Source organism: Streptococcus tangpeifui, assembly GCF_044503215.1.
Lineage (GTDB): Bacteria > Bacillota > Bacilli > Lactobacillales > Streptococcaceae > Streptococcus > Streptococcus tangpeifui.
The window spans coordinates 1,787,602-1,901,883 of sequence record NZ_CP172427.1 but is presented as its reverse complement, the minus strand read 5'-3'; the positions used below and the strand labels follow the sequence as shown (position 1 = coordinate 1,901,883).

Annotated in this window: 114 protein-coding genes, 3 pseudogenes and 1 CRISPR repeat array (2 of these 118 cut by a window edge); of the genes and pseudogenes, 92 read left to right on the top strand and 25 right to left on the bottom strand. The window is 41.1% G+C overall.

The window, feature by feature from the left end; all coding sequences use genetic code 11:
- From ACFSN5_RS08730 to ACFSN5_RS08720, 3 genes are all read left to right on the top strand, one after another.
- A protein-coding gene (locus ACFSN5_RS08730; protein WP_165211764.1) for a hypothetical protein crosses the window boundary here: on the top strand, positions 1-568 show its 3' portion. The gene continues 74 nt to the left of window position 1, outside the view; 568 of the gene's 642 nt are visible here — the last part of the coding sequence; its start codon lies beyond the left edge, outside the window; it ends in the stop codon at positions 566-568.
- 78 nt (positions 569-646) lie between these two features.
- Positions 647-1,582 (top strand): manganese-dependent inorganic pyrophosphatase, encoded by a 936-nt coding sequence (locus ACFSN5_RS08725; RefSeq protein WP_165211761.1) that lies wholly within the window; start codon positions 647-649, stop codon positions 1,580-1,582.
- Positions 1,583-1,641: 59 nt separating this feature from the next.
- The gene (locus tag ACFSN5_RS08720; RefSeq protein WP_165211758.1) at positions 1,642-2,151 is read left to right on the top strand and encodes a YiiX/YebB-like N1pC/P60 family cysteine hydrolase; all 510 of its coding nucleotides are present in this window, start codon (positions 1,642-1,644) and stop codon (positions 2,149-2,151) included.
- A 4-nt stretch (positions 2,152-2,155) separates the two neighbouring features.
- On the opposite strand, the gene ACFSN5_RS08715 is transcribed toward ACFSN5_RS08720, so the two are convergent.
- Complete coding sequence (locus tag ACFSN5_RS08715; protein ID WP_165211755.1) at positions 2,156-2,737, bottom strand: TetR/AcrR family transcriptional regulator; 582 nt, start codon at positions 2,735-2,737, stop codon at positions 2,156-2,158.
- Positions 2,738-2,873: 136 nt separating this feature from the next.
- On the opposite strand from ACFSN5_RS08715, the gene ACFSN5_RS08710 reads away from it, so the two are divergent.
- Positions 2,874-3,497, top strand: a complete 624-nt coding sequence (locus ACFSN5_RS08710) for an NAD(P)H-dependent oxidoreductase (protein ID WP_165211752.1) — start codon at positions 2,874-2,876, stop codon at positions 3,495-3,497.
- A gap of 71 nt (positions 3,498-3,568) precedes the next feature.
- Here ACFSN5_RS08710 and ACFSN5_RS08705 read toward each other — a convergent pair whose 3' ends face one another.
- Positions 3,569-3,919, bottom strand: coding sequence for a nuclear transport factor 2 family protein (locus tag ACFSN5_RS08705; RefSeq protein ID WP_004228266.1), 351 nt, complete (start codon positions 3,917-3,919; stop codon positions 3,569-3,571).
- 90 nt (positions 3,920-4,009) lie between these two features.
- Between ACFSN5_RS08705 and ACFSN5_RS08700 the strand changes: the two genes are divergently transcribed.
- From ACFSN5_RS08700 to ACFSN5_RS08675, 6 genes and pseudogenes are all read left to right on the top strand, one after another.
- Positions 4,010-4,312: an ArsR/SmtB family transcription factor gene (locus ACFSN5_RS08700; RefSeq protein WP_004227010.1), complete on the top strand. Its 303-nt coding sequence runs from the start codon at positions 4,010-4,012 to the stop codon at positions 4,310-4,312.
- A 5-nt stretch (positions 4,313-4,317) separates the two neighbouring features.
- Positions 4,318-4,560: a hypothetical protein gene (locus ACFSN5_RS08695; protein ID WP_398600639.1), complete on the top strand. Its 243-nt coding sequence runs from the start codon at positions 4,318-4,320 to the stop codon at positions 4,558-4,560.
- A 253-nt stretch (positions 4,561-4,813) separates the two neighbouring features.
- Complete coding sequence (locus ACFSN5_RS08690; RefSeq protein ID WP_398600637.1) at positions 4,814-5,413, top strand: MBL fold metallo-hydrolase; 600 nt, start codon at positions 4,814-4,816, stop codon at positions 5,411-5,413.
- Positions 5,398-5,532, top strand: coding sequence for a hypothetical protein (locus tag ACFSN5_RS08685; RefSeq protein WP_398600635.1), 135 nt, complete (start codon positions 5,398-5,400; stop codon positions 5,530-5,532). The genes ACFSN5_RS08690 and ACFSN5_RS08685 overlap by 16 nt, the downstream gene beginning before the upstream one ends.
- The gene (locus tag ACFSN5_RS08680) at positions 5,514-6,110 is read left to right on the top strand and encodes a TetR/AcrR family transcriptional regulator (RefSeq protein WP_398600633.1); all 597 of its coding nucleotides are present in this window, start codon (positions 5,514-5,516) and stop codon (positions 6,108-6,110) included. The genes ACFSN5_RS08685 and ACFSN5_RS08680 overlap by 19 nt, the downstream gene beginning before the upstream one ends.
- A gap of 8 nt (positions 6,111-6,118) precedes the next feature.
- Positions 6,119-6,298: pseudogene (locus ACFSN5_RS08675) on the top strand (cysteine hydrolase); the annotation flags it as partial.
- A gap of 67 nt (positions 6,299-6,365) precedes the next feature.
- On the opposite strand, the gene ACFSN5_RS08670 reads toward ACFSN5_RS08675, so the two are convergent.
- Entirely contained in the window at positions 6,366-7,538 is a 1,173-nt protein-coding gene (locus tag ACFSN5_RS08670; protein WP_398600561.1) for an IS110 family transposase, read from the bottom strand.
- Positions 7,539-7,787: 249 nt separating this feature from the next.
- Between ACFSN5_RS08670 and ACFSN5_RS08665 the strand changes: the two genes are divergently transcribed.
- From ACFSN5_RS08665 to ACFSN5_RS08650, 4 genes are read left to right on the top strand one after another with little or no spacing between them, the layout of a single operon-like run.
- Positions 7,788-8,060: a cysteine hydrolase family protein gene (locus tag ACFSN5_RS08665; protein ID WP_398601189.1), complete on the top strand. Its 273-nt coding sequence runs from the start codon at positions 7,788-7,790 to the stop codon at positions 8,058-8,060.
- Positions 8,061-8,076: 16 nt separating this feature from the next.
- On the top strand, positions 8,077-8,403 hold the full coding sequence (locus ACFSN5_RS08660) for a YrdB family protein (RefSeq protein ID WP_165329338.1): 327 nt from the start codon (positions 8,077-8,079) through the stop codon (positions 8,401-8,403).
- 49 nt (positions 8,404-8,452) lie between these two features.
- Positions 8,453-8,950, top strand: a complete 498-nt coding sequence (locus ACFSN5_RS08655) for a YbhB/YbcL family Raf kinase inhibitor-like protein (RefSeq protein WP_165329339.1) — start codon at positions 8,453-8,455, stop codon at positions 8,948-8,950.
- A gap of 39 nt (positions 8,951-8,989) precedes the next feature.
- Complete coding sequence (locus ACFSN5_RS08650; RefSeq protein ID WP_165329340.1) at positions 8,990-9,646, top strand: DUF1803 domain-containing protein; 657 nt, start codon at positions 8,990-8,992, stop codon at positions 9,644-9,646.
- Positions 9,647-9,788: 142 nt separating this feature from the next.
- Here the strand turns inward: ACFSN5_RS08650 and ACFSN5_RS08645 are convergent, their stop codons facing one another.
- From ACFSN5_RS08645 to ACFSN5_RS08620, 6 genes are all read right to left on the bottom strand, one after another.
- Positions 9,789-10,439 (bottom strand): metal-dependent transcriptional regulator, encoded by a 651-nt coding sequence (locus tag ACFSN5_RS08645; protein ID WP_165329341.1) that lies wholly within the window; start codon positions 10,437-10,439, stop codon positions 9,789-9,791.
- 451 nt (positions 10,440-10,890) lie between these two features.
- On the bottom strand, positions 10,891-11,892 hold the full coding sequence (locus ACFSN5_RS08640; protein WP_165329380.1) for a FecCD family ABC transporter permease: 1,002 nt from the start codon (positions 11,890-11,892) through the stop codon (positions 10,891-10,893).
- Entirely contained in the window at positions 11,892-13,064 is a 1,173-nt protein-coding gene (locus tag ACFSN5_RS08635) for a FecCD family ABC transporter permease (protein ID WP_241154259.1), read from the bottom strand. The genes ACFSN5_RS08640 and ACFSN5_RS08635 overlap by 1 nt, the downstream gene beginning before the upstream one ends.
- Positions 13,065-13,076: 12 nt before the next feature.
- Positions 13,077-14,006, bottom strand: coding sequence for an ABC transporter substrate-binding protein (locus ACFSN5_RS08630; RefSeq protein ID WP_165211719.1), 930 nt, complete (start codon positions 14,004-14,006; stop codon positions 13,077-13,079).
- Positions 14,007-14,028: 22 nt separating this feature from the next.
- Entirely contained in the window at positions 14,029-14,814 is a 786-nt protein-coding gene (locus tag ACFSN5_RS08625) for an ABC transporter ATP-binding protein (protein ID WP_165211716.1), read from the bottom strand.
- Positions 14,815-15,084: 270 nt separating this feature from the next.
- Positions 15,085-16,548, bottom strand: a complete 1,464-nt coding sequence (locus ACFSN5_RS08620) for a UDP-N-acetylmuramoyl-L-alanyl-D-glutamate--L-lysine ligase (RefSeq protein WP_165211713.1) — start codon at positions 16,546-16,548, stop codon at positions 15,085-15,087.
- Positions 16,549-16,641: 93 nt separating this feature from the next.
- Between ACFSN5_RS08620 and ACFSN5_RS08615 the strand changes: the two genes are divergently transcribed.
- From ACFSN5_RS08615 to smpB, 43 genes are all read left to right on the top strand, one after another.
- Complete coding sequence (locus tag ACFSN5_RS08615) at positions 16,642-18,270, top strand: putative polysaccharide biosynthesis protein (RefSeq protein WP_165211711.1); 1,629 nt, start codon at positions 16,642-16,644, stop codon at positions 18,268-18,270.
- 987 nt (positions 18,271-19,257) lie between these two features.
- The gene (locus ACFSN5_RS08610; RefSeq protein ID WP_241154260.1) at positions 19,258-20,397 is read left to right on the top strand and encodes an ATP-binding cassette domain-containing protein; all 1,140 of its coding nucleotides are present in this window, start codon (positions 19,258-19,260) and stop codon (positions 20,395-20,397) included.
- Positions 20,398-20,713: 316 nt separating this feature from the next.
- Complete coding sequence (locus ACFSN5_RS08605) at positions 20,714-21,808, top strand: cystathionine gamma-synthase (RefSeq protein ID WP_165329342.1); 1,095 nt, start codon at positions 20,714-20,716, stop codon at positions 21,806-21,808.
- Between the two features lie 72 nt (positions 21,809-21,880).
- Positions 21,881-23,035, top strand: a complete 1,155-nt coding sequence (locus tag ACFSN5_RS08600) for a MalY/PatB family protein (RefSeq protein ID WP_165211705.1) — start codon at positions 21,881-21,883, stop codon at positions 23,033-23,035.
- A gap of 123 nt (positions 23,036-23,158) precedes the next feature.
- Positions 23,159-23,788 carry a uracil phosphoribosyltransferase gene (gene upp / locus ACFSN5_RS08595; RefSeq protein WP_003048829.1) on the top strand — a complete coding sequence of 210 codons (630 nt, stop codon included), beginning with the start codon at positions 23,159-23,161 and terminating at the stop codon, positions 23,786-23,788.
- 182 nt (positions 23,789-23,970) lie between these two features.
- The gene (locus tag ACFSN5_RS08590; protein WP_165211702.1) at positions 23,971-24,561 is read left to right on the top strand and encodes an ATP-dependent Clp protease proteolytic subunit; all 591 of its coding nucleotides are present in this window, start codon (positions 23,971-23,973) and stop codon (positions 24,559-24,561) included.
- 54 nt (positions 24,562-24,615) lie between these two features.
- Positions 24,616-25,068 carry a YlbF family regulator gene (locus tag ACFSN5_RS08585; protein WP_165329343.1) on the top strand — a complete coding sequence of 151 codons (453 nt, stop codon included), beginning with the start codon at positions 24,616-24,618 and terminating at the stop codon, positions 25,066-25,068.
- Between the two features lie 2 nt (positions 25,069-25,070).
- The gene (locus ACFSN5_RS08580) at positions 25,071-25,355 is read left to right on the top strand and encodes a YlbG family protein (protein ID WP_165211696.1); all 285 of its coding nucleotides are present in this window, start codon (positions 25,071-25,073) and stop codon (positions 25,353-25,355) included.
- Between the two features lie 396 nt (positions 25,356-25,751).
- Complete coding sequence (locus ACFSN5_RS08575) at positions 25,752-26,939, top strand: ABC transporter substrate-binding protein (RefSeq protein ID WP_165329344.1); 1,188 nt, start codon at positions 25,752-25,754, stop codon at positions 26,937-26,939.
- 51 nt (positions 26,940-26,990) lie between these two features.
- The gene (locus ACFSN5_RS08570; RefSeq protein ID WP_165329345.1) at positions 26,991-27,875 is read left to right on the top strand and encodes a branched-chain amino acid ABC transporter permease; all 885 of its coding nucleotides are present in this window, start codon (positions 26,991-26,993) and stop codon (positions 27,873-27,875) included.
- Positions 27,876-27,878: 3 nt separating this feature from the next.
- Positions 27,879-28,832 carry a branched-chain amino acid ABC transporter permease gene (locus ACFSN5_RS08565; protein WP_004227852.1) on the top strand — a complete coding sequence of 318 codons (954 nt, stop codon included), beginning with the start codon at positions 27,879-27,881 and terminating at the stop codon, positions 28,830-28,832.
- A complete protein-coding gene (locus tag ACFSN5_RS08560; RefSeq protein ID WP_165211687.1) occupies positions 28,832-29,596 on the top strand; it encodes an ABC transporter ATP-binding protein in 765 nt (254 codons plus the stop codon). The genes ACFSN5_RS08565 and ACFSN5_RS08560 overlap by 1 nt, the downstream gene beginning before the upstream one ends.
- A complete protein-coding gene (locus tag ACFSN5_RS08555) occupies positions 29,596-30,306 on the top strand; it encodes an ABC transporter ATP-binding protein (RefSeq protein ID WP_165211684.1) in 711 nt (236 codons plus the stop codon). The genes ACFSN5_RS08560 and ACFSN5_RS08555 overlap by 1 nt, the downstream gene beginning before the upstream one ends.
- A 296-nt stretch (positions 30,307-30,602) precedes the next feature.
- The gene (locus ACFSN5_RS08550; protein ID WP_165329346.1) at positions 30,603-31,067 is read left to right on the top strand and encodes a hypothetical protein; all 465 of its coding nucleotides are present in this window, start codon (positions 30,603-30,605) and stop codon (positions 31,065-31,067) included.
- 214 nt (positions 31,068-31,281) lie between these two features.
- Entirely contained in the window at positions 31,282-32,742 is a 1,461-nt protein-coding gene (locus ACFSN5_RS08545) for an LCP family glycopolymer transferase CpsA (RefSeq protein WP_165211678.1), read from the top strand.
- A gap of 2 nt (positions 32,743-32,744) precedes the next feature.
- Positions 32,745-33,473: a capsular polysaccharide biosynthesis protein Cps4B gene (cps4B, locus tag ACFSN5_RS08540; RefSeq protein WP_165329347.1), complete on the top strand. Its 729-nt coding sequence runs from the start codon at positions 32,745-32,747 to the stop codon at positions 33,471-33,473.
- A 12-nt stretch (positions 33,474-33,485) separates the two neighbouring features.
- Positions 33,486-34,175 (top strand): Wzz/FepE/Etk N-terminal domain-containing protein, encoded by a 690-nt coding sequence (locus ACFSN5_RS08535; RefSeq protein WP_165329348.1) that lies wholly within the window; start codon positions 33,486-33,488, stop codon positions 34,173-34,175.
- 8 nt (positions 34,176-34,183) lie between these two features.
- The gene (locus ACFSN5_RS08530; protein ID WP_165329349.1) at positions 34,184-34,924 is read left to right on the top strand and encodes a tyrosine-protein kinase; all 741 of its coding nucleotides are present in this window, start codon (positions 34,184-34,186) and stop codon (positions 34,922-34,924) included.
- A 208-nt stretch (positions 34,925-35,132) separates the two neighbouring features.
- Positions 35,133-35,348, top strand: a complete 216-nt coding sequence (locus tag ACFSN5_RS08525) for a YozE family protein (protein ID WP_004226230.1) — start codon at positions 35,133-35,135, stop codon at positions 35,346-35,348.
- Between the two features lie 153 nt (positions 35,349-35,501).
- The gene (cas1, locus tag ACFSN5_RS08520; protein WP_241154261.1) at positions 35,502-36,554 is read left to right on the top strand and encodes a CRISPR-associated endonuclease Cas1; all 1,053 of its coding nucleotides are present in this window, start codon (positions 35,502-35,504) and stop codon (positions 36,552-36,554) included.
- Between the two features lie 2 nt (positions 36,555-36,556).
- Positions 36,557-36,886: a CRISPR-associated endonuclease Cas2 gene (cas2, locus tag ACFSN5_RS08515; RefSeq protein ID WP_165329350.1), complete on the top strand. Its 330-nt coding sequence runs from the start codon at positions 36,557-36,559 to the stop codon at positions 36,884-36,886.
- Positions 36,887-36,984: 98 nt separating this feature from the next.
- Positions 36,985-37,733: a CRISPR direct-repeat array (repeat unit 36 nt; unit sequence GTTAGAAAACCCTATTCCTCGAGAGGGGACGGAAAC).
- Positions 37,734-37,879: 146 nt separating this feature from the next.
- On the top strand, positions 37,880-38,614 hold the full coding sequence (gene cas6, locus ACFSN5_RS08510; protein WP_165329351.1) for a CRISPR-associated endoribonuclease Cas6: 735 nt from the start codon (positions 37,880-37,882) through the stop codon (positions 38,612-38,614).
- On the top strand, positions 38,595-40,889 hold the full coding sequence (gene cas10, locus ACFSN5_RS08505) for a type III-A CRISPR-associated protein Cas10/Csm1 (RefSeq protein WP_165329352.1): 2,295 nt from the start codon (positions 38,595-38,597) through the stop codon (positions 40,887-40,889). Before cas6 ends, cas10 begins: the two co-directional genes overlap by 20 nt.
- Position 40,890: 1 nt before the next feature.
- Complete coding sequence (gene csm2, locus ACFSN5_RS08500; protein WP_165329353.1) at positions 40,891-41,295, top strand: type III-A CRISPR-associated protein Csm2; 405 nt, start codon at positions 40,891-40,893, stop codon at positions 41,293-41,295.
- Entirely contained in the window at positions 41,295-41,960 is a 666-nt protein-coding gene (gene csm3 / locus ACFSN5_RS08495; protein WP_165329354.1) for a type III-A CRISPR-associated RAMP protein Csm3, read from the top strand. Before csm2 ends, csm3 begins: the two co-directional genes overlap by 1 nt.
- A 1-nt stretch (position 41,961) precedes the next feature.
- Positions 41,962-42,864 carry a type III-A CRISPR-associated RAMP protein Csm4 gene (gene csm4 / locus ACFSN5_RS08490; RefSeq protein ID WP_165329355.1) on the top strand — a complete coding sequence of 301 codons (903 nt, stop codon included), beginning with the start codon at positions 41,962-41,964 and terminating at the stop codon, positions 42,862-42,864.
- 2 nt (positions 42,865-42,866) lie between these two features.
- Entirely contained in the window at positions 42,867-43,913 is a 1,047-nt protein-coding gene (gene csm5 / locus ACFSN5_RS08485; RefSeq protein WP_165329356.1) for a type III-A CRISPR-associated RAMP protein Csm5, read from the top strand.
- The gene (gene csm6 / locus ACFSN5_RS08480) at positions 43,910-44,866 is read left to right on the top strand and encodes a type III-A CRISPR-associated CARF protein Csm6 (RefSeq protein ID WP_241154262.1); all 957 of its coding nucleotides are present in this window, start codon (positions 43,910-43,912) and stop codon (positions 44,864-44,866) included. Before csm5 ends, csm6 (ACFSN5_RS08480) begins: the two co-directional genes overlap by 4 nt.
- Complete coding sequence (locus ACFSN5_RS08475; RefSeq protein ID WP_350018439.1) at positions 44,863-45,063, top strand: hypothetical protein; 201 nt, start codon at positions 44,863-44,865, stop codon at positions 45,061-45,063. The genes csm6 (ACFSN5_RS08480) and ACFSN5_RS08475 overlap by 4 nt, the downstream gene beginning before the upstream one ends.
- A gap of 11 nt (positions 45,064-45,074) precedes the next feature.
- Positions 45,075-46,361, top strand: a complete 1,287-nt coding sequence (csm6, locus tag ACFSN5_RS08470) for a type III-A CRISPR-associated CARF protein Csm6 (RefSeq protein WP_165329357.1) — start codon at positions 45,075-45,077, stop codon at positions 46,359-46,361.
- Between the two features lie 126 nt (positions 46,362-46,487).
- Positions 46,488-47,447, top strand: a complete 960-nt coding sequence (locus ACFSN5_RS08465) for a PhoH family protein (RefSeq protein WP_165329358.1) — start codon at positions 46,488-46,490, stop codon at positions 47,445-47,447.
- Positions 47,448-47,959: 512 nt separating this feature from the next.
- Positions 47,960-48,457 carry an rRNA maturation RNase YbeY gene (gene ybeY / locus ACFSN5_RS08460; protein WP_004227867.1) on the top strand — a complete coding sequence of 166 codons (498 nt, stop codon included), beginning with the start codon at positions 47,960-47,962 and terminating at the stop codon, positions 48,455-48,457.
- The gene (gene dagK, locus ACFSN5_RS08455) at positions 48,438-48,842 is read left to right on the top strand and encodes a diacylglycerol kinase (protein ID WP_004227245.1); all 405 of its coding nucleotides are present in this window, start codon (positions 48,438-48,440) and stop codon (positions 48,840-48,842) included. Before ybeY ends, dagK begins: the two co-directional genes overlap by 20 nt.
- Positions 48,843-49,011: 169 nt before the next feature.
- The gene (era, locus tag ACFSN5_RS08450) at positions 49,012-49,908 is read left to right on the top strand and encodes a GTPase Era (RefSeq protein WP_004226332.1); all 897 of its coding nucleotides are present in this window, start codon (positions 49,012-49,014) and stop codon (positions 49,906-49,908) included.
- A gap of 291 nt (positions 49,909-50,199) precedes the next feature.
- Positions 50,200-50,985 (top strand): alpha/beta hydrolase, encoded by a 786-nt coding sequence (locus ACFSN5_RS08445; protein WP_165329359.1) that lies wholly within the window; start codon positions 50,200-50,202, stop codon positions 50,983-50,985.
- Positions 50,986-51,049: 64 nt separating this feature from the next.
- Positions 51,050-51,574: a mycothiol transferase gene (locus ACFSN5_RS08440; RefSeq protein ID WP_004226236.1), complete on the top strand. Its 525-nt coding sequence runs from the start codon at positions 51,050-51,052 to the stop codon at positions 51,572-51,574.
- A 157-nt stretch (positions 51,575-51,731) separates the two neighbouring features.
- The gene (gene mutM / locus ACFSN5_RS08435) at positions 51,732-52,553 is read left to right on the top strand and encodes a DNA-formamidopyrimidine glycosylase (RefSeq protein ID WP_165329360.1); all 822 of its coding nucleotides are present in this window, start codon (positions 51,732-51,734) and stop codon (positions 52,551-52,553) included.
- The gene (gene coaE, locus ACFSN5_RS08430; RefSeq protein WP_277423764.1) at positions 52,550-53,146 is read left to right on the top strand and encodes a dephospho-CoA kinase; all 597 of its coding nucleotides are present in this window, start codon (positions 52,550-52,552) and stop codon (positions 53,144-53,146) included. Before mutM ends, coaE begins: the two co-directional genes overlap by 4 nt.
- A gap of 473 nt (positions 53,147-53,619) precedes the next feature.
- Positions 53,620-54,738: a multidrug efflux MFS transporter gene (locus tag ACFSN5_RS08425; RefSeq protein WP_241154265.1), complete on the top strand. Its 1,119-nt coding sequence runs from the start codon at positions 53,620-53,622 to the stop codon at positions 54,736-54,738.
- Positions 54,738-54,884, top strand: a complete 147-nt coding sequence (gene rpmG / locus ACFSN5_RS08420) for a 50S ribosomal protein L33 (protein WP_004227942.1) — start codon at positions 54,738-54,740, stop codon at positions 54,882-54,884. The genes ACFSN5_RS08425 and rpmG overlap by 1 nt, the downstream gene beginning before the upstream one ends.
- A gap of 44 nt (positions 54,885-54,928) precedes the next feature.
- On the top strand, positions 54,929-55,165 hold the full coding sequence (gene secG, locus ACFSN5_RS08415) for a preprotein translocase subunit SecG (protein WP_004226742.1): 237 nt from the start codon (positions 54,929-54,931) through the stop codon (positions 55,163-55,165).
- Positions 55,166-55,284: 119 nt separating this feature from the next.
- The gene (gene rnr, locus ACFSN5_RS08410) at positions 55,285-57,690 is read left to right on the top strand and encodes a ribonuclease R (protein WP_165329361.1); all 2,406 of its coding nucleotides are present in this window, start codon (positions 55,285-55,287) and stop codon (positions 57,688-57,690) included.
- Positions 57,691-57,949: 259 nt separating this feature from the next.
- A complete protein-coding gene (smpB, locus tag ACFSN5_RS08405; RefSeq protein ID WP_165329362.1) occupies positions 57,950-58,426 on the top strand; it encodes an SsrA-binding protein SmpB in 477 nt (158 codons plus the stop codon).
- 54 nt (positions 58,427-58,480) lie between these two features.
- Here smpB and ACFSN5_RS08400 read toward each other — a convergent pair whose 3' ends face one another.
- Entirely contained in the window at positions 58,481-59,233 is a 753-nt protein-coding gene (locus ACFSN5_RS08400) for a MurR/RpiR family transcriptional regulator (protein WP_165211648.1), read from the bottom strand.
- A gap of 169 nt (positions 59,234-59,402) precedes the next feature.
- Here ACFSN5_RS08400 and ACFSN5_RS08395 point away from each other — a divergent pair, with 169 nt between their 5' ends.
- The 3 genes from ACFSN5_RS08395 (at position 59,403) to ACFSN5_RS08385 (ending at position 63,990) form a co-directional block, all read left to right on the top strand.
- Positions 59,403-61,262 carry a glucose PTS transporter subunit IIA gene (locus ACFSN5_RS08395; protein WP_165211645.1) on the top strand — a complete coding sequence of 620 codons (1,860 nt, stop codon included), beginning with the start codon at positions 59,403-59,405 and terminating at the stop codon, positions 61,260-61,262.
- Between the two features lie 244 nt (positions 61,263-61,506).
- Positions 61,507-62,979, top strand: coding sequence for a glycoside hydrolase family 1 protein (locus ACFSN5_RS08390; RefSeq protein ID WP_165329363.1), 1,473 nt, complete (start codon positions 61,507-61,509; stop codon positions 62,977-62,979).
- Positions 62,980-63,087: 108 nt separating this feature from the next.
- Entirely contained in the window at positions 63,088-63,990 is a 903-nt protein-coding gene (locus ACFSN5_RS08385) for a hypothetical protein (RefSeq protein WP_206222664.1), read from the top strand.
- A 317-nt stretch (positions 63,991-64,307) separates the two neighbouring features.
- Here the strand turns inward: ACFSN5_RS08385 and ACFSN5_RS08380 are convergent, their stop codons facing one another.
- Together ACFSN5_RS08380 and ACFSN5_RS08375 are read right to left on the bottom strand one after the other, a co-directional pair.
- Positions 64,308-64,700: a lactoylglutathione lyase gene (locus ACFSN5_RS08380; protein WP_165211639.1), complete on the bottom strand. Its 393-nt coding sequence runs from the start codon at positions 64,698-64,700 to the stop codon at positions 64,308-64,310.
- Positions 64,701-64,786: 86 nt separating this feature from the next.
- Positions 64,787-65,464: an NAD(P)H-dependent oxidoreductase gene (locus ACFSN5_RS08375; RefSeq protein WP_165211636.1), complete on the bottom strand. Its 678-nt coding sequence runs from the start codon at positions 65,462-65,464 to the stop codon at positions 64,787-64,789.
- A gap of 108 nt (positions 65,465-65,572) precedes the next feature.
- On the opposite strand from ACFSN5_RS08375, the gene ACFSN5_RS08370 reads away from it, so the two are divergent.
- Complete coding sequence (locus tag ACFSN5_RS08370) at positions 65,573-66,472, top strand: ROK family protein (RefSeq protein ID WP_165329364.1); 900 nt, start codon at positions 65,573-65,575, stop codon at positions 66,470-66,472.
- Between the two features lie 101 nt (positions 66,473-66,573).
- Positions 66,574-68,115, top strand: a complete 1,542-nt coding sequence (locus ACFSN5_RS08365; RefSeq protein WP_165329365.1) for a ClC family H(+)/Cl(-) exchange transporter — start codon at positions 66,574-66,576, stop codon at positions 68,113-68,115.
- Between the two features lie 748 nt (positions 68,116-68,863).
- Here the strand turns inward: ACFSN5_RS08365 and ACFSN5_RS08360 are convergent.
- Positions 68,864-69,949, bottom strand: coding sequence for a M24 family metallopeptidase (locus ACFSN5_RS08360; protein WP_165211627.1), 1,086 nt, complete (start codon positions 69,947-69,949; stop codon positions 68,864-68,866).
- 800 nt (positions 69,950-70,749) lie between these two features.
- Between ACFSN5_RS08360 and ACFSN5_RS08355 the strand changes: the two genes are divergently transcribed.
- From ACFSN5_RS08355 to ACFSN5_RS08295, 13 genes and pseudogenes are all read left to right on the top strand, one after another.
- Positions 70,750-72,399: a phosphoenolpyruvate carboxykinase (ATP) gene (locus tag ACFSN5_RS08355; RefSeq protein WP_165211624.1), complete on the top strand. Its 1,650-nt coding sequence runs from the start codon at positions 70,750-70,752 to the stop codon at positions 72,397-72,399.
- A 765-nt stretch (positions 72,400-73,164) separates the two neighbouring features.
- Positions 73,165-74,166, top strand: coding sequence for a catabolite control protein A (gene ccpA, locus ACFSN5_RS08350; RefSeq protein ID WP_165211621.1), 1,002 nt, complete (start codon positions 73,165-73,167; stop codon positions 74,164-74,166).
- A gap of 364 nt (positions 74,167-74,530) precedes the next feature.
- Positions 74,531-75,991, top strand: coding sequence for an alpha-amylase (locus ACFSN5_RS08345; protein WP_165211618.1), 1,461 nt, complete (start codon positions 74,531-74,533; stop codon positions 75,989-75,991).
- Positions 75,992-76,523: 532 nt separating this feature from the next.
- A complete protein-coding gene (locus ACFSN5_RS08340; RefSeq protein ID WP_165211615.1) occupies positions 76,524-77,525 on the top strand; it encodes a glycosyltransferase in 1,002 nt (333 codons plus the stop codon).
- A 1-nt stretch (position 77,526) separates the two neighbouring features.
- Entirely contained in the window at positions 77,527-78,861 is a 1,335-nt protein-coding gene (locus tag ACFSN5_RS08335) for a glycosyltransferase family 4 protein (protein WP_165211612.1), read from the top strand.
- A gap of 346 nt (positions 78,862-79,207) precedes the next feature.
- Positions 79,208-79,528, top strand: a pseudogene (locus ACFSN5_RS08330) (MazG-like protein).
- A 61-nt stretch (positions 79,529-79,589) separates the two neighbouring features.
- Positions 79,590-79,976, top strand: a complete 387-nt coding sequence (locus ACFSN5_RS08325; RefSeq protein WP_165211609.1) for a hypothetical protein — start codon at positions 79,590-79,592, stop codon at positions 79,974-79,976.
- Between the two features lie 52 nt (positions 79,977-80,028).
- Positions 80,029-81,984: a threonine--tRNA ligase gene (gene thrS / locus ACFSN5_RS08320; protein ID WP_165211606.1), complete on the top strand. Its 1,956-nt coding sequence runs from the start codon at positions 80,029-80,031 to the stop codon at positions 81,982-81,984.
- 534 nt (positions 81,985-82,518) lie between these two features.
- The gene (locus tag ACFSN5_RS08315; protein ID WP_165211603.1) at positions 82,519-82,932 is read left to right on the top strand and encodes a helix-turn-helix domain-containing protein; all 414 of its coding nucleotides are present in this window, start codon (positions 82,519-82,521) and stop codon (positions 82,930-82,932) included.
- The gene (locus ACFSN5_RS08310) at positions 82,929-83,378 is read left to right on the top strand and encodes a hypothetical protein (RefSeq protein WP_165211600.1); all 450 of its coding nucleotides are present in this window, start codon (positions 82,929-82,931) and stop codon (positions 83,376-83,378) included. The genes ACFSN5_RS08315 and ACFSN5_RS08310 overlap by 4 nt, the downstream gene beginning before the upstream one ends.
- A 286-nt stretch (positions 83,379-83,664) precedes the next feature.
- Entirely contained in the window at positions 83,665-84,648 is a 984-nt protein-coding gene (locus ACFSN5_RS08305; protein WP_165211597.1) for an aldo/keto reductase, read from the top strand.
- A 327-nt stretch (positions 84,649-84,975) separates the two neighbouring features.
- On the top strand, positions 84,976-85,569 hold the full coding sequence (locus ACFSN5_RS08300) for a PepSY domain-containing protein (protein WP_165211594.1): 594 nt from the start codon (positions 84,976-84,978) through the stop codon (positions 85,567-85,569).
- A 74-nt stretch (positions 85,570-85,643) separates the two neighbouring features.
- Positions 85,644-86,396: a class I SAM-dependent methyltransferase gene (locus tag ACFSN5_RS08295; protein ID WP_165211591.1), complete on the top strand. Its 753-nt coding sequence runs from the start codon at positions 85,644-85,646 to the stop codon at positions 86,394-86,396.
- A 181-nt stretch (positions 86,397-86,577) separates the two neighbouring features.
- Here ACFSN5_RS08295 and ACFSN5_RS08290 read toward each other — a convergent pair whose 3' ends face one another.
- Genes ACFSN5_RS08290 through ACFSN5_RS08270 form a run of 5 tightly spaced genes read right to left on the bottom strand, consistent with a single transcriptional unit; the run spans position 86,578 to position 90,317 of the window.
- Positions 86,578-87,186: a class I SAM-dependent methyltransferase gene (locus ACFSN5_RS08290; RefSeq protein ID WP_241154264.1), complete on the bottom strand. Its 609-nt coding sequence runs from the start codon at positions 87,184-87,186 to the stop codon at positions 86,578-86,580.
- Positions 87,161-87,868, bottom strand: coding sequence for a methyltransferase domain-containing protein (locus ACFSN5_RS08285; protein ID WP_165211585.1), 708 nt, complete (start codon positions 87,866-87,868; stop codon positions 87,161-87,163). The genes ACFSN5_RS08290 and ACFSN5_RS08285 overlap by 26 nt, the downstream gene beginning before the upstream one ends.
- A 15-nt stretch (positions 87,869-87,883) precedes the next feature.
- Positions 87,884-88,897 (bottom strand): type I glyceraldehyde-3-phosphate dehydrogenase, encoded by a 1,014-nt coding sequence (gap, locus tag ACFSN5_RS08280; protein WP_165211582.1) that lies wholly within the window; start codon positions 88,895-88,897, stop codon positions 87,884-87,886.
- Positions 88,898-88,923: 26 nt separating this feature from the next.
- Positions 88,924-89,400: an S-ribosylhomocysteine lyase gene (locus ACFSN5_RS08275; RefSeq protein WP_165211579.1), complete on the bottom strand. Its 477-nt coding sequence runs from the start codon at positions 89,398-89,400 to the stop codon at positions 88,924-88,926.
- A 5-nt stretch (positions 89,401-89,405) separates the two neighbouring features.
- On the bottom strand, positions 89,406-90,317 hold the full coding sequence (locus ACFSN5_RS08270; protein ID WP_165211576.1) for a DMT family transporter: 912 nt from the start codon (positions 90,315-90,317) through the stop codon (positions 89,406-89,408).
- Between the two features lie 129 nt (positions 90,318-90,446).
- Here ACFSN5_RS08270 and ACFSN5_RS08265 point away from each other — a divergent pair, with 129 nt between their 5' ends.
- Positions 90,447-90,920 carry an RrF2 family transcriptional regulator gene (locus ACFSN5_RS08265; protein WP_165329366.1) on the top strand — a complete coding sequence of 158 codons (474 nt, stop codon included), beginning with the start codon at positions 90,447-90,449 and terminating at the stop codon, positions 90,918-90,920.
- Between the two features lie 398 nt (positions 90,921-91,318).
- The gene (locus ACFSN5_RS08260; RefSeq protein ID WP_165211570.1) at positions 91,319-92,224 is read left to right on the top strand and encodes a cation diffusion facilitator family transporter; all 906 of its coding nucleotides are present in this window, start codon (positions 91,319-91,321) and stop codon (positions 92,222-92,224) included.
- Between the two features lie 513 nt (positions 92,225-92,737).
- Here the strand turns inward: ACFSN5_RS08260 and ACFSN5_RS08255 are convergent.
- From ACFSN5_RS08255 to ACFSN5_RS08245, 3 genes are all read right to left on the bottom strand, one after another.
- Positions 92,738-93,376, bottom strand: coding sequence for a histidine phosphatase family protein (locus tag ACFSN5_RS08255; RefSeq protein WP_165211566.1), 639 nt, complete (start codon positions 93,374-93,376; stop codon positions 92,738-92,740).
- Positions 93,377-93,487: 111 nt separating this feature from the next.
- Positions 93,488-93,961, bottom strand: a complete 474-nt coding sequence (locus ACFSN5_RS08250) for an aminoacyl-tRNA deacylase (RefSeq protein WP_165211563.1) — start codon at positions 93,959-93,961, stop codon at positions 93,488-93,490.
- Between the two features lie 155 nt (positions 93,962-94,116).
- On the bottom strand, positions 94,117-94,977 hold the full coding sequence (locus ACFSN5_RS08245; protein WP_165211560.1) for a glycoside hydrolase family 25 protein: 861 nt from the start codon (positions 94,975-94,977) through the stop codon (positions 94,117-94,119).
- A gap of 473 nt (positions 94,978-95,450) precedes the next feature.
- Here ACFSN5_RS08245 and ACFSN5_RS08240 point away from each other — a divergent pair, with 473 nt between their 5' ends.
- Complete coding sequence (locus tag ACFSN5_RS08240) at positions 95,451-96,563, top strand: vitamin B12 independent methionine synthase (protein ID WP_165211557.1); 1,113 nt, start codon at positions 95,451-95,453, stop codon at positions 96,561-96,563.
- A 478-nt stretch (positions 96,564-97,041) separates the two neighbouring features.
- Here the strand turns inward: ACFSN5_RS08240 and ACFSN5_RS08235 are convergent, their stop codons facing one another.
- Both ACFSN5_RS08235 and ACFSN5_RS08230 read right to left on the bottom strand, forming a co-directional pair.
- Complete coding sequence (locus ACFSN5_RS08235) at positions 97,042-97,905, bottom strand: alpha/beta hydrolase (protein ID WP_165211554.1); 864 nt, start codon at positions 97,903-97,905, stop codon at positions 97,042-97,044.
- 135 nt (positions 97,906-98,040) lie between these two features.
- Entirely contained in the window at positions 98,041-98,898 is an 858-nt protein-coding gene (locus ACFSN5_RS08230) for an alpha/beta hydrolase (protein WP_165211551.1), read from the bottom strand.
- Positions 98,899-99,055: 157 nt separating this feature from the next.
- On the opposite strand from ACFSN5_RS08230, the gene ACFSN5_RS08225 reads away from it, so the two are divergent.
- Both ACFSN5_RS08225 and ACFSN5_RS08220 read left to right on the top strand, forming a co-directional pair.
- Positions 99,056-99,616 (top strand): ECF transporter S component, encoded by a 561-nt coding sequence (locus ACFSN5_RS08225; protein WP_165329367.1) that lies wholly within the window; start codon positions 99,056-99,058, stop codon positions 99,614-99,616.
- Complete coding sequence (locus tag ACFSN5_RS08220; protein ID WP_165329368.1) at positions 99,549-99,935, top strand: DUF4430 domain-containing protein; 387 nt, start codon at positions 99,549-99,551, stop codon at positions 99,933-99,935. Before ACFSN5_RS08225 ends, ACFSN5_RS08220 begins: the two co-directional genes overlap by 68 nt.
- Before the next feature lie 224 nt (positions 99,936-100,159).
- Here ACFSN5_RS08220 and ACFSN5_RS08215 read toward each other — a convergent pair whose 3' ends face one another.
- On the bottom strand, positions 100,160-101,128 hold the full coding sequence (locus ACFSN5_RS08215; protein WP_165211542.1) for an aldo/keto reductase: 969 nt from the start codon (positions 101,126-101,128) through the stop codon (positions 100,160-100,162).
- Positions 101,129-101,285: 157 nt separating this feature from the next.
- Between ACFSN5_RS08215 and ACFSN5_RS08210 the strand changes: the two genes are divergently transcribed.
- The 5 genes from ACFSN5_RS08210 to ACFSN5_RS08190 all read left to right on the top strand — a co-directional run bounded on the left by ACFSN5_RS08210 (position 101,286) and on the right by ACFSN5_RS08190 (position 106,460).
- Positions 101,286-101,744 (top strand): MarR family winged helix-turn-helix transcriptional regulator, encoded by a 459-nt coding sequence (locus ACFSN5_RS08210; protein ID WP_165211539.1) that lies wholly within the window; start codon positions 101,286-101,288, stop codon positions 101,742-101,744.
- Positions 101,729-102,253: a transposase gene (locus ACFSN5_RS08205; RefSeq protein ID WP_241154208.1), complete on the top strand. Its 525-nt coding sequence runs from the start codon at positions 101,729-101,731 to the stop codon at positions 102,251-102,253. Before ACFSN5_RS08210 ends, ACFSN5_RS08205 begins: the two co-directional genes overlap by 16 nt.
- A 391-nt stretch (positions 102,254-102,644) precedes the next feature.
- Positions 102,645-104,528 (top strand): BglG family transcription antiterminator, encoded by a 1,884-nt coding sequence (locus ACFSN5_RS08200; protein WP_165211536.1) that lies wholly within the window; start codon positions 102,645-102,647, stop codon positions 104,526-104,528.
- 88 nt (positions 104,529-104,616) lie between these two features.
- Complete coding sequence (locus tag ACFSN5_RS08195) at positions 104,617-105,063, top strand: PTS sugar transporter subunit IIA (protein WP_165211533.1); 447 nt, start codon at positions 104,617-104,619, stop codon at positions 105,061-105,063.
- Positions 105,063-106,460, top strand: a complete 1,398-nt coding sequence (locus ACFSN5_RS08190; protein ID WP_165211530.1) for a fructose-specific PTS transporter subunit EIIC — start codon at positions 105,063-105,065, stop codon at positions 106,458-106,460. Before ACFSN5_RS08195 ends, ACFSN5_RS08190 begins: the two co-directional genes overlap by 1 nt.
- A 111-nt stretch (positions 106,461-106,571) precedes the next feature.
- Here ACFSN5_RS08190 and ACFSN5_RS08185 read toward each other — a convergent pair.
- Positions 106,572-106,787: pseudogene (locus ACFSN5_RS08185) on the bottom strand (IS3 family transposase); the annotation flags it as partial.
- 388 nt (positions 106,788-107,175) lie between these two features.
- Between ACFSN5_RS08185 and ACFSN5_RS08180 the strand changes: the two are divergent.
- From ACFSN5_RS08180 to ACFSN5_RS08150, 7 genes are all read left to right on the top strand, one after another.
- Positions 107,176-108,636 (top strand): PTS ascorbate transporter subunit IIC, encoded by a 1,461-nt coding sequence (locus tag ACFSN5_RS08180; protein ID WP_165211527.1) that lies wholly within the window; start codon positions 107,176-107,178, stop codon positions 108,634-108,636.
- A 51-nt stretch (positions 108,637-108,687) separates the two neighbouring features.
- Positions 108,688-108,966: a PTS sugar transporter subunit IIB gene (locus tag ACFSN5_RS08175; RefSeq protein ID WP_004230108.1), complete on the top strand. Its 279-nt coding sequence runs from the start codon at positions 108,688-108,690 to the stop codon at positions 108,964-108,966.
- Positions 108,967-109,030: 64 nt separating this feature from the next.
- Positions 109,031-109,516, top strand: a complete 486-nt coding sequence (locus ACFSN5_RS08170) for a PTS sugar transporter subunit IIA (RefSeq protein ID WP_165211524.1) — start codon at positions 109,031-109,033, stop codon at positions 109,514-109,516.
- Between the two features lie 701 nt (positions 109,517-110,217).
- Positions 110,218-110,883 (top strand): 3-keto-L-gulonate-6-phosphate decarboxylase UlaD, encoded by a 666-nt coding sequence (locus tag ACFSN5_RS08165; protein ID WP_165211521.1) that lies wholly within the window; start codon positions 110,218-110,220, stop codon positions 110,881-110,883.
- A 3-nt stretch (positions 110,884-110,886) separates the two neighbouring features.
- A complete protein-coding gene (locus tag ACFSN5_RS08160; protein WP_165211518.1) occupies positions 110,887-111,750 on the top strand; it encodes an L-ribulose-5-phosphate 3-epimerase in 864 nt (287 codons plus the stop codon).
- Positions 111,751-112,461, top strand: a complete 711-nt coding sequence (locus ACFSN5_RS08155; RefSeq protein ID WP_165211515.1) for an L-ribulose-5-phosphate 4-epimerase — start codon at positions 111,751-111,753, stop codon at positions 112,459-112,461.
- A 146-nt stretch (positions 112,462-112,607) separates the two neighbouring features.
- Positions 112,608-114,282, top strand: the 5' portion of a protein-coding gene (locus tag ACFSN5_RS08150; RefSeq protein ID WP_165211512.1) for a BglG family transcription antiterminator. It continues 5 nt past the right edge of the window; 1,675 of the gene's 1,680 nt are visible here — the first part of the coding sequence; it begins with the start codon at positions 112,608-112,610; the stop codon falls past the right edge of the window.

Genomic DNA, 114,282 nt, shown 5'->3' with positions numbered 1-114,282 from the left:
TCGTTCGTCTTTTAGTTTTAACCCTAGGTTGGGAGATAGGGTGGATCTTTTTTATGACGATCATGATGAAGTCATTGCGACGAGGGCCAAGGTAGTTGAGAATGAATCGGGTTCTCGCGCAATTAGATCAGCACTCCTACAGGGCATCTTTGACCTATTTACAGAAGTTTTAACGATCCACAATGATCAGGTTGGTAATATCAAGAAAATCCTTTCTCAGCTCTTTATTGCCTTCTTCATGGTTTGGGCCTTGGTGGGCGTTGTTGTTGTTGAGTTGATTATCCTGATTGAGTCACTCCTAATTTGGGCTTATCAATTTATATTAATTGCTATTAAGTATTTGCATGATGTGATTGCTAAGAAGCTGGCTGATCGGGCTCGGCAACAGGCCAAGCAAGAAGTTGCTGCAACTTATGGCTACGACCAAGCCTATGACAATGGGATCGATCCAGAGGCTTATGCTGATTATGAAGATGAGTCTTACGTTGTAGACCTCGATTCTTTAGAGCTGTCTCCTGATGAAAGGGACCGTTATTTTTCAGATGAGGCTGACTATCCAGAGAAGTAGGAGTTTTCCTATTTCTCTTTCTTTATAAGCTAAAATTTGCTAAAATGATAGGGAAATAAACATTAATAGAGGTAAGATATGTCTAAATTTTTAGTTTTTGGTCACCAAAATCCTGATACTGATGCTATTGCATCGTCCTACGGATGGGCTTATTTGGAGCGTACAGCTTTTGGACGTGATGTTGATGCCGTCGCCCTTGGGACGCCAAATGAAGAAACCGCTTTCGTTCTGGACTATTTTGGTGTTGAAGCACTGCGTGTCGTTGAATCTGCTAAGGCAGAAGGGGTAGATAAAGTTATTTTAACGGACCACAATGAATTTCAGCAATCTATTTCAGATATTCGCGAAGTAGAAATCGCGGCTGTTATTGACCACCACCGTGTGGCCAACTTTGAAACGGCTAACCCGCTTTACATGCGTGTGGAACCAGTTGGATCAGCTTCTTCAATTGTTTATCGTGCTTTTAAGGAAAACAATGTTGAAGTGCCAAAAGAAGTAGCCGGTCTTCTCCTATCAGGTCTTATCTCTGATACCCTTTTGCTTAAATCACCAACTACTCACGAAACGGATCCCCAAGTGGCTAAGGAATTAGCTGAAATTGCTGGCGTCAACTTGGAAGAGTATGGCTTGGCTATGCTGAAAGCAGGGACTAACCTTTCAAGCAAGTCAGCTGAAGAATTGATTGATATTGATGCTAAGAGTTTTGAGCTCAATGGTAACAATGTGCGCGTGGCTCAGGTCAATACGGTTGATATTGATGAAGTTTTGGATCGTCAAGCTGAAATTGAAGAAGCTATCAGGGCCTCACAAGAAGCTAATGGCTACTCAGACTTTGTCTTGATGATTACAGATATTCTGAACTCCAATTCAGAAATTCTAGCACTTGGAGCTAACAGGGATAAGGTTGAAGCAGCCTTCAATTTCAAATTAGAAAACAATCATGCCTTCCTTGAAGGGGCTGTATCACGTAAGAAACAAGTGGTTCCGCAGTTGACGGAAAGTTTTAATGGATAAAAAGCGCACTCAAAAGCCAAGGGCAAAGGGCCCCTGGCTTTTATATATAGGAGAAGCTAATGAAGAAAGAGCAATTAAAAGAAGGAGACCTCCTGTTTACAGTAGGCGATTCAGAAATGGGACAGGCTATCACGACCGCCACAGGTGATTACAGTCATGTTGCTATCTATCTCGAAGGAAGTATTTATCACGCGACAGTAGACCAAGGGGTATCTAAACAGGACTTGACAAGCTTTTTAGAGGAAAATAAGATTGTAGATGTTTTTTGCTATCCAAAGATTAAACTTAAACAAGTTTTTGAAAAAGTTCATGCCTTGCTAGGAAATCCTTATAATATTAGCTTTTATCCTGACGGAACAGGTTTTTACTGCTCTCAGCTCATTGCACATCTTCTTCCGATTTTTGCAGAAATTCCAATGCAATTTGGAGATGGCCATCAAGAGGTGACAGATTTCTGGCAGGAATACTATGAGCAACTTGGTTTAGCTGTCCCTACAGGACGGCCTGGGACCAATCCTAGCCTTCTAGCCCAATCTCCTCAATTATGCTATCGGGGTCGATTAAAATAATGAGTTAAATTCTACTGTTTGAGCCCTCTATAATATCCAGAAAGGCCTTATGCATACGGTAAGTAAAATCTGTTAGGTCTTGGCTAGGTCCATGTTCGGTGGTCCACTTCATCAGTGACCGTACAATAGACGCATACAGTTGGGTCAAGAGCTCTAAGGGAAGAGTATAGGACATCCCCTCCCTGAGCAAGAGCTCTTTGATATAGAGCTGGCAGAGCTGATCAAACCGATCTTCAAAACCCTGTTGATTTTCCAAGGGTGTTTTTAGCAGTGCCTTGAGGAGGTCTGTATGCTCTTGATAAAACTGGTAAATATCTTCTAGAAAATACTTTAGCCCTTTATTATCAAGGTTTTCTCCGTACTTGGCAGCGAATTTTTCCTGAAGCGGCTCTAAAGTCTTTGTAATCAGCTGTTCCAATAGGTCATACTTATCTAAATAGTGGCTGTAAAAAGTAGAGCGGCTGACTAAGGCTTTTCGACAAATGTCTTGAACAGTTAAGCTATAAAACCCTTTTTCCAGAATTAGAGTGACAAGTGCGGACTCGATGTCCCTTTTGGTTTTGAGAATGCGGATGTCTTGCGTCATATAATTTTCCCCTGTTCGTTGCTTATCAAACATTTTTCGGATATAATGTACGATTTCCTACAAATTATAGGAAAGTATCACTTGCCTGTCAACCCTGTTCCCCCTTATACTAGTGATGTTGATAAGGAGAAATCATATGAATATTTTAGTGATCAATGGACATCCGGATAAAGAAAGTTTTAGTCAGGCTATCTATGAAACAGTAGTGGCAAATCTAGATTTTGCCCAACATCAGGTGGAAACTTTAGAGCTTAGCCACCTGTACTTTGATCCTGTTTTACGCTATGGTTATCGCAAGCGCATGCCAGAGGATAAGTTCATCTTACAATCGCAAGAACTTATTCAGTGGGCCGATCATTTTATCTTTATTTATCCGATTTGGTGGAGCGGCATGCCTAGTTTAATGAAGGGCTGGATTGATCGTACCTTTACTCCGGGTGTTGCCTATTCATCTAATACTGAGGGGAATTTCATCTGGAACTACCTGCGTGGACGGCAATTTCGTAAACTTTTAAAAGGAAGAACGGCAGATATTATTGCAACCTCCATGGCCCCCAGCTGGTGGTATAAACTCTTTTCTGGCTGGATCAGTGTGCCAGATAGTTATGGCCTAGCAGCATTAAAAAGTGCTGTTCTCAATCATTGTGGTATTAAAACGCGCCGCTTAATGGTGCTGGGCAATATGGGGCGTGAAGCTTGTACAGAAGCAAAACGAAAAGCTTTTTTGAACAAAGTAGGTGTAGCTGTCAAAAAGCTGTAGGGAATATAAAAATTAACAGTGTTTGAAATTCAGTGATTTCAGACGCTTTTAAAGTGGTTCTGGTTTTTGTATTAATGGTTGCCTATAACTTTGAGATGGGTAATCTGGCTGCTTACTACTTTTGCAATGTCTTTACCTGTCAAAGTAAAATAATCACCTGATTTTCTACGACAGACAACGCCCCAATTGGCCTGCAACCAGCCATCATCTTGTTCCTCAATATCCCATAAATGCTTAGTTGCTAGATTTCGACTGAAGAAAATTTTAAAGAAATTTTCAATTTCTGCACGTCCCCTATAGGTATGACCATCATTGGCCTCAATAACAGCGTCTTGGGTAAATAATGCGCAGAGTTCCTGAAGGCTGTTTTCATTTTGAACAGCCAGATCAGATAGTTCAAAGTAGCGGTTTAATATGTTCATGCAATAACCTCCTCTTTAATAATTCGATACAATTTGAACAATTGTATTATAGAGCTTTTTTTGATAGAATGCAAAGAAAGGAGTGATAAGGTGAAAAATTTATCCCATCCTGCAACAGCAGATATTAAACTAGAGCAAATTCTTTATGCTTTGAGTGAGCCCATTCGTTTAGCCATTTTTCGAGAATTATATAAATCTAACAAGGAAAGAAACTGCAGCTACTTCTCGGACTTGGGAAAGAAAAATAATTTATCTCATCATTATAAAATGTTGAGAGAAAATGGATTAATCAGAGTTCGTATAGACGGACGACAGCGCTTTATTTCCCTAAGACTAGATGAATTGAATGAAAGATTTCCAGGACTGCTAGAGAGCATTTATGAAAGTCTATAAATGATATGAGGAGCTGGATTGATCGTATCTTTACTCCGAGTATTGCTTATTCTTCTAATACCAAGGGTAATTTCATCTGGAATTATCTGTGTGATAAACAATTTCGTAAATTTCTAAAGAGGGGAAAAGGTAGATATTTTGTGACCTCCATGGCCCCCAGCTGGTGGTATAAACTCTTTTCTGGTTGGATTCGCATGCCAGATAGTTATGGAGTGGCAGCGCTAAAGAATACCGTTCTCAATCATTGAGGTATTAAAACGCGCCGAGTGATGGTGTTGGGTAATATGGGGCATGAGACTTGTACATTGGAAAAGCGCCAACACTTTTTAAAAGAGGTTGAAAAAAATATACAAAAATTATAGTTTTGAAATCATCATAAAAATCTAGAACAATCTTGTTTCAGATTTTTTCTTGAATATAGAGGAATGGGATATACTTATCTCAATAACTAACCACTGGTTAGTTGTTGAGAAATCAATAGTTCATAAGAAAGCAGAAACGATGATGAAACAGACTTTTTACCAAGTGGCAACAAAATATACGGCTAAAAAATATCATATCAGTCCTCATATTTTTAAAGTGACGTTTGACTTATTCATCTTTCCAGTTAGTATCTGGGTTGTAGAAAATCATGGATCCTACTTTTTGATCGATACAGGCATGGGGAATATGGCATCTTATGCTGTGGAGACTTATTTAGGCAGAAAGCCATTGGCTGCGGCCTTTTTGACACATGGCCATTCGGATCATGTGGGAGGAATCGCCCAGCTCAAGGACTTATATCCAACCTTACCTCTGATGATAGACAGAAGAGAGCTACCTTACGTTTCGGGACAAAAGCCTTATCCAAGACGTAAAAAGGTGGAGTCAGTAGCTTTCAATACCGATTGGCTAGAAGATTTGGATAGTGAGAGAGCAAGCTCTCTCTTAGCAGATGCAGGGCTGGTACCGATTTTTACGCCTGAGCACTCACCGGGGCATACCTGTTACTATCATGCTGAAGATAAGGTTCTGATTGCGGGAGATCTGCTGACTATCAGCCGATTTGGTCACCTAAAGCCGCCAATGAAAGCTTTACTGCTTACATGGATCAAGCCTTAGCATCTGCACATGACGTGCTGAAAAAACATCCACAAGCTTTGCTTTCAGTCTGTCACGGAGGAGAGGTTGCCAATGCCCTAGAAGAAATGGAGAAGAGTAAATGGTATCAGAAAAAATAAATCAGACTAAGGAGAGTATTCTGGCTGCTGCCCAAAGCTTATTTCAAGAAAAAGACTATCAAAACGTGGGGATACGAGAGATTGCTAAGCGTGCAGGTTGTTCACACACAGCCATTTACCTCTATTTTAAAAATAAGAGTGAAATTCTCTATGAGGTGGCACATAAGCCCTTAGAAAAACTGTATCATACCTTATTGGCTCTAGAAGAGCAAGATTTGACACCCAGTGTAAAATTATTGAAAGGAAGCCATATCTTCATACAGTTTGGCTTCGACCACTATAATTCTTTTTCCCCGCTTTTTCTAGATGATGGTGAACGTGTGGATCAAGAGCAATTTACCTATCCCATTAGTGAGCTACGGATGAAGAGTTTTCAACTTTTGAAAGAGACTGTTATGAGTTTACTGAGTCCTGATTTGACGCAGGAGCAGGCTATCAATATTGTGCGCGGTGTCTATCTTTTTCTCCAAGGTATGGTAACTAATTATGCAGATGGTCAGACCCGTTACGATGAACGCCTGCGCACTATCGTAACAGACTATTTAACCTACACAATTATCCAAAAAAGGAAGGAATAATATAAATGATTCATTCTTATTTATTAGTTATTGATATGCAAACGGATTATGTTGGAAAGGGAAGATATCGCTCCAATCCTCAATTACTGTCAGCGATTAATGGTAAAATAGCCAGCTATCCTGAAGATCATGTGATTTATATTGTCAATCGTTTCTGGTGGGAGCTGAATAGGAAGCCCAAGGTATTTATACGAAAACTACAAAGAATGCAAAAATTCCCTCCCTATGATATAATCAAAGCGAAAAAAATTATATTTAGACTACTAGCTCGTCCCTAGTAGTCTTTTTCTGTGCTAAAAATTCAGAATAAGTCATCTGTCCTTTTAAGAGGATATAGGCTATTTTTAATAATTGATGTGCTAGGGCAATTGTTACTTTCTGTGGACCACGCCGATTTTGAATCTGATAAAATCGTTCCACTAAGGGACTTCCTTTTTGATTCCTAGCGGCAAAAGCGGCTTGACATAAGCATTTTTTCAAATAGGAATTACCATGTCGAATCTTGGTACTGCGTTTCTTGCCAGCACTCTCATTATTACCAGGACAAAGTCCTGCCCAAGAGGCTAAATGTCCAGCAGTTGGAAACTGGCTCATGTCAACACCAACCTCAGAAATGATGACAGAAGCTGTAATCACATCGATACCAGGAATAGAATCCAAAACTTCTACTTGTTTCTCGTATTGTGATAGATAGCTATTGATTCGCTCTTCCAACAACTCAATCTGCTTCTGATAAAAATCATAAATCTCCAAGGACTGCTTTAACATAAAGCAATGATGGTCAGAGAAATAACCATCCAAGGCTTCCAGAAGTTGTGGCACTTTCTTCTTCAAGGTGGTATAAACTGATTGATGGACAATGCGAGGAGTAATAGGCGTCTTATCAATCAATAGTTGAAGGAGATGACGACCAGAAGCACCCATAATATCTTCGATATACGTCGTTATCTTAATGCCGCCTGACTGAAGAATTTTATGAATACGATTGGTTTCACGATTACGGCTTTCCACATAATGTTTTCGTTGTCTGGTCAACTCTCTCAATTCTTGGATGGTTTCATCGGGAACGAAACTCCGAGGAAGCAGACCAATCCGTGTTAATTTAGCAATCCAGTGAGCATCTTTCTTATCGGTTTTCTGACCCGGAATGGCCTTCATGTGAGCTGGTTGAGCGAGTATCAACTCGAAGTCATCACATAGAGCATGCCAGACAGGTCGCCAATAAACACCGGTGCTTTCCAGACCAACGGCTTCCACATGAAATTGTCTAAGAAAATCGTGGCAAGCACGTAGGCCTTTAGTTGTTGTATCAAAAGTTGCCATCTCACGCTTTGGACGAGTTGAGGTGAGTGACCCATGTAAAATACAAACAACAATATTGGCTTGATGGACATCAATACCTGCACAAGATTGATAGAGAACATCCATGACAATTCCCTCCTTCCTAAAATAAGAGAGCTTATCTACCGAATTTTAGTCGTATTTTTATACTCATGCTTATCGCATATTTTGGGGTGCTCGTCAGTAGAGTGGATCAGTTTTGCCCTCGATTACTAGAATCATTAACTCGTCAACCACAAAGCCCTCACTAAGATTATACACCTAGTGAGGGCTGTGTGTCCGTTTTCATTATTCTGTGGGTGAGGGCGGAGCCATCATGGATGTCTTGCCCAAGGTCTGTCGCTTGTATCAGATCACATATTTGAAAAACGGTGGGCATCTTGCCTAAGCAATACCGCTCTCTTGACTTTCTTAAAGGAAAGAGAGGTCAGAAAGCTGGAAATTATCGGTGTCGATGGTAATGGCTGTGTTAAAGCGTCTGCTCTAGCAGCAGCTCGTTTCGGGTTCAAGGTAACTTTAGATGTAAAATGTATTGGGGTTACCAATAAGACCAAATTCACAAAAACAAAAGAAAAATTGCTGGCAGCAGGAGTTTCTTTTGCGAACTAGAAAGGAGGCAGGCTTAATGCCCAGTATTATGATTAGCTTTCGTTTTCTGTTAGAAGTGGTAACAGTTACGGGCTTACTAGGCGGTATTTTCACTGGAAAACCTTGGGCAGTCAAAATCGGTTTTGCCTTTTTAGGCTTACTAGTGGTGCTAGTCTGGAGCCGTTATGGTGCACCTAAATCACCGCAAGTTCTCAAAGGGGTTCGTAAACTTTTGTTAGAATTTTCTGTTTTTGTTTTGGGTACGATTGGTTTCTGGCAGCTCTATGGTGACAAAGCAGGGCTCCTTTATGCCCTTGCCGCGCTGGCAGATTTGGTGCTTTTATACATCTTGGCTTTGCGTTAAAAATGGTATAATGAAGCTGTTAGAATTTGGGTGTATCAAGGGGGCTGTAATGGAAAAACTGAAATTTACGTGTCCGACCATTTTAGACGGCGGTGAATTCCCGCTAGAACATACAGGAAAGGGGGACAATGTTTCACCAGAATTTTTATTAAAAAATCTTTCTCTGCAGGCCGAAACCCTAGCAGTTGTCCTAGAAGATTTAAACCATCCGCTGAAAAAAGAATTCACGCATTGGCTGATTTGGAATTTACCGGCTTTAAGCCGTATTCCTGCCAAGATCCCTCAAGGATTTGCAGTGGCAAATCTTCAAGGTGCCAGACAGGGGATCGCCTATGGCTGGCACTGCTACGCCGGACCCAAGCCACCCTTAGGCCAGACTCATGCCTACCGCTTTACCATCTATGTCTTAGATACAATCTTAGATCTAGGGAAATGGACCAGAAAACACCAGTTATTAAAGGCTATGGAAGGGCATATTTTACAAAAGGGGGAACTAACTGCTAGTTTTGGCAGCCCGAAAAATCTTACATTCTTCCCTGTTGGTTAAGCGATAATAATAAGACTTTATGAACCTAGGAGATTAACCTTGCTGATTGTTTTAAATCCTGATAAATTGACTCGTCAAACTTTTTTTCAAGCCTTGATAAACTACCTGTCACAGCACTCTGATGTTAGTCTGAGGCAAATTAAGCAGGAATTTGGAGAAACTGAGCACTTGGATAGGAAGCTTGAGGACTATATCCAAGCGGGTTATATTGAACGTCGGGAGCGTCGGTATTATTTGAGCCTGACTCCGCTTGAAAGTATAGACCAGTTATCTTTAGGTGATAAAGTCATCCTTGATAGGGATAGTTCTGTCTATCAGGAGCTCAAATCCTTAGTATTTGAAACAAGGCTGACCAATACTACTAATGAAGCCATTCTAGTCGAATGGACAGACTTTGAACGAAATACATTGACCTTGTCCAATTATTTTCACAGACTGAGGACCAGTTCCCCTTTATCTCAGGAACAAAGGAAGCTTTATGCAATTTTGGGTGATGTCAATCCTGATTATGCCCTTAAATATATGACTAGTTTTCTTCTGAAATTTGCTAATAAGGATTTGGTCAAGCAAAAACGACCAGATATTTTTGTTCAAAGTTTGGATCAACTAGGCTATATAGAAGAAGTAGAGGCGGGAACTTACAGCCTACAATTGGACTTTGATAGAGAAAAGCTGGTGTTTAAGGCTAAACATTGATAGATTAAAAAAATCCTTGCTCACGATGTAATGCCCCCAAAAGTTAGATAAAAAATCTAACGCATGGGAGCATCACACAAATGGGCAGGGATTTTTCCATTCAGGACATTCGTAAAAAAGAAAAAGTAAAAGAGAGGGCTAATTACTGTAATGCTTTCACATAAATTTCTTGAGCAATTAGTTTGGGAATAACCAACTCTTCCTCGTTATAATGAATGGTAAAGGTCTGAGCATAGTTATCTATAGCCATCAGTTCAATGCTCTGATTGATGTGGAGCCGATGGTCATCGAGATAGTTTAAGAGCTGAAAGTCATCGCGAGCACGACCAATTCGATAAAAACCAGTCTTGTCAATCTGACTGAGTGGAATTCGATAGCGCTCCTCTAGAATTTCTCCCTTTTTGGGGATACTGCCACCATGAGGGCAGTACTCAGGAAAACCGAGGTTTTCTTCTAAGCGATCAATAAAGATTGTTGAGACCGTATGTTCTAAAACTTCAGCTTCTTGGTGGATCTCGTCAGGCGTGTAGTGGAGATCTCTGACTAAAAACGATTCGATCAAGCGGTGTTTGCGGTAGAGATCAGATACCAATAAGAGCCCCTTATGGCTCAAACGATAACCTAAGTCTTTATCTTTAATGATTAGTTCTTCGCTAATCATTTTTTTGACCATTTCTGAGACAGCCGGTGCAGACACTTTCATCTTTTCGGCAATTTCTTTGTTGGTCATTCTATGATGAATTTGACCGAGTTCATAAATACATTTTAAATAGTCTTCGCGGTTGGGTGTCATAGTTTTCTCACTTTCTTGCTAGTATTATAACAAAATAAAATTCTGGTTGACAAAAGAATCAGGAAAGGAACACTAAAATTCTTATTAGAAGTGCTTAACTATCAAAATAAATAAACTTAGCATTAGCTGCTTTGAGCGGTAAGATGAAAAACCAGATTTTAGTAACAAGACTGCTTGTTATATTTGTGTTTGTCAGCCTCTTGCTCTATTCTTATGTTAACAGCTCAAGAATCGTAGTTATGCTTTTAGGGGTTATGTCCTCCGTTTTAGGTCTGCTATTGGTAGCGTCCTAATTTTACTGTAAGATCAGCCATTGTTCTAACAGCAGCAAGCAATCTCCTCATCAGTTTTCTTTTTACCCAAGCAAAAACCTTCTTATCAGGCGATAGCTAATAAGATGCTTAAACAAAAAAGAGGTCTGACTTTTTTCGTCAGTCCTCTTTAAGTCATTTTAATCAGTTGTTTTTAGCATCAGATAAAGGAAATAAGGTGCTCCGATAATTGAGACAATAATTCCCGTCGGAATGCCTGTTCCAACTAAGAGAAGGCGACCGATAGTATCAGCTGTTATTAGAAGTATCATTCCCACTATGAGAGAAGCAGGTATAATGGTTTGATGTTGCCCTCCCAGCAGTCGGCGGACAATGTGACCAGCTAACAGTCCTATAAAGGTGATATTACCAACTAGGACGACACTTAAGGAGGCCAGAGCTGTTGCCAACCCTAGAGTGATTAAACGTTCCCGTCGGAGATTAAGCCCAAGGGCCAGAGCAGTCTGTTCGTTGAGAGCCATGATATTAAAGGATTTACTGCGACTAAAGGTCAAAAGCCAGATAATCAGTAAAAAGGGAGCAAAGAAGCCAAGAATCGTCCAATCATTGCCTGTAATCTTACCACTGAGCCAGGAGATGATACTGGTCATTTTATTGTCATCAGTTAGGCTGAGAATAGCGACCATAATACCAGAAAGCATGCTGGAGATTCCTACACCTGTGATAATCAAGCGAGTAGGATTGATACTGTGATTCTTTTGCCAAGACATCAGATAAACCAGCAGGATAGCCCCAGCTCCTCCTAGCATAGCAAAAAAGGGCAGGAAGTTGTTTGTTCCTAAGTTACTGTCCGCTGAGAGACTGATCATGATGGTCATAACGAGCCCAGCGCCAGCATTAATTCCTAGGATTCCTGAGTCAGCTAGGGCATTTCTGGTCAGTGTTTGTAAAAGGATTCCAGCTAAAGCTAGAGAGCCCCCGCCAAGAAGACAGGCTAGAATTCGAGGAAGACGAATACTAGTGATAATAAAGTTCTCAGCTGGATTCCCTCGCCCTAGTATTAGTTGCCAAAGATTTGTCAGAGAGGAATAACTGTAGCCGACTGAGAGCGATAGATACATGACTAAGGCCAAAAGGCTTAATAAGATGAGAAAGATCTTGAAAGAGGATTTTCTTACCATCATAGGTTACTCCCCCTTCTAATCAGCCAGAGGAAGCAAGGCAGGCCAGCGATACTGACAAGGGCGCTGATAGGAACTTCCATAGGCGGATTGAGAGTCCGGCTGAGCAGGTCTACATAAATCATAAAGGTAGCCCCAGCAAGAGCTGTGAAAGGCAGCAGATACCGATAATCCCGTACAATAAAGACACGGATAAAATGCGGAATAATTAGGCCAATAAAAGCAATGCTGCCAACCAAGGCGACGGCGCCTGCGGATAAGAGGATGACAATTCCCAGTAAAACAAAGCTAACAGTATTAGTTTTTTGACCCAGAGATTTAGACACGGTTTCATTAAGACTTAGAATGGTCAGTTGATGGGCAAATAGCAGAGCTAAGAGGAAACCAAAAATCATGAAGGGGCTAACGATTGCCAGCATTTTCCAGTTAAATTGAGAAAAACCTCCAGCTTGCCAGCCGATAACATTAGTTTCCAGATGAAAGTAGAGGGTGATAGCTTGACCTAGGGCGGAGCAGAGAGTAGCCACCATTGCCCCTGATAAGATTAGACGGATAGGATGGTAACCTTTTCTTGGACGATAAGATAGGCCTAGAACTAGCAGGGCTGCTAGAAGCGACCCCAGCAGGCATAGCAGCAGAATCAGGCTATAGTGGAGACTTCCCCAGCAGGCATAGCCTACAATCAGAGCAAGCCCAGCGCCAGCATTGATCCCCAGAAGCCCTGGGTCTGCAATCGGATTTCGAGTGACTCCCTGCATAATAGCACCAGCTTGCGCCATAGCAGCACCAACTAAGATGGCGGCAAAGAGCCTCGGCAGGCGTAGATCAAAGATGATGTCTTGGCTGGCTGAATTTTGTAAGGGAGCTTTTATAACGTGCAAAAGTTGGTCGTTGCTGTAATTGATAGCGCCAAATCTTAAGGAAAGATAGCAGGCTAGCATGAGTAGGACAAGGATGGTGAAAAAAACGGGTCTAAGCAAAAAATGCTGCCGATCCCGTTTTTTATGAGCTGTCACAGTGATTGGTTGCTTGTGCTTATTCCTTGTTAGACAAGGGAGAAATACCAGTCTAGCAAACTGTGCGAGACTAACCAGAGGATGTCGAGAGCTTAGATTGATATTCCCCTTTTTAGCCCTGCTTTTTTGTTTAAGAAGGGAGCTTTTCTTCTTCATAAGGCGTCCAATCTAATTGGCATTTTTCACAGCCTTAACAAAGGCTGGCAACTGCTTATCCAGTGACATTGGATCAGAGAAATAGAAGAGGGCTTCATCAACTTCTAGAACATGATGGTTTTGGACAGCAGGAATATTTTGCCAGACATCACTCTCCTTGAGGGAAGCTGCTGAATTTTTAGTTGCCTTGCTGACATTGAGGAGAGCATAGTCGCCAATGTAATCGCCAAGAACTTCTTGGGAGACACCAAAATAGCCGGTTTTAAAGACATCATCCCTTACTTTTTGGGGTGCCGAAAATCCAAGAGTGTCGTAAATGAGTTCGCCGCCGCGCCCCCAGTTTTTGCCATAGAGGTAGATGTCTTTATCATAGAAGTCCATAACGGTAAAGGTAGTATCTTTAGGGAGAACAGCATTAAGTTCCTCCTTGGCTTTAGTCGTTTTTGCTTTCCAATTTTTAAGCCAAGCCTTAGCTTTATCTTCTTTATCAAAGACCTTACCAAAATCAGTTAGCATCTGCAGGTAATCGTGTTTGCCGTATTCAATAACCAAAACAGGAGCGATTTCTTTTAATTGCTTGATATTTTTATCGGTTGAAAAGACAATAATTAAATCTGGTTTTTGTGCAGCAATAGCTTCGGTATCTTCGGAAGTCAGCTTTTTAGCATTTTTAAGCTTATCACCAAAGGCAGGACTGTCTTTCTCATTATCGAGCGAATAGCTGGAAACATCGACTCCCAGTTCTAAGAGATAGCCAGTGTAGGAATAAGCAAAGTTGACTACCTTTTTTGGATTTTTGGGAACCTTGCCATAATAGGTGAAGCCTTCGATCTTTGGCATGGAAGATAGAGAGTCTTTCCCAGAATCTTTTTGCTTGTTGCCGCAAGCCACGAGCAACAGAGTAGCTAGCAAGGCTACAAATATTGTCATTATTTTTTTCATACGATTTCTCCTTGAAATCAATCTATTTAATCAGCTGATAAGTCAGCAGTATAGGACGATGAGTAACAGGGTCTTCAGAGAGCTGAGCCTCAATTTTGAAGATTTCCCTTAAAATATCAGGGGTCATCATTTCTTTGACAGAGCCCTGATAAAGAATTCTGCCATCTTTCATAGCAACTAATCTGTCAGAAAAACGGGCAGATAGGTTGAGGTCGTGCAGGACCATAACAATAGTTTTACCAACTCTTTGATTGAGCTCTTGAAGTAATTCTAAAACCTCTAATTGATGATTCATATCAAGATAAGTTGTTGGCTCATCTAGAAAAATAATATCGGTATCTTGGGCCAGAGCCATAGCAATCCAAACCCGTTGGCGTTGACCGCCAGACAGGCTTTCTACATCTAGGTTGGCAAAATCAGTGACCTTAGTGACTTCCATAGCCCAGTGAATGGTATTGCGATCCTCTTGGGTCAGACTGCCCAAATATTTCTGGTGGGGAAAACGTCCATAAGAAATAAAGTCATAGACAGAAATCCCTTTAGTTGCCTCCATTACCTGAGGGAGCAGGGCCAATTTTTTAGCAACTTCTTTGGTTGGTAGACTAGAGATAGCCTGGCCATCCAAATAGATCTGTCCTTTTTTGACAGCTTGGATCCGCGTCAAAGCCTTGAGTAAGGTGGATTTTCCACAGCCGTTAGCCCCAATAATAGTTGTAATTTTTCCTTCAGGAATCTGTAGTGATAAGTTCTCGATGATAGTTAGATCATCGTAGGCTACTTGAATCTGGTCTGCACGAATATGAGTCATTGTAAACCTCCTTTCTATTGTGATATATGAATCTGGGCAAAAGAAATTACCTTTTAGAGCTTAGAATTTCGTTTGCCACTAAAATTTTGAAATACTGCCTACAAAGTCAGTTTCTCTGAATTTTGACAGGATCAGATCTTCAAAATTCTGTTCACATTATAGCATAGGAATTTAAAATTTAGAACTATTTTTTCAAAAAATGAACAAAGCAAAAGCCAAGTCCCCCAAGGGATTTGGCTATTTGTAATGGTTCTTATTTGTAGCTTTTAATTAGAATTTTAATGAGCGATTCAGGTACTTTTTAGCAATAACGATATCACCATCGTAGCTAGCTCGTCTGCCATCAACGATTTGGAAGGCATCCGCCCCCTTACCAGCGATAATAACAGCATCGCTGGATTTTTGGGTTTTTAGCAGAGCCTTTTCAATCGCCTCTTCTCGGTCAACGATGATGTCAACTGGACGGCTGATATGGCTGGCGATTTCCTGACAAATAACTTGAGGATCTTCTTTGTTAGGATCATCAGCTGTCAGGATGACCTCCAAGTCAGGATGCTGATTGATGACCCGACCGAAGTCTGCCCGCCGGCTTTCACCTTTGTTACCAGGAGCCCCAAGGATCAGAATATTTTTACCTGTCTGGTGTTGGGTGACCACTGACAGGAGCTTTTGCAGGCTATCGCCATTGTGGGCATAGTCAACAAAAACCTTAGCACCATTAGCTTGGGTAAGAACTTCCATCCGCCCCGGCACACTGGTCTCAGCAATGCCTTTTTGGATATCGGCTAGACTAGCCCCTAATCGTAAACTCGCTAAACCGGCAGCCAGAGCATTCTCCTGATTGAAATCACCGATCAACTGGATATCGTAATGTCCAGCCAGCTTACCAGTCAGATCAAAATCAAAGGCTTGCCCATTTTTAATCTGGTTAGCAGAGCCTTGCCCATAAAAATCATGGGGTAAATTAGCCACTTGCTCGCGAACGATAGCAAAATGATTCATACCACTATTAACAACGACTGCTCGGCTATTGTCCATAAGCAAGCGCTTGTGATAAAAGTAGTCTTCAAAGGTTGGGTGCTCAATTGGTCCGATATGATCAGGGCTGATATTGAGAAAGACGCCAACATCAAAAGTTAAGCCATAAACTCGCTTGACTAGGAAGGCCTGACTGGACACTTCCATAATCAAATGGCTTCGGCCATTCTTTACTGCTTGAGCCATCATTTGAAAGAGATCGAGACTTTCGGGCGTGGTCAGCTGCGATTTGAAGAAAGTTTCGCCATCCAAGGTGGTATTCATGGTTGAAAGCATGGCAGGTTTATGGCTTTGTTTGAGAATATTGTAGGCAAAGTAAGCCGCTGTAGTCTTGCCCTTGGTTCCTGTAAAAGCTAGAATTTTCAACTTTTTCTGAGGATTACCATGGAAGGCCATGGCAATCAGGCTCATAGCCTGCTTAATATCATTGACAAGGATAGCCGGGATTCCTACCTCATAGTCTGTTTCAGCAACATAGAAGGCTAAACCGTCATCCACAGCTGCTTCTAGGAATTCTCTTTTAAAAGCAGCTCCCTTGGCAAAAAAGAGGGTCGAAGAGCTAACCTTGCGGCTATCGTAGCTGAGTTGGTCAAAAGTCACCTCTTTCCAAGCATAGGCAAAATTCCCTTGGTAACTGATGTCTCGAAAATTTTTATCTTGCTTGAGAATGTCAAGCACCTGTGTCATCTTTATCATGATTACTATTTTAGACGGAAAGTTCCCGTTTTACAAGTCACAGGCAAAAGTTTATAATAGTAGAGCTAATTTAATAAAGTGAAGAAAGAAGATATGGCAGAAAAACAGTTAACACAGAATGAGAAGATGGCCCGCGGGACCTTTTGGGCGACGACCGGAAATACTCTAAGTCGTCTCATGGGGGCCCTCTACATCATCCCTTGGTATGCCTGGATGGGGGAATATGGCAATCAAGCCAATGCCCTCTATGGAATGGGGTATAATATTTATGCTTATTTCCTGCTTTTGTCTACTACAGGAATTAATGTGGCTGTTGCCAAACAGATTGCCAAATATAATGCCATGGGCAAGGAAGACCATTCTATCCACCTGATTAGGAGTTTTCTCAAACTCATGGGGGTGGTCGGTCTAGTCTTCGCCGTTATCATGTATCTGGCTTCACCTCTTTTTGCTGTGATCTCAGGGACTGGTCCAGAATTGGAGCCGGTTATCCATAGTCTCTCGTTGGCTGTCTTAGTGTTTCCAGCCATGAGCGTTATTCGTGGGATTTTTCAGGGTTACAATGATTTCAAACCCTATGCCATGAGTCAGATTTTTGAACAATTAATCCGAGTTATCTGGATGCTTCTGACGGCCTATTTCATCATGCAGCTAGGCTCTGGCGATTACGTTAAGGCTGTCAGTCAGTCAACTCTAGCTGCCTTCATTGGAATGATTGCCAGTATGGCAGTTCTCATCTTTTACCTCAATAAAGCTGGTCTGATCAAGAAAATTTTTGCTAAACAAAGGGAGAAAATCAAAATTGATACCTTAGGGCTTCTTAAAGAGACCTTCAAGGAAGCCATTCCCTTTATCATCACAGGCTCTGCCATCCAGACCTTGCAGTTGATTGACCAAGGCACCTTCAACAACGTCCTTGCCCTCTTCACCAATTATAGCCAAACGGAACGTAATATTCTCTTTAGCTACATGTCTGCCAATCCAAGCAAGATTAATATGATTTTAATTTCGGTCGCCACCTCTATCGGAGGAGTTGGCATTCCTGTCATTACCGAATCTTTTACTAAAAAAAATTGGGAGGAACTGCGTAAAGTTGTGGTCAATAACCTGCAGATGCTCTGGCTTTTTATCCTACCAGCAGTTGTTGGTTCGGTTATTTTAGCCAAGCCAATCTATGTCGTCTTTTACGGCCTGCCAACTAAGACAGCCCATTACCTCTTTGTCTTTGTTATGGCCGAGACAGTTCTGTTGGCCCTCTATTCCCTCATGGCTCCCATGCTGCAGGCTCTCTTCCAAAATCGCAAGGCCATCCAGTATTTTCTCTGGGGAATTTTGGTCAAGGTGCTTTTCCAAATACCAATGATGTATGTCTTTGGCCCGTACGGCCCTTTAGTGGCGACAGCTCTGGCTCTTTGGATTCCTATCGTTTTGATGTATTTCAAGATACAAGAAGTGACCGGTTTTGACCATGCAGAAATTAGGCAGGACGCGCGAACCATTCTCTGGATGACCTTGATTATGGGTGCAGTTGTCGGCCTTGGTTATTTCGGCCTCAGTCAGGTCTACCCTGTCGTCAGTCGTGTCTCCAGCCTGGTTCACGTAGCCGTCTTAGGGGCTCTTGGCGTCTGTGTCTACGGCTACTTTGCCCTCCGTACCCGTCAGATTGACGGTCTCCTTGGTCGCCGTGCAGATGCCCTGCGTCAGAAATTCCATATTGGATAAAAAGTAGCGGCTAGAAGACTTTGTCAACAGTTAATACTAGCGTTGGAATATTTAATAATAGTTAGAAACTGTCAATGCTGGCTAAAGCAATGGCAGTTTTATTTTTTGAAGAGTCTGCCTCACATAGCATGGCTGTAATTACACTGTCATCAAGTTTCAAAGAGGAAACTAACGACTTTGAAACGCAAAATAGAAATATGAATATTAATATTGTTTGCTACCTTAGTTGATGTCAAAATAAACAGTTACACAGTTCCTTTAGAAATTGGTTCAAGTCATTTTGCGATAGAAATGCCACTAGGGCAAGTTTCAAGTTGATTTCTAATAAAAGCTGACAGCTCTGACGTAGACTTTTAAATTTTTTTATAAGTTTCCCACAAGGGATAATCCTTGCAGTTTCCAAACAAGTCTATCCCAAATTTATCAATAAATTAAGGGAGTAGAGCTAGACTGCTCCGTAGAAAACAGTTTCAACCAAGTCCTGCAAAAACATTGGAGGAATTCAAAAAATTAGAAAATGATAGTTAGCTATTTAAAACAGGTTATGTCAGAAATTGGAAGGTCTAGGTATATTTGGGCGATGGTCCTCCTAGTATCTTTTACTCTTGTGAACTGCTTGCAGCCGTATTTTCTATCTAGGATAATTGCTGACGGGTTGCATTATAATTATCTCCTACTTTTTATGGTTTCTCTTTTAATGCCAGCCGCTATAAATTTTATTAAAAATTATTTGGTTCAAGTCATTCGGAAATCCTCTAAAAAGATTCTATTGCTGTTTTTAGCGTTGCGAGGATACGACTACTACGATGATTATAAGTCGTCAACCTTGCAAAGTGTCATCTCAGAAATCTCATTTGTCTGCAGAAATTTAGTCCAGGAAACTTTACTTTCAATAGTATTGGGATCACTGTATTTTTTTATAGTTTCATAATCGGCTGTTACAATGCAAAAATAGGGGTAGCCTACTTGCTTGCCTGTGGTTTGTATATGGTTCTATCAGCACTGCTATCCCGAAAAAATAGCAGTGATATCGCCCTTGCCTTAGACGCGACAGTAGAAGTCAATAAATCCATTGATGATTACGTCAAAAATATTGACACGATTTATTCGTATAAGTCGTTCAAGCATGAATTGACTCTCTTTGATTCTAAATTAAGCGACGAAAAAAATACTTATTGGCGGATACAAAATCATATTAATAGCATTTACGCTGTCCAGCAGATACTCCTTATTATGGTGATTGGCTTTATATTTTATTTAGGCATTAGCATTACTAGCTTTAGCCCTAGCCGTCAGCAAAATTTGGAATTTATCCTCATTCTGGTGTATTCTATTTTGAATTTATCTAGTTTTGGCAATGATTTTTTAGGCGGAATTGAATTAAATAATCGCTTGAACGTTGCTCTTGAAAAAATAAATTTTGAAATCCCGCCAAAATCAGCAGCTGACAGGCAAACTTTTTATAAAAAATGTTATGAAAAGAGAGACTTAGTTCTAAAAGATATTTCCTACCATTACCATAAGTCAGGCAGAGAGATTCAATTAATCAATGACTTTAGTTGCCGTTTTAAGAGTGGCGTGTTGAACCTTTTGGAAGGAAGCAATGGTTCTGGAAAAACAACCTTGCTAAAACTGATAGCTTGCTTATTAATTCCGACTGGCGGAGAGATCTTTCAGCCGAAAGGAAGCGCCATTTTATATATTAATCAGAATTCCATGCTATTTAACAGAAGTCTGCTCGATAATATTATATATCCAGAAACTGATATAGCCTCACAGCAGCTTGAAAAAATATTTGCCCTAGCTAAGATTTTAAACATTGACAATCTACTGTCATCTAGTGAGGCTCTCAACAATGAGGTCACGGGCGAAATGGTAAAATCCTTTTCAGGTGGTGAAAAACAAAAGATCCTAATCATAAGGGCCTTGCTATCCAAGTGTAATATCATATTATTTGATGAAATTACAAGTGGCTTGGATACAGCATCGGTACAGGAATTTTATCGTCTCATCCAAAATGAAGCAGCTAATAAAATGATGATTTGTGTCACCCACAGAGAAGAGGAAAAATCTTATTTTAAAAATATAGTATCGCTCAAGTCATCGTCAAACTGGAAGGTAAAATGAATACAAAACTATAAACAGAAGAGTATTAGAGTTAGTGGATATCGTTTCATGGATATGGCCTATTAAAGTTTGGATGACCTAGAAAAGAGACTCACAGAAGGATTTGATTTTAATAGTCAGGAAATGTTCTGCTAGAGAAAGGTTGATAAAATAAATAGAGAAGTAAAAAGAGATTTGACTGGCCAATGCGATATCTCTGTTTAAGGGCCTTATAATTTTTTCTTATACCTGTTTATCATTAATAAATATGGAATTGGCACCCACTACAGCCATAAATCATGTTACAATAAAAAGCAAATGTTTAGGAGGCGATTTGATGACACATGATTATAGATTGGCGACCCTTTTGGCCCATGCTGGTATCAATTCTGACAAGGAAACAGGAGCTTTGGCAGCTCCTCTGCATTTTTCAACCACTTACCAGCATCCAGAATTTGGTCAGTCAACAGGATTTGACTATACTAGGACTAAAAACCCAACGAGGGTGACGCTGGAAAAAACTCTAGCAGCCATTGAAAAGGCAGATTATGCTATCGCAACCAGCTCTGGGATGAGTGCCGTTGTTCTGGCATTAGAAATTTTTCCAGTCGGCTCTAAGGTAGTGGCAGCTCGAGATCTCTACGGAGGTTCATTTCGCTGGTTTAATGACCAAGAAAAGCAAGGACGGTTTTCTTTCACCTATACTAATTCTCAAGCAGAGATGCTGGCAGCTATCTCTGATGAGACAGATATTGTCTATATTGAAACGCCAACGAACCCGCTCATGATTGAGTTCGATATTAAAACAGTAGCTGAACTGGCCCACCAAAAGGGAGCGGCGGTCATCGTTGACAACACCTTCTACAGTCCGATTTACCAAAATCCCATTGAACTGGGAGCTGATATCGTGCTCCACTCAGCCACTAAATATCTGGCTGGGCACAATGATGTCCTCGCAGGAGTGGTCATCACCAGTAATCAAGACTATTACGACAAGCTCTTCTATAATCTCAATACAACTGGTCCCAACCTGTCGCCCTTTGATAGCTACATGCTCATGCGGGGGCTCAAAACACTCAAGCTCAGGATGGAAGCCTCGACCCAGAATGCCCAAGCTGTTGCTGAATATTTACAGCAGTCGCCAGCAGTTAAAGAAGTTCTTTATACTGGCAAGGGCGGCATGATTTCCTTTAAGGTTAAAGATCAAACTAAGATTCCAGAAATTATCAATAGTTTGCAAGTCTTTACTTTTGCAGAAAGCCTAGGAGGAGTGGAAAGTCTCATTACCTACCCAACAACCCAGACCCATGCTGACATTCCTGCCGATATTCGAGCTTCCTATGGCTTGACTGATGATCTTTTGCGTCTCTCTATAGGTATTGAGGACAGTCAGGATTTGATTGCAGATCTTAAACAAGCTCTGGGAGCTTGAAGGTTAATAGAATGATAGTTGGTAAACCAAACTAGCCACTATAATATACGATTAGCTCTTGAGGAGAAGACAATGACACAATATGATTTTACTACCTTACCCGATCGTCTCAACAACCATTCTATGAAGTGGAAAGAAGTAGAGAACAATCGCAACCTCCTACCGCTCTGGGTGGCTGATATGGATTTTCTGGCCTTCCCTGAAATGAAGGCGGCCGTTCAGGCCTATGCTGACCGTGGGGTTTACGGTTACCCTTATTTTTCAGACCAAGTTCTGGAGTCTATTCAGACTTGGGAAAGGGAGCAGCATGGCTATAGATTTGATAAAGAGGCCCTGATTCTGATTGAAGGAGTCGTTCCAGCTATTTCGGTAGCAATTCAGGCTTTCACGAAAGAAGAAGACGCGGTCTTGATTAACACCCCAGTCTATCCCCCTTTTGCCCGTTCGGTCAAGCTCAATAACCGACAGTTGGTTGAAAATTCCTTGGTCGAAAGGCATGGCCATTTTGAGATTGATTTCGATCAATTGGAAAAAGATTTGGTGGAAAATCAGGTGAAGCTCTATATTTTCTGCAGTCCCCACAATCCTGGCGGTAGGGTTTGGAGTCCGGAAGAGCTTATTAAAGTAGCCGAACTCTGTCGCAAACACGGTGTCATTCTGGTCTCTGATGAGATTCATCAAGACCTAGCTCTCTTTGGGCACAAGCATCATTCCATCAATACACTGGGCGACTTTAAAGATTTCGCCTTGGTCCTCTCTAGTGCTACCAAGACTTTCAATGTTGCAGGGACTAAAAATAGTTTTGCTATCATTGAAAGTCCTGCCTTGAGAGCGGCCTTCAAAAAGCGTCAGTTGGCTAATAATCAGCATGAGGTACCAACGATTGGTCTAATGACGACTGAAACAGCCTTTCGATATGGCAAACCTTGGCTGACTGAACTCAAAAAAGTTCTGGAAGACAACATCAATCTGGTCTTTGAGACCTTGACGCAAAAGACCCAAATTAAGGTCATGAAGCCAGAAGGAACTTATCTAGTCTGGTTAGACTTCTCAGACTATCACCTATCTGATGAAGAGCTTCATCAAAAGATCAAAGAAGAAGGCAAGCTGATTCTTAATGTTGGTTCCACCTTCGGCAGAGAAGGCATAGGCCATGCTAGATTAAATGTGGCCACTCCTAAAGCCACTCTGCAGGAAGCCTTAAATCGTTTAGTTCAAGTCTTCTAAAAAGGGAATCTTTGTCTTTCGCAGCGGCTGGAATTTCTGAATTTTCCTGCTAAATGCTAGATGTTTTGATATAATAAAGAAAACAACTAGAAAGGTGGAAAGCTTCTAGGAAGCTGACACATTATGGGAAAATTTCAAGTTATTTCACATCCACTGATTCAACACAAATTATCAATTTTACGTCGTGAGGATACCTCAACTAAGGTTTTCCGTGAATTGGTTAATGAAATTGCTATGTTGATGGGGTATGAAGTCTCTCGGGATCTGCCGTTGGAAGATATTGACATTCAAACGCCAATCACCAAGACGACTCAAAAGCAATTAGCTGGTAAGAAATTAGCTATTGTCCCCATCTTGCGGGCTGGAATTGGCATGGTTGATGGTTTAGTCAGCTTGGTTCCGGCAGCTAAAGTTGGTCATATCGGGATGTATCGCGATGAGGAAACGCTTCAACCAGTTGAATATCTCGTTAAATTGCCAGAAGATATTGATCAAAGACAAATCTTCTTAGTTGACCCAATGTTGGCAACCGGAGGTTCGGCAATTCTGGCGGTAGACTCCTTAAAAAAACGTGGTGCAGCCAATATCAAATTTGTCTGCTTGGTAGCTGCTCCCGAAGGGGTTAAGGCTCTCCAAGAAGCTCATCCAGATATTGATATCTATACCGCAGCATTGGACGAAAAACTTAATGACAACGGCTATATCATTCCGGGTCTTGGTGATGCGGGTGACCGTCTCTTTGGAACCAAGTAGAGGTAATAGTGAAAAAGAGAAACAGTCTTTCGGATTGTTTCTCTTTTGATGTCTGTAAGTTTTTTATTTGACCTATTTTGACCAAACAGCTATAATAGTGACACGATGATAAGACGGGGAAAAATTCGCTTGCATAGCTGACTTGTCTTATCAAAATTTAAGTTAAGAAACGGAGAACCTTTATGATTCCAGTAGTTATTGAACAAACCAGCCGTGGAGAACGTTCCTACGATATTTATTCCCGCCTTTTAAAAGACCGTATTGTCATGCTGACAGGACCTGTCGAAGATAATATGGCCAATTCTATTATTGCTCAGTTGCTTTTCTTGGATGCCCAAGATAGCACCAAGGACATCTACCTCTATGTTAATACACCAGGGGGCTCTGTCTCAGCTGGTCTGGCTATTGTTGATACAATGAACTTTATCAAGTCAGATGTTCAAACCATTGTCATGGGGATGGCTGCTTCTATGGGAACGATTATCGCCTCTAGCGGTGCCAAAGGCAAACGTTTCATGCTGCCAAATGCAGAATACCTCATTCACCAACCAATGGGCGGCACTGGCGCTGGTACGCAGCAAACAGATATGGCTATTGCGGCAGAGCAGTTGCTAAAAACACGGAATAATTTAGAGCAAATTCTAGCTAATAATTCTGGCAAAACGGTTAAGCAAATCCATAAAGATGCTGAACGTGACTACTGGATGTCGGCTAAGGAAACTCTTGATTACGGCTTCATTGATGAAATTATGGAAAATAATGAATTGAAATAAAATGAAAAACTGGCAGTTCATCTGACCAGTTTTTTAATGTGCTATAATAGAAACATGTTAGAAATCAATGAAGAGTTACTGGCGATCGATGATGCCGTTGACCGTCTCGCTAAGCTTATTTTAGCCAGTCCACAGGCTAAAAATTATCAAATTGCTAAAGCTAATGTCTTAGCTGATCAAGAACTGCAGAGTCTATTAGCTCGATTTCAAGACTTACAGGAGAGTTACGAAGAGCAAAAAGGATTTGTCAAGTATCGGTCGGAAGTGGTTGACCTTCGCCGACAGGTCTTACAGCTCAAACGCCAGATAGATTTGACCCAGACCATGCAGGAGTTTCGGGCAGCAGAAGTAGCTCTGCAAGAGGTCTTGGCTGGCATCACTGAGCAATTAGCCCAGACCGTTTCATCTGATATTTTTGTTGATACAGGCCTTCCCTTGGCCCCTCACCATCATCAGCACGGCCATGGGCGGGGTCAGAATATTCGTGAGAAAGGAAAAGTACAATAGCCATGTTTGAAAAACAAGAGCGATTAGGGATTATTGTTTATCTCTATTATAATCGAGATGCCCGCAAGTTAAACCGTTATGGGGATATGATTTATCATTCACGGCGTTTTCGCTACGTTCATCTCTATCTGGATGCTGATAAGCTGGAGGAAACCTTAGAAATCTTGAAAAAATTAAAGTTTGTCAAGCGCGTGAGGCAATCACATTTTGATGAGATTGATCGTGATTTTGTTGGCAGTCTTTACCGAGAAGACAATAAGTCAGAATTGGAGCCAGAGCAGTCTTGAATTGCTTTGTAGCTTTAAAGGGGCTCTCTAAGGCTAAAAACATCGTCAATTTTTATGTGAGGCAAGTGTTAAGCTTAGCCTCTTTTTGTTGAGATTTTCTAATTAAAAGATAGGCGTCACAAAAGGAACTAATTAAGCCCCGTCTAAATTGTCTTTATTAGCAGCTTTTGAATAGGGATAAGCAAATGCTCTTGACAATTATCAGATAATTCTGTATTCTATGAAGTAGATTTTTGAGACCAGCCTGAACTAATTTTCAGCGTTCTCTTGTATCTTATACTAATTGAGCATGACTTGAGTTACAGGAAAGCCCCTTGACTTCCAAAACGCAGTTTGGTCCATGGGGCTTGTCTTGTACTTTTAGTCTCTGCATCTTATTTTAAGGAGAATAATCTGATGTACAAAAAGATTATCGCAACTGGTATGCTTCTGCTGGCTGCTGTAACATTAGTAGCTTGTGGTAAGTCCCCTGATGTTACCAGCAACGCTGCTGGGACAAAAATTGGTGACACCATTAAAATTGGCGTAGATATGGAATTAACGGGACCTGTATCTGCCTATGGCTCAGCCGAAAATCAGGGGATTAAGCTGGCTGTCAAGGAAATTAACAAGGCGGGCGGTGTCAATGGTAAAAAGCTGGAATTGGTGACCAAGGACAATAAGTCCGATAATGCTGAAGCTTCTACATCAGCAACAAACTTAGCTGTTCAAAGCCAAGTTAATGCCATTGTCGGTCCAGCTACATCTGGAGCGGTTTCAGCAGCTTCGCTGAATGCTCAAAAAACAGGAGTTCCTCTCCTTTCCCCTAGCGGAACGCAGGATGATTTGACTATTGATAATCTCAATGGAAAAACACAAACCAAGCAGTTTGTTTTCCGTACGACTTTTAGAGATAGTTTTCAAGGGCAAGTACTAGCTCAGTATGCATCGGAAAACCTACAGGCGAAAAAGGTTGTGCTGTTTTATGATAACTCCAGTGACTACGCCAAAGGAATCGCTGATGAGTTCAAGAAAACTTACAAGGGGGAAATTGTTTCCACTAAGACTTTTGCGGCGAAAGATACAGACTTCCAGTCAGCTCTGACAAGTATCAGGGACCTCGATTATGATGCTATTGTTATGCCGGGTTACTATACTGAAACGGGACTGATTACCAAACAGGCGCGTGATATGGGCATCAGTGCACCAATCCTTGGTCCCGATGGTTTCAGCGATAAGACTTTTGTGAGTTTGGCAGGTAAGAAGAATACGACGAATGTTTACTACGTGTCGGGCTACTCTACCAAGATTGCCTTGTCCGGAAAAGCTAATGATTTTATTAGCAACTTTAAAGAAACCTACGGTTCAGAACCCAATATGTTCTCGGCCCTTGCCTACGACTCGGTCTATATGATTGCAGCAGCAGCAAAAGGGGCAGATAATTCCATCGAATTGGCTTCTAATCTGGCAGCTTTGAAGAATTTTGAAGGGGTCACTGGCAAGATGACTATTGATAAATACCATAATCCGATTAAATCAGCTGTTATGGTGAAATTGGACAATGGTACAGAAAGCTCTGCCGAAGCTGTAACGGTTAAAAAATAGTCATACTTGTACAACTGCATTAATGGATAAAACTAGAAAGTTTGGTATTTTATGTTACTTGAACAACTCCCACAACAACTAGTTAATGGTATTATTCTGGGAAGTATCTATGCCCTGCTGGCCCTAGGTTATACCATGGTTTACGGGATTATTAAATTGATTAACTTTGCTCATGGAGATATCTTCATGATGGGGGCTTTTATCGGCTACTATGCCATCAATGGACTCCACATGAACTTCTGGCTGGCCCTTATCTTTACTATGGTATTGACGGCTTTGCTGGGGATGTTGATTGAATTCTTAGCCTACCGCCCTCTGCGCAATTCCACGCGAATTTCAGCCTTGATTACAGCCATCGGGGTATCTTTCCTATTGGAATATACGATGGTTTACTTTGTTGGTTCTAATCCTCGTTCATTTCCTGAATCTATTCAACAGCACAATTACGATTTAGGACCAGTGACAGTCACCAATATTCAGCTCCTAATCTTGGTTGTGGCCATTGTGTTGATGGTAGCTCTCCAAGTCATTGTTAAAAAAACCAAGATGGGGAAGGCCATGCGGGCTGTGTCGGTGGACAGTGATGCTGCTCAGCTGATGGGAATTAATGTAAATTCAACTATCAGCTTTACCTTTGCACTGGGGTCAGCTCTAGCTGGTGCAGCAGGTGTTCTGATTGGTTTGTACTATAATTCTATTGATCCTTTGATGGGGATGATTCCTGGGATCAAAGCCTTCGTCGCTGCTGTTTTGGGTGGTATCGGTATCATTCCGGGTGCTGCCTTGGGTGGTTTTGTTATCGGGATTTTGGAAACTTTGGCAAATACGGTCAACCTATCAACCTACCGCGATGCGATTGTCTATATTGTACTGATCATTATCCTTTTGGTTCGTCCAGCTGGAATCCTCGGTAAAAATGTGAAAGAGAAGGTGTAAGACATGAAACAGAATTTAAAATTAAATCTTATCTGGCTTGCGCTGATTGCTCTCATCTATGCTGTTCTGCAAATTTTAGCCAGCAGTGGTATTTTGAACCTCTACTATATCCAGATCCTAATGGGAATTGGTATCAGTATTTTGATGGGCTTGGGGACTAATCTAGTCTTAGGATTTTCAGGTCAATTAACTTTAGGACAGGCTGGGTTCATGGCTATTGGTGCTTATTCTTCAGCCATCATTACGACCTACTATCCAACCTATGCTGCCTTCTACTGGTCTATCCTAGTGGGCGCTGTTATTGCAGCTGTCGTCGCTATTGTTTTCGGTTTGCCGACCCTACGTTTAAAAGGGGATTATCTCGCCATTGCTACCTTAGGTATGGCGGAAATTATCCGTATTTTAATCATTAACGGCGGAACGTTGACAAATGGAGCCGCTGGGCTAACAGGAATTTTGCCTTATACAACTTGGCAAGTCATCTTTCTTTTTGTAGCAGTCATTACCATTCTTGTATTAAACCTTTTGCGCTCATCAATGGGACGTCAGATTATCACCTTGCGTGAGGATGAGATCGCAGCCGAAGCTATGGGTGTTAATGTTACCAACAGAAAAGTGCTAATCTTTGCAATCGGTGCGGTTATCTCAGCTATTGCCGGTTCCCTCTACGTCAGCTATATTGGGACCATCGTCCCTAAAGATTTCCAATTGATGAAATCCATTGATTATCTCATCGTGGCCGTTCTCGGCGGTCTGGGTTCTATCACAGGGACGATCATCGCAGGGATTGTTTTGGGAATCTTGAACATGTTCCTACAAAATGTATCGGAGCTTCGGATGATCATCTACTCTATCGCCCTTATTTTGGTAATGATTTTCCGTCCGAGCGGTCTTTTAGGAACTAAAGAATTCACTCTGTCACGTTTCTTTAAAAAGAATAAGGAGGGCAACCACTGATGGCACTTCTTGATGTAAAAAATTTGACCAAAAATTTCGGCGGACTGACTGCGGTTGGTGATGTTTCCCTCGAGCTCAATGAAGGTGAGTTAGTTGGTCTTATCGGTCCTAACGGTGCCGGTAAAACAACTCTCTTTAATCTTTTGACGGGTGTTTATGTTCCCAGCGAAGGTACGGTAACACTTGATGGTACCCTCATCAATGGTAAGGCCCCGCACAAAATTGCCTCACTAGGCTTGTCACGAACCTTCCAAAATATCCGTCTCTTTAAGGATATGACTGTTTTGGAAAATGTTTTAATTGGATTTGCCAATCGTCACAACGCTCATATTTTGGCATCCATTTTCCGCCTGCCTAAGTATTATCAAAGTGAAAAGGAACTCAAGCAAAAAGCAATGGATCTGTTAGCAATCTTTGATTTGGCTAACGATGCCAATACTTTAGCTAAAAATCTTCCTTATGGGCAACAACGGCGTTTGGAAATAGTGCGTGCTCTGGCTACAGAACCTAAAATTCTCTTTTTAGACGAACCCGCTGCCGGTATGAATCCGCAGGAAACGGCAGAGTTGACCGCCTTAATTCGTAAGATTAAGGAAGAATTTGGAATCACAATCATTCTAATCGAGCACGATATGAATTTAGTGATGGATGTAACCGAACGTATCTATGTGCTGGAATATGGCCGTCTTATCGCTCATGGCACACCGGATGAAATCAAGGCCAACAAACGCGTTATTGAAGCCTATCTTGGAGGTGAAGCCTAGTGTCTATGTTAAAAATTGAAAACCTCTCAGTCAGTTACGGTGCCATTGAAGCTGTAAAAGACGTCAGCTTTGAAGTCAACGAGGGGGAAGTAGTATCCCTCATTGGTGCTAATGGTGCCGGTAAAACGTCTATCCTTCGAACGATTTCGGGTCTTGTTCGTCCCAGTCAAGGAACCATTTCCTACATGGGTAATGAGATCCAAAAGGTAGCTGCGCGTAAGATCGTAGCAGACGGGTTAGCTCAGGTTCCTGAAGGCCGTCATGTTTTTCCGGGACTGACCGTTTTAGAAAACTTGGAAATGGGAGCTTTCCTCAAGAATGATAAGGATAAAAATCAGGCTAATCTAAAGAAAATCTTCGATCGCTTTCCGCGTTTGGAAGAACGTAAAAATCAGGATGCAGCCACTCTTTCTGGTGGTGAACAGCAGATGTTGGCCATGGGGCGCGCTCTTATGAGCCAGCCCAAGCTCTTATTATTAGATGAACCTTCTATGGGACTGGCCCCAATCTTTATCCAAGAAATCTTTGATATCATTCAGGATATTCAAAAGCAAGGGACAACGGTTCTTCTGATTGAGCAGAATGCCAATAAGGCGCTCTCCATTGCTGATCGCGGTTATGTCCTTGAAACTGGAAAAATTGTTCTTTCCGGCACAGGTCAAGAATTGCTGGCATCTGATGAAGTCCGCAAGGCCTACTTGGGCGGTTAGGTAATTTCTCTAAATATCATAAAAATGGCTAGAAATATTTTCTAGTCACTTTTTGTATCACCAAGTCTGTACTAACTTGAATAATTGCCAAAATAAGCTATAATGAAAATTAAGTCAGCTTTAAAGGCAGGTCAATCCGCTTTGAATAAGGCTTGCTTGATTGCTCAGATGAGATATTGCTGAGCAGGAAGAATTATTTCTAAGGGGGAGATGGCTGGTTTAGTTGCTTTAGAAGGGTTTGAGCGAATGAACTGGCGAGGATTTTCCAAATTTAAATCAAAAAGAGAGAGGGACTTATGAAGTTCAAAAAAAGTGAAAGACTGTATTTACTGATAAGCATTATCTTACTTATCTTAATTTTGGCAATGTATATGCTGGCTAAGCGCTCCAATACGGCCAAGACTGGCAATGTTGAAGTCGCCCCAACGCATATTTCAACCAGCTCTTCATCCGATAAAGGGGATGATTCTGTCGAATCTGATTTGGAGCATTTAGAAAATAACCCAAGCCAAGATAAGATTGAAGATATTCAAGATGAAATTGATCACGTCAGCAATAAGAGCCAGAAAGCTGCCTATCAGGAACGTCTGAATATTGTTAAAGCTAATCTTGCTGTCGATGAAGCAGACACCAATCGGACAGCCGACAGCATCCAAGAGGCGCAGGCTGCTATTGATGAACTATCCACTCAATCTAAAAAGGATGAGCTCCAAGCTCGTCTGGATACGATTAATCAAGCGAGCCAAACCGCCGGCCTTTAATTTTTATTAAATGATTTCAGTTAAAAATAAAATTTTATCCATCTCTGTTTCGGTTTTTTTAGGGGAGAAGGCCTGATTTTACAGGCTTTTTCTAACTTTTAATATCTTTAAAATTATGACAGACATATTAAAAATGAATTAAAATTCCTTGGAACTGAGATGAAATTTCGGTATAATAAGTCCATAAATAAATGATACTGGAGAAGCAAAATTAATGGCAAGACATAATCGCTCAAAGGCAAAAAGTTTTAGTACGCATTATTTCGTAAATATTTTATTATTTATACTTTATACGGCGGTCACTGGTATGACTCTCTTTACCATGTATACCTATCATTTTTTGGCCTTCCGTTATTTGAATGTCATCTTGACCCTGGTTTTAGGTCTTGTTTTTCTTTTGTCTGCTTTTCTGACCGTCAAGGGAAGAGCTAAACTTGTCAATAGCTTCTTGCTTGTAATTTTTACGGTCCTATCGACCATAACCTTTCTCGGGTTTAATAAAGTGGTTAATTTAGCCGGAGGCCTCAATAACTCAACTAAGTATTCAGAGGTTGAAATGAGTGTTGTTGTCCCTAAGGACAGCTCGATTAAAAGTGTTAAAGAACTTGACGCTGTGGAAGCACCAACTCAGAGTGATGGTACGAATATTGATGAATTCATCAAGCAGATTAAGGTAGACCAGTCTAAGAATTTATCCGTCAATCATGTTGACTCCTATGCCCAAGCCTACAGCGACTTGATGGCAGGTTCAACCCAAGCTATCGTACTCAACAGTGCCTACTCAAGCCTGATTGAAAGCCAAGATAAGGACTTTAATAAAAAAGTTAAAAAAATCTACACCTATAAAATTCAAACCGCTAATAAAACGAGCTCAAAGAAAAAGGTTGATACCAACGCCTTTAATATCTATATTTCAGGTATTGATACTTATGGTCCCATCAACTCTGTTTCCCGTTCAGACGTTAATATTATTGCGACCATCAACCTCAAGACTCACAAGGTACTCTTGACAACGACTCCACGCGATGCCTATGTACCAATTCCTGATGGCGGCAATAACCAAAAGGATAAATTGACCCATGCTGGTATCTATGGTGTTGAAACCTCGATGAAGACCTTAGAGAATCTCTACAATATTGATATTGATTACTATGCGCGCCTCAACTTCACTTCTTTCCTCAAGTTAGTTGACCTGCTGGGTGGGATTGATGTTTATAATGACCAAGCCTTCACGGCCCATACCAACAAGGATTATACTTTTGAAGTCGGCAATGTTCATCTCGATTCACAAGGGGCTCTGGCCTTTGTCCGTGAGCGTTACAGTCTGGAAAATGGTGACAATGACCGCGGTAAGAACCAAGAGAAGGTTATCACTGCTATCATCAACAAGTTAGCATCTGCGAAGTCTGTCTCTAAGATTTCTTCGATTGCTAATAATTTGCAAGATTCTATCCAAACCAACATGCCTCTGAATGATATCATGACGATTGCCAATACCCAATTGGCCTCTGGTGCTTCCTTTAAGGTCAGCTCTCAGTCTGTTACAGGAACTGGTTCGACAGGCGAATTGCCATCTTATGCTATGCCAGGTGCTTCACTCTACATGATGCAGTTAGATGATGCGAGTGTCAGTGCTGCCGGTGATCAGATTAAAGATGTCTTAGGAGGGAAATAGACTTGATTGATATCCATTCGCACATCGTTTTTGATGTGGATGATGGGCCTAAGACGCTCCAGGAAAGTCTAGCACTGATTGCTGAGAGTTACCGACAAGGGGTGCGTACGATAGTGTCAACTTCCCATCGGCGCAAAGACATGTTTGAAACGCCTGAAGATAAAATCTATGCTAATTTTTTGCAAGTTAAAGAGGCAGCGGAAGAAAAATTCCTTGATTTAACTATCCTATACGGGGGAGAGCTCTTCTATACTGAGAATCTCCGACAAAAGCTGGAAGAGGGCACAGTTCCAACTATGGCTGGAACAAGCTACGCCTTGATTGAATTTAGTATGCTTACCCCTTGGAGAGATATTCATCAAGCCTTGACTAAGGTCTTGATGCTGGGGATTACCCCCATTGTTGCCCACATTGAGCGCTATAATGCCTTAGAAGGAAAACCTGAGCGAGTTCAGGAAATTATCAATATGGGCTGTTATACTCAAGTCAACAGCAACCACGTCCTCAAGCCAAAACTTTTTGGAGACAAGGAAAAACGCTTTAAGGTGAGAGGCCGTTACTTTTTAGAGCAGGACCTTGTCCACTGCATCGCCAGCGACATGCATAATCTGGATAAGCGCCCTCCTTATATGGAGCAGGCCTACCAGCTTGTTGCCAAGGTTTATGGCGAAGCCAAAGCTCAAGAGCTATTTAAAGAAAACATTCACGTTCTACTCAAGAATGAAAACTAATAAGGAGAGACTATGACTTCAGCAGAAAATGCATCGTTTGAGATTGATGTATTCGCCCTACTTAAGAAATTATGGAACCGGAAATTTTTAATTATTTTCGTAGCCCTCTTATTCGGCTTTGTAACCTTGTTTGTCAGTGTATTCATTATTCCAAAGACTTATACAGCTGGAACTCGGATTTATGTCGTCAATAACAGCACGAGTGACTCGATCAATTATCAGGATATTCAGGCAGGGACGGACTTGGTTAATGACTACAAAGAAATCATCCAGTCGCAAGATGTCCTTGATGATGTTGTCAAAAAGGAAAAATTAGATATCAGTTCGGATGAACTGGCTAAAAAAGTTAGTGTTCAGGTACCTACTGACACTCGCCTCATTACCATTGCTGTCCAAGATAGAAGTCCTCAGGAAGCTAGTCGGTTGGCTAATGCTGTCCGCGAAGTTGCTATTCAAAAAATTAAGGATGTCACCAGAGTTGATGATGTAACAACAGCTGAAACGGCTAAGGTTCCAACCTCACCAACCTCACCGCGTATCAAGAAGAATCTGGTTCTTGGCACAGCAGCAGGAGGTTTCATTGCAGTTGTGACTTTGATAATCTTTGAAGCCCTTGACGACCGTATCAAAACGAGTGAAGATATTGAAAAAGCTCTTGGTCGGACCTTACTCGGGGTTGTTCCAGATATTAATAGCCTATAGGAGGAATTATGGGTTACTTAGAATTATCCAGTAAACAAGAAAAAACAATTGATAAAGCTGAAGAATATTACAATTCTATTCGTGCCAATATCCAGTTTAGCGGAAGTGACATTAAGGTCATTGCCTTGACCTCTGTCCAACCCAAGGAAGGGAAATCGACAACCACAATGAGCTTGGCTGTGTCTTTTGCCCGTGCTGGCTATCGAACACTTCTGATTGATGCGGATACTCGAAATTCTGTCATGATGGGGAGCTTCAAACCGGACGGTCCAGTCAAGGGCCTGACAGACTTCCTCTCAGGCAATGCAGATTTGCAAACGACTATCAGCCGGACCAATATTCCTAGTTTAACCATGATTCCTGCTGGGCAGGTGCCGCCTAATCCAACGGCCCTCTTTCAAAGCGATAATTTCAAACGTATGATTGAAGCCGTTAGAGAGCATTATGATTATGTTTTGCTTGATACACCGCCGATTGGCAAGGTTGTCGACGCTGCTATCATTGCCCAAGACTGCGATGCTTCTGTCCTTATTACTGAAGCGGGCGTTATTCGCAGCCGCTTTGTGAAAAAGGCTATTGAGCAAATGGAAAAGAGCGGGGCCCAATTCCTCGGTGTTATCCTCAATAAGGTGGATGAAAAATCAGAAAACTACGGCAACTATGGCAGTTATGGTAGCTATGGGGATTACGGTAAGCGAACTGCCGCAACCCGCACCAATCATGCTAGTCACACTCGCCGGGCCAAATAAAATTAAGGGAAGCCGTAAGGTTTCTTTTTAAAAACGAATCATCAATTGGTAGGAGTCAAGCTGGTTTTCTGGCTGGGCTTTTTCTTGTGTTATAATAGAAAAAACGCAAGTAAAGAGCCGATCTACCTAGCTGAGAGCAAGGATCAGAAGTTTTAGTAAGAAAAATCCCAAGTGCAATCCAGCACCATTTTTTGGAGGAACATAAGCAATGAGAAAATCTTTTTATACCTGGCTGATGACCCAGCGCAATCCCAAGTCTCAGGAACCAGCAGCCTTGCTGGCAGATCTGGCCTTTAACGACAGCACCTTTCCCAAGCATACCGATAATTTTGAAGAAGTCAGCCGCTACTTAGAGGACTACGCCAGCTTTAGTTTTAACCTAGGCGATTTTGATAAGATTTGGGAAGACTATTTGGCCCACTAGGCGTTACTATAAAGGAGAAAGTGAAGACAAACCTATTTGTGACCTCTACTTAACCAGTATTTAGAAGCGTCTTTTCTTGTCATTAAATGTGACGTATACTTACGAACAACTATTAAATTTATAGTTGTTTTTTTATTGACAAAGATAATAGATGTGATAGAATATTCTCCTTTGCCAAAAATAATACCTGGGGGTAATGAAACAATGAGTGATATTTATATTCAAGATTCGGCTTTAAAATTGTCCTTATGTGAAGGCAGAATGATTGTCAGAAACGATAGCAGGGAGATTGTAGAAGAAATTGGACTGGACGAAATTGAAAATGTCTTAATATTTGGCCAATCGCAGTTAACCACCCAATTATTAAAAAAGCTATCATTAAAGAAAATCAATACGCATTTTTTTACTGATAATGGTAGATACATCGCAACAGTAGACTCTGGGCGGGAAGAAAATTTTACCAAGCAGGAACAGCAAGCAAAGGCTCATTTTAATATTCCTTTTAGGACAAATATGGCTAGGAGGATGCTATCTTCAAAGGTCCAAAACCAAATGAATCTACTGAAGGCATTTGATCAGGAGAACCTGCTTGATGAAGAGGATTATCAGCGATTTTCAAGAGCTTTAAAGCAGATTTCACTAGCTGAAAGTATCCACGAAATGATGGGTTATGAAGGTAAGTGTGCCAAGTCTTATTTCTACTTTTTAGGACTACTAGTTCCAGAGCCCTTTGCCTTTTCGGGTCGGACACGGCGTCCGGCCATGGACTGTTTTAACAGCTTGCTTAATTTTGGCTATAGCATTCTTTATAGTTTTATGATTGGCATGGTACGCAAGGCTGGCTTGAGTCAAGGATTTGCAATGATTCATGAGAATTATGGACACCATGCTTCCTTAGCAAGCGATTTAATGGAAGAATGGCGTCCAGTTATCGTAGATGACTTGGTGATGACCATGCTAGGCAATGGCAGTATTGGACAAGATAGCTTTGCAAAGACGGAAGAAGGACTGTTTTTGACAAGAGAAGCGCAAAGACTTTTTCTGACGGCGTTATCGTCTCGAATGCTGGAAATTCATTCTTATATTGAGGGTGATAAGAAGAGATATTCTTTTATCTATATGGTCGAAATGCAGATCGACTCGCTAATTCGAGCGTTTGCAGAGGAAGATCCTTCTGTTTATTTGGTCAGTTTTACAGGAGAATAGGAATGGGGTTATTTTTCAATTTAAGTGATGATGAGAGAGAATTTGCCCAACCAAAGGTTGTGTACTGTCTTGTCATTTATGATATTGTCAGCAGTAAAAGGAGGCTTAAATTATCACATTTACTTGAATCCTTTGGCACCAGAGTGCAAAAATCTTGTTTCGAGATTAAAATTAGCAAGGCTTCCTACACTAAACTTTTAACGCTATTAGACGATTATTACCAAGAGAGAGAAGGGGATCGTATAAGGGTTTATAAGGTAAGGGAAAACGAAAGGATCCTTTTTGACACCGATCATCATGCGAACGAAAGGGCGAGACAAATTTTTCTATAATTGAGTTCTGGTATAAAAAATGATAGACTGATAAAAAGGGCTAAGCTATATCTAACTAGATATAGTAGCACTAGGGCTTCATGTCCACAAAATGTGCTGTTAGAAAACCCTATTCCTCGAGAGGGGACGGAAACCAAATCATCTTGTATCTTAAAACTGTACTCGGCGCGTTAGAAAACCCTATTCCTCGAGAGGGGACGGAAACTATTGTTATCAAAAAGTATTGATTGTGTTTTTACCGTTAGAAAACCCTATTCCTCGAGAGGGGACGGAAACTTATATGGGACTTCTTTTAATGGTTCTGGATTTGTTAGAAACCCCTATTCCTCGAGAGGGGGCGAAAACAACCCGGTGTTCTATCATTAAACTATAGGAGCAGAGTTGTTAGGCACCCCTACTCCTCGGGAGGGGACGGAAACCTAATAAAATAAATCCAAGACCCCCAACAACTGCGTTAGGAACCTTATTCCTCGAGAGGGGACGAAAACAAAACTAATTACCTCTTTAGTTGTAAAACCCATTTTGTTAGAAACCCCTGTTCCTCGAGAGGGGACGAAAACTCGGTCATTCAGTGTTCACTCGAAGTCGTCTTCTGTTAGAAACCCCTAATCCTCGAGAGGGGACGGAAACTTAAACTCAACACTGTTAATGACACCTTTAAAACGTTAGAAAACCCTTAATCCTCGCGAGGAGACGGAAACGCTGGCTGTAAAAGCTGTTGAGTTGAGATAATCCGCGTTAGAAAACTCTATACCTCGGGAGGGGACGAAAACTCAGCAGTTTTAACAACTTCTAATTCAATTACTTCTCGGTTAGACAACCCTAATCCTCGCTAGGGGACAAAATTGTTTACATTTATTCCAAAAAATATGTATAAGTGCTTGAAATTCACTGGGAAATGTTGTAAAATGCAGGTAATTAAATAAGAAAAAGGGCGCCTCTTCTTTGGTGAAAAATACTTTTCATGCAGAAGGGCGCTTTTTAGGTACGAAAATGAAACAAATAGCAATATATTTTAAGAAAACAAAATTAACGGCTAATGAGTTAGCTCTCAAGTTTCAGGGCTTTCTCCTCAGCCATCTGCCACAGGAAGATGCAGCCTTCCTTCATCAGCAGGAAACGAATCCCTATTCATCATTAGTGCTTTCGAGAAATGAGCATCAAATTTGGTACATTAATCTTTTGACAGATGAGATGTGTGAAGCCTTGAAAAACTTTTTAACAAGCTTGGATAACATTCAGTTAGACTCTTATGAGCATTTGATTATGGTTGAAAAGGTAGAAATAAAATCATTATTGTCCGAGCAGCTCATTCATTTGTTCAACGAGGATTGTGATCAACCCACCTTTTCCATTAGATTTATAACGCCGACGAGTTTTAAATCAAAGGGAGAGTACAGTATTTTTCCTACAGTACGCTTTATTTTTCAAAGTCTGATGCAGAAGTATAGCCGACTTTATCCCGATTTGAATACTTTTGATGAGTCCTTACTGGATTATCTGGCAGAGCATGCTAAGATTACCAGTTATCAGCTGCAGACACATTATTACTCTGTCCATAAGAGCAAAATACCGGCCTTTCAAGGAAGGATAACAATAAAGCTTTATGGTGCTTCGACCTTGAAAGCCTTTGTCAAAATGCTCCTGACTTTTGGCGAATTCTCGGGTGTCGGCGTTAAAACCAGCATGGGAATGGGAGGTGTTCGTATTGAAGAAAGAAAAAATTGATTTATTTTATGGCGGTTTACTCCACGATATTGGTAAAGTGGTACAGAGAGCGACAGGTGAGCATCGAAAGCACGCGATTGTTGGTGCTGACTGGTTTGAGCGTTTTTCCGATAACAAAGCGATTTCCCAGCAAATCCGTTATCACATGGCCAACTATCAGTCAGACTTAGAGCCTGACAATCTCGCCTATATTACCTATATAGCAGATAATATTGCATCTGGCATTGACAGACGAGAGAGCCAAGAGGAGGCAGATGGGCAAATTGCGCAAACAATCTGGGATACTTACACCAATCAAGCGGATATTTTTAATACTTTTGGGCAAACAAGAACAGAGCGCTATTTCCAGCCTAAAGAGCTCAATGTCAAAGATAGGCCGAACATGCCAAGACCGGAAAATAGTAAATTTTCAAAGGGAGCTTATGCAGGGATTTTAAATCGCATTGAATCAACCATTCAGGTCATGTCTTTTGATGAAGATTATATTGATTCTGCTTTAAACCTGATGGAAGCTACTTTGTCTTTTGTACCTGCTTCGACTAATACAAAAGAATTGGCAGATATTTCACTCTATGAGCACAGCAAATTAACAGCTGGTTTTGGGGCGGCAATTTATGATTATCTGGGTGCGTCAGGACGCAGTAATTTTAAGCAGGACTTGTTCCTACAGAGCAAGGAGTTTTATCAAGAGAAGGCCTTTTTACTCGTAAGTTTTGACTTATCTGGAATTCAGAATTTCATTTATAATATTGCGACTAAGGGCGCTTTGAAGCAGTTAAAAGCACGCAGTCTTTATCTTGATTTTATGAGTGAGCATATCGTTGACAGCTTGCTGACGGAACTAGAGTTAACACGGGCCAATCTCATGTATGTGGGCGGCGGCCATGCCTACTTTGTTTTGCCAAATACAGACAAGACGAAAGCAATCGTGGCAAATTTTGAAAAATCTTTTAACCAATTTTTAACAGGGCATTTTCAAACAAGGCTCTATGTGGCCTTTGGCTGGAGCGAATTTGCGGCGGCAGACATTATGAGCGGCAGTCATTCAGCCCAGTCTTATCGTGCCATTTATCAAAGCGCCAGCCGTCAAATTTCCGATAAAAAATTGTCACGTTATGATTGGCAAACCTTATTAGTTTTAAATAGAGGCGGGAAAAAAGAAGGCAGAGAATGTGCGATTTGTCATGCTGTGGGCAATCTGAGAGAAGCAAATGATCAATTCTTGTGTCCCGTTTGTGATGAACTCCGCCAATTTGCTAAAAACATCGGTCAAACTCATTTTGTCATTTCAGCCAATCCAGTTGGCCTTCCCATCGGACCGAATGCCTACTTGACCGCTGCTGATGAAGAAAAAGTGAAGTCTGGCAGTGAGGGTAAAGTATATAGCAAAAACGATTTTCAGACAGGTCAAGTTTTGGCAACTCATGTTTTTGTTGGAGATTATGCTTTTGCGGACATCAGTGACTATGCCTTTCTATCTTCACAATATGAATTGTCCAATGAAGAGCAAGCAGGGATCAAACGTTTAGCAGTTGTCCGCTTGGATGTTGACAATCTGGGTGCTGGCTTTATGGCCGGTTTCTCCTACCAAGATCATGGGAAATTCAATACTTTCTCACGGACAGCGACCTTTTCACGGAGTATGACCCAATTCTTCAAAGTTTATATCAACCAGTTTGCTCAGGATAAAAAACTTTCTATCATCTATGCTGGTGGTGATGATGTCTTTGCGATTGGAACTTGGCAAGACATTATTGATTTCACCATTGAGCTGAGGCAGCAATTCATCCAATGGACCAATGGCAAATTAACCTTATCAGCTGGTCTTGGTTTGTTTACTGATAAAACGCCTGTAAGCCTGATGGCTAGAGTTAGTGGGGACTTAGAAGAAGCTGCCAAAGATAATCCAAATCACGATAAGGACAGTATAGCCTTGTTTGATTCGCACTTTGTTTTTCAGTTTGATCAGTTTATCAATGATATCTATGAAAGTAAATTAGCTTTTATTCGCAAATTCTTTAATCAACAAGATGAAAGGGGCCATGGCTTTGTCTACCGCCTCTTAGAATTGGTAAAAAGTCAAGAAAAAATGGATATTGCCCGACTGGCTTATTATCTTTCTCGTATGGAAGATGCTACGAAAAAGGAGAATAAAGAAGCCTTTAAACAATTTAAAGCGCAATTCTTCGAGTGGGCTACTGGCAGTAAACAGGTTAAGAAAGAAGCGGAATTAGCACTAACACTTTATATCTACGAAACAAGAAAGGAAAAATAGCATGGCGATTTTAACAGATGAGAACTATGTTGACAAAGCTGAAAGAGTGATTAAAGAACTTTCTAAAAAGTCAGATAAAAATGGAGAACCAATTTATTATTTAACGACTAGCCAAATCAGAAATCTTTTGTCTTTGACAAGCAGTCTCTATGATGAAAGCAATGTCAAGGCATTTGAAGAACTGAATGATAAATTTGCCTATCTCAGAGTGCAGTTTGTTTATCAATCAGGTCGCAATTCAGTTAAGAAAGGTAGAAATGATTTTTTTCCGGTCAAAGAGCTGGTTGAAAGGGCCCAAATTTTGGACATTTTAAAAGAGGTTAAAGATACTGCGAGTTTGCAGCGTTTTTGTCGCTACATGGAAGCCTTGGTGGCCTACTTTAAGTTTTATGGAGGTAAAGATTAATGACATATGCAAAGGTAAAAATTTCTGCTAACCTACTTTTGGAGAGCGGTTTACACATTGGCGGAAGCAGCGCTTATGCAGCCATCGGAGCTGTTGATTCTCCTGTTATTAAAGACCCTGTGACTCATTTGCCAATTATTCCGGGATCCAGTCTCAAGGGAAAAATCCGTGCCCTTCTCTCTAAGACAGATTATAATCACAATACGAGCAGTGATTTAGGAAATGACAGCGATGAGATTAGCCGCCTATTCGGCAATAGTAAAAATGCCGACTATAAGCTTGGTCGCTTGGTCTTTCGTGATGCTTTTTTGACCAATAAAGAGGACTTAGATGCTAAAGGTGTTCACAGCTATACAGAAGTGAAATTTGAAAATACGATTGACCGTATTACAGCGGAAGCAAATCCACGCCAGATTGAACGGGCTATCCGTACCAGTGAGTTTGGCTTTGAGGTGATTTACGAGATTACAGATAAAAGCATTGATCAGGTTTCAGAGGATGTAGCTATTTTACGAGATGGTATTCGCTTGCTTGAAATGGATTATCTCGGTGGCTCTGGCAGCCGCGGTTATGGTAAGGTGGCCTTTAAGGATTTAAAAGCAGAAACGGTATACGGGGATTACGATGCAGCAGCAATCAGTGCTCTATTAGGTGAGGAGGTCTGATATGACCTGTAAACTTTATCAATTACAATTTAATTCGGCTCACTTTGGTGGCGGCAGTCTTGAATTTTCAGAGATGACTTTTTCTGCTGACCGACTTTTTTCAGCTCTGGTTTTAGAAGCAAAGAAATCCAATCGCTTAGATGAATGGATGGAACTGGCTCAGTCAGATACTTTTGCTATGACAGATGCCTTTCCATATCATTCAGTCCCTTTTTTGCCAAAGCCAATCGGTTTTCCTTCATACGAGAAGTTTGACCAAACCAAAGATGCCGTCACCCTGCGTCAAGAAGCTAAAAAAACTAAGAAACTCGATTTCATGAAATATGAGTTATTAGCAAAATTTTTAGAAGGCGATGTCATTGACAGTGACAAACATTCAGAACAGTTTATTGTAACCAAAAATAGGCCTCATGTAGATGGAGCTCTTTATCAGGTTGGAGTTTCAGTACCGAAGGAAGAAAGCGTTTCTTTATATGTCATCGCCAGTCAATCTGAATTGTTTGATGAGCTGATGACTTCTCTGCAGTTTTCGGGGTTAGGCGGTAAGCGTACCAGCGGCTACGGCCGTTTTGATTTAAGGATTTTGGATCTTCCTAGTAAATTGGAAGCTAGGTTGACCAGTAATTATAAAGGCTTGGTGATGACATTGACGACCAGTTTGCCTCTTGATGATGAATTAGAAAATGCCATGATAGGAGCAAAATATCTGCTGCAAAAATCAAGTGGTTTTGCTTTCAGTCAAGCTTTAGCAGAAAACTTCAGAAAACAGGACTTATATAAGTTTAAATCTGGCTCCACCTTCCAACAAACCTTTACGGGTCAGATTGTTGATGTTAGACCAGATGACTTTCCTCATCCAGTGTGGAATTATGCCAAGCCCTTATTTTACCGATTGGAGGATTAAGTATGAAACATTCTTACAGACAATTTCAAATGGATGTTGTAGCACTGGCTCCAATCCATATTGGCAGCGGGGAAAAATATACGTCTCGAGAGTTCATTTATGAAAATAAAAATTACTATTTTCCAGATATGGGTAAGTTTTATCAAGAAATGATAAGACTAGGTTTAGCTGAAAAATACGAACGTTTTTTAATTGAGCCAAAAAACAAGAAAAAACGATTAAATGATTTTTTATATCAAAATGGTATTCAAATGAGAAATTTTGGCGGCTATGTCCTCGAAGAAACGGGATTTGAGAAAACCGAATCAACGCGTGGAACTTTAAATGATATCTCTAAATTTATCAGAGATGGCTTAGGCCAGCCCTACGTCCCAGGTTCTTCTTTAAAAGGTGCCATTCGTACGATTTTGATGAATACTAAATGGAAAAATAAGGATTTTGTGGATCGAAAAGGACGTAAACCTAAGGAGTATAAAAGCGCTATTCCTTGGGGCCAAAAAAAAGGCCAAGCCTTAAATGATATTTTCCATGACATTAGAGTCAGTGACAGCCAGCCTTTAGAAAATGACAACCTTACCATTGTTCAGAAATGGGATTATAGTTTAACTCCTAAAAAGGATAAAGTGACGCCTATCCCTTTATATCGAGAGTCGTTGAAACCTTTTACGCGTTTGCAGTTTACAATTACAACAACTTCAGATAAAGCCTACGAGCTCATTTCAGAATTGGCAACATATGCAAGTCAGTTCTATCAAGAGTACAAGTCTTTCTTTTTAAATGAAAAATCTAAAGAAGAATATATCCAAGATAATATTCAATATCCAATTTATCTGGGTGGTGGAAGTGGTGTATGGACGAAGACAGTGATGCGACAAGCAAATGGTATAGTTCAGAAACGGTATGTGAAAATGAAGACAAAGATGGTTGGAAAAGGCGTTGTCAAATTAACGAAAGCACCTCAGTTTAATGAGGATAAGAGATTAATTAAAAATCAGGACTCTTTATACGAGATGGGAAAATCATACTTTACGATAAAGGAGATTGAATGAAAGTTTTAATTTCTGCAACAGGAGATACAGATCCGATTCGTGATTTTCATGATGGTGCTCTCTTGCATATTGCAAGGAAGTACAGACCTGATCAAATTGTTATCATCTACTCTGAACGGACGTTTGAAAAAAAGGAAAAGATTGAATTGGCAATCCGTTCAATTCCAAAATACCATCCCGAAATCATCACACACAGTGAAACTATACCTGATGAAGTGGTCTATCACTTTGACCTTATGTATGATAAAGTTTCTTCTATTATCCAAACTTATCTGGATAAGGACAATGAACTAATTCTTAATCTATCAAGTGCAACCCCCCAGATTAAAGCAGCCTTCTTCATTGCTAATCGCTTGAATGATATGAATGTCACAGCGGTTCAGGTACTTAGCCCAGCCCATGGCTCAAACGAAGAAGTTTCTCATGCCAATAAAGAAGATATTCATGATTTGATTGAATACAATTTTGATAATGAAGTTAACTATGAAGATCGAACAGTTGAAGATAAATCGGAGAAATTTAGTTTAGCACTCTTAAAACGAAATCTCAGAAATCTGATTAGTCATTATGATTATAAGGCTGCTTTAGACATGTTAGAGCAAGTGGCTGAATTTCCTCACTCGAAATTACTAAGAGATAAGCTAAAGGATATTGTTAAATCACATAATAAGCAAGGGCTTCCAAGGGGAATTCAAAAGAAAAAATTAAGTGATGAAGAAAAGAAAATTTTAAATAGTTTTCTCTTGATAGACTTACAAAAGAAGCGAGGGAATTTGTCTGAAAGTTTGATTCGTATCAAAAGTTTGACAGAATATCTGTTGGACTATTTGATTACAAAAGAATTTCCCGATGCAGTAGATGATTATGAGGATGTCTACGATAAAGCTTATCTGAACTTATTGGACTATGCCTCTATTTTAAAGAAAAAAAAATGTGGGCAATTTGGGAGATGATTAAACCAATCATGAATTTGAATCATTCAAGAAATGTTATAGCCCACAGTCTTGATCAACTTGATTCTGACGCTATTAGAGATTTGGGACAAGCAGTCAAAAATATGAAAATTTTAATCATTGAAAGCACAATGATCACTAGTCAAATGCTTCAGTTTTATGATGATTTCAACCAAAGCTGTTTAGCATTATTATAAGGGGTTATAAGATGAAGGTATTAATTTCAGCAGTCGGTGATACCGATCCAATCAGGGGCAATCATGATGGTCCTTTACTGCATATTTCAAGACATTATAGACCTGAAAGAATTATCTTGATTTACAGTGAAGGGATGATTCATAAGAAGAAACGGATTGAAAAAGCCATTCTTTCTATACCAGATTATCATCCTGAAATAGTCGTGGATTCTAAAATTTTAGCAGATAACGACGTTTTTCGCTTTGATAGAATGTATGAACAGCTACTAGAGATTATTAATAAGCATATTAACGAGGACGATGAGTTCTTGCTCAACTTATCAAGTGCGACAGCGCAAGTGACGTCAGCAATGTTCACGATTAATAAGATTAATAATCTAAATGTAAGGGCTATTCAAGTACCAACACCGCGAAAGGGGTCCAATCGGAATAATCCAGATGATCAAAAAGATATAGAACTGTTAATATCGGAAAATAAAGATGCTTGTCAGGATGCTGAAAAACGGATTATTGAAGAAGATGCTGAGAAGTTCAGTCAATCGTTAATCAAACGCAACTTGAGAGAATTGATCATTCATTATGATTACCAAGGTGCTTACGAATTGTTGCTTCAAAAGGAAAATAAAAAGCTTATTTCATACTCAAAACGTGCAAAACTTCTTTCTCAGACAGAAAAGCTGATGGATTCTTTTAAATATCAAAAAATCTTACCGGACTTACTAGAAGATGCAGAAGCAACAGAAAAACAAAGGAAAGTGTTCAATTCTTTCCTGTTGATTGATATTATAAATAGGCGTGGTTTGATTGCTGATGTCTTGATTAAATCTAAATCATTGGCAGAATTTGTTCTTCAGGACTATATTGATTCCAATTATTCCGATCTCATTTTGACAGAAGACGGGTTACCAAAAATTAATGAGAATCATCCTCTGGCTGAAACGGTTAATAATTATATCAGCGATGATTTTAAAGCACGAATGGGCGAAAATTATGATGATAACAAACCCTATGATACTCGCTCAACTTTAAATATTCATTCCTTCATTAATATTATTGACTGTTTAGAAAAAGATAACCAATTGACAAGGCTGGTCAAACCGATTTTAGTCTTGAATGCCATGAGAAATAAGATTGCCCATGGTCTGTCTGAAATAGATCGTCAGCTAGTGAATAATAAAAAACTAAAAGAGTTACTGACAAACTTGAAGCAGCTTGTTATCAGTATTTATAACGTTGATGAAAGCTACTTTGACTATTTTGAAGAAAAAAATAAGTATCTATTCCAGTTATTAAATTAAATATCAATAGATTAACTACTAAAAATCAAACAATCACCACTTTAGCGCAGGTATATTTGACCGTGCTTTTTTTGGACAAATACGATATAATGAGACCACTAGTAAGCAAAGAAAGAGGCAGCCTATTTGCAGGACTATTCTGTTGATATTAATTTAAAACATCCCGATGATTTGATGGCTCTTTTCGGTAGCAATGAGCGTCATCTGAAATTGATTGAAGAAAATACGGGCGTGGTTATCCATGCCAGAACTGAAGTGGTGCAGATTCTCAGCGATGATGAGGAATCTTTGGAGATTGCCCGCTTGACCATTGAGGCTCTCTTAGTCTTAGTGGACCGAGGCATGCTGATCAATACTTCCGATGTTGTTACTGCCCTGAGTATGGCCCAAAATGGAACGATTGATCAGTTTGTCGCCCTCTATGAAGAAGAAATCATCAAGGATAATTATGGTAAGCCTATCCGCGTTAAAACTCTGGGGCAAAAGGTTTATGTGGATAGTGTCAAGAATCACGATGTCGTCTTTGGCATCGGTCCAGCAGGAACTGGGAAAACCTTTCTGGCTGTTACCTTAGCGGTGACAGCTCTTAAACGCGGTCAAGTCAAGCGCATTATCCTAACGCGTCCAGCTGTTGAAGCTGGCGAAAGTCTGGGCTTCCTGCCAGGTGACCTCAAGGAAAAGGTGGATCCTTATCTGCGACCAGTCTATGATGCCCTCTACCAGATTTTGGGCAAGGACCAGACCACACGTCTTATGGAGCGCGAGATCATTGAGATCGCTCCCTTGGCCTATATGCGGGGACGGACTCTGGATGATGCTTTTGTTATCCTGGATGAAGCCCAGAACACGACCATCATGCAGATGAAGATGTTCTTGACTCGTCTAGGTTTTAACTCTAAGATGATTGTCAATGGCGATGTCAGTCAGATTGACCTGCCAAGAAACAGCCACTCTGGCTTGCTTGATGCTATTGAGAAGCTCAAAGCTATCAAGCAGATTGACTTTGTCTACCTGTCTGCCAAGGATGTCGTTCGCCATCCAGTTGTGGCTGAAATTATCAAGGCTTACGAACAGGAAATGGAGTAATTTAGAACCTTTTAAGTGTATAAGTGTAAAGAGGCTGGGCGAAAACTCGTCCAGTCTTCCTATTTTGTCATAAACTTTTGGCGCAGTGGTTGGGAGTGAGACTTATTGGCTAGGTCAAGAAATCTTACCCCTGCACAGTTCATGAGGTACTTTAGCACCAATGAACCACTGATGAGAGTTAATCCGGTAGACGAATAGATAGACCAATGATACGGCGCGTTGGTAGGACTGGATTATAATATGGATAGAGTTAAAATTTGTCAGGAAAAAATGGGAAACTAGAAAATGTGGCAAACAAATCTTTTCTAAAACTTTATGCTAGGATAACAGTTTGATGTATTTTTGAAGAAAAGGATTGTATCGCCACTCTTATTTTTGAGTATCGGTAGGTGCAATAGAGCCGTTTTAAAAACGAAATAATCATCAATGCACCGGCCTATCTCTTCTCTTTGTTTTGTCCGAAGGTTAGGCTTTTATGCTATAATAAAAAAGATAATTAGATTGGAAGAGTTATGTATATTGAAATGACTGATGAGACCAAGCAGGTTTCCCAAGAGATGCTGACCCAGATCGGAGACATGCTTAATTTTGCTGCCGAAAAGCTGGGCAAAGAAAATAAAGAGATGGCTGTCACTTTTGTGGATAATGAGGCGATACACCAAATTAACCTAGAATATCGTGGCATGGATCGCCCGACAGATGTGGTCAGTTTGGAGTACAAGCCAGAAGCGCCCATCATTTTTTCTGACGAAGATCTAGCTGAAAATCCTGAATTAGCAGAGATGATGGCAGACTATGATGCCTACATCGGCGAACTCTTTATTTCTGTTGACAAAGCCCATGAGCAGGCTGACAGTTATGGCCACAGCTTCGAGCGTGAGATGGGGTTTCTAGCTGTTCATGGTTTTCTGCACATCAATGGTTATGACCATTATACCCCAGAAGAAGAAAAAGAGATGTTCACTTTACAGGAAGAGATTTTAGAAGCCTATGGACTTACGAGAGACTAATTCACCTAAGAAATGGAAAAACCGAACGCTGACATCCAGTTTAGAATTTGCCTTGACCGGTATCTTTACAGCTTTTAAGGAAGAGCGTAACATGCGCAAGCATGGGATATCGGCTGTTCTGGCTGCTTTAGCGGGCATTATTTTTCACATTACAGCTATCGAATGGTTATTCTTGCTGCTGGCAATTTTCTTAGTGATTACCTTTGAAATTATTAACTCGGCTATTGAAAATGTCGTTGACTTAGCCAGTAATTACCACTTTTCAATGTTAGCCAAGAATGCCAAAGATATGGCTGCGGGTGCTGTGCTGGTTATTTCAGGCTACGCAGTTGCCACTGGCATTATTATCTTTGTGCCAAAAATTTGGGCACTGCTTTTTCACTGAGTCAGCTGCAATTGGCAGCTGGCCTTATTTCTTAGAATAGAAAGGAATGAACGAGTTTGTGTTCTGACCTGAACACAATTAAGGCTGGGTAAAAACTGAGCCATTTAGAAAATCCTGATTTTCTGTTAATGGTCTATGTTTACTTTGCTTGTAACGTTCTTTATATCGTATGTTTAAATCAGGTTTTGTGGCTATTTTAGGCCGTCCTAATGTTGGTAAATCAACGTTTCTCAATCATGTCATGGGCCAAAAGATTGCCATCATGAGTGATAAGGCTCAGACAACGCGCAATAAAATCATGGGTATTTATACAACAGATACGGAGCAGATCGTCTTTATCGACACACCGGGGATCCATAAACCCAAGACAGCACTGGGAGATTTTATGGTCGAGTCCGCCTATTCGACCCTTCGTGAAGTGGAAACGGTGCTCTTTATGGTCCCAGCCGATGAGGAGCGTGGCAAAGGCGATAATATGATTATGGAGCGCCTTAAGGCAGCTAAGATTCCAGTCATTTTGGTCATCAATAAGATTGACAAGGTCCACCCTGACCAACTTTTAGAAAAGATCGAAGATTTTCGCTCTCAGATGGATTTTAAAGAGATTGTACCAATCTCTGCCCTGCAGGGTAATAATGTGGAAACCCTATTGACCATTCTTAAGGATAATCTGGAAGAAGGATTTCAGTATTTCCCTGAAGACCAAATCACAGATCATCCAGAACGATTTTTAGTATCTGAGATGATTCGTGAGAAAATCCTCAAATTGACCGAGCAGGAAGTACCGCACTCCGTAGCTGTGGTTATCGAATCTATGAGGCGCGACGAAGAAACAGACAAGGTTCATATCCGCGCGACCATCATGGTCGAACGCGATAGCCAAAAAGGCATCATTATCGGTAAGCAAGGTGCTATGCTTAAGAAAATTGGTAAGATGGCCAGACGCGACATAGAACTCATGCTGGGGGACAAAGTTTACCTTGAAACCTGGGTCAAAGTTAAGAAAAACTGGCGTGATAAAAAGCTGGACTTGGCTGACTTTGGCTATAATAAGAAGGAGTATTGAGAGCGGGACAGAAATCATTATTTCGGAGAAATTGATTTCGTCGTCCCACCTCCGCACAGTTGATTACTATTGACATGAACTGACGTTCATGGGATTCCTCCAACAGTTCCCCAAACTGTTGGAGCTATCACTTGCGTGGTAGTTAAACAGTCTAGTAGACTGTTTAAAGGGTCGCCTGAAAATAAGAAAGCGATGAGGGTCGGCGGACCTTTTTAATCCGATCCCAGAAATGGGGGAGCGAGGTACAGATAGACTTGTAGTCCAAGTTGGGCTTAGTGAGGAGACAGACCAATGACAGCTAACCTATTTATCGAAGAGACAGGGCATGAACAGAAACAAACGATAATCTTTTTGCATGCTTCGGGTTCCAGCAGTAAAATGTGGCAGCAGCACATGGCAGCACTAAAAAATAATTTCCACTGTGTCGCCATTGACTTGCCTGGGCATGGCAATAGTCGTGATATCGAATGGACAAATTTTGCTGATGTGACAGAAATGATTGCTGACATTATCAAGGTGAAAGCTCACGGTAAACCGCATCTGGTTGGTCTTTCGCTGGGTGGCGGTCTCGTTTTGAACTTGCTAGCGAAACATACCGATTTGGTTGAGCGTGCTGTTGTCGATGGCATGGCCCACTATCCCATCAAAGGTTATCGGAAGGTTATTGCTGGTGTCTATGCTATGTCATTGCTCAAAAATACGATGTTAGTCGCCAAACTCATGAGCAGCATGATGGCAAAAGATGGTGTTCCTGAAGAAGAGTATCGAACCTTTGTTGCTGATTTACAGCAGGCTTCAAAGCGCTCTTTTCGCCGTGCTATGTCCCAAGCTAATCTCTTAAGATTAAACCTGAGAGTTGATAATCCTATCTTTTTTGTTTCAGGTGGAAAAGAGTCGGGTTCGATACATGAATCGCACCAATTACTGGCAAGTCAAAATCCAGCCAGCGAGTATGCTTATTATCCCGACAAGGGTCATGCTTGGCTGTTGAGTGATGTGACCACCCACATTCAGCTCGTGCAGTATTTTTTGCAGGGCGCTGCCTTTCCCCATAAATTGAGGCGGTTTGCTGATTAAGAAGATGTCAAATAAGGTTTAAAGCTGGGGGAGATCCCGGCTTTTGCCATGAGGAGGTAATAATATGACGTATTTAGATATGTTAGTAGAAAGTGTTGACCGCGCACAGGAGCGGTTTGAACGATTATTTGAAGGAGTAACAGTTGAAGAGGCCAATCGTTTTCCAGCTGCAGAAGTTTCAGGTCAAATTAAATCTATGACTTGGCTGGCTTGGCATACTGCGCGTGAAATGGATTTACAGATTTCGGACTTGGCAAAAACAGAGCCGATTTGGTTGGCTCAGGGCTGGAAAGAAAAGTTCAACTTGGACTTGCCTGATGACACACAAGACTGGCAGCACTCGTTAGAGGAAGCCCAAAAAGTTCAGGTGGATGATCTGAGTATTGCGCTGGGATATCTGGAAGCAGCTGCTAAGCTCACTAAAGATTACCTCAACTCGCTTGATGAAGCCGCTCTTGATGATATTGTGGACGATTCTTGGACACCTGCGGTCACTCGCGGTGCCCGTCTGGTGTCGATCATTGATGATGCTGCCATGCATTCAGGTCAGGTTATCTATGCTAGGCGCTTGTTAGGTTTGAAGGATTAAGCTGTTAAAAAAGCAAAGAAGTATCAAAAGAAAGGAAGGATCAGCTTAGAATCCAAGTGGAAGAGCTGATGAAAAAGATAAGAGGCATAGAAAAGCCAATTTCTCTGTCTTAGTCTTGTTTCGATTAGTTTTTCTGGCTGTTCCTGATGTTTTAGATATGCCTGAATTACCAGAAGTTGAGACCGTCAGGCGCGGTTTGGAAGGCCTGATTGTCAACAAGAAGATTGTATCAGTAGATGTGCGCGTGCCCAAGATGGTTAAGACGGATTTGGATACTTTTAAGATGAATCTGCCTGGTCAAACGATTTGCGCTATGCGCCGCCGAGGGAAATACCTTATTTTTGATTTAGGCGCTCAGGTGTTAATCTCGCATCTGCGTATGGAAGGCAAGTACCTGCTCTTTCCAGATGAGGTACCCAACAATAAGCATTTTCATGCCTTCTTTACATTGAATGACGGCTCAACCTTGGTTTATCAAGATGTCCGCAAGTTTGGGACATTTGAGCTCTTAGCAAAATCAGCAGAAGAGGCTTATTTTGTCAAAAAGAAAATTGGCCCTGAGCCGACCAAGGAAGATTTTAAGTTGGCGCCCTTTGAGCGAGCTGTCTTGTCTTCTCATAAGCCCATCAAGCCGCTGCTCTTGGAGCAAAAATTAGTTGCTGGCCTAGGAAATATCTATGTTGATGAGGTGCTCTGGGCAGCTAAAGTTCACCCAGAACGTCAGGCACCCAGTCTCAAAAAAGCAGAAATTAAGCGGCTGCATGATGAGACTATTCGTATTTTGCAGCTGGGCATTCGCAAGGGCGGATCGACCATTCGAACCTATCGTAACGCTTTAGGTGAAGACGGCACCATGCAAAAGTATCTACAAGTTTACGGCCGAACAGGTGAACCCTGTCCGCGTTGCGGAACAGAGATTCAAAAGGTAAAAGTAGGAGGACGGGGCAGCCACTATTGTCCCAAGTGTCAAAAGAAATGAGTAAGATTATCGGATTAACAGGTGGTATCGCTTCGGGGAAATCGACGGTGACAGCCTATTTGAGACAAAAAGGATATCAGGTTATTGATGCTGATCAATTGGTTCATGACCTGCAAGCAAAAGGGAAACCGCTCTATCAGGCCCTAATTTTAGCTTTTGGAACTGGAATTTTGGCTCCCGACCAAGAATTGGATCGCCCTAAATTTGCCCAACTTATCTTTAACGATCCAGCTGCCAGAAAGAAATCGGCTGATCTTCAAGATCGCATTATCCATCAGGAGCTGGCAAAAAGGCGAGATCAGCTAGCAAAGTCTGAAAAAATTTTCTTTATGGATTTGCCGTTACTTTTTGAGCTAGATTATCAAGACTGGTTCGACGAAATTTGGCTGGTCGCCTTAGATGAGGACCAGCAAATCGAGCGTTTGATGGCGAGAAATGGTTACTCCTTAGAAGAGGCTGAAAATCGGATTGCTGCCCAGCTCCCTTTGTCTAAAAAAATTCGTCTAGCTGACCGAGTGATTGACAATAATGGTAGCCTAGAGGAGACTTATGCTCAGCTGGAGCAGCAGTTAGAACGACTGAGCGCCAACTGATAACTGAACCCGCCTACACTCCTGTGAAAAAAGCTTCACCTTTCTTGAATTTGTATGATTCATCATCAGGTTTCCTATTTTTCGTTGGAGTGCTTAACGGTTTAGCGACACTGCATTTGTTAGTCGATTTTACTAATCAAACGAGGTTAGTGGGAGAGGTAGCCAAGTCACCTTAGTGATTGGCGTTTGCCATCAAGTGCAAAGCACTTAGCTAACAAGCCTCTGCTATATCTTACGAAGAAGTGCTAATGCCGAAAATTACTAATTAGTATTTTTCCTTGCTGGACTTGAGGAAAAGTCAATCACCTTGCACTTTTTCCAAGTCCAACTTGTGGTATAATATTTAACAGATGATCCAAGAAAGAAGATGATGACTTATAGAAACAGCAAGTGTTGCAACTGTCAATTGGCAACAGAATCTAAGGATAGCTTGGTTCGGTAATTTTCTCACTGGGGCAAGTTTTTCACTTGTGATGCCTTTTATGTCCCTCTTTGTGGAACAGTTGGGAGCTAAACCAGGGAGAGTTGAGCTTTACGCTGGCTTGTCTGTTTCACTTTCAGCCCTAGCTTCGGCTCTAGTTGCCCCTATTTGGGGTTCTCTAGCTGACCGCTATGGTCGCAAGCCTATGATGATTCGGGCCAGTCTTGCTATGGCTTTTACTATGGGAGGATTGGCCTTTGTCCCCAATGTCTTTTGGATGCTGGCTCTAAGACTTTTAAATGGAATGTTTGCTGGCTATGTCCCTAATTCGACAGCCTTAATTGCCAGTCAAGCGCCCAAGGAAAAGTTAGGAGCAGCTCTAGGGACTCTGGCGACTGGCGTCACAGCAGGAACTTTAATTGGGCCTCTCTTAGGAGGCTATTTCGCTGACCTCTTAGGCATTCGTAATATCTTTCTCTTTGTTGGCGGTCTCTTGCTTTTGTTAAACCTTATGACAGTCTTCTTGATTCGAGAGGATTTTGTGCCTGTAAAGAGGGAACATGAACTTCCGACCAAAGACCTGCTGCACCAAGTCAAGGACCGTCAGGTCATGCTGGGCCTCTTTGTTACCAGCATGATTATTCAGGTTTCGGCCCAATCTATTGCCCCTATTTTGACGCTTTACATCCGTCATCTAGGGCAGACAGAAAACCTCATGTTCGTCTCCGGTTTGATTGTTTCCAGTATGGGTTTTTCCAGTATGCTATCTAGTTCCTTCCTAGGAAAAATCGGCGATAAAATCGGCAATCATCGTCTGCTTCTTTTGGCCCTTTTTTATAGTTTTTGTATGTATCTGTCCTTCGCCCATGCCCAAACGCCTCTGCAGTTAGGACTGCTTCGCTTTCTATATGGTTTTGGGACAGGTGCCCTAATGCCCAGTGTCAATTCGTTGCTGACCAAGATTACGCCTAAGGAAGGAATTTCTCGGATTTTTAGTTACAACCAGATGTTCTTCAATATAGGACAGGTTGTCGGTCCTTTTGTCGGTTCCAGCGTGGCAGCAGGTTTAGGCTATCACTGGGTATTTTACGCCACCTCAATCATCGTTTTTATTAATTTCTCATGGAGTTTTATCAATTTTAGACATTATCTGAAAGTTAAGGAAATCTAGTGCGGATAAAAATAAATTTGAAATGTAGTTCTTGCGGCAGTCTCAATTATTTGACTTCCAAAAATAAGGTAAACCATCCTGAAAAAATTCAGGTGCCCAAATACTGCCCCAAAGAGCGAAAAGTGACCCTTCACCTTGAATCTTAAGAGCATTTATGATAAACTACTTAGGACAATAGTGGAGGAAAGATATGTACAATATTTTACTGACTGCTCTGTTGGTTATGTCTGTGATTTTGATTATTGCTATTTTTATGCAACCTCAGAAAAACCCAAGTAGTAATGTATTTGATAGCAGCGGTTCAGAAGCCCTCTTCGAGCGAACAAAAGCCCGCGGATTTGAGGCCTTCATGGAACGCTTTACTGGTATCCTAATCTTCCTTTGGTTGCTGGATGCCTTAGTGCTTGCGATTTTATCAAGTAAGTAATGACAAAAGTGAGCCGAGACTTGGTCTGGCTCCTTTTTTATAGAAAATTCCCCACAAAATCAAGAAGTAAAGAGGATGAAAAGACAGTTCAAGCAAACGTCTGGTCTGTCAAGAAAATTATGGAAGAACAAATTATTAACTACTTAAAAGAGCAGGGAAAATCCAGTGTCAATGATCTGGCTGCTGCTCTGGACATGGCTGGCTCACAAAAATTTCCCCAGCTAATTAAGGTTATCTCTAGGCTAGAGAGCAACAAGAAGCTTCGATTTAACCAAGATGGTTATGTTTCCTTGCGTAAGGAAGTTCCTAAGAAAAAGCATGAGATTACCATTCAGGGTGTTTTTCGGGCCAATAAGAATGGCTTTGGTTTCTTGCATGTCAGTGATGATGAAGATGATCTGTTCATCGGTCGCAATGATGTCGGATATGCCATCGACGGAGATATTGTTGACGTTGTAATCAAAAAGCCAGCCGACCGTCTCAAGGGAACAGCTGCAGAAGTACGGGTCGTTGATGTGGTTGAACGGGCTCTTAAGACTGTTGTTGGCACGTTCATTCTCGATGATGAACGCCCGCCTTATGCCGGTTACATCAAGTCTAAGAACCAGAAAATTCCTCAGAAAATCTATATCAAAAAAGAACCGGTTGCTTTAGATGGCAGCGAGGTCATCAAGGCCGAGATTGATAAATACCCCACTCGCCATCATGACTATTTTGTCGCTCATGTGCGTGATATCATCGGTCATAAGGATGATGTGGGAATTGATGTGTTGGAAGTTCTGGAATCTATGGACATCGTGTCTGAGTTTCCAGAAGCGGTGATGGCTGAGGCTGAAGCTATCCCTGATGCCCCATCTGAAAGTGACTTTGAAGATCGTTTGGATCTGCGAGATGAAATCACCTTTACTATTGATGGCAAAGAAGCCAAAGACTTGGACGATGCGGTCCATATTAAGAAACTGCCTAACGGTAATTTTGAACTGGGCGTGCATATTGCGGATGTCTCTTACTATGTGACCGAAGGCTCAGCCTTAGACAAGGAGGCAGTTGCCCGTGGTACTTCTGTCTATGTGACGGACCGTGTGGTTCCAATGCTGCCAGAGCGTCTCTCAAATGGTATCTGTTCCCTCAATCCCAATGTCAACCGCTTGACCCAATCCGCCATTATGGAGATTAATCCACAGGGGAAGGTCGTCAAGCACACCATTACTCAGACGGTTATCAAGACGACTTTTCGCATGACTTATGATGATGTCAACCAGATGTTGGCTGGCAATCCCGCTGTGATCGAGCAGTTCAAACCCATTATGGAATCTGTCAGCCACATGGCTGAGCTCCATAAGATTTTGGTGGCCATGCGCATCAAGCGAGGGGCATTGGACTTTGATCGTCCAGAAGCCAAGATTTTGGTTGATAATAAGGGACTGCCGACTGATGTTGTCGTCAGAGACCGAGGAACCGCTGAGCGGATGATTGAGTCTTTTATGCTGGCTGCCAACGAATGTGTAGCTGAACACTTTGCCAAGCTTAAACTGCCCTTCATCTATCGGATTCACGAAACGCCCAAGGCTGAGAAATTGCAGAAGTTCATGGATTACGCCTCCCTTTTTGGAGTACCTATCTACGGTACGGCTAATAGCCTCGGTCAGAGGGCTCTGCAGGAATTTATGAATCGGATTGCAGGCCAACCCGGACACGAGGTCATGTCTATGATGCTCCTGCGGTCCATGCAACAGGCTAGATATTCCGAAAACAATCATGGTCACTATGGCTTGGCGGCCGACTATTACACTCATTTCACCAGTCCTATTCGCCGTTACCCTGACCTGCTGGTTCATCGAATGGTGCGGGAATACAGCGATTTGACTGAGGAAAAGAAAGAACACTTTCAAGAGGTTATTCCAGAATTAGCCAGTTCTTCATCAGCCTTGGAACGCCGGGCAATTGATGCCGAGCGAACTGTTGAAGCCATGAAGAAGGCCGAATACATGGCTGATCAGGTTGGACAGGAATTTGAGGCCGTGGTAGCTAGTGTGGTTAAATTTGGGATGTTTATTGAATTGCCAAATACCATTGAAGGTTTGGTTCACATTACCACCCTGCCAGAATTTTACAATTACAATGAGCGGACTATGACCCTGCAAGGGGAAAAATCCGGCAAGGTCTTCCGAGTTGGTCAGAAGATTAAGGTGCGATTGACCCGAGCAGACAAGGAGACGGGAGATATTGACTTTGCCTATTTACCTAGCGACTTTGATAGCATCGAAAAGGTAGATAGACAGGCTAGAAAGGCCCGTGAAGAAAAAGCCAAGGAGTTCCGTAATCGTCAAGGTTCAGGCAAACGCCGTTTTGATAAGCGACAAGATCGCTTTGGCGACAGGGACAAGGCTGATAAGGGCAAAGGCAAGTGGGATAAGAAGCCGAATGATCATCGGAAGAAAAAGCCGGATAAACGCAAGAACCAGAACCGTCCCCATAATGATAAAAAAGGACGGGAATCAGGTCGCCGTCGCAAAAAACGTTAGGAACTCTTTAAAAATAGCAGGCTGTTCATTCACTGGTCATATAGAGTAACAGTCTAAAATTGGCTGTGGTAGGTGTTTAACCCGTTGATAGTATTGACTTTAAACGGGACAAAGAGAATCCCCTAAGACTTTTCATCATAATCGAGACCGAAGATAAAGACTTGCAGTATCTTGGTGGCTGTCAGCAAGCCTTAGGGCAACTTATTCTATGTTATCTAACGAGATAAACATTAGCTGAACAATGCAAGAAAGGAGACAAATGGCAAATAAAACAACAAAAACTGATCCTGTTTTGGCTCAAAATAAAAAAGCCCGGCATGATTATACCATCGTTGATACCGTCGAAGCTGGCATAGTGCTGACTGGGACCGAAATTAAATCTGTTCGGGCTTCTCGTATCCAGCTCAAAGATGGCTATGCTCAGATAAAAGATGGACAGGCTTGGCTGGTTAATGTTCACATTGCTCCTTTTGAGCAAGGCAATATCTGGAATCAGGATCCAGAGCGCACCCGTAAGCTCCTCCTTAAAAAACGCGAGATTAACCGCTTGGCAAATGAGCTTAAAGGAACTGGTATGACTCTGATTCCTCTTAAGGTTTATATCAAGCGGGGCTTTGCCAAAATTTTGCTGGGGTTAGCCAAAGGGAAACACGACTATGACAAACGGGAAACGATCAAACGTCGAGACCAGGAGCGAGATATCAAACGCCAGATGAAAAATTTTAATACTAGATAAAAAGTTTGGAAGCCACCGGATCCAAACTTTTTATTTAGCCTTCAAAAGCTCCTTTTATCGCATTTCCTGATGAATAAGATTCAGCAAGATTTCAACAAAGATGGAGGAAATAGATTGAGGGTTAATAATGGATTGCCTATTAATCGCACTGCCTGGCAGGACGATAGTCTGTCTGAAAAATTTATCAATCTGTGAGTGATTATTGAGGGTAATAAGATAAGAATTTTGGGGCATATTATGCTGCAATGCGGCTAGAGCAGCTCTGTAGTTGCCCATATCTCCTGATAGTGAGAACATGATCAGGGTATCTTCTTCCCGTATAATATTGGTCAAATGGGCTCCGCTGTTTAAATCACCGGCAAAATAACTGGGGATTCTCAAATCCTGAAGCCCCATATGTAAAAACCTTGCTGGCAAGGATGAGTAGTAAATCCCAAATATATGAACCCTCTGCCTATTTAAAATGGCCTGAATAAGCTGACTAACCTTATTTCGATCAACATTTTTAAATTGCCTAGCCAGACTGATATAATTATCGGTCATATCATCCAGAGGATCAAGAGATTCCTTGCGGTGATGGTGGTGGAGATAGTCTATGGCATCATAACGAAAATCTTTGAATCCTCTGTAGCCCAGCGTTTGGCAAAATCGCTGTACTGCTGCTGTAGATGTATGTGAAAGATCAGCAATTTTAGTAATAGTATACGTTTCCAGAGTATCAATATGGTTAATAACATACTGGTAAACCTTTTGTTCAGTTTTAGAAAAATCCGAGCGGTGCTGTTCTATTTGTTCTAAAAAATTCATGTTAAGAAGGACTCCTGTAGCATTCATTTTACTGAGTTTTAAAGCAATTGTCAAAACTCTCGACTTGCATCAGAACAAGATTGACAACGCTTTCAAAAAAAGATAAAATCAAATCGTTAAAAATAATATCTAACAACGATAAAATTATCAAAATTAGAAGGAGGGTCCTATGAATTACCAACTATTAGCAGATAGCATTGTTAAAAATGTCGGTGGTGTGGATAATATAACGATTCTGTCTCATTGCATGACACGATTACGCTTTAATTTAAAAGATGTTTCTAAGGTCAATAAGGAAGCCCTAGAGCAGTTAGATGGGGTTATCGGTACGGTTTATGCTGGCGGTCAGTATATGGTTATTTTAGGGCAGCATCTAGTTCCAGTCTACGATGCTATCATGAAGACCTATGATATTAAATCTGGCGGTGTCGTTGATGAGAATTTGGATGGGGACTTAGAAAATAAAGAAGGCTGGACTTGGAAGAATGCGCCAAATAAGATTATCGGTTTTATATCCAGTTCTGTCACTCCGATGATTCCTGCCTTAATTGCAGGTGGTATGCTAAAAGTCGCTCTAATCTTGATAACGACCTTTATCAGTAAAGACTTTGAAACTTCTTCAACGTATTTGCTGCTGTCAGCCATCGGGGACGCTCCCTTCTACTTTATGCCTATTTTTGTAGCCTACGGTGCCGCTACAAAATTAGGTGGTACCCCTATTTATGCTATGGTAGCTGCTGCCGCTCTATTGCATACGAATTTCACCACTTTAGTGACGGCAGGGAAGCCAATTGATCTCTTTGGAATGGATGTTCGCCTGTTATCATACGGAACTTCCATGCTGCCGGCCCTGCTCATTGCAATCGTTGCCTACTATGCTGAAAAATATTTAAATAAGATTATCCCTAATATTTTTAAAGCTATCTTTGTTGGTATGGGGACAATTTTCATAGCAGGTAGTTTGGGCTATCTTGTCCTAGGACCTCTTGGCAACATTGTCGGACAAGGTATTGCAGCAGTCTTCATGTTTCTAGACAGTACCGTAGGTCCTCTAGCTGTAGGGCTTCTTGCAGCAGTTTTGCCTTGGATGGTTATGGCAGGGATGCATACAGCTATCACACCGTTTATGCCCCAATTGCTTTCTAATCCGGGCTATGATGCCATGCTTCGCCCAGCCTTCCTTATGCACAATATGGCAGAAGGTGGTGCTGTCCTTGGTGTTATCGGACGAACTAGAGACAAAGTGAAACGCAGTGAATTTGTCTCTATAGCCATTGGCTGTATTGTCGCTGGTGTGACAGAGCCTGCCATTTACGGTGTTAACCTTAAATATAAAAGGCCCATGTACGGCGTTATGGCTGGTGGGTTTGCCGGTGGTTTTGTTGCCAGCCTATTAGGAGCCCGTGCATTTGAAATGGGTTACTCCAATGTCTTAGCTTTGCCAATCTTTGCTAATACAGCTATGGCAGCGGTTGCTGGGATTATAGTCTCCATCATTGTTGCTGCCCTTGTGACCTTCTTTATGGGAGTTGACGTTGAAGAAAAAAGCGCTATTGAAACTGTTACAGAACCTGTGCAAAAGGTAGTTTCAGATGACGCTATCTTAGCAGTTGCCGATGCAGAGCTGCTGCCGCTTGAAAGGGTCAACGACGAAGTTTTTTCTCAAAAATTGATGGGAGACGGTCTTGCCTTTCAACTTGAGAGTGACTTTATCACTTCTCCAGTCAATGGTGAACTAACTACAGTATTTCCAACGGGACATGCTTTTGGAGTAAGGCGACCCGATGGTGTAGAAATTTTGGTTCACATTGGTATCAATACAGTTGAATTAAAAGGACAAGGCTTCGATGTTTTAACTCAAGCCGGAGAAACTGTTCGTGCTGGTCAGCCAGTGGTTAAAATTGATCGTGAAGCAATTGCTCAAGAGGGGTATGATACGACAACAATGTTGGTTATCACTAATGCAAATGGTAAGGATATCACCCTTAAAACACAAGGTAAAGTTAAGCAAGGCGAACGGTTGAATTGAACACGGGCTGCGGCTTGTGCAAAAAAGATAGTTTCTTCCTAGACGCAAGCGTCTTCGTCGAACCTCCTATTTTTGCTTGATCCGCGGACACCCTTTGCGACGTGACGTTTGGTTAGTCGATTTTACTAACCAAACGAAGTTAGTGGGAGAGGTAGCCAATTCACTCTAGTGATTGGCGTTTGGTATCAAGTGCGGAGCACTTAGTTAACAAGCCTCTGCCGTATCTTAATATAAGGAGGAAGCTATGTCTTATCAATTACCTCAAGGTTTTTTATGGGGAGGTGCGACCGCTGATTTTCAATATGAAGGCGGTTTTGGTGAAGGTGGGAGGGGACTTCTCTCCCATGATTTTGAAACGGATGGTTCTGTGGAGTCTCCTCGTCATCATACCATGAGTATGCCTGATGGTTCCATTATTACACCACGTTCATCTTTCTTTTATGCCGATCCTGTTCCTCAAGAAGCAGAACCTATTTTTCTGGATAGTGAATACTATCCAAGCCATAAAGCTGTTGATTTTTACCACCATTACAAAGAAGATATTAAATTGATGGCAGGAATGGGATTTAATGTTTTTCGTTTTTCAATTTGTTGGAGCCGTATTTATCCAACGGGAGAAGAAGCAGAGCCAAATGAAGAAGGGCTTGCCTTTTATAATGATGTTATTAATGAGATGGCGAAATATGGTATGGAACCCTTGATCACAATCTGTCATGATGAAATGCCGATGAATCTGGCTCTGAAGTACGATGGCTGGTCCTCGCGTTATGTTATTGATGCCTATCTTAAATACTGTAAAACTTTATTTGAGCATTATGGCGACCGCTGTCGCTATTGGCTGACTTTTAATGAAATCAATGCGGTTCGGGGATTTGGTCCTTGCGGTACCAGAAACTCAACTGGGCAGGATCGCTATCAAGCAGCTCACCACATGTTTGTGGCCAGCGCCAAGGCTGTCAAATTGGGGCACGATTTAATGCCAGACAGTCAATTTGGGGCCATGTATGCCATGAGTGAACTTTATCCTGCCACCTGTAAACCCGAAGATGTTTTTCACCGGCTGCAAGAACGCCGTGAAAATTGGTACTTTATCGATATTATGGGGCGTGGCTATTATCCGCAATATAGCAAATCCCTTTGGGAACGGCATGGAGTTGATGAGATCCAAATTGAAGACGGTGATGAGGCAATTTTGCGTGAGGGTCAGTTGGATTTTATCTCTTTTAGTTATTACCGTTCGAACACAACTCAAGCAGGCGATGATTGGTTCAATGTAGGCGGATCTAGCAATCCCTATCTTAAAGAAACTCCTTGGGGCTGGGCTGTTGATCCCTTGGGCCTTCGGCATGTCATGAATGAGATTTTTGATCGTATTCAAAAACCGCTCTTCATTGTAGAAAATGGTATGGGAGCTATCGATCAGGCTGATGAAGACGGTTATGTTGAGGATGACTATCGTATCGACTATCTGCGTGATCACCTGCAAAATATGGCTGATGCCATTAATATTGATGGTGTCAACTGCTTTGGCTATACGATGTGGGCACCGATCGATCTCGTTTCCTTATCCACTGGTGAGATGAAAAAACGTTACGGCTTTGTCTATGTGGATATGGATGATAAGGGTCGCGGTAGCCTTAAACGCACTCCTAAAAAGTCTTACCAATGGATGAAAGCCATCATTGCCTCTAATGGTGCCAAGTTAGCTGAAATGTAAGAAACTATCAGTAGGCTTGTTGGATGCTTTCTCTTTAGTCGTTGGTTGCAGTGAGGGAATTGTTTCAGTGTAGAAACTCCAGATACACAGTAGAGTAGGAGGACAAAAATGGCCATAAAACATAAAAAAACTTCAAGATGGCTAGTCTTCTTCCTAGGCCTAATAGTTGTTTTGGGCATGCTATTTCTAATTTGGCATCCCAAAAACACCAGTGAAGAGACTCAAATTTATGGTGTAACCATCGATGACACTTGGGACGGTGAGGCTTCTACCAAAGAAATTGTCAAGGCTTTGAAGGCCATGCCTGTCCGGCCAACTGTCCGAATCGTGATGTCCAAGGAAAAAAGTCCCAAAGATTATGTTCCTCTCTTCAAAAAGATCGCGCCAGTAGCTGATATTATGGCCCAGCCTGTTGATTCCTATGATATGAAGGCTTATCCCGATGTTGCTTCTTATCGTCAGCGCTTTCAAGAATCTCTGAACTATCTCTCCGACTATACAAGGATTTGGGAAGTGGGCAATGAGGTTAATGGAACGGACTGGATTAAACAGCGCCCAAAGCTTATTATGAACAAGGTTGAGGCTGCGTACGAAGTCGTTAAAGAGGCTGACCAGCAAACAGCTGTAACTTTCTACTATGAAAATCCTAAAGACCATGATATGATGGCTTGGATCGATCATCATGTCTCTCGAAAATTACAACAAGGGCTGGATTTTAGTTTTATTTCTTATTATGAAGATGATAATAAAGGCTATCAGCCAAACTGGAAGTCTGTTTTCCAAGAGTTCCAAGGTAAGTTTCCAAAATCTAAAGTAGGTATGGGAGAATGCGGCAATACAGCTAATTCAGCTACAACAGCCAGCAAAATAGCTATGATGCGCCATTATTACAGCCAGCCAGCCTATACTGAGCACTATGTTGGAGGCTACTTTTGGTGGAATTGGGTTCAGGACTGTGTCCCTTATGAGAATAACCGAGTTTCTCAAGAACTTAATCGTATTTTAAAATAACAAAGAGCTGGATCATACGCAGTTTCTGTGAAACTCAAGGAATATGGCAGTCTTTGATTTTGTTGGAGTGATGGTGATTAAGAGTTAAATAAAGAGTTAAAATTAAATAATCATTGCCAGGAGGGGACTGCCCCTCCTGGCAATGATGGTAGCTCATAAAATTTTTTCAGCTAAAATGGTTTATCAAGTCTATTTTACTGGAAATTTTATGAGTTTTTTTATTGCACTTATATGGTAAATTCTAGACAGAAAAATCCCCCATAGCTGGAAATTTTGACATCCAACTATGGGGGACTGTTCAGACTAGTTTTAAAATTTTATTTGCTATTAAACTTTTGTAAATCAATAACTTCAATTTTATAGCCATCTGGGTCAGTAACGAAGTAGTACATCTTAGGTTTGTTTGGGAGCCCCTTGATGTCGGTAACGGTATAGCCAGCCTTTTCATGAGCTTGATGAGTAGCTTCAAGATCATCAACCCCAACAGCAATATGACCGTACCCATCGCCTAGGTTATAGTCACCGTGGCCGTAGTTGTAGGTTAGTTCTAATTCATAGTCTGGATCATCATCCAAAGCCATATAGACCAGCGTAAACTCATATTCGGGGAAATCATTGCGACGGACTTCCTTGAAACCGAGAGCTTCTTGATAAAATTTGAGAGAGGCGTCCAAGTCTTTGACGCGAACACAAGTATGCATGAATTTCATAAACAAAACCAAGAACAGACAAAACAGTAATCGATAAGGCTGTAGCTGTCCATTCTATTTCCTTTCTTTAATAATATAAATAGTTATTAGTCTAGCCAAGTGATAACGTCTTCACGTGGCTTGCGGGAACGTAGGTGCTTAGGATCGCGCAGACGATAACCAAAGGAAACCATACTGGCGATGCCTTCATCATCAGGATTAATAATACCATGTTGGGCTAAAATGCCATCGACTTTATCGTAATCGAAACCTTCAATTGGGCAGGAATCAATCCCCATGAGGGCAGCCGAGGTCATCATATTAGCCATGGCAATGTAGGTTTGTTTGGCAGCCCAATCAAAGAGAGCACGAGGGCTGTCAGCGATTTTCATATTGACTTCCTGAAAGGTCTTGTAAAGATCTAATCTGGATGTCAAATCGGCTGGCTCAGTCAGTCCTCGACGTATTAAGCTATCTTTGATGGCTGCACTATCGTAGCGGACATTCTTGTCAGCCAAAAGAAGGACAAAGTGACTGGCAGTATCCAGTTGGGATTGAGCACCCCAGGCAACTTCCTTGAGTTCAGAAGCCAACTCCTTGATGTGCTGCCGATCCAAAACGACAAAGCGCCAGCCTTCTAATCCGATAGAGGATGGGCTGAGCCAAGCAGTATCTAAGATAGCTTCCATATCGTTACGCGGAATCTCATCTCCATTATAGACCCGCACAGCCACTCGTCGGTCAAAGGCCTGTCGAATTTGTTTTTTAATACTATCAGCTGTCATCTGAGAACCTCCTATCTATATTTGTGCTTTCATCATATCATTTTCTAAAAATTTCTGCTAATCTTAGGAAAAATTATGATAAGATTAAACTAAGAAAGTGAGAGGTCTATGAGCATTTTAGCTATTGATTTAGGAGGAACGCACATCAAGTCAGGTCTAGTATCAGATGATTATGTGGTAGAAAAGATATTTCCTCCACTAGCTTCACCTGATAATTTATCGGACTGCCTATCTTTATTGGATGTTCTGATCCAGCCCCATATTTCAGACATTTCAGGAATTGCCATCAGTGCACCAGGAACGATTGATACTGATCAGGGAGTTATTTACCATGGTGGTACCCTTCCCTTTCTTCATGAATTTAATGTCAAGGACTACTTTGCCAGTACTTATGATTTAACTGCTTGCGCTATCAATGATGGTAAGGCAGCTGTCTTAGCTGAGTTGGCCAAAGGAAACTTAGAGGGCGTTAAAAATGGCGCTGCTTTGGTCTTAGGGACGGGTCTAGGAGGCGGCCTGATTATCAATGGCCAGCTCTACCAAGGCTCCCACTTCCAAGCAGGTGAGCTAACCTTCCTACTTCCCCCAAAGCTGGGGAAAAATGAGATTCTGGATATGCGTGGGGTTCAAGTCTCTGCTGTTGGTCTGATTGCTCGTTTGGCTGAAATTTTAAATCTAGATGATGAGAAAGATGGCCCAGCGGTTTTTCAGGCCTTATCTCAGAGGGACAGTCGCATCTATCCGCTTTTTGAAGATTATTGTCGTTATGTGGCCCTAACCATTCTAAATTTACAGACAACATTAGATCTTGAACGATTTGCAATTGGCGGCGGTATCAGTGCCCAGCCCTTACTTTTAGAGGAAATCAATCGCCAGTTTGACCGACTCAAGGAAGAGATAACCCCTGTCAAGACCATCATCAAGCGTCCGGATATCGTCGCCTGCCGTCACCATAATAATGCCAATTTAATCGGGGCTGTCTACCTTTTGAAGACGAAGATGAGGTAAGGAATTGAGGGGGAGTTACTTACTTTTAACTGTCGGCTTGCCTTTTTCAGGAGTTCTTTTATTGAGCTTAGTATAAAATAGTCACTTGCAAAGGAGTTATCATGCAAAATCAACGGAAAGAATTTAGCTATCTCTCTAGTTCAATTCTGACATCCGTTTTCCGAGGGGTTCTAGTTGGTCTTTTTTCAGGTTTTACAGTCAGCCTCTTTCGTTACCTTATTACCTTGATTTTTACTCAATTTCAAAGGAGTTATGTCCTTGCGCACAAGCTTCCCTGGATTTTGGCTTTGATTTTTGTCATCTACTTGATTTTTACCTTTATTATCGGTCGTTTAATGGTGTCAGAGCCTGATATTAAGGGATCGGGGATTCCCCAAGTTGAGGCCGAACTCAAAGGTTTAATGAGCCAGAATTGGTGGTCCATCCTCTGGAAAAAATTCTTGGCAGGCGTGCTGGGAATTTCCAGTGGTCTTCTGCTGGGACGTGAAGGACCTAGTATTCAGGTAGGAGCCGTTAGTGGTAAGGGGCTAGCTCACTACCTCCAACTCAGTAAACTTGAAGAGCGGACCTTGATTGCTAGTGGGGCAGCAGCAGGAGTTTCAGCTGCTTTCAATGCGCCAATTGCAGGTCTTCTCTTTGTGGTCGAAGAAGTTTATCATCATTTTTCCAGCCGAGTTTGGATAACGGCCCTATCAGCTAGCCTGACAGCCAATCTGATTTCGCTACGAGTTTTTGGGCAAACACCGGTCTTGGCCATGCCAAGCAATCTGCCAACACCGCACCTGTCCAATTATATCATTTTTGTGCTGATGGGACTGCTGCTAGGTTTCCTAGCCTACCATTATGAGTGGTTGGTCCTGCGCATGGGCTTCTACTATAAGTATCTAGGTAAAATCTTTCATCTCAAGCCTCAGCACTATAGCTTGATTGCCTTCGTTCTTATTATACCGCTGGGCTACTTTGCTCCCGAGCTCTTGGGTGGAGGGAATGCTTTTGTGCGCTCCTTGTCCTCTTTACAGGCTCCCGTCCTTTATTTCTTGGCCTTCTTCTTGCTCCGTTATTTCTATAGTATGATGAGCTATGGCTCAGGTCTACCGGGGGGTATCTTTCTGCCCATTCTGACGCTTGGTGCTTGTCTTGGTGCCTTCTTTGGCAGTGTCTTTCTCCATCTAGGCTGGATTTCTCAAAATGAATTTCCAATTTTCATTATTCTGGGGATGAGTGCCTATTTTGGAGCTATTTCTAAGGCTCCCTTGACCGCCATGATTTTGGTTTGTGAAATGGTTGGTGATCTTCATCATCTTATGGCCTTAGGAACAGCGACCCTTATGGCCTATATCGTCATGGACCTACTGGGTGGAGCCCCCGTCTATGAAGCCATGTTGGAGAATCTGCTTGAAGGGGGCCATCCCCATGATAAAGATAGTCCGCTGACGTGGATTGAGGTGCCGGTTTCCACAAAGATTGCCGGTAAATCTGTCTATCAGCTGGAACTGCCCAAGGATGTCCTCATTACCAGCCAGCGGGAAAATGGCAAGAGCCATATCGTTTCAGGCGGCACGAAATTGGTTTTAGGAAATGCTATCAATGTCGTTTTGCCAGAAGATAAGATTGATGAAATCAGACACCTGCTCTTAGATTAGAGCACTTAATTTATGAATGCTGGAAGAACCCCACTGGCAAACTAGTTTTTTGAGTTAATCAGATGGTATCGTTAATAATTGGGATAGCCCGAAAGCCCAATCCCTAATGTGCGACTGTTCTTGCTTAACAGATGATAACAAGACAAAAAATCACCCCTGTTTAAATAAGCAGAGGTGATTTTATCTATTAAAAGATTTGTTAGGAAGCTGAAGCATTGAAAAGCGGCTGGTCAAAAACTCCTCATTCCTGTTTTGGAATAAATTCTTGGCGCAGTGGTTGGAAGCAAGACTTGTTGGCTAGGCTAAGAAGTCTTACTTCCGCACGGTTGATTAGATGGCTGCTAATAATTGCGGAGTAGTTAAACAGTCCAGTGGACTGTTTAAGGGGATGCCTGAAAATGGGACGGCACCCCAAGATAAGGACCTCCAATCAACCACTGCATCAAACTGTGATTACTGCAAAAAATAGAATGCTAGAATACTTTTTCCCAACCTTAATGAACCACTGCTGGCTGGCCTTCCTTTTGCTATAAGGCTAAAGCAGAAAACCTAGCCAGCTACGCGGAGGGTGGGTTAAAAAGGTATAAGAGACCTTTTAATAGGGAAATGAAGCTTGCAAAGCAAGTGTCAAAAACGGTCTGGGAAGAGAGCGTCTCAGGTCACCACTTAAAAATCAGGACGTGGTAAGAATCAAAATTTCCAATTTTTTGGGTGATCCCACTCCCTTTTCCTGCCGCTAATTTAAAAATTAGAGCTCAAAATATTGTAATTTTTTCGGAGTCTGAGTGAGAGGATTGAACCCCTTCTTCGTAATATAGCCGCAATCCTCAATCCGGACGCCGACCTTACCAGGAATGTAGATACCTGGTTCAACTGAGAAGCACATGCCTTCTTGGATAACTAAATCATTGCCAGCCATGATAGAAGGATATTCATGCACATCCATACCTAGCCCGTGGCCAAGGCGGTGATTGAAGTATTCTCCATAACCAGCCTTTTCGATAACCTTGCGGGCAGCAGCATCGACTTCGCTGGCAGTAACACCCGGTTTGATAAAGTCTTGGGCGGTTAATTGAGCTTCCAGACAGAGCTTGTAGATATCCTCTTTGAACTGATCAGGCCGCCCGACAGCAACGGTTCTTGTCATATCAGAAGTATAACCTTCGCAGACAACACCTAGGTCAAAGAGGAGAAGGGCATTATTTTCTATTGGATTTTTGCCAGGAATACCGTGAGGATTGGCTGCGTTATTTCCAGTCAAGACTAGGGTATCAAAACTCATCTGACTGATACCTTTTTTCTTGAGTTCAAATTCAATTTGTGCCACCAAGTCCATTTCGGTCCGACCCGCTCGGATATTGTCAAAACCAACCTTGACGGCATAGTCAGCATAAACCCCAGCAACCAGCATCTTATTAATTTCATCGGTTGATTTAATCAAACGCATTTCTTGGACATAGGGCGTGAGATTTTCAAAGCGTCCCAAGAAAACGGACTGTAAACCGTTAAATTTAGTCACATTGAGATGATCAAATTCTACAAAGATAAACTTAGAGTCAATTCTTGGCAGGCTGAGACGAATCTTTTGCCAAGGATTTTCAGCATCCTGATAGCCGATGACCTCGAAGCTGACGACCTGACGAGCCCGAGCGGCCTCTAGTTCAGGAACGAAGAGGATAGGCTCATTGTCGCTGTAAACAAAGAGAAAGAGCTGACGCTCATGGGGATCACAGTCGAAACCAGTCAGATAATTGATGGTAACAGGATCAGAAATAATGGCTAAACGTGATTGGTGCTGAGCAATATAATTACGGATTTGATTGATTTTTGACATGTCAAAACCTCTTTTTCTGCATAAATTCTTGCTTTTATTCTTTCAAAAAATCCTCTAAATTGCAAGGGCTTACTAAAATTTTCCCCCAGCTAGAAAATTTCTGCCAGTTTTTTGCGCAGATTTGTGCTAAAATGAATCTAAGCAAACGTTTTCAAAAACGTTTAAAAATGACTGTCAGCCGAGAGGCCGGGCAAAACTCGTTCAGCATTCTTGTTTTGGGATAAACTTGGCGCAGTGGCTGGGAGTAAGACTAGTTGGCTAGGCCAAGAAGTCTTGCCCCTGCATAGTTCATTTGAGAGTGGGACAGAAGTTAATTTTTATATAAATGACTTCGTCGTCCCACCTCCGCACAGTTATTAGGGTGGCCGCTAACAATTGCGGAGTCGTTAAACAGTCCAGTGGACTGTTTAAGAGGATGCCTGAAAATGGGACTGCACCCCAAGATAAGGGCTTCCAACCACTGCGACTATTATTACTGCAAAATAGAAGGCTAGAATATTTTTCCCCCACCCTTAATGAACCACTGCTGACTGTTTTCCTTTTGCCACAAGGCTAAAACAGAAAACCTAAACGAATATGATGAATAGTAGTCATCTTATTTTCAGCCTCAAAAGGTCTGGATACCTTTTTCATCGGGAAATGAAGCTTGCAAAGCAAGTGTCAAAAATAGTCTGGGGAGGGACCGTCTCAGGTCACCACTTTAAAACTAGGACGTGGCGAGAACCCAAATTTTTAATTTTGAGGATGCCCCCCGCTCCCCAGTCTGCTAAAAATACTTAGAAGTAACAGGAGGAACACGTATGGTAACACGTCGAGAATTTGCTGATGAGGAAATGCGGGCAAAGAGTCCCTATTTCTCTCCTTTAAAAACCGTTATTGAAACAGCTTTTTATGAAAATCATGTTAAGTCAATAAAAAGTTTAGAAGAGGCCTATCAACTGGCCTCATCAGCAGCTGGGACAATCATTTTGGACATGCCGGTTATTCACACCAAGGAATTGGGCCTGCCTTCCTATGCCCGTGTGCTTTTAACCAATTCAGGCGCAGTAGTCGGTCGGACAGCTAGGGCTAGACGGATTTATGGTAGAAATCCAGCTGAGGATCAGAAGCTTCTTCCTCTTGTACGAGATGCTGTTTTACAGACTAGGCGGAGGACTTTCTACCGTTCGTCAGCAGTTGTCGGCCTAAATGAAGACTTCATGGTGCGTGCCCACCTTATGGTTCCTGAGGATGAAAGTCCCAACCTCTATTCTTGGCTACTCAACTTCCAAATTTTGGACGAAACCTTTAAAAATCGTTTAGCAGATTCTAAACAATATAATGAAAATGATATCTTCATCTTCTTTGATCCAGATTGGTCTCATCCTGATTATCCGGAAGGCCTAGTTTATTTCGATGTGCTTCATAATTGTGCCATGATTTTAGGCTTGCGTTATTTTGGTGAGCTTAAAAAGGCTACCCTGACTCTTGCTTGGAGTACCGCTGCCCGCAATGGGTATGTTGCCTGTCACGGCGGTTTAAAAATATTTCGTGATAAGGCTGGCAAGTCTGAACACGACTATGTCGCTTCATTCTTTGGCCTGTCGGGATCAGGAAAGTCAACCTTGACCCATGCTAAACATAATGGCAAGTATGATATCCAGGTCTTGCATGATGATGCCTTTATCATTTCAACCAAGGACGGTTCCTCCATTGCCTTAGAGCCCTCCTATTTTGACAAGACCAATGATTATCCGACTGGTCATCGGGAACAAGATTATTTTGTGACTGTACAAAACTGCGGTGTAACTCTGGATGCCAACGGACGCAAAAAATTAGTGACCGAAGATATTCGCAATGGTAATGGTCGAACAGTCAAATCCCGCTATTCTACACCAAATCGTGTTGACCGTATCAATGAGCCTATCAAGGCAATCTTTTGGATTATGAAGGATGACAGTCTTCCTCCTATTCTCAAGATTGACGACCCTGTTTTGGCTACCACCATGGGCTGTACCCTAATGACTAAGCGCTCTAACGCAGAAAATCTCTCAGGTGAGCAAAAGGATCTGATTATTGAACCATTTGCCAATCCTTTCCGCGTTTACCCCTTGGTTGAAGATTTTAAAAAATTCTGCTCTTTATTTGAATCAGGTGTCGACTGCTATATTATCAACACCGGTCTCTATATGGGCAAGCCCATTCCTAAGGAGGTTTCTCTGGGTATTATTGAGTCCATCGTTGATGGGCAAGGGACTTTCAAACCTTTCGGTTCTCTGAACGGTATCAACTACCTTGAGTTGGAGAACTACCCTGTTCCGCCGTTCGACCATCATTATAAGCAGTTAATTCGTGAAAGAATGCAAGTCAGACAAGATTTCTTGCTTTCCTTTAATCAAAAATATCCCCACACCGCCCTGCCTGTTGAGGCCATTTCCAAGATGGAAGCCGTTCTCAAGCATTTAGATTAGGATGTAAGTAGGCCGCATAACTAAAAGACGCTGGTAATGAAGAAACTAGCCTTTGTACTTACTTCGGTTGCTGCTGGTTGCACTATTAACAGCTTATCAGCTGTAAAATAAAAATCGCTTACCTTAAGAAAAAATCGTTAATTAATTAGAAAATCATCTGAGTAGGGAAACGGATTAGATCGGAGATTCAAGTAAGTTATGGTGTTGTCTGTACATCTAAAGGATTTTCCCAATGTTGTCGAAGAATGTTTATCCTGATAAGCTTATCAACCAGATGCGTTCAATTGATTGTTCATCATTAAAAAGTGGTTTTGTCCACTTTTTTTATTTTTAATACTCCGTTCAAATCAAAAATTAGTATTGTATAGCTCATTGATGTGAAGAAACCAAAGTGAGCCTAAAACGCTTGTTTTACCTCAGTAATATTAACAACAATAAAACCCCGCAGTAAATTCAAAGACTGGCTGGGTCAACTCAATTTCCAATCTAAAAAGATCGGCTGGCTCTCTTGTGTCCGAACTCATTAAAACACAAAGGTAAATTCTTAAAACGAATTGGGTATCGTTAGAAATTTTCCGAGCCCGTCTGTCTAAAATTTGAAAGGGCATACAAAAATTTCAAAAAAATACTCCATAATTATTGAAAGTGTTTACAATATGTGATAATATAATCGTGAAAGCGTAATTTTCATGTAAATCTGTAGCTGTTTCCTTGATTTTTGAGGCAGCGCAGAGCTGATTAATCTGATAAAGAGGGAGAGCTCACATGAATACTGATGATACCATTACCATTTACGATGTAGCGCGTGAAGCCGGTGTTTCCATGGCGACTGTCAGTCGAGTTGTCAATGGGAACAAAAATGTTAAAGAAAATACTCGTAAAAAAGTTCTTGAAGTGATTGACCGTCTGGATTACCGTCCTAATGCGGTTGCCCGTGGCCTCGCTAGCAAAAAGACCACCACAGTTGGGGTTGTTATTCCCAATATTGCCAATAGTTATTTTTCTATTTTGGCCAAGGGTATTGATGATATCGCCTCTATGTATAAATACAATATCGTCCTTGCTTCCAGCGATGAAGATGATGATAATGAGGTCAATGTCATTAACACCCTCTTTGCTAAGCAGGTCGACGGGATTATTTTTATGGGACATCATTTGACTGATAAGGTTCGTCTGGAATTTTCCCGCTCTCGTACACCAGTTGTTTTGGCTGGGACTGTTGACCTCGATCACCAGTTCCCAAGTGTTAATATTGATGAAGAACAAGCGGCCAAGGATGCTGTTTCAGATTTGGCCAAACGCCACAAAGAGATTGCCTTTGTCTCGGGGCCTCTAATTGATGATATTAATGGAAAGGTTCGTTTAGCGGGTTATAAGACCGGCCTTAAAAATGCTGGACTTAAGTTCCAAGAAAGCCTAGTTTTTGAAGCTAACTACTCTTATGAGGAAGGCCTCGCTTTGGCAAAGCGAGTGCTCAATTCAGGAGCTTCAGCGGCCTATGTTGGAGAAGATGAACTGGCTGCCGGCCTATTGAACGGTCTCTTTGAGGCTGGTCAAACGGTGCCTGATGACTTCGAAATCATTACGGGCAATGATTCCCCAATTGTCAAATATACTCGGCCTAATCTGACCTCAATTAATCAACCGATTTATGATTTAGGTGCTGTCAGTATGCGGATGCTGACCAAGATTATGAACAAGGAAGAATTAGACGAACACGACATCGTCCTCAACCACAGCATCAGCAAACGTGCATCAAGTAAATAAGTCCATAATCGGCTCGCGGAGTTTGATATCATAGGGAGATAAGTCTGCCTAACCACGTAGCTATAGCTCAGCTCGTTTAATAGCATCAATAAAGGGTCTGCTTAGGCGGGCCCTTTCGAACCATACCTAGTTTTTTTATTTAAGCAGATGTCTGAGTGTGCTAAACTAAAAGACAGTAATACAAGATACAAAGCCGTTAAGCGACTCAAAGGAAAATAGGAAAGTTGACGCAGATGCAGTAGGCATCTAGGAGCCTTTATCTTTTTCCACAGAGTCGTAGGCGTGTTCAATTTTAAAAAATTTTAATGGGTCGTAGAAGTAGAAGTAAAGTGGCCGAAATCGTTAAACTAATGGGAGCAAAAAGATGAATGGTACTTTAATGCAATATTTTGAGTGGTACCTGCCAGCAGATGGAAAACACTGGCAGCGCTTGGCAGAGGATGCCCAACATCTTAAAGATTTGGGGATTAGTATGGTTTGGTTACCACCTGCCTTTAAAGGGACAAGTTCAGAAGATGTTGGTTATGGAGTTTATGATCTCTATGATTTAGGAGAATTTGACCAAAAGGGAACAGTCGCAACGAAATATGGCACAAAGGAAGATTACCTCAAGGCAATCCAGACTTTAGAGAAATTAGATATTCGAACCATAGCTGATATTGTTCTCAACCACAAGGCTGGTGGAGATAGAAAAGAACGTTTCAAGGTTATTCAGGTTAATCCTGAAAATCGTATGGAACTGGTCTCGGATATTTTTGAAATTGAAGCTTGGACCGCATTTGATTTTCCAGGTCGCAAAGATACCTACAGCGATTTTAAGTGGCATTGGTATCATTTTACAGGTGTAGACTATGATGCTCTTAACGACCAACGAGGCATCTACATGATTCAAGGTATTAATAAGGGCTGGGCTGACACCAATCAGGTAGACAATGAGAATGGAAACTATGATTATCTCATGTTTGATGATATTGATTTTGAACATCCAGAGGTCATTGATCACCTTAAGACTTGGATCCAGTGGTTCCTAGAGACAACGGGGGTATCAGGCCTTCGTCTGGATGCAGTCAAACACATCAAGGCCAGCTTTATGATGGACTTCATAAATGATATCAAAGAAGAAATCAAGCCAGATCTCTATGCCTTTGCGGAATATTGGAAGACAGACGCCCAAGCCAATTTAGACTACATAGCAGAAACACAAGGAGTTTTTGACCTGGTTGATGTGGTTCTGCACATGAACCTCTTTGAGGCTAGTCAGCGGAAGGAAAATTATGATCTCAGTCAAATTTTAGAAGGCAGTCTCATGCAGAATGCAGAAACCTTTGCCGTCACCTTTGTAGATAATCACGATTCCCAAAGAGGTCAAGCTCTAGAGTCTTGTGTAGAAGAATGGTTCAAGCCAGCAGCCTACGCCTTGATTCTCCTGCGGCAACAAGGACTGCCTTGTGTCTTCTATGGCGATTACTACGGTATTACTGGCGACTTTGCCCAGCAGGATTTTCAGCAGGAATTGGACAGTCTCCTCTATGTTCGTAAAAATCATGTTTATGGGGAGCAAATTGATTACTTCGATGCCCCTAACTGTATCGGTTGGGTCAATCAAGGAAATAAGGATTATCCCGATGGCTCAGCTATTGTTATCTCTAACAAGGATGCCAATTCAAAGCGGATGGATATGGGCAGGCTTAATGCTGGTAAAATTTTTGTGGATATTATGGGGAATTGCCCAGACAGTGTTGAAATTGGTCAGGATGGTTGGGCCGATTTTCCAGTTCAAGCTCAGTCTGTCTCGGTTTGGGTTAATCAAGCTGTCATCCAGTAGAAAATAGGCTAATAGCAAAAGGAGAGTGGGACTCAATCAGTAAATCGTGATAAAATCACGATTTGATTTTCCTCGCTCTCCTATTTTAAGGCTCAGGTCTCTGCCACTTTCTTATTTTTAGGTAGTAGGCTTTAGCAGTCTATCCCCAGACTGCCAAAGCCAACCGGAGCATTTCAATCCCACCTCCGCACAGTTGATATGGTTTTCTCAAACTGTCTCGCAGACTGTTTGACCTATGTCTTGTGTGGTAGTTAAACAGTTCAGCAGACTGTTTAAGGGGCGCCTGAAAATAAGAATGCGCCCCAAAGAGCCATCAATCGACCACAGTGCCATCTAGTAAATCTAGAATAATGCTAAGCTAACGAGTCTGGGACAAAGGCCCAGACTCTTATTTTCAACCTTAAAGGGTCTCCTGGACTTTTTGAGCTGTTCGGGGGTGGAATAGGAACCAAAATGTCTAATTTTTGGATTGCTCTCCATTCCTTTTTGGTAAGTCATGAATTTTATATCGAAATAGGCTATAATAGAGATTATGAAAGTATTACTCTATTTGGAAGGTGAACATCTTATTGGGAAATCGGGGATTGGTCGGGCCATCAAGCACCAGCAGAAGGCTTTAGAAATGGCCGGTATTCCTTATACGACCGACTCCAAGGAGGATGATTATGATATTGTCCATATTAATACCTACGGTCCCAAGAGCTTAGCTCTGCTCAATTCTGCTAAAAAGCAGGGAAAGAAGGTTATCGTCCATGGGCATTCTACCATGGAGGATTTTCGTAATTCTTTTATCGGATCAAATTTAGTTGCTCCAGTCTTTAAAACCTATCTCAAGAAGATTTATCAGGCAGCTGACTACATCATTACCCCTTCCGAGTACTCCAAGTCATTAATTCAAAATTATGGGGTTACTACCCCGATTTCAGCAATTTCTAACGGTATTGATTTGCCCAAGTACCAGCCTAGTTCTGCTAAAGAAAAAGCTTTTCGTGATTACTTTGAAATTAAAGAGGGACAAAAGGTAGTGATCTCAGCAGGTCTCTATTTTAAACGCAAAGGTATCTTTGATTTTGTTAAGGTAGCAGAAAAAATGCCAGAGGTTCGTTTCATCTGGTTCGGTAAAATTAATGAACTGGTGATTCCAGCCGATATCCGCAAGGTGGTTGAAAAGGACCATCCCGCTAACGTTCTCTTTCCTGGCTACTTTAAGGGAGATATTTTTGAAGGAGCTATGAGCGGGGCAGATGCCTTCTTCTTTCCGTCCTATGAGGAAACAGAAGGCATTGTGGTTTTAGAGGCATTAGCCAGCCATCAGTCTGTTGTCCTACGGGATATTCCTGTCTATAAAGGCTGGATCGATGAAAGCTCAGCTGAGCTTTGTCACAATAACGATGAATTTATAACCAGTCTTTATCGCACGATCAATAAAGAAATTGACAAGCGGGATGCTGGCTATCAAGTGGCCACAACACGCTCGCTTGAAAATGTTTCTAAACAGTTAGCAGCCGTCTATCAGAAGGTTATGGAGTTGTAAGATGAGAATTGGATTATTTACAGATACTTACTATCCGCAAGTGTCTGGCGTGGCCACCAGTATCAAGACTTTAAAGGATCAGCTAGAGAAAAAAGGTCACGAAGTTTATATTTTTACGGGAACAGATAAGGGAGTCAAACGTTTTGAAGATCCCACTATTATCCGTCTGCCTAGCGTACCTTTTGTTTCTTTTACCGATCGTCGGGTTGTTTATCGCGGAGTTATTACGGCTTATAAGATTGCCAAAGAATACCAACTAGATATTATCCATACCCAGACCGAATTCAGTCTGGGTCTCTTGGGAAAATGGGTGGGAGCTGCTCTCCACATTCCTGTTGTCCATACCTATCATACCCAGTATGAGGATTATGTGGATTACATTGCTAAAGGCAAGTTGATTCGACCTAATATGGTTAAATATATCATGCGAGGTTACCTCAAAGACTTAGATGGGGTTATCTGCCCCAGCCGGATTGCCCTAAATCTCTTGGATGGCTATGGCGTTAAAATTCCTAAACGAGTAATCCCGACAGGTATTCCCTTAGAGGATTTTGTCTGTGACCAGGTGACCGATGATGATGTAGCTGCCCTGCGTGTTAAAGTAGGCCTTGAGCCTGATCAAACCATGCTGCTCAGCCTGTCTCGGATTTCTTCGGAAAAGAATATCCAAGCGGTATTGGCTGCTTTACCTCAAGTTTTGCAGGAAAATGATCGTGTCAAATTAGTGATTGTCGGTGATGGTCCTTATTTGGACGATCTCAAGAAACAAGCAGAGCAATTACAATTGGGTTCTGCTGTTATCTTTACTGGTATGGTACCCCACGACCAGATTTCGGTCTATTACAAGGCAGCAGATTTCTTTGTTTCTGCTTCGACTAGTGAGACTCAGGGACTGACTTATATCGAAAGTCTAGCTATGGGGACCCCCATCATCGCTCACGGTAATCCTTATCTAGATGACTTGATTACCAATCGAATGTTTGGCAGCCTTTTTTACAATGAGAAAGACTTAGCTGATACCATTTTAGATGCTATTGCCCTGACACCCGACCTCACCCAAGAACAGCTGGAAAGAAAGCGGCATGAAGTTTCTGCTGAGACTTTCGGTCAAGCAGTCTATGAGTTTTATTTGGATATTTTGATTTCTTACTCGACCAGAAAAGCGGAAAAGTTCTCACTGACGGTTGAAGGCAGCCCAACAGACCGCTCTGTTCGTCTCGTTAAATCGGCAGTCCGCCTGCCCCAAAAAGCCGTCCGGACCACTGTTAAAACCTCTCGTAAAGTCGTTAAAGCTCCCGTCAGGATGGTGAAATCCATTAGGGATTTTTTGGGTTAAACTTTTCATTCATATTTTAGTGTTAATAAATGCATTACTTATCTTGAAAATAAATCAATTCCTGCTATAATATGTAACGAAGACAAGTTTCTTGTGTTTGGTCTTCTAGCGAGTGCTTGGTTGGTGAAAAAGCGCAGACCTATCAAGGAATACTCCTTCCTCGATTTTATGCAAACATAAAAGGGTGGTTCCCTTATCACCACTGGAGGTCTGCAGCAATCATTTGCTTTTTGCTGTAGATAAATTGAGGTGGAACCACGTTGCGACGTCCTTTTTAGGGCGGCGCTTTTTTTGTAAGTGCCAGACAGTCGAGCTTTTTATAATGAGGTTTAAAAGGAGTCAGCAAATGTGTTCAGACGATTGGATTAGTAGAAGTGTCGCCATTCGAAAGGCCTACCATCAGCTGGGAGAAAAGCACCATGGCTAGGCTTGGTCTATCGCAGAGGAATTGCTAGCGCTTGGAAATGATATTGTCAATTTAAATCGTTTAGTGATGACCAAACAAGGTGGTTACTATGATGAAACTCTATCAACTCGAGCAAAAGCTAGCAGAGACGATTTGGTGGCTCTTAGAGCTGTCTCAACGTCTCGATGAATACCTAGCAGAGATGGAAACCTTCTTATTGATAAGGAGAAGCACTTAAATCTGCAAAATAAAATGGAGTGAAGAAGGTGAGCCTAATAAGAGCAGCAAGCTTTTTATAAATATCTTGGAAAGGGAGAAGAGTATGTTTTTAAAATATGAAGAAGTGATTGAGTTTTTAAAAGAAAAGGAAATTTATTCGGAAGATAGCAAAGTTATCTGGGCTACAAAAAGAATAGGCAGAAGTAGTACAAATGCTTATTTCTTACTTATTTTTTCAAGTGATAGAATTATAGTGATAGGTGTTTCTGCAATGGGGAAACCTGAAGAAGTTTTAGAAGTTATTGAAGTAGCAGATATGGAACGATGTGACTTTAAGAAAAAACTACTAATGGGCTATCAATTAACGATTGAGACCAAGGAAAGTAAATCTACTCTTCATGTTAACAAGGCTATGGTAGGTACCAAATGGCACAAGGAAAACTTTGAATCTATTCAAGGTGATAACTTTGCTTATGTGAAATTTACTTAAAGTAATTTGGTAAAGCCAAAAGACATTAAAAAGAGAAATAAAGGAGAAAATTATGATTAAAATTACATTCCCTGACGGTGCCGTTCGTGAGTACGAATCTGGCATTACAACCTTTGAAATTGCGCAATCAATTTCAAATTCTTTGGCTAAAAAAGCTTTAGCTGGTAAACTCAACGATAAACTGATTGATACGACACGTGCAATTACCCAAGATGGCAGTCTAGAAATTGTTACCCCCGACCACGAAGATGCTTTGGGGATCCTGCGTCACTCAGCTGCCCATCTCTTCGCCCAAGCAGCTCGCCGTCTTTTCCCAGATATCCATCTGGGGGTCGGCCCTGCCATTCAAGATGGTTTCTACTACGATACCGATAACGAAGCTGGTCAAATTTCGAACGAAGACCTTCCACGTATCGAAGAAGAAATGAAGAAGATTGTCAAAGAAAACTTCCCATCCATCCGTGAAGAAGTGACAAAAGATGAGGCGCGTGAGATTTTCAAAAACGACCCTTACAAGCTGGAGTTGATTGAAGAGCATTCTGAAGATGATGGCGGATTGACCATCTATCGTCAAGGGGAATACGTTGATCTTTGCCGTGGCCCACATGTGCCATCAACTGGTCGTATTCAAGTTTTCCATTTGCTCAATGTGGCTGGCGCCTACTGGCGCGGTAACAGTGACAATGCTATGATGCAACGGGTTTATGGGACTGCCTGGTTTGATAAGAAGGATCTCAAAGCCTACCTCAAGCGTCTGGAAGAAGCTAAAGAACGTGACCACCGTAAACTTGGTAAAGAACTCGATCTCTTTATGATTTCTCAAGAAGTTGGTCAAGGTCTGCCTTTCTGGCTACCAAATGGAGCTACCATCCGCCGGATTTTGGAACGTTACATCGTCGATAAGGAAATTGCTGATGGCTACCAACACGTTTACACTCCACCAATTGCTTCAGTAGATCTCTACAAAACGTCTGGTCACTGGGAACACTATCGTGAAGATATGTTTCCAACCATGGATATGGGGGATGGCGAAGAATTCGTTTTGCGTCCCATGAACTGTCCTCACCATATCCAAGTCTATAAGAACCATGTCCACTCATACCGAGAACTGCCAATTCGTATTGCTGAACTTGGCATGATGCACCGCTATGAAAAATCTGGTGCCTTGACTGGGTTACAGCGAGTGCGGGAAATGACTCTCAACGATGGTCATACTTTCGTCGCTCCTGAACAAATTCAAGAAGAATTCAAGAAAATTCTTAAGTTGATTATTGATGTCTATGAAGACTTCAACCTGTCTGATTATCGCTTCCGTCTGTCCTACCGCGATCCTAAGGATACTCACAAGTACTTTGATGATGATGAAATGTGGGAAAATGCGCAACGCATGCTCAAGGGTGCCATGGATGATATGGGCGTGGATTATTTCGAAGCTGAAGGGGAAGCTGCCTTCTACGGTCCAAAATTGGATATCCAAGTTAAGACCGCCCTTGGTAATGAAGAAACCCTGTCAACCATCCAATTGGACTTCCTGCTTCCTGAACGCTTCGATCTTAAATATATCGGAGCCGATGGTGAGGAACACCGTCCAGTCATGATTCACCGTGGAGTCATCTCAACTATGGAACGCTTCACAGCTATCCTGATTGAAACTTATAAGGGCGCTTTCCCAACCTGGTTAGCACCGCAACAAGTTACCGTTATTCCTGTTTCTAATGATGTTCATGTAGACTATGCTTGGGAAGTTGCTCATGCTTTGCGTGACCGCGGTATCCGGGTTGAAGTTGACGAGCGCAATGAAAAGATGCAATACAAAATTCGCCAAAGCCAAACCCAAAAAGTTCCTTATCAATTAATTGTTGGTGACAAGGAAATGGCAGACAAATCTGTCAATGTTCGTCGCTACGGCAGCAAGCAGACCCATACCGAAGCTTTGGATGAATTTGTTGAAAACATCTTAGCGGATATTGCCCGCAAATCTCGGCCAGTCGAAGAAGAAGCAAAATAAGATAAAGAAGAGAGTGGGACAAACAGCCATGATGGCTTAGCCCTCACCCACAAAGCATTGTAATCTCTGAAGATTACGTATAAGAAATCAATCATTTGAAGAAATTGATTTTCCTCGCTTTCTTATTTTAAGGTTCAGGCCTCTGCCACTTTCCTATTTTTAGGTGACAGGCTTTGGCAGTCTATTCCCAGACTGCCAAAGTCCACTGGCGGAATTCTATTCCACCTCTGCACAGTTGATTTTGGTTTTTTCAAATGGTCTCTCAGACTGTTTGGCCTATCCGTTTGCAGGGGTAGTTAAACAGTTCAGTGGACCATTTAGGGGCATCTGAAGATGGAACTATGCTCCAAGATAAGGGCTCCCAACCACTACGTCAATTATTTAGTGCTGCACAAAAAAATCAAGCTTAGGATTTTTGTCCCAAGCTTTTTTGCTAGAATTTTTAACAAAACTCCTCTCGTTTTGCCAAGAAAACGTGCTTGAAAGTCGGATAAGAAGGCTCTATAATGGGTTTAAAAAAGAGGTAGGAAAAGTATGATTGGTGAAACAATTGTTCTGCTCAGGAAAAAGGCAGGTTATTCTCAAGAAAAATTAGCTGAAAAAGTGGGCGTGTCTCGTCAAACCCTCAGTAAGTGGGAATTGGGTGACAGTTTACCGGATATTGTTTCTTCAAGCCGTTTGGCAGAAATCTTTGACATCAGCTTAGATGAGCTGGTCAATGGTGATGTCTCTTCTTTTGCAGGAAAAGTCAAAGAGGGTAAGTATATCTTTGGGACAGTGACTGTTGGTGAAAAGGGGCAAATCGTCATTCCTGCACGAGCAAGAAAACTGTTTAACATCCAAAAAGGTGACAGTCTTATGGTTTTAGGGGATATCAATCAAGGCTTGGCCTTGTTGAATAGCGATTTTTTTACCCAAGCTTTTGAAGAAATGGGGTTAAGGAAATGAGAAAATTAACTGGATTTGGCCTTAGTTTTGCTGTGTTCATGTTTTTCTTGAGTCTGATAGGTTGCTATGATTTTGTCATGGTAATGACGCGCAATCAGACCTATTTTACAGAACATTATAACTCAGCCGTTGAAGGTTACTTTACTAACTATCCTATTGTCTTTGTGATTGTGTGGTTCAGTCATTTGTTAGCTGGTATCTTGAGTCCAATTTTCTATCTTTTCAAAAGAAACTCAGCGCTTACTTTAGCTGGCCTTGCTTTCTGGGGAGATGCCCTTCTGATGCTATTGACCAGTCTTTTTAGAAATCGTATTCAGGTTTTTGGTTGGCAATTTATCTCTGATTTGGTCATTTTAGTATTATTTGCCCTTTATTTCCTATACTTACGCCAATATTCCAACGACAAGACTGACAGGGGAATAGCCCACACGCAGAAGCGCCGATAAAATTTGCTGAGTTACTCTTGACAAATCTTATCTACAAAATCACCTATCTCTGAAACTGATAGGATCTATCGGTAGGCCAATCTTCAATACCTCGAGAATTTTATATAAAAAGCCTAACTTGATACTACAGACATAGGTCTTGCTAGTCTTTTACCCTAGCTCCATGTTATAATATGAGTGTGAAAATGTATTCATACTCGTTGAAGAGTTCTTGATTTGTTGTTGACCTCACTCGATCCGATATTGATTGTTTGAGTATGATAAGTATTTAGGGAGGTAAGTAATCATGAAATACAATCAGCTTGGAAATACTGATATGAAGATTAGTGAAGTTAGCCTAGGAACTTGGGCTCTTGGAGGAGATTGGGGTAATGTTGACGAAAAGACATCCCTCAAAGCCCTCCATCATGCTGTGGATTCTGGGGTCAATTTTTTTGACACTGCTGACGTCTATGGGAGCGGCCGTAGTGAGCGTTTACTGGGACGTCTCTTAAAAGAACGTTCGGAAACAATCTATGTTGCAACTAAGTTCGGCCGTCGTGATAATTTTGCTGACTTGTCTAACTATACTTATGATAAGGTTAAAGCCTATTGTGAGGATAGCCTACGCCATTTGGGAACCGATAGCATTGATCTCTATCAAATACATTGTCCCAGTACTGAGGTTCTGGAAAACATGGGAGTTTTCGCTGTTCTAGAGGATTTGAAAAAAGAAGGTAAAATCCGTTATTATGGTGTCAGTGTTGAAACAGATGATCAAGGGAATTTTGTACTGGACCATACATCAGCTAGCAGTTTGCAGGTGATTTTCAATATACTGCGTCAAAAGCCCTTGACGAATATGATTGCGCATGCAGCAGACAAGAACGTTGGTATTTTGGCGCGTGTTCCTCTGGCTAGTGGACTTTTAACTGGTAAATATAGCAAAACTAGCCACTTCCCTGAAAATGACCATCGTAATTTTAATCGCGATGGGGCGGCATTCAATGTCGGTGAGACTTTTGGTGGTTTACCTTTTGATAAAGCTATTGAACTTGTTGATGCTCTTAAATGGATCGCTGATGGTCGCGGTAGCTTAGCTGATGCAGCCTTGAAATGGATTTTGCAGCAGTCTGGCGTTACCAGTGTTATTCCCGGATTTAAATCCATTCAACAAATTGATACTAATCTTCAAGCTGCTGACACCAAACCTTTTTCTGCAGATGAACTTAAGAAAATATCAGATTTTTATTGGTCCTCTGTGCATGATTATATTCGCGGCGCCTACTAGAAAAGCTATCGACACAATGATGAGGTCTTAGCGACCTCTTTTTTATAAAGAATAGGGCAAAAGTCAATTGGAAGAGTATTTAACCGTCAATATGATAAGATAGAGTTGCTGCCTTTTACAGCTGAGTTATGAGCCAAAACTTCTAGTTACAGTCAAAGAGAGTCAAAATCAGACAGGTACGTTAAGAGGAAAGCCCCCACTAACTAAGGACAGTTACTATGGGAAGGTCGTCTAGCCACCTTACTAGCTGTTAGCGACATCGATGGCTTAGTCTATCTTTGGATTTGCAAAGAATATAAAACGATAAAAATAAAAAGAGGTCTGTTTATGAAACGTAAACCATTAGTTATCATCCTTTCCCTATTAGCTTGTCTGCTTTTGGTCGGTGGTGCCGTCATTGCCTACCTTCAATCGGGGTATAAGATTTCAGCTGCGCAAGCCAGACGTATTGCTCTTAAAAATGCTAATGTGTCAGCTGATCAAGTCACTTTTAGGCGCACAAAAAAAGAGCGTGACGATTGGCGGGCAACCTATGAAATTGAATTTCACACTGATAAAGCAGATTATGACTATACTGTTGATGCTTCGTCCGGTCATATTTTAGAAAAAGATACAGAAATGCGGGAAAACTCTGTAACCTCCCCTTCGGGTGCTGCTAAATCAGATTCTAGTACTGCCGACTCATCATCGACTTCGTCTCAACTAATTTCTGCCGACGAAGCAAAATCAATTGCCCTCAAAGATGCGGGGTTAAAAGAATCAGCTGTTTCAGGACTGGTTGTTCATAAGGAAGTAGAAGATGGCGTGACAGTTTATGAAGTAGATTTTAGTGATTCAACTGCTGGTCTTGACTACGATTACACGATCAATGCTGAAACCGGCGCTATTATTGAAGGCGGTTCTGAACCAATTAATGACTAAAAAGAGCGGGAGCAAGGTGCACACGTTTCTATGAACAGCGGCTTATACCCCGCTTTTTTTGCTATAATAGTGTTATGAAAATCATTGTCACAACTAGTCTGGGGCAGAATCCCCTTCTGGTTCAAGAGGCTCAAGCTTTGGCCCAACAATATGCGCTGATCTATCTGGAAAGGCGAAAACAATCACTAAAGAGACTCACTCAGGGAGAGGTCCCTGCTTTAGTGGTTTATCAAGACAAACTTATTTTGACGTATCCAGATGGCAAACAGCTCTACTTTCATCCCGATACGGCCGTGCTGAGAATCAAAGCAACTCACGATCCTCTTGTAGACTTGCTTCCATCTGACTCTAAAACTGTCTTGGATACGACAATGGGTTTAGCCAGCGACAGCATCGTGATGGCTGCAGCAGGTCATCAGGTCACAGCGCTAGAAGTCAATCCTCTGATCCATCTAATCATCAGTCGTGGTTTACAAACATTTGAAACTGGCAATGGACAGATAGATAAGGCTATGCGTTCAATAAAAACACTCAATCAGGAAGCTCTTGCTTACATGAGACAGCTGCCCAATAAGAGTGTAGACACTGTCTATACAGACCCCATGTTTTCACACAGGATTACAGAGTCAAGCAACCTTAGAGGTCTCGCTCCCCTAGCAGATTTTAGGGGCTTATCAGAGTCCTTCATGCAGGAAGCCCAGCGAGTAGCCCGTCACGCTATCATCGCTAAGGCCCATTTTCGCGACAATAGTTTAGAGCACTTTGGCTTCGAACGTCAGATTAGACCCAACCAAAAATTCCATTATGGAATTAAATCTCTTCTATAACTGTAAAAAAATAAAGAGTCAGTGCAACAATTTTTGATGGCTCTGACTCTTATTTTTTTACAGCTAATAGATCTATAAGCTATTTTTTAAAATAACCAAACCAAAATCCTTCGTCACGGATAAATTTTTCATCACCAAAAGCTCGGGTATGTTCAGACGATATTTCTAGATGTATTTTTTTTTAAGGACTTAAAAGAGTGGCAAGCTCTTCCGAAGTGTAGACGCGCTCTAACATAGAATCTATTTTTCGTCTAATATATCCTTCTTCTAATAGCGCTTCATCTGGGTAAGCATCCATAAATTTACCTTCTTTTCTTGCAGCTAAGAAAAAGTAAGCTCCACCAGGTTTCAAAACTCTAGTGATTTCTGAAAAGTATTGCTTACGCTCTTTTTCATCTACAATAAAAGTAATAGCTGACATGATATCAAAAACGTAGTCGAAATAATTATCAGGATAATTAATTTGATGTCCAACATTTCCTAGTTTTAAATCTACTATGCCATTTTTTACTGCTGTCGACAATGTTTCGGAACTCTTTTGGATAGCTACTTTTGTTAAATCAATTCCTGAATAATAAGAAGAAAATTTATGATTTATAAGATAGGATAAATTTCTACCAAATCCACAACCTATTTCAAGGGTACGAGTGTAGTCACTGTAAGTTCTGACCTTATTTTTTAGAGAGAGAATTTTCTTAATAGTATCATTAGGTTGAGTTCTTGTGAACTTATTTGCTGATTTTTGATGTAAATTTTCCCATTTATCAATATTTGAAACATAGGTAGCCATTAAATTCTCCATATCTCATAATAGTAGCAATGTGTGAAAAGCCTGCATGTGACAATAGTCTAGTATTTTCAGAATGAGTATTCGTCACCATCATTCCTTCTAAACTCAACTGTTTTGAAAGAATTTCCTCTGCTGAAAAACCATGTGCTGCTTTAAATTTCATATAGCATGAGGAGATTAGTTTATTAATTTTAGGATCAATTGATAATTCTTTTTCAAAAATTATAAATCCTCCACCAGGTAATAATGAATCATAAATTTTTTGAATAACCGCACCACGTTCGATAATAGGAATAAATTGTAAGAAATAATATCCAATAATTAAATTTGAAGGCTCTAACTTAGTATCTTCAATATTTTCAACTAAAAATTCAATATTATTATTTTTCTCCTTAGCTAAATCAACCATTTCTTGAACTGGTTCAATACCAATAAAACGTATATTGTGTTTAGGATGATGTCGCATGTAGAGCTTATTTATCAGTGTCCCTGTCGAACTTCCAATTTCATAACAAATAGCATTATCTTTTAAGAAAAAATCGCTTAAGTAGCAAATTAATTCATGTCCCTCTTCGTACAGAGGAACTGACAGTTTAACATGCTTATCAAAATGTTTGGCCACTCCGTTATTAAAATTCCATTGTTGTCCAGCTATAATTTTAATGTTATTACCAACATCCATTAAAAACTCCTAACCTTATTTTGCAAGCTTTGCGAAATATTCCAAGGTCCGTATAAGTTGAGCGGTAAAGCTCATTTCATTATCGTACCATGCTACCGTTTTAACTAGGTAAGTATTGCCATCAGTAGTAACTTCAGTCTGTGTAGCATCAAAAATGGAACCATGAGTATCTCCAATAATATCTGTAGATACAATTTGTTCATCATTATAAGAAAAACTTTCAGTTTCTGCAGCCTTCATAGCAGCATTAACCTCATCAACTGTGACTGGACATTTGACAACACTGATAAGTTCAGTCAGAGATCCTGTCGGTGTTGCTACTCGTTGGGCATGCCCTTTTAATCGCCCATCCAGTTCAGGGATAACCAGTCCGATAGCTTTTGCAGCTCCTGAAGAGGTAGGGACAGTGTTAATTGCAGCAGCACGTGCACGGCGCAAATCACCTTTACGATGAGGACCGTCTAAGGTCATTTGATCCCCCGTATAACTATGTATTGTTGTCATGGTACCAACAATAATACCGAATGCTTTATTCAAGGTATCTGCCATTGGTGCCAAACAGTTTGTTGTACAGGATCCGGGGGAGATGACAGTTTCCTCACCAGTCAACGTTTCGTGATTAACATTGTAAACAATTGTCTTAACATCATTACCACCTGGAGCAGTAATGATGACTTTTTTAGCTCCTCCATTAGCGTGGAGATGCTTCTCGGCCTTTTCACGTGTAGTAAAGAAACCAGTCGCTTCGAGAACAATATCAACACCAGATGAGGCCCAGTCAATCTTTTCGGGATCAGGCTCTTGTGTAACTTTTATAAATTCTTTGTTAACGAGTAAACCGTCTTTTTCCACGTCAACGGATCCTTCAAACCGCCCTTGTGTACTATCATATTTCAATAGGTGTGCTAGCATTGCTGGATCAGTTAAATCATTGATGTGAACAACTTTAACATTTTCGATGTTTTGAGCCCGTCGTAGTGCTAAACGTCCAATACGCCCAAAACCATTAATACCAACTTTTACAACCATTTTATTTAACCTCCAGATTATTTTTATTAAACAATTTTACGAATAAAGGGTTCTGACGAAATTCCTTGCGATAATATTTGCTTTGCCCATTCCTTCGCTGAAAATAATGAATGATCTTTATAATTTCCGCATTCCTTATCAGAAATACCAGGGACATTTTCCCAACTAAAATCATCACGAACTAACTCTTTTAACGAGTCTTTTATGACTCTAGCAATTTCATCTGAAGAATGCTCATGCCATATAATCAAATGAAATCCTGTTCGACAACCAAAAGGAGAAAAGTCAATAACGCCATCAATCCTATCGCGAATAAGACTTGCTAGCGAGTGCTCGATAGTATGGATTCCTCCAGTAGGAATGGCTCCTTTATTAGGCTGGACAAAACGTATATCAAAATTAGTAATGGCATCACCATTATCTCCATGCTGGGTATCAATCTTTCTAACGTAAGGTGCTAGAACCTTAGTGTGATCTAAAGTAAAACTTTCTACTTTTGACATGATGGTCACCTCCAATCATTTTTATTTATTAGGACAAGAGAGATTACGACGAAAAGTCCTCCAATGATTAAATCAAGAGTAAATTTATCATGTAAGCCTACTATTGAAAAAAATGTCGAAAAAACAGGAACTAAGAATAGAAAACTGCTGGCAATAGTTGCTTTTCCTCTTTTTAAGCTGAAAAACCAAAGGCCAAATGAACCAACAGAAGCAGGAAGTATAAGCCAAATAAAACATAGCCATCCCACAAAGCTTAATTGCGTTAAATGATAAGTCTCATGTCTCAAAAATGAAATAATAAGCATCCCTAAGCCGCCAATTAGAAGTTGCCATCCCGTAAATACCCACGGTCCTTGATCAAATGGTACGAGCTTAGTAATAACGGTATTGACAGCCCAGCAAAATGAGCCAAGTAAAGCAATCCATGCTCCTATACCTGTGGCGGATTTATCAATTCCTAAACAAATTATTACCCCCATGAGACCCAAAATAAGAGAAAATATTTTCCAACGAGTAAGCTTTTCATGCAATAAAAAATGTGCAAGAACAGCTAACCATAAAGGATTTGTAAACAAGATGATAGAAGACACGGAAGACGATAGTCCCTTTGCCATGGCAAGATTTAAAAATCCCATAGTCCCAGTTGTTTGTAACAAGCCAATAGCAGTAACAAGAATGCTACCTTTCATGGTATTTCCTTTACTTGTTGGAATAATAGAGCGCCAATCCTGTAACAAGAATGTCCATGCAAGCATGAGTACGCCAGCTATTATAAAACGCCAGCCACCTATAAAGAATGGTGGAGCTAAATCACTTGAAATGAGGTATTTACCAGTAGGAAAAGATGATCCCATAAATATAGTTGTTAAAACAATACTAGTAATAAACAACTGCTTAGGTTCAGATTTATTGGTCATATAATAACCTTCCTTTCAGAGACCTTTACATTATGCGTAGAATGGGATATAATTTAAATAGTAAAACCATATTGGAGATATCTTTTGTCTCTAATATGGATTATAAAACTTTGATTGGAGAATGTCAACATGAAATTATCATCCGGATGGGAACAATCAGTTTATGTTTTATTAATTCTGGCCCAGCTACCACAAAATAAAAGCATGAATTCGATAGCTTTGAGTGAGCGTCTTGATGTATCGCATTCTTACTTAAAGAAGATCATAAAATGTCTTGTTAATGAAGGATTGATTATTTCTGTACCAGGAAAATATGGCGGCTTTTCATTAGCTAAGTCATTGGAAGAGATAACATTTTATGATGTTTTTGTAGCTGTGGAAGGTAGGGGAAAAATTTTTGCGAGCCAACAACTGCTGAAAAAGTTTCTAGGAGAAGAAGAAGGACATAACGCACAAAAGTGTGCTGTTACAGATTCTTTAGAAAGTATTGAAAATACTTTAGTGTCCACCTTAACTTCTATAACTCTTGGCCAAGTGTATAGTCAAATACAATCACATTATGACTTAAAAGAGCTCCATCAGTGGGTAGAGGATAATGTCTAGAATTATAAAGTTTCAGTTTTGTGACTTTACTATAGCTGAAGTGATAACTATAAATTTTTTAGATTTAGATCTTAAACATTAACAAGGCTTGTTTGGTAACAAAAAGTGGGATACTAAACTCATGAAAATCGTATACAAAAAAGCCTTAAAACTTAATTCATAAAATTTGAAATAGTTAATGATGTCCCAAAAACAACATTCTATTTGATGCTTGAGTAACATAATACAGTCTACCAAGGTCAGCAGAAGAAAGGGGGATGGGCAATGCAGACTAAGTATGGAAGACAAGCCCATCATGACTTTGCGGTATTTACGCTATTGTCCCATTTAGTGACTGCTTGCCTTTGGCTTAGCGGCTTTAGTCGTCAATACAGCTTAATAACTCGAAAGGAGGTACTGTGAAAGTGCATAAACACCACCATCATGACCATAATGTGACTAAGCAGTCTACGAGTCGAATTTTTATTGCTTTCATGTCCAATTTTATTTTTGCAATTGTTGAAATGATTTTTGGCAGTATTTTCAATTCCAGTGCTATTTTAGCGGACTCTGTTCATGATTTTGGAGATGCTTTGGCTATTGGTTTATCTTATTATTTTGAGCAATTATCCAAGCGAAGGAGTGACTATCGATACACACTAGGTTATTGGCGTTTTAGTCTTCTTGGAGCATTGATGACTGCCGTTATTCTTATTATTGGCTCTACCTTGGTTTTATTTGAAAATGTTCAAAAGGTAATGCATCCTGAGCCGGTTAACTACAATGGGATGCTAATCCTCGGTCTGATTGCTATTGCTGTCAATATTCTGGCCAGTCGTGTTTTAAATGGGGAAGAATCTGAGCATGAGTCCATTTTAAGCTTGCATTTTCTTGAAGATATCTTGGGCTGGTTGGCAGTCATTGTCGTTTCCTTGATTTTGAGGGTTGCCAATTGGTATATTCTTGATCCACTGCTATCTGTGGCTATTGCTCTCTTTATTTTAAGTCGAGCTCTGCCTAAGTTTATTAGAAATCTATCAGTGTTCTTAGAACACACTCCTGCTAACTGTGATATTCAGCAGTTAGAAAAAGAAATTTTAGCTTTAGAGTGGGTTCAAGCTATCAATCAATTTAATCTGTGGTCTTTAGATGGTCGAAAAAATATCGCCATGATTCATTTGTTGGTTGCGCCTGATTGTAATGAGCAACTATTAAAAGACCAAGTTCATCACCTTTTTCAGTCTTATCATATTGTGGAATCGGCTGTTGAATGCGATCATTCGACCTTCCAGCACCTGCATCACAGTCCTTATGCAAATGGCTGAAAATGCTGATTCCTGTTCAGATCTGCGTTTTTCCAATAGTGGCTGTAGAAGTGATTAAAAGTTTTAAAAAGGCAGCAGTTATTTGTAAAAAAATAATCTGTTGCTTTTTAATTCTGGGGCCAATCGTTGTGAAGACGATAGTCCTAGCCAAGAGATTTAACTATTTTTATTAAGTATGATAGCATTTTGTGATAAATATACAAAGAATGATTTACGATACCAATAAAACATTGATTTATTCAGCGAAAATAAGAGAAAAATGCTTTCCTGCTGAACGGCTCTATAACCTGAGCCATAGGCTTAAGAAAGTCTGAGGGATTAAAAAGTTCTTCCAAAAAGTATTGGCAATCAAGGTTAAAACTCTTTTGCTATTCCACTAGTCGAAAAATAACTAGGAAGACAATCGAGGCATAAAATCATTCATGATTACTTGCTTAGCAGTCATTTTGACCTTTTACGCCTTTCAAATAGATAAGGCTGAGGCAAAAGCCCCAACCTTATTTATCTATATCCCTAAGACAATTTTTGCTGGCCATTCAAGTAGGAAGTATCATTCCAGCGAATGAGGTTAAAACGCTTGCCATCATCGCTGTCAAGGATAGTCACGCTGCCGTTGTCGAGTCCCCCATGTTCGCGTAACTGACCCGACTCAAAACCTAATAGGTAATTGATGGCTGCGGTAAAGCAGGCACCATGACCGACGAGGAGGACATTTCGGTCATGCTGATAGTCAAGCTTTGCGATAAAACTGGCAACCCGTCGGGTAGCTTGATAGACTGATTCTGCTTCAAAAAAGGTATTATCAAATTTAGCTAAATTATGGCGGAAAGCAGCCATCTGTTTAGGATAGATAGCTGCAATGGTTGAAATTTTCTGACCTTCCAAGCGTCCCAAATTCCATTCTCGCAACGCTTGGCTAGGGATAATTTCAGTTGGCTTCTGATTTTCATTATTAATAATCCTAGCCGTCTCGCGAGCCCGCCTGAGATCGCTTGAATAAAACTTATCGAAATGAATAGTAGATAGGTAACGGCCCAATTCTCTTAAATCTTGAATAGATTGCTCAAGTAAGGGAGAATCCCCACGAGATCCTTGAAAGCGTCCTTCCAGATTCCACTGGGTTTTACCATGTCTAACAAAATATAAACGCATATTAGCACTTCCTATCTTAATAGCTTTTTACAATGAAAACAGAGGGGAAAAGCTAATGGGAGCGGGGCAAGCATCCGAAGCAATCAATTAAATCCCTCGGTAATGATAGAGTTATTCTTTGATATCTGCAAATTCGGCAGCGACAAAGTCGGCCAGAGTCTGGCTGTCAATCCGAATGGAGCGTTTAAGCTCACCGGCAGAGACAATCATCTGGCCCATCTCTAGGGCAACTTGGTCTATATAAATAGGGAATTTATGCTTTTGCCGGATACCGACAGGATTATTGGCTCCATGGATATAACCGGTTGTCTTCTCCAAGTCCTTTTGGGGGATCATAGAAACCTTTTTGTTACCGGAGACTTTAGCGAGTTTCTTTTCCGAAAGGTGCTCGGTAATCGGCACAATTCCGATCACTGGTCCAGTTTTATCGCCAACTAAGGCTAGGGTTTTAAAGATGTCTGACCGTTCAATCCCTTCTGGCAATTGTCCATCTAGACCATTAAAATTCAGGGAATCATGTGCAATTTTGGCCTTGTCTAAGATTTGATCGACCAAGGTCTTTTTTAGCTTCTTTTTCTTAGCCATTTTTTCCTCTATAACAGTATTTTCAAGGATTATTATAGCATATTAGAAGAAATTAGAATAGAGACTCTGTCTAAGACAAAATAACTAAGTAGGAACAGACGTTCAAATAAAAAAGCTTGGGACTCTCTTGAGTCGCCAAACTTTAGTGGCTATTCTTATTTTTGTTTAGGCTCTTGTCCAAAAAGCTTTTTAAAGACTTGAACGGAATCCTTGTTAGGATTAATCTGATTAAGATCTAAAATATCATCAAAACCAGGCAGGGAACCGCGGGAAGTATATTGGTGAAGATCATAATCAACGTCTGTCTGAGGCTGAGCCTCATAATAACCTGAGTCAGAGCCATAGGTTGGCAACCAGACAGCATCAAACTTCTTAACAGAGATTTCCTGCTCGGTCATGAAGTAGGTACCGATATAGATTCCGACATGCTCAGCTCCTAAGCGTTTTAACTCAGCCCGAAAGGCTTCAACACCTTTACTCATGTTTTTCATAGTATCTTCTTCTACATCAATCCAATAGTAAGTTGGTTTGTAGGGAGCTGCATGTTTGTAGAAAGTTCTGGCTTCTTCACGCATCTCTTTTTCAGAAGAGCCGAGTGCATAACTGTAAACAGCGACAGGAATGTCTCGCTTTTGAAATTCTTTGATATGGGTTTTAAAAGATTTATCAATACCAGAGGAATGAGCAGCATTACTATCCTTAGAAATTTTTGATCCTCCGTAGACACGGACGATAGCTCCAGAAATATTTTTGGATAAGGTATCATAATCAATCTGCTTAGGCAGTTGCCAACCTGAGATATCGACAATTGGATTTAATTTTAAATCTTCTTGTGTCGAAGATGACGTAGATGTCTTGGAGCTGCTAGAATAAGCAGTAGTCTGTGGGATATTTTTTTTAGCCAGCTGCAAACTGCTGCTGCGAGCATTGGAAACAACTACAGCAGCAAGGCTTAACAGCAGTCCAATCAACCCCAAAAAGACATAAACGACCATCGGTTTTATTCTTTTTCTCATTATGCTTTATTTTAACGTAAATATCTAAAAAAATCAAAGTGAACAGCCTAAACTAAGGCATTCTCCGAGAGGAAAAAAGGAAAATTTAACCTAAAATTTTGTCCTATTTGCCTTCCCTTTTTAAGTCTGCTTAGCGATGAGGTTTCCCTTTTTAAATACGCAAAGCCTTAGTAGTTTTTGTAAAGGATAAGCCATCGCAATCTCTTTCTTTTTCACGCCACTGCTTTTAAGTATAACAGATCTTTAACCTTCAAACGATAGTCTCTGAAAATTATCACTAAATTGTAATAATTAGTGATAATAGTATTCACGATAGTGTTAAGAGTTTCTCTAATTAATGGATAAAGCAAAATAGGAATATTATTCATATAGTTATCAATTATAGTTAAGCATAGAAAATATATATTTTACAGCTATAAGGACTGGTGCTAGAATAGAGGCATATTGAGAAAAGAACTTCGGAGGATAAGCTTATGACTAAGATTCAATATCATTTTGACCATGTCGGGTCTTATTTGCGACCAGCTGAACTAAAGGTAGCGCGTGAGCAGTATGCAGCTGGAAACATTAATCGAGAGGCCTTATTAGAAACTCAGGATAAACTCGTCGCAGATTTGGTCAGACACCAAGTAGAGAGCGGTCTCAAGGTCGTTTCTGATGGTGAATTTGGTCGCTCTTGGTGGCACTTGGATTTCCTCTGGAACCTAACCGGCTTTGAGTCTTACCAGCAGGAAGATTCTTATAAATTCCACGGGGCAAAGACTCGGACCACCAATGTCCGCATCGTCGGAAAAATCGCTGAGAACAAGGCCCATCCTTTCTACCGTGATTTCAGCTACCTCAGTTCTATTACTCCTGAAGGTGTCATCCCTAAGATTACTATTCCTAGTCCTTCTTTGGTTATCAATCGGGACCATCGGTCAGACTTGGCTTTAGAGTATTATGACTCTTGGAAGGACTTTTTGGATGATCTGGCTCAAGCTTACCATGACACTATTCAGCACTTCTATGATTTGGGGGCTCGTTACGTTCAATTGGATGATACAACTTGGGGCTATCTGATTCAACAGTTCGAGGACAATAAAGATAATCCAGAAGAAACTGCCCGATTACAAGCCATTGCTCAAGATGATGTCTACACGATTAATAAAGCCTTAGCCGACTTGCCGAATGATTTGACTCTGGCAACTCATATCTGCCGAGGGAATTTTAAATCGACCTATCTCTTTGAGGGTGGCTATGACTCCGTAGCCAGCTATCTGGGTCAGCTCAATTACGATATTTTTTTCCTAGAATATGATGATGCCAGAAGTGGCAGCTTTGCTCCCCTTACTGATATTTGGAATAATCGCAAAGGCGTTGAAATTGTACTTGGATTGATAACGTCTAAAGATCCTGCTTTAGAAGACGTAGGCCAAGTCACTAATCGCATCAAAGAAGCTGCCCAACTGGTGCCGCTGGAAAATCTGGGACTTTCAACTCAATGTGGCTTTGCCTCAACAGAAGAAGGCAATAAGCTGACAGAGGCTGACCAATGGAAGAAACTCCAATTGATTGCAAGTATTACTGAGAAGATCTGGGGTTAATGGCTTATACTTAAATAAAATCAAGCTAGAGCCACAGAATGTTTGAGAGTAAGACAGACAGCCATGATGGCTTTGCTCTCACTCTCCCATTTTAAGGCGGTAAGCTTTGAGCAGTCTATTCCAAAAGCTGCCAAACTCCACTGGAGCATTTCATCCACCTTCGCACCGTTTAGCCGAATTTGAGTATGTATCGCAGAAGTACCGCAGGGTGTGGTCAATGATGTCCCATTTTGTATGGTTGCATAAAAGAAAAGGCTGGGTGAAAATGATATACTCCCTTATGGTGGACAGTGAAAAAACAAAATTCACTAGAAACGATAAGGGGAGTTTTCCTATGTCGAAAAGAAGTCGAAAAACAGTGGAAGAGAAACTATAAATTAAGAAGTGGGAACAACCCAAAATTTTTAATTTTTCGGGTTGTTCCCACTCTTCTTTTTCGTAGATTTGACTATTAGCAACCTAACCGGTTTGGTTAGCTTTATGCGCCCCAGAGAAAATCAATTAAGACCTTATCAACTTCTGGGTTGTTGTGGAGTTTAGAATGGCTGGCCTTTGGACCTGTAAAGGTTCTTTCCTCATAAGATTTGGCAAAGGGTGAAACCAGATATCTGAGCGATTGAGTCGCTGCATTTGGGACCCGTCCATCTGAATGATCACCGATATCTCCCATTAAATTAAGGATTTGTACCTGACTCTTGGGATAAGTCTCCCTTAACTTGGTCAATTCGCGATAGCTAGCATTTATTTTATTTGGCTTGCCCTGCGCATCAACCGTTAGCCCTTGGGGAAGCCTGATAGCATCTGGGAGCTGACGATTATCAAAGCTGAGTCCAGCATAATGCCCAGCAATTCCAACATATTTATGGACCCGCGGCAGAGCCTTGTTTTGACCATTTTGCAACATATAGTGGAGAACGGCGATATTCCCAAAAGAATGACCAACCATATTGACTTGCTTAAACTGATAGACCTTTTGCAGTTTTTTAACGACATTAGTCGCATACTGCCCGCGCATTTCAAATACAGTGCTGAAATGTTTTTCAAAGTTGACCATGACAATGGGATTTTTTACATTCTTTTTGAGTCTTCCTTTGAGAGTGACCTTGCCTTTTTTGTCAACAAAAGCAATGGCAACATTATCGGTCACGCCAGCATTCTTGGCGGCATTGACCATGTGTTCCTCGGCATGATAGGAACTAAAGCCCCCGTGAAAAAAGAGGGTTGGAATGGGTTCATGGACTAGCATCTTGCTGGCTTCCTGTCTCTGCCAGATCCGCCAGCCAAAAATCCCCAAACTTATGGCAAGTAGAGCCAAACTGATTACAGTAATTTTTTTCTTCACAAAATTTCTCTCCCTTTTCTAATAAAATTGTAAAGCTTACAAATCTATCTTATCGAAAAGGCTTTCATGAAGCAACTAGCAGACTTGAATTTTTAGAAATTCAAGAACATTTTTAGGTTATAGAGTGGGGGTTTCCTATTTTCCCCAGAGAAATTCTATCAACACTTTATCAACGCGAGGATTAGAGTGAAGTTTGGAGTGGCGAGCCAGCTTACCAGTGAAGGTCTGTTCCTGATAGGATTTGGCAAAAGGTGAGACCAAATACTTGAGCGACAGAGAAGAGACATTTGGCACTGTTCCATCAGTCTGACCACCAATATCGCCGATCAGATTAATAATAGCAGTTTGCCCTTGGGGATAGGTCTCTCTTAACTCGGTCATTTCTTGATAACTGGCATTCATCTTATTAGGCTTGCCGTTTTTATCAAGTTTTAAGCCCTTGGGTTGCCTAATAGCTTCAGGTACCCCTTGGAAATTTAGACCAGCGAAATGGCCGGCTATGGCTACATATTTTTGAACTTGGGGCATGGACTTATCTTGTCCGTTTTGGAGCATATAATAAACGACAGCGATATTGCCAGCAGAGTGACCAACCATGTTGACTTTTTTGAAGGTATAAACCTTTTGTAAAGCCTTGACAACATTGCTAGCATAACGCCCTCGCTCATTAAAGTTAGCATTGGTACTGTCGTCAAAGTTAACCATGATCAGCGGATTTTTATCGGATTTCTTGAGTTTTCCCTGTAGACGTACCTTCCCTTTCTTATCAACAAAGGCAATGATAGCTTTTTTGGAAGCACCAGCTCTCTTAACAGCTCTGACCATGTGTTTCTCAGCATGATAAGAAGAGCCGCCTCCGTGGAAAAAGAGTGTCGGAACAGCTTCTTGAACAAATTTTTTATCAGCTTCTTGTCTGTGCCAAGCCTGCCAGCCCCAAAAACTTAGAATCAAAATACCCAGAAGCAGCAGGACTAAAGTCATTTTTTTCTTCATATATGCGTATGTGCTCTCCTTTTAAATGATCGTTCAGGTTTTTATCTTAGCCCAAAGTTACTTAAGAAGCAAAAAAAGTGTTCTGCTGGTTTCTCTTTAATGTTTCCTTAGTTTGACTGGCTTGACAGTCTTGCCTTTCTAGCATAGACTTATAAGCATGGAAATAAGTCTGAAACGTTTGACAAGGCTGGCTTTGTTGACGGCCCTCTGTATTGTTTTAAGGGAAGCATTTTCAGGGCTCCCTAATGTTCAGCCCATCACGGCGATTTTTCTCGTTGTAACGATGAAGTACGGCATGGTGGATGGCCTAATCCTTTCGAGTTTAACCATGCTTCTGACAGGCTTTCTGTTGGGCTTCGGAGAAATAGTCTTTCGCCAAGTACTTGCCTTTGCCCTGATTTGCCTGCTTTGGTTCTGGCTTGGGAAGCTTTTTAAAAGGCTTACTCCTAACCTTTCTTTAACCATGCAGATTGCTACAGCAGCAGGTCTTTCCATTCTTTACGGGGTTCTTTTAGATGCCAGTTCTGCTATTATGTTTAAAACACCAGCCTTGGCTTATATTTTAGCTGGTCTATCTTTTGATCTAGTTCACGCAGCTTCTACGGCTCTCTTTTATCCCTTAATTTTATCTATCTTTAGGAGATTTTCCCATGAAAAAATTATTGACTGGTCTCGCTTTAGTCCTATCTTTGCTTCTGTTGGTTGCCTGTGGCCATAGCCAAGCTTCAAAAACGGCTGACAAAAAAGCAGATACTGAAAAGCAAACCGTTACTTTAGTGATCAAAACTGACAATAAAACAACCAAGGAAACGGTCAGTTTTAAAAAGGGGGCTACGGTTGCAGATGTTTTAAAAAGCAAGGCTAAAATTGAAGAGAAAGCTGGCCTGATTACCAGCATAAACGGTGTTAAACAAGACGAATCGGCTAAAAAGTACTGGTTCTTCAAGGTTAATGGCGACTTGTCCAAAACAGGAGCTGATCAAACCAAAGTTAAAAATGGTGACAAAATTGAATTCTACATGGATGTCTATCAGTAAAAAATGTCATGGGAGTATTCTAATCTTCCAACCAACTTGATGATTGGAAGATAGACTAGTTACCTTTGAACGAAATTAATATGAAAATCCTCTACTCTACAATAGTTACCTTTTCCCAACAAAAATACCAGCTAAATTGAGGCTCAGTCATCTAGCTGGTATTTTTTAGTCTAATGTAATTCAACGGTTGAGCAGCAGGACAGCACAGGCTGAGTTTGATAACTTTATAACTCTTGCCAGTGACTTAACTGGTCAAGATCTTCTTGGCTAAGTTGAAAATGTTGAGCTTCCAGATTACTTCTAGCTTGAAAACGACTGCTGGCTCCAGGGATGGCAAAAACAGTATCGCCGTGTGCCATAATCAGCCAGTTAAGCGCAATTTGAGCGGGAGACTTGCCATATTTTAGCCCCAGTCGCTTGAGAAGATCAATCAAAGGCTGTGTTCTAACGAGATTTTTCTGATTCAGTCCAGAATTTACCCGCCGAACTTTTGATAGGGTCTGAATACTGTCAGGATTATCGTGAAAACGCCCTGTCAAGACACCCTGTTGAAGGGGGGAGTAGGCAATGAGAGAGATTCCCCGTTCTTTGGCCAACTCAAGCACGCCATTTTTTTCAGGTTTGCGGTGTAAAAGATTGAATTTAACCTGATTGGAAGATAGACGCAGGTCAAATTTTTTTAAAATATCATCGGCTTTTTCCATCTGACGGGCGGTAAAGTTGCTGACTCCGATGGCTTTGATGAGGCCCTGATGATGAAGTTTAGCCAATTCTTTCAGCTGGCGGTAGAGGCTGGATAGGGAGGTTGGCTGATGAATTTGATAAAGATCAATAGCATCCCTTTGCAAATAATCCAGTCGAGTTGCAATAGTCTCAGAAATAGTTTTGGCTGAGCGCAAGAGCGGGAACCACTTATCAGCAATATAGACTGTTTCTGATAAAGCCCCCTCAGACTTTAAGCGTTGTAAATTTCGGCCAATAAATTTTTCAGAATTCCCTCTTCCGTAAGCTTCCGCTGTATCTAACCAGTTGATGCCTCCTTCAAGGCTCACTTTAATGATATCGTAGACGGCTTGATCATCTATTTTATGCCACCAGGTTCTATCTTTATCCTTATTACTAAACTGCCAGGTTCCTAAACCCAGAGGGGATAAATAAAGATTTGAGTGGCCGAGAAGTCGTAATTCTTGCATAATAGGCAACCTTTCTGGATAATAGTAGCTATGAGATTTAGAACAGAAATATTTAATGATATATCATCTAGTTATGATTAGTTTAACTGTTCAAAATTTAATTGTCAACCAGAAAAAGGCTATCTGATGATAGTAATCTTGTCGAGGAGTTTTTGAGATGACTGTAAATGGTGAAACAATTCGTTCCTTATTTAGAAGTGCTGAAAATTTAGCTAGTCGCAGAATGACCCATTTGTTAGCTCCCTTGGGGATCACCCTCAATCAGAGCGAAGTTCTGCTAGTTTTGGACAAGCATGCTCCCTTATCCTTAAAGGATTTAGGTGATTTACTAATTTGTGAAGAGAAGAGTCCCAGTCGCTTGGTTCAGTCTCTAATTAAAAAGGATCTAGTGGTTGCACAAGCCAATCAGGCCGATAAACGAAGCCGCCTTCTCTCTTTAACTGATAAGGGTAAGGCGTTGATTGAACCAATCAAACAGAAAAAAGCTCAGTTTGATACTGAGTTATTGGCAAAAGATTATGATTTGGAAACCTTGCTGGTGACCTTACAGAATTTTGTTGAGGGTAGTTTTTATGAAAAAAAACTCAAGAAGCGCTCCCTTTGGCAGGAAAAATAAAAAGCCACCGTACAGAAGTGCACTGCCCCTCAAAAGTTAGACCAGCCTTTCTTCTATTTTATAGGATAAGAATAGCAATGATGGGACTGGGCAAAACTCTTGGATCAGTGCTTGGGAGCAAGAGGATGAGACAGTTCATTAGGTGTTTTAGCCCCAATGCCCCATTGCTGGCTGGCTTTCCAACCCGCAAAACAGCGACAGGTTTTGAGCAGGAAATCAAGGTTTATCAAGCAGAACAACCTGATTTAGATCCACAAAAGGGCCTTTATATCAATGAGTGGTATCAAACCTTAAAGCAAAAAGAAAGTCAAGTGTTTTTTTCTAAAGAAGGCCTACGCATCTTTTCCAAACGCAAGGTTGATGTGGAACCTGTCTTTGGTCAGATCAAGGCTTGTTTGGGATACAAGAGATGTAACCTGAGAGGTAAAAGACTGGTGGCGATTGATATAGGATTGGTCCTTATGGCCAACAACCTCCGAAAATACCTCACAAGAAGAACTCAGAAGTAAAAAGCAGAGCACCTCATCAAAAGGAACTCTGCTTTTTTGATGGTCTGAGCACTTTTGTCCAATGTCATTCAGTTAAGTCTCTGTTGCGAGTAAAGGTCTTTTCAGGATAAGAGACAAATTGATGGCGTTGATCACTAATGGTTTGAATACTGTCCGACAGGCTGTTTTTGATTGTAGTTAACATTATAACCATCCCCTTTGACCTCAGTTTAGCACAGAAAAAAGGATTCTATTCTTAAAACGAAATAGAGTCTCTTAACTGAAATGACATTGAAACTCTATCTACCTGCTTTTTATGAGAAATGAACAACCTTTTAACAGATTATTGTGGAAGAAATTTGACTGTTAAGAACGCCACTTTTCTTTTAAAATAAAGACAGAGGTGGTCTGTATGAAACGATGGCAAACTATTTTACAATTATTATCCCAAGATGAGTTTACGACAGCAGAAAGTTTAGCTGCCAAGTTAGGAGTCAGCAGTAGAACTGTTCGAAACGACATCGCCTGGCTGAATAAGGATTTAAAAAAATATGGAGCAGTCATTCTTGCTAAGTCAAGAAAGGGATTTATTCTGCAAATTATGGATGAAGAAGCCTATTCTTATTTCCTTAATAGGTTAAAAAATCAAGATTTAGTCAGTGAAGATAACCGAGTACAGCAGCTGTTGGAATATTTGTTAATGGCAGCAGATGCGGTAAAAATAGAAGATTTGTGTGATATTTTTTTCGTCAGCCGCTCCACTGTTAAAAATGACTTAAAAAAAGTCAGAAAAAGATTGCAGAATTATGGTATTTACCTTGACTATCGTGCCAATCAAGGATTGAAAGTCATCGGCAATGAGCAACAGCTGCGCCTTTGTTTGGCACGTTCAAAAATGGAAGATTCTGTTCAATTTGGCAAACAAAATGATAGTTTAGAAATAATTAAAAGAATTATTCAAAGACAGGCCGATAAATATAGATTTGGGATTTCTGATTTTTCGATTAATAATTTAGCCATCCATATTTATATTGCTCTTAAGAGACTTCAGTCTGGAAGAGTGATAGAACTGATAGACAGTGCCAAAAAAGAAGTTGCACAAAGTGCAGATCTTGACATGGCCTTAGCCATTGTTGATGATTTGGAGACTGTATATAATGTCCAGTTTCCACAGAGTGAGATCTACTATCTGCTTTTACATCTGTCCAGTAAAAAAATTATTAGCCTTGACTCGCTGACCGCTAATACTGTCGTTAGTGATGATATTTATAAAATGGTATTAACAATGCTTGAGCAGGTTAATCTTGTCTTTAAAATTGATTTTAGATATGATTTAGAATTAATTACTTTGCTGTCACTTCACCTAGTTTCTTTTCAAGTCAGGATACTTCATGATTTATCGTCATATAATCCTATGATGGATGAGATCAGGCATCACTATACTTTGGCTTATAACATGGCAACAATCGCCTGTGAAAAGCTGGAAGAGAAGTACCATAAAAAAATAACATTAGATGAAATTGCCTATATTGCTCTGCACTTTAATGTCGCTCTGGAGAAAAAACGAACTAAGAAAAAGGAGAAGGTTCTAATTGTTTGCGGAGAAGGCCGGGCTAATTCGGAATTACTAGTCTATCAGGTTCAAAAACATTTTGGAAATCAGTTGACTATTGTCGGCACCATCAATTTGTTTCAGCTGGATAAGGTCAGTTTTAAACAGATTGATTATGTTTTAAGTACCGAGGTGATCACACAAAAAATTCCGATTCCTATTATTGAGATTAACAGTTTATTGGCAGAAGAAGAAGTTGAACAAGTTAGTCAAAAGTTAAAAAATGTTCATGGACATCAGTTTATTCATTATTTTAAACCAAATTTATTTTTTAAAATTTCAGCATGTCAGCAAAAAACAACTGTTTTAAGCCGTTTATGCGAGACTATAGATCGGCAAATTTCCCTGCCGGATGGTTTTTATCAGTCAGTATTAGATAGAGAAAACATTGGACATACTGCCTTTGGCAACGGCGTGGCTATACCGCACCCTATAAACCCTATAGGTCAGCAAAGTTTTATTGCCGTTGGCATTTTAGATAAAAAAATCCTTTGGGACGAAGAAGATGTTCAGCTCATATTTTTATTGTCTATGAAGGAAAATGGTGATGAAAATATGCAGGATCTATATAAGATTCTCAGCAGAATTATTAGCAGCAAAGCTTATGTCAATCAAATTATTAAGGCTGGGACGTTTACGGATTTTAAAGAACTTATTATCAAAATTGTAGAAAGCATGAGTTAGTATTTTCCGCTTTTTTCTTGAAAAAGACTGTCTTTTCATTTTTTCTTTAGCGTGTTTTAATGGATTTGCTAGTAAGGAGGCAGATATTATGTTTGAAAGGCATTTAGTAAATTTTTCTCAAGAAACTTATCAAAATAAGTATCAGGTAATTGAGTCAACAGGGTATCTTCCTAATAAACATATTGATAATGCAGATATCTATATTCAGGATGTCAAGGAAAGAGAAGATGCTGTACCTACTTATATTGGTTTTGGTATTGCTATTCCTCATGCCGTATCAGAAGGTGTCAAGGAACCTTTTGTTATTTACCGCAAATTAAAGGAGCCCTTGATTTGGAGTGAGGATAGTGAAGAGGTTTCTCATATCTTCATGATTGGTGTTCCAAAAGATAAGGGTTCCAAGCAGCATTTGAAAATCATTTCAGAACTAAGTAAGAGCTTGATGAGAGAGGATTATCGCAATCAGCTTCTTCATGCAGAAAATGAAGATAGCGTCTACCGCCTATTACAGCAAATAGAAGAGAGGTTGTCCTGATGAAATTAGTAGCAGTATGTGCCTGTACAGCAGGTATTGCCCATACCTATATGGCTCAAGAAGCTATTGAGCAAGAATGCCGCAAACGAGGCATTGACTGTAAAGTTGAAACGCAAGGAGGAATGGGCATTGATAATGAATTAACTGAAAAAGAGATTAATGAAGCAGATGCAGTTGTTTTAGCTATCGCTATTGGTATTAAAGGAGAAGAGCGTTTTGATAAGCAAAAAGCTGCGGGGAAATGTATTGAGGTTGATCCTTCAAAAGCCATTAAAAATATTACGGGTGTTATTGATGACGCAGAAAAACTGACGACCAGCAAACAAAGTAAAGGGCTGAAAGATCTAGGAAATACCTTGTTTAAAGCGTTTAATACTGGGATTTCTTATTTTCTACCGGTTATCATAGTTGGCGGTATGCTTTTCTCTTTTACCTTGATGACCGGAAAAATTGAACACGGGCAAATTACACCGTCCAATCAGTTTTTTAAAACACTCTATGATATGGGGCAAGCAGGCTTTGCTATGATGGTTCCAGTCTTATGCGCCTATATTGCCTATGCTATTGCTGGAAAACCGGCTTTGGCACCAGGTTTTATTCTAGGATATGTGGCTAATAATCCCATAGGAGCTGATAAATTATCAACCGGATTTTTGGGAGCTATGCTGCTTGGGGTAGTGATTGGCTATCTTGTTAAATGGATTAAGACTTGGAAGGTACCTCAAGTGATTCAAGCTGTTATGCCAACGATGATTGTACCGTTGATAGCAACCTTGATTGTCGGAATAGGATATGTTTATATCTTGATTTATCCACTAGATGCTTTTGTCAAGCTTATGGTTAGTGTACTTAGTAGTTTAAATGGCTTTGGTGCAGCAGCTCTTGGAATCGGTATCGGTGTTTTAGCTGCTTTGGATATGGGCGGTCCCTGCAGTAAAGCAGCTACAGCCTTTACGTTGGCTCTAATGGCAGAAGGAATCAACGGGCCTAATGGAGCGTTTAGGCTATGCTGTGCTGTTCCGCCATTAGGCTTGGCTCTCTCGTCTTTGGTTATTTCAAGACAAAAGTACACAGAAGCTGAAAAGCAATTCGGCATTTCTGCCCTGTTTCTCTCAAGTGCGGGTATTACAGAAGGCGCCATTCCTTTTGCTGCCAAAGATTTCAAACGTGTTATCGTCTCCATTGTTATTGGTACAGCTGTAGCAGGGGTGCTTGGTATGCTGCATGGTGTTGAATCTATCGTTGCTTTCGGTGGTATTGTTGCCATTGGCGGTGTAACAAAAGGTGCTCTTTGGTATGTTGTAGATATGCTGATTGGAGCTTTGGTTATTGCAGGTATTTTGCATGTTTGGAAACCGAATTTAGATGCTGAGGGAAATCCAATTATCAAAACCTAATTTTGAAGTATAAAAAGTACAGGGCGAGCGGTACTGACTCCCAATGATGGGACGGTAGAAAAACACTTTTTAGGCGACCAGTTTTCTGTAATCTACAGGAGACTGGTCGTTTCATCTCTGTTGAATTCTGGTTTCATTATAAAATGTGATGTATGTTTTGACAATATCTGTTATACTATCTTTGGTTAAGTTTCTCCAGTTATGGAGATAGAAGGTTTCAGACTTTAGGACGGAATGGAACCATTCAATACAGGCATTATCAGCTGGTGTCCCTTTTCTGGACATGGAGCGGGTAATGCCTTTTTCTGTACAAGTCTGATAATAAGAAACGTTAAACAAAAGAAACTGGTGTGAGAGGAAGCCGATTCAGTGGGTCTTTGGCTCTGGTCGGCAATAGCGACTTATAATCGCAGAACAAGGGAGTGGGAATAGGGACCAAAATTTTCAATTTTTGGATTGCTCCCACTCTCTTTTTTATGCAATACAGCATTTGCTGGACGCAAGGGTTTATTGGAAGGCCACAGCTGACTGTTGGAGATAGTCTTATTTGTAACCTCAAAAAGGGGGACTGACTAGCCAAACTGGCTGTAGCTTAGAAGTATTGGGCACATTTTTGAACACTTAAGTGTGTGAGTCTTGGTCTTTTGTAAAAGCGCTTACATTGTTAGAATGAAGGCATAGGAAAACAAAAATCTTTAAGTAAAGGAGTAGGATTATGGATATACTACTTTATATTCTGAATTGGTTCTCGCAAAATATCTTGCAGAAACCAGCCTTCTTTGTGGGCCTTTTGGTACTGATTGGCTACTGGCTACTCAAAAAGCCTCTGCACGATGTATTTGCAGGTTTCATCAAGGCAACCGTTGGTTACATGATTCTGGACGTTGGTTCTGGTGGTCTGGTTACAACCTTCCGGCCCATTCTGGCAGCCCTCAACTATAAGTTTAAGATTGGTGCCGCTGTCATTGACCCTTATTTCGGCTTAACAGCTGCCAATGAAAAAATTGCCCAAGAATTTCCAAAGTTTATTGGGACGGCAACGACAGCCCTCTTGATTGGTTTCTTCTTCAATATTTTCTTGGTGGCCTTTCGTAAGATTACCAAGATTAGGACCCTCTTTATTACCGGTCACATCATGGTTCAACAGGCAGCAACCGTAACCTTGATGGTTATCCTCTTGATTCCGGCCTTCCGAAATCAAGTTTGGGGAACTGTAGCCGTTGGTCTTATCTGCGGTCTTTATTGGGCGGTCAGTTCAAATATGACGGTTGAGCCGACTCAACGTCTAACTGGTGGCGGTGGCTTTGCTATCGGTCACCAACAACAATTTGCTATCTGGTTTACCGATAAGATTGCACCAAAACTTGGTAAAAAAGAAGATAATTTGGACAATCTTAAATTGCCAGCCTTCCTGAATATCTTCCACGATACGGTAGTTGCTTCTGCCACCCTGATGTTAATCTTTTTCGGTGCTATTCTAGCTATTCTTGGTCCAGATATCATGGCTAACAAGGATGTCATTACCACCGGTACGCTTTATGATCCAACCAAGCAATCCTTCTTTATGTATGTGATTCAAACAGCCTTCACCTTCTCAGTTTATCTCTTTGTCTTGATGCAAGGTGTTCGGATGTTCGTTGGTGAATTAACGAATGCCTTCCAAGGTATTTCCAATAAACTCTTGCCTGGTTCCTTCCCTGCGGTTGATGTTGCGGCTTCGTTCGGATTTGGCTCAGCCAGTGCCGTCCTCTTCGGTTTTGCAACAGGTTTGATTGGTCAGTTGATTACGATTGTTCTCTTAATTGTCTTCAAGAATCCTGTCCTTATCATCACTGGTTTCGTTCCAGTATTCTTCGATAATGCGGCCATCGCTGTTTATGCAGATAAACGGGGCGGTTGGAAAGCAGCTGTCATTTTGTCCTTCATCTCTGGTATTTTGCAAGTAGCGGTTGGTGCTTTAGCCGTTGCCCTTCTAGGTCTAGCAAACTTCGGTGGTTACCACGGTAATATTGACTTCGCTATTCCTTGGGTACCCTTTGCTTACCTCTTCAAATACGCTGGAATCATTGGCTATGCTATCGTGGCTATCTTCCTCTTGGCTATCCCGCAAATTCAATTTACCAAAGCTAAAGATAAAGAAGCCTACTATCGCGGTGATGTTTCAGTTGAAGACTAAGCGCAATAATTATGACTTAACCTTTTAGAAATTAGAATAGGAGAAAATATTATGGTAAAAGTACTTACAGCATGCGGAAACGGTATGGGTTCTTCAATGGTCATTAAAATGAAAGTGGAAAATGCTCTGCGCCAACTCGGTGTTACAGATATTGAATCGGCCTCCTGCTCAGTTGGTGAAGCTAAGGGCTTGGCTTCCGGCTATGATATTGTCGTTGCTTCTAACCATCTGATCCATGAATTGGATGGGCGCACTAAGGGACATCTGATTGGTCTTGACAACCTCATGGATGATAACGAAATCAAGACAAAACTAGAAGCTGTTTTGTAGTAGATAAGGGGGAGTGAAATTCAGACGATGCTCACTCCCTTATTTAAAAGAAGGAGATTATTCTATGAATTTAGCACAATCGTTTAAGGAAAATAACTCCATTCGCTTAGGACTGACAGCAGAAACCTGGCAAGAAGCGGTTCATAAGGCTGTAGAGCCTTTGATTGACAGTGGAGCGGTGACAGAAGATTATTACGATGCCATTATTCAATCAACGGAAGAGTACGGCCCCTACTATATCCTAATGCCTGGTATGGCTATGCCTCACGCCCAAGCTGGTGTTGGAGTCAATAAGGATTCATTTTCCTTAATTACATTAACAAAACCAGTGACTTTTTCAGATGGTAAAGAAGTATCTGTTCTTTTGACCTTGGCCGCTAAGTCAGCAGCCATCCATACAACTGTTGCTATCCCCCAAATTATTGCCCTCTTTGAACTGGACAATGCCATTCAGCGGCTTCTTGATTGCCAGTCAGCAGAAGAAGTCTTGGATATGGTTGAAGAATCCAAGAACAGCCCTTACCTAGAAGGAATGGACCTGGATAATTAAATTAGTCCTGTGGACTAATTTAACCCGAGCCAAGAAACCGGAAAGCGAGGCGTCCTGTGGACTAATTTAACCCGCGACACGGCACAAGTAAACGCGATAATCGTTTACTTGTGAAGTTAGTAAGGAAGGTAGGAAGTTCGCCCTAATAGCGACTTCCGTGCCCCTTCGTTAAGCCAAGAAACCGGAAAGCGAGGCGTCCTGTGGACTAATTTAACCCGCGACACGGCACAAGTAAACGCGATAATCGTTTACTTGTGAAGTTAGTAAGGAAGGTAGGAAGTTCGCCCTAATAGCGACTTCCGTGCCCCTTCGTTAAGCCAAGAGATCGAAAAGCGAGGTGTCCTGTGGACTAATTTAACCCGCGACACTTCACAAGTAAACGCGATAATTGTTTACTTGTGAAGTTAGTAAGGAAGGTAGGAAGTTCGCCCTAATAGCGACTTCCGTGCCCCTTCGTTAAGCCAAGAGATCGAAAAGCGAGGTGTCCTGTGGACTAATTTAACCCGCGACACTTCACAAGTAAACGCGATAATTGTTTACTTGTGAAGTTAGTAAGAAAGGCAGGAGTAGCTTTAATAGCGGTTCTTCCTTAAGCGTGGAAAGATGGAAAGCAACAAAGAATCCAGACAGAAAATAGGGCCATGGTAATGGCCTAAAAATGAGATTGAGCGATAAAGATTTTTTATGAAAGGAAAATAATTATGACAAAACAACTTCCAAATTTACAAGTAGCCCTTGATCATTCTGATTTACAAGGTGCTATCACAGCCGCTGTCTCAGTTGGCCAAGAAGTCGATGTAATTGAAGCAGGGACGGTTTGTCTTCTCCAAGTCGGTAGCGAATTGGTTGAAGTGCTCCGCAATCTTTTTCCCGATAAAATTATTGTAGCTGATACCAAATGTGCCGATGCTGGCGGCACAGTCGCCAAAAATAACGCTGTTCGTGGTGCTGACTGGATGACCTGTATCTGTTGCGCAACGATTCCAACCATGGAAGCAGCCCGCAAGGCTATCGAAGAAGTCCGCGGAGACCGCGGTGAAATTCAGATCGAACTCTACGGTGACTGGACTTATGAACAAGCACAGCAATGGCTGGATGCCGGTATTTCACAAGCGATTTATCACCAATCACGCGACGCACTTCTTGCCGGTGAAACGTGGGGAGAAAAAGACCTTAATAAGGTGAAAAAATTGATTGATATGGGCTTTCGTGTATCTGTCACCGGCGGTCTCAATGTCGATACCTTAAAACTCTTTGAAGGAGTAGATGTCTTTACTTTTATCGCCGGTCGCGGTATCACCGAAGCAGCAAATCCTGCAGCAGCAGCCCGTGCCTTCAAGGATGAAATTAAGCGAATCTGGGGGTAGGTTATGGCACGTCCAATCGGTATTTATGAAAAAGCAACTCCTAAACAATTCACTTGGTTAGAACGTTTAAACTTTGCCAAGGAATTAGGTTTTGATTTTGTTGAATTATCTATTGATGAATCAGATGAACGTTTAGCGCGTTTAGAATGGTCAAAAGAAGAACGTTTAGACTTAGTGAAAGCCATTTTTGAAACAGGTGTGCGGATTCCTACCATCACCTTCAGTGGTCACCGCCGTTTTCCGATGGGTTCCAATGATCCTGAAAAAGAAGCGCGTGCTATGGACATGATGAAGAAGTGTATCATCTTTGCTCAAGACATCGGCATTCGCAATATTCAGCTGGCAGGTTATGATGTTTATTACGAAGAAAAATCACCTCAAACGCGGGCACGCTTTATAAAAAATTTGCGTCAAGCCTGTACTTGGGCAGAAGAGGCTCAGGTCATCCTTTCCATTGAAATCATGGATGATCCCTTCATCAACTCGATTGAGAAATATTTAGCTGTTGAAAAAGAGATTGATTCTCCTTACCTCTTTGTCTATCCCGATACAGGCAATGTCTCGGCTTGGCATAATGATCTCTGGAGCGAATTTTACAATGGACACCGTTCAATTGCCGCTCTTCACTTGAAGGATACTTATGCGGTGACAGAAAATTCTAAGGGTCAGTTCCGTGACGTGCCATTTGGCCAAGGTTGTGTTGATTGGGAAGCCATGTTTGATGTGCTAAAGAAAACAAATTATAACGGTCCATTTTTGATTGAAATGTGGTCAGAAAACTGTAAGACCGTTGAAGAAACACGAGCAGCTATAAAGGAAGCACAGGATTTCCTTTATCCACTAATAGAGAAAGCGGGGTTACGATAAATGTTAGTACCAGAATTAAGACAACATGTCTATGATGCCAATATGAAGCTACCCGTTCATGGTTTAGTCAAATTTACCTGGGGTAATGTCTCGGCTATTGACCGTGAACAGGGCTATATTGCTATTAAACCATCAGGGGTTGATTATGAGAAACTGTCACCTGAAAACATGGTCGTGACTGACCTTGATGGCAATATTGTTGAAGGGGATCTCAACCCATCATCTGACCTGCCGACCCATGTTGAGCTCTATAAAGCTTGGCCTGAAATCGGAGGTATTGTCCACACACACTCGACCGAAGGGGTAGCTTGGGCTCAGGCTGGCCGTGATATTCCTTGTTACGGAACGACTCATGCTGACACTTTCTACGGACCAATTCCTTGCGCGCGTGCGCTGACTTCAGAAGAAATTAATGGCGAGTATGAAAAGGAAACTGGCAAGGTCATCATTGAAGAGTTTACTAAACGCAATCTCGATCCTATGGCTGTGTCCGGTGTCACTGTCCGCAATCACGGTCCCTTTGCCTGGGGAAAAGATGAAAATGCAGCAGTCTATAATGCGGTCGTATTAGAAGAAGTAGCTCGCATGGCTCGTTATACAGAGGCTGTTGATCCCCAAGTAGAAGAAGTGCCACAGGCCCTCAAAGATAAGCACTATCTCCGCAAACACGGAAAAAATGCCTACTATGGTCAAAAAGGATTGGAACACTGATAGTAAGTGTTTGACCAAAGAATACTGATGGCGTTTTTATAAAGGGGTGAATCTGACAATACGGCGTGATAATGCTTTCAGGTGATTAGCTGCAAATAATAGTAGAATAGTTTACGAACAATTTCTTTTATCAAAGGAGAAAATCTGTGATTATTTTAAATAAAAAGAGCTACGCTCTCCTAGATTATTTGATAAAGCTGAAGGAGCCAGAGACGATTATGGCGATTTCAAAAGCTTTAGGACAATCGCGTCGAAAGATCTACTATCACCTAGATAAGATAAATGAAGCCCTGCCTGACACGGTTGGGAAAATCATTTCCTATCCCCGGATTGGCATCGTTCTGACTGAAGAGCAGAAGAAAGTCTGCCAAGATTTGATGGCAGAGCTGGATGATTATACCTATGTTATGAAGGTTGATGAACGCCTGCAGTTGATGCTGATTTATATTGGTGTAGCTGCAGAAAAAGTTACGCTTGAGAAACTCATGCAGCTGACCGATGTCTCTCGCAACACGGTTTTAAATGATTTGCAGGAAATGCGTCAGCAGTTGAACCGAGGAATCTTTGGCATCACGCTTCAAGTCAATAAAGCAAGGGGCTATTATTTAGACTGCCCAGCCCTTGTAAAAATCCAATTCTTTTATAAACTCCTTCAATCAATCGTTTATGAAGGAAATGAAGGTTTTAATGAGATTGTCCACCTAAAAATTCGGGAGTTCTCACCAGATAATCTCTATTTTTCTGAAAATATGCGCAGCTATTTTACAGAACAAGTCAATCAGCTGACAGACAGATTAGGGAAGAAAATTAACTGCTATGACCGACAGTTTATGGCTAGAGCTCTGCCTTATTTACTGAGCGTCTATCGGAATATGAGCCTGTCTAATGAAGAAAGAGTGACGGTTCACCGAGAATTTAGCATGGCGCGGGAGCGTAAAGAATACCGTCTTGTTCAGGATTTGGCTGATGGGGTTTATCAGACTTATGGTATTCGACTAGATGAACTTGAAAAATCAATCGTTGCTATGCTTATTCTTTCGTTTCGGAAAGACCGAGATGAGCATGTAGAGAGTCATGACTATGATGATATGCGGCAGCAGTTGGATCACTTTTTGAAAAAGTATGAAACGCTTTATCATGGCAGCTTTGTCCATCGCGATTTGCTGCTCAGCCAATTGGTTGCCCACTGTAAATCCATGCTTTATCGGAAAACCTACGGGATTTCATCCATTAATCCTCTGACCAATCAGATTAAGGAGAATTATCAAACCCTTTTTGAACAGACTAAATCGTGTGCTGATATTTTGGAGCGGGCCTGGTTTATTTCTCTGACAGATGATGATATTGCCTATTTAGCGGTTCATCTAGGCGGTGAATTGGAAAAAGAAGAGAAAGACAATAATCATTTCAATCAAGTAGAAGTGACCTTAGTGTGTGATGACGGTGTCGGGGTACAAAAGTTTTTCCTCCAACAGTGTCGGCGAATTTTGCCTAATACACGTATTGAGGCCGTTTTTTCTTCGGAGCAATTTCATAGCATCAGTGATTTACTAACTTCTGATTTTGTCATCACCACCTCGGATCCAGACACTTTGACGAGCTCATTACCTGTTCTTCAGGTTAATGCTGTTTTAACCGATGAGGATATTGTGAGAATGGTGCGTTTTATCAGACGGGAAAGTGCTGACCATCAAGCCTTTGATGAGGAAATCGAGCACTATATCCGCCAGTACGTCAAAAGCGACAAAGAAGCCTATATCTTACTCAAAAAAATCGAGAAGGTTTTCTACCAAGAACTGTTGAAAGATGTCAGTGGTTATT

Bases quoted from the DNA above. Each gene is read 5' to 3' on its own strand.
- ACFSN5_RS08725 (WP_165211761.1), top strand. From the start codon at position 647: ATGTCTAAATTTTTAGTTTTTGGTCACCAAAATCCTGATACTGATGCT.
- ACFSN5_RS08720 (WP_165211758.1), top strand. From the start codon at position 1,642: ATGAAGAAAGAGCAATTAAAAGAAGGAGACCTCCTGTTTACAGTAGGC.
- ACFSN5_RS08715 (WP_165211755.1), bottom strand. From the start codon at position 2,737: ATGACGCAAGACATCCGCATTCTCAAAACCAAAAGGGACATCGAGTCC.
- ACFSN5_RS08710 (WP_165211752.1), top strand. From the start codon at position 2,874: ATGAATATTTTAGTGATCAATGGACATCCGGATAAAGAAAGTTTTAGT.
- ACFSN5_RS08705 (WP_004228266.1), bottom strand. From the start codon at position 3,919: ATGAACATATTAAACCGCTACTTTGAACTATCTGATCTGGCTGTTCAA.
- ACFSN5_RS08695 (WP_398600639.1), top strand. From the start codon at position 4,318: ATGAGGAGCTGGATTGATCGTATCTTTACTCCGAGTATTGCTTATTCT.
- ACFSN5_RS08690 (WP_398600637.1), top strand. From the start codon at position 4,814: ATGATGAAACAGACTTTTTACCAAGTGGCAACAAAATATACGGCTAAA.
- ACFSN5_RS08685 (WP_398600635.1), top strand. From the start codon at position 5,398: ATGGATCAAGCCTTAGCATCTGCACATGACGTGCTGAAAAAACATCCA.
- ACFSN5_RS08680 (WP_398600633.1), top strand. From the start codon at position 5,514: ATGGTATCAGAAAAAATAAATCAGACTAAGGAGAGTATTCTGGCTGCT.
- ACFSN5_RS08670 (WP_398600561.1), bottom strand. From the start codon at position 7,538: ATGGATGTTCTCTATCAATCTTGTGCAGGTATTGATGTCCATCAAGCC.
- ACFSN5_RS08660 (WP_165329338.1), top strand. From the start codon at position 8,077: ATGCCCAGTATTATGATTAGCTTTCGTTTTCTGTTAGAAGTGGTAACA.
- ACFSN5_RS08655 (WP_165329339.1), top strand. From the start codon at position 8,453: ATGGAAAAACTGAAATTTACGTGTCCGACCATTTTAGACGGCGGTGAA.
- ACFSN5_RS08645 (WP_165329341.1), bottom strand. From the start codon at position 10,439: ATGACACCCAACCGCGAAGACTATTTAAAATGTATTTATGAACTCGGT.
- ACFSN5_RS08640 (WP_165329380.1), bottom strand. From the start codon at position 11,892: ATGGTAAGAAAATCCTCTTTCAAGATCTTTCTCATCTTATTAAGCCTT.
- ACFSN5_RS08635 (WP_241154259.1), bottom strand. From the start codon at position 13,064: ATGAAGAAGAAAAGCTCCCTTCTTAAACAAAAAAGCAGGGCTAAAAAG.
- ACFSN5_RS08630 (WP_165211719.1), bottom strand. From the start codon at position 14,006: ATGAAAAAAATAATGACAATATTTGTAGCCTTGCTAGCTACTCTGTTG.
- ACFSN5_RS08625 (WP_165211716.1), bottom strand. From the start codon at position 14,814: ATGACTCATATTCGTGCAGACCAGATTCAAGTAGCCTACGATGATCTA.
- ACFSN5_RS08620 (WP_165211713.1), bottom strand. From the start codon at position 16,548: ATGATAAAGATGACACAGGTGCTTGACATTCTCAAGCAAGATAAAAAT.
- ACFSN5_RS08615 (WP_165211711.1), top strand. From the start codon at position 16,642: ATGGCAGAAAAACAGTTAACACAGAATGAGAAGATGGCCCGCGGGACC.
- ACFSN5_RS08610 (WP_241154260.1), top strand. From the start codon at position 19,258: ATGGTTCTATCAGCACTGCTATCCCGAAAAAATAGCAGTGATATCGCC.
- ACFSN5_RS08605 (WP_165329342.1), top strand. From the start codon at position 20,714: ATGACACATGATTATAGATTGGCGACCCTTTTGGCCCATGCTGGTATC.
- ACFSN5_RS08600 (WP_165211705.1), top strand. From the start codon at position 21,881: ATGACACAATATGATTTTACTACCTTACCCGATCGTCTCAACAACCAT.
- upp (WP_003048829.1), top strand. From the start codon at position 23,159: ATGGGAAAATTTCAAGTTATTTCACATCCACTGATTCAACACAAATTA.
- ACFSN5_RS08590 (WP_165211702.1), top strand. From the start codon at position 23,971: ATGATTCCAGTAGTTATTGAACAAACCAGCCGTGGAGAACGTTCCTAC.
- ACFSN5_RS08585 (WP_165329343.1), top strand. From the start codon at position 24,616: ATGTTAGAAATCAATGAAGAGTTACTGGCGATCGATGATGCCGTTGAC.
- ACFSN5_RS08580 (WP_165211696.1), top strand. From the start codon at position 25,071: ATGTTTGAAAAACAAGAGCGATTAGGGATTATTGTTTATCTCTATTAT.
- ACFSN5_RS08575 (WP_165329344.1), top strand. From the start codon at position 25,752: ATGTACAAAAAGATTATCGCAACTGGTATGCTTCTGCTGGCTGCTGTA.
- ACFSN5_RS08570 (WP_165329345.1), top strand. From the start codon at position 26,991: ATGTTACTTGAACAACTCCCACAACAACTAGTTAATGGTATTATTCTG.
- ACFSN5_RS08565 (WP_004227852.1), top strand. From the start codon at position 27,879: ATGAAACAGAATTTAAAATTAAATCTTATCTGGCTTGCGCTGATTGCT.
- ACFSN5_RS08560 (WP_165211687.1), top strand. From the start codon at position 28,832: ATGGCACTTCTTGATGTAAAAAATTTGACCAAAAATTTCGGCGGACTG.
- ACFSN5_RS08550 (WP_165329346.1), top strand. From the start codon at position 30,603: ATGAAGTTCAAAAAAAGTGAAAGACTGTATTTACTGATAAGCATTATC.
- ACFSN5_RS08545 (WP_165211678.1), top strand. From the start codon at position 31,282: ATGGCAAGACATAATCGCTCAAAGGCAAAAAGTTTTAGTACGCATTAT.
- ACFSN5_RS08535 (WP_165329348.1), top strand. From the start codon at position 33,486: ATGACTTCAGCAGAAAATGCATCGTTTGAGATTGATGTATTCGCCCTA.
- ACFSN5_RS08530 (WP_165329349.1), top strand. From the start codon at position 34,184: ATGGGTTACTTAGAATTATCCAGTAAACAAGAAAAAACAATTGATAAA.
- ACFSN5_RS08525 (WP_004226230.1), top strand. From the start codon at position 35,133: ATGAGAAAATCTTTTTATACCTGGCTGATGACCCAGCGCAATCCCAAG.
- cas2 (WP_165329350.1), top strand. From the start codon at position 36,557: ATGGGGTTATTTTTCAATTTAAGTGATGATGAGAGAGAATTTGCCCAA.
- cas6 (WP_165329351.1), top strand. From the start codon at position 37,880: ATGAAACAAATAGCAATATATTTTAAGAAAACAAAATTAACGGCTAAT.
- csm2 (WP_165329353.1), top strand. From the start codon at position 40,891: ATGGCGATTTTAACAGATGAGAACTATGTTGACAAAGCTGAAAGAGTG.
- csm3 (WP_165329354.1), top strand. From the start codon at position 41,295: ATGACATATGCAAAGGTAAAAATTTCTGCTAACCTACTTTTGGAGAGC.
- csm4 (WP_165329355.1), top strand. From the start codon at position 41,962: ATGACCTGTAAACTTTATCAATTACAATTTAATTCGGCTCACTTTGGT.
- csm5 (WP_165329356.1), top strand. From the start codon at position 42,867: ATGAAACATTCTTACAGACAATTTCAAATGGATGTTGTAGCACTGGCT.
- csm6 (WP_241154262.1), top strand. From the start codon at position 43,910: ATGAAAGTTTTAATTTCTGCAACAGGAGATACAGATCCGATTCGTGAT.
- ACFSN5_RS08475 (WP_350018439.1), top strand. From the start codon at position 44,863: ATGATTAAACCAATCATGAATTTGAATCATTCAAGAAATGTTATAGCC.
- csm6 (WP_165329357.1), top strand. From the start codon at position 45,075: ATGAAGGTATTAATTTCAGCAGTCGGTGATACCGATCCAATCAGGGGC.
- ybeY (WP_004227867.1), top strand. From the start codon at position 47,960: ATGTATATTGAAATGACTGATGAGACCAAGCAGGTTTCCCAAGAGATG.
- dagK (WP_004227245.1), top strand. From the start codon at position 48,438: ATGGACTTACGAGAGACTAATTCACCTAAGAAATGGAAAAACCGAACG.
- era (WP_004226332.1), top strand. From the start codon at position 49,012: ATGTTTAAATCAGGTTTTGTGGCTATTTTAGGCCGTCCTAATGTTGGT.
- ACFSN5_RS08445 (WP_165329359.1), top strand. From the start codon at position 50,200: ATGACAGCTAACCTATTTATCGAAGAGACAGGGCATGAACAGAAACAA.
- ACFSN5_RS08440 (WP_004226236.1), top strand. From the start codon at position 51,050: ATGACGTATTTAGATATGTTAGTAGAAAGTGTTGACCGCGCACAGGAG.
- mutM (WP_165329360.1), top strand. From the start codon at position 51,732: ATGCCTGAATTACCAGAAGTTGAGACCGTCAGGCGCGGTTTGGAAGGC.
- coaE (WP_277423764.1), top strand. From the start codon at position 52,550: ATGAGTAAGATTATCGGATTAACAGGTGGTATCGCTTCGGGGAAATCG.
- ACFSN5_RS08425 (WP_241154265.1), top strand. From the start codon at position 53,620: ATGCCTTTTATGTCCCTCTTTGTGGAACAGTTGGGAGCTAAACCAGGG.
- secG (WP_004226742.1), top strand. From the start codon at position 54,929: ATGTACAATATTTTACTGACTGCTCTGTTGGTTATGTCTGTGATTTTG.
- rnr (WP_165329361.1), top strand. From the start codon at position 55,285: ATGGAAGAACAAATTATTAACTACTTAAAAGAGCAGGGAAAATCCAGT.
- smpB (WP_165329362.1), top strand. From the start codon at position 57,950: ATGGCAAATAAAACAACAAAAACTGATCCTGTTTTGGCTCAAAATAAA.
- ACFSN5_RS08400 (WP_165211648.1), bottom strand. From the start codon at position 59,233: ATGAATTTTTTAGAACAAATAGAACAGCACCGCTCGGATTTTTCTAAA.
- ACFSN5_RS08395 (WP_165211645.1), top strand. From the start codon at position 59,403: ATGAATTACCAACTATTAGCAGATAGCATTGTTAAAAATGTCGGTGGT.
- ACFSN5_RS08390 (WP_165329363.1), top strand. From the start codon at position 61,507: ATGTCTTATCAATTACCTCAAGGTTTTTTATGGGGAGGTGCGACCGCT.
- ACFSN5_RS08385 (WP_206222664.1), top strand. From the start codon at position 63,088: ATGGCCATAAAACATAAAAAAACTTCAAGATGGCTAGTCTTCTTCCTA.
- ACFSN5_RS08380 (WP_165211639.1), bottom strand. From the start codon at position 64,700: ATGAAATTCATGCATACTTGTGTTCGCGTCAAAGACTTGGACGCCTCT.
- ACFSN5_RS08375 (WP_165211636.1), bottom strand. From the start codon at position 65,464: ATGACAGCTGATAGTATTAAAAAACAAATTCGACAGGCCTTTGACCGA.
- ACFSN5_RS08370 (WP_165329364.1), top strand. From the start codon at position 65,573: ATGAGCATTTTAGCTATTGATTTAGGAGGAACGCACATCAAGTCAGGT.
- ACFSN5_RS08365 (WP_165329365.1), top strand. From the start codon at position 66,574: ATGCAAAATCAACGGAAAGAATTTAGCTATCTCTCTAGTTCAATTCTG.
- ACFSN5_RS08360 (WP_165211627.1), bottom strand. From the start codon at position 69,949: ATGTCAAAAATCAATCAAATCCGTAATTATATTGCTCAGCACCAATCA.
- ACFSN5_RS08355 (WP_165211624.1), top strand. From the start codon at position 70,750: ATGGTAACACGTCGAGAATTTGCTGATGAGGAAATGCGGGCAAAGAGT.
- ccpA (WP_165211621.1), top strand. From the start codon at position 73,165: ATGAATACTGATGATACCATTACCATTTACGATGTAGCGCGTGAAGCC.
- ACFSN5_RS08345 (WP_165211618.1), top strand. From the start codon at position 74,531: ATGAATGGTACTTTAATGCAATATTTTGAGTGGTACCTGCCAGCAGAT.
- ACFSN5_RS08340 (WP_165211615.1), top strand. From the start codon at position 76,524: ATGAAAGTATTACTCTATTTGGAAGGTGAACATCTTATTGGGAAATCG.
- ACFSN5_RS08335 (WP_165211612.1), top strand. From the start codon at position 77,527: ATGAGAATTGGATTATTTACAGATACTTACTATCCGCAAGTGTCTGGC.
- ACFSN5_RS08325 (WP_165211609.1), top strand. From the start codon at position 79,590: ATGTTTTTAAAATATGAAGAAGTGATTGAGTTTTTAAAAGAAAAGGAA.
- thrS (WP_165211606.1), top strand. From the start codon at position 80,029: ATGATTAAAATTACATTCCCTGACGGTGCCGTTCGTGAGTACGAATCT.
- ACFSN5_RS08315 (WP_165211603.1), top strand. From the start codon at position 82,519: ATGATTGGTGAAACAATTGTTCTGCTCAGGAAAAAGGCAGGTTATTCT.
- ACFSN5_RS08310 (WP_165211600.1), top strand. From the start codon at position 82,929: ATGAGAAAATTAACTGGATTTGGCCTTAGTTTTGCTGTGTTCATGTTT.
- ACFSN5_RS08305 (WP_165211597.1), top strand. From the start codon at position 83,665: ATGAAATACAATCAGCTTGGAAATACTGATATGAAGATTAGTGAAGTT.
- ACFSN5_RS08300 (WP_165211594.1), top strand. From the start codon at position 84,976: ATGAAACGTAAACCATTAGTTATCATCCTTTCCCTATTAGCTTGTCTG.
- ACFSN5_RS08295 (WP_165211591.1), top strand. From the start codon at position 85,644: ATGAAAATCATTGTCACAACTAGTCTGGGGCAGAATCCCCTTCTGGTT.
- ACFSN5_RS08290 (WP_241154264.1), bottom strand. From the start codon at position 87,186: ATGGCTACCTATGTTTCAAATATTGATAAATGGGAAAATTTACATCAA.
- ACFSN5_RS08285 (WP_165211585.1), bottom strand. From the start codon at position 87,868: ATGGATGTTGGTAATAACATTAAAATTATAGCTGGACAACAATGGAAT.
- gap (WP_165211582.1), bottom strand. From the start codon at position 88,897: ATGGTTGTAAAAGTTGGTATTAATGGTTTTGGGCGTATTGGACGTTTA.
- ACFSN5_RS08275 (WP_165211579.1), bottom strand. From the start codon at position 89,400: ATGTCAAAAGTAGAAAGTTTTACTTTAGATCACACTAAGGTTCTAGCA.
- ACFSN5_RS08270 (WP_165211576.1), bottom strand. From the start codon at position 90,317: ATGACCAATAAATCTGAACCTAAGCAGTTGTTTATTACTAGTATTGTT.
- ACFSN5_RS08265 (WP_165329366.1), top strand. From the start codon at position 90,447: ATGAAATTATCATCCGGATGGGAACAATCAGTTTATGTTTTATTAATT.
- ACFSN5_RS08255 (WP_165211566.1), bottom strand. From the start codon at position 93,376: ATGCGTTTATATTTTGTTAGACATGGTAAAACCCAGTGGAATCTGGAA.
- ACFSN5_RS08250 (WP_165211563.1), bottom strand. From the start codon at position 93,961: ATGGCTAAGAAAAAGAAGCTAAAAAAGACCTTGGTCGATCAAATCTTA.
- ACFSN5_RS08245 (WP_165211560.1), bottom strand. From the start codon at position 94,977: ATGAGAAAAAGAATAAAACCGATGGTCGTTTATGTCTTTTTGGGGTTG.
- ACFSN5_RS08240 (WP_165211557.1), top strand. From the start codon at position 95,451: ATGACTAAGATTCAATATCATTTTGACCATGTCGGGTCTTATTTGCGA.
- ACFSN5_RS08230 (WP_165211551.1), bottom strand. From the start codon at position 98,898: ATGAAGAAAAAAATGACTTTAGTCCTGCTGCTTCTGGGTATTTTGATT.
- ACFSN5_RS08225 (WP_165329367.1), top strand. From the start codon at position 99,056: ATGGAAATAAGTCTGAAACGTTTGACAAGGCTGGCTTTGTTGACGGCC.
- ACFSN5_RS08220 (WP_165329368.1), top strand. From the start codon at position 99,549: ATGAAAAAATTATTGACTGGTCTCGCTTTAGTCCTATCTTTGCTTCTG.
- ACFSN5_RS08215 (WP_165211542.1), bottom strand. From the start codon at position 101,128: ATGCAAGAATTACGACTTCTCGGCCACTCAAATCTTTATTTATCCCCT.
- ACFSN5_RS08210 (WP_165211539.1), top strand. From the start codon at position 101,286: ATGACTGTAAATGGTGAAACAATTCGTTCCTTATTTAGAAGTGCTGAA.
- ACFSN5_RS08200 (WP_165211536.1), top strand. From the start codon at position 102,645: ATGAAACGATGGCAAACTATTTTACAATTATTATCCCAAGATGAGTTT.
- ACFSN5_RS08195 (WP_165211533.1), top strand. From the start codon at position 104,617: ATGTTTGAAAGGCATTTAGTAAATTTTTCTCAAGAAACTTATCAAAAT.
- ACFSN5_RS08190 (WP_165211530.1), top strand. From the start codon at position 105,063: ATGAAATTAGTAGCAGTATGTGCCTGTACAGCAGGTATTGCCCATACC.
- ACFSN5_RS08180 (WP_165211527.1), top strand. From the start codon at position 107,176: ATGGATATACTACTTTATATTCTGAATTGGTTCTCGCAAAATATCTTG.
- ACFSN5_RS08175 (WP_004230108.1), top strand. From the start codon at position 108,688: ATGGTAAAAGTACTTACAGCATGCGGAAACGGTATGGGTTCTTCAATG.
- ACFSN5_RS08170 (WP_165211524.1), top strand. From the start codon at position 109,031: ATGAATTTAGCACAATCGTTTAAGGAAAATAACTCCATTCGCTTAGGA.
- ACFSN5_RS08165 (WP_165211521.1), top strand. From the start codon at position 110,218: ATGACAAAACAACTTCCAAATTTACAAGTAGCCCTTGATCATTCTGAT.
- ACFSN5_RS08160 (WP_165211518.1), top strand. From the start codon at position 110,887: ATGGCACGTCCAATCGGTATTTATGAAAAAGCAACTCCTAAACAATTC.
- ACFSN5_RS08155 (WP_165211515.1), top strand. From the start codon at position 111,751: ATGTTAGTACCAGAATTAAGACAACATGTCTATGATGCCAATATGAAG.